The following is a 113,574-nucleotide window of genomic DNA, read 5'->3' as shown; positions in this document are numbered from 1 at the left end:
TTGGCGCTTCTTCGACCGCCGGCTCGGCCGGGGCGTCGGAGACGGTTTCGGCGTCCGGGGCGGTGCTGTCCGCAGCGGGTTCAGGTTTGGCCTTGGGTTTGCGCGTGCGGGGTTTGCGGGCCTTGGGCTTGACCTCTTCGGTGTCGCCGTCCTGCTTGGGCGCACTGGCCGTTTCGGTTGCGCCAGCGGTGTTTTCGGCTTCGGCGGTGTCGGCTTTCTTGCGCCTGGTCCGCTTGGGTTTGGATTTTTCGGCGGGTGCCGGCTCGGTCGTGGTGCTGTCCGAGGGGGCGCTTTCCGTGGCCGATTCGCCAGATGCGTCTTCCGTGGTGACGGCAGGGGGCTCAGGTGCGTTCTCAGCTGGCGCGGTTTCAGCCGTGTTTTCGGGGGTCGCGTTGTCCTCGGTCGTTTTGGCGCGCCGACGGCTGCGCGAACGGCGCGCCGGCTTCTCCGCTGGTGCCGGTTCGGAGGTTTCCACCGAAGTGCTATCGGAATTGTCGGTGTCATTCTGCTCGGTGATCTCTGCCGATGCAGAGGGGCGCAGTTCGACCAGCATGAATTGCGGAACATGATCGCCCATGCCCATGACGGCAGGTCCACGGCTGTCATCATGGCGACCACGCCCGCGACGGCGGTCATCGCGATTCTGGTCGCGACGGTCCGAACGGTTCTGATCATCGCGGCGATCGTCACGGCGATTGCCGCGTCCGCCGGTATCCTTTTTCACCGAATCATCGCTGCGGCTGTCAGTGGCCTCTGCCGTGCGGGTTTCCTGGGGCTTGTCATCGTCGTTGCGATTGCGCCGACGCTTGTCGCGCCCACTGCCGCGACGGTCGTCGCGTTCAGGGCGATTGCTTGCAGACACGGTAAAGCCCTCGGGCACATCACTGCGCGGCAGGGTCTGCTTGACCAGGTTTTCGATCGCCGACAGGTATTTTTCGTCGGCGGGCGAGGCGATGCTGATGGCAGTGCCCTTGCGGCCCGCACGTCCGGTGCGGCCGATCCGGTGCACATAGTCCTCGGCGTGGCTGGGCAGGTCAAAATTGAAGACATGGCTGACGGCAGGAATATCCAGACCGCGTGCCGCAACATCCGATGCGATCAAGAGTTTCAGATTTCCGTCACGAAAGCCTTCAAGGGTTTTCGTACGGTGGTTCTGGTCGAGATCGCCATGAATCGGAGCGGCGTCATAGCCATGCTTTTTCAGCGATTTGGCGACGATATCGACATCGGTCTTGCGGTTGCAGAACACGATGGCATTGGTCAGGGTTTCGCCTTCGGCATCGATCAGGGCGCGCAGCAGGTCGCGTTTGTGCTTGGCTGTCTGGTCGCGGCGGGCAGGCGCGATTTCGATCAGTTTCTGGGTGATCGTTTCGCTGGTCGTGGCTTGGCGCGCAACTTCGATACGTTCGGGGGCGTGCAAGAAAGTATTGGTGATCCGCTCGATCTCGGGGGCCATGGTGGCGCTGAAAAACAGCGTCTGGCGCGTAAATGGTGTCAGCTGGAAGATGCGTTCGATATCGGGAATGAAGCCCATGTCCAGCATCCGGTCGGCTTCGTCCACGACCATGATCTGAACACCGGTCAGCAACAGCTTGCCGCGCTCGAAATGATCCAGCAGGCGGCCAGGGGTGGCGATCAGAACGTCAACACCGCGATCGATCAGCTTGTCTTGTTCGCCAAAGCTGACCCCACCAATCAACAGCGCCTTGGTCAGCCGCGTGTTTTTTGCGTAGATGTCAAAATTCTCGGCGACTTGCGCGGCCAGTTCGCGCGTCGGGCACAGCACCAGCGAACGTGGCATCCGCGCGCGCGCGCGCCCACGCCCAAGCAGGGTGATCATCGGCAGGGTAAAGCTGGCCGTCTTGCCGGTGCCGGTCTGAGCGATGCCCAGAACATCGCGCCCTGCCAGAGCGGGCGGAATGGCGCCGGCCTGAATCGGGGTCGGATGTTCATATCCCGCATCGGCCACAGCCTGCAGGACCTTGGGGTCAAGTTTCAGATCGGTAAATTTCGTCATTCGGAGCTTTCCGTGCTGCCGCGCCCGATGCGCGATGCGTTCCATGCCGCCCGGCAATTCCGGCTGGGTGGCTTCGGTGGGACGCAATTCCGCACGCCCCTTCGGTCGACACGCCGGATGCGTGCCATGTTTCGCCTAGACCAAAGCGTGAATAAGGTCAATGATTGCGCAAGAAACCTCGCCCAAAGGGCAGGTTCGGCGGAACCATTCGGTATGATGCGGGTTCGCTTTCATCATCAGGGCAGGGGTATCCATGGCGACAGAGCTGACTGGCGGACTGAACCCGATGCAGGCATTTGCGGTGATCGGAATCGCGGGTGTCGGCGCACAATGGCTGGCCTGGCGATTCCGACTTCCGGCGATCGTGCTGATGCTGGCGGCGGGGTTGTTCCTTGGGCCGGTGACAGGGATTTTCGTCCCGTCGCGCGACATCGGCGATCTGGTCGCGCCGATGATTTCGCTGGCCGTGGCGGTCATTTTGTTCGAGGGCGGCTTGACGCTGAGCGTCAAGAAGCTTGCCGATGCGCGCCCCGGTGTCCGCAGGCTGGTTTACATCGGCGCGCCGCTTGGCTGGCTGATTTCCGCGCTGACGCTGGTTTTCGTGGCGGGGCTGGGCTGGGAATCGGCCATCGTGTTCGGTGGCATCATGATCGTGACCGGGCCGACGGTCATCGCCCCGCTGTTGCGGCAGGCCAAGCTGCGGTCGCGACCCGCCCAGATCCTGCAATGGGAAGGCATCGTCAATGACCCGATCGGCGCGCTGGTTGCTGTGGTGGCGTTGGAAATCGTGCTGGTGCGCAACACGGGCGTCACCTGGGGCGAGGCTTTGGCCCAGCTGGTATTGGGCATTGGCTTTGCGGCGGTGATCGGTGTGTTGGCGGGCTATCTGGTGGTCCAGTCATTCCGTCGCGGCTGGGTGCCTGAATACATGAAGGTGCCGCTGCTGTTCGTGGCGGTTCTTGGGGTTTTTGCCGGCTCTGACAGCCTGTTGCATGAAAGCGGGTTGCTTGCGGTCACAGTGATGGGGCTGGTGGTCGCGAATGCCGATTTGCCCAGCTATCACGAGTTGCACCGGTTCAAGGAACACGCGACGATCCTGTTGGTTTCCGGGGTGTTCATCCTGCTTGCGGCGGGGATCCAGTTCGAAACGCTGGCACAGCTGGATTGGTGGCGCGCGGGTCTGTTCGTGGCGGCGGTGGTGCTGATTGCACGACCGATCACCGTGATGCTGTCGCTGGTCGGAACGAACCTGCCGCTAAAGGAACGGCTGTTGATCGCCTTTACCGGGCCGCGGGGGGTGGTTCTGGTCGCGGTTTCGGGGATTTTTGCAGAACGTCTTGTCGGAGAGGGGATCGAGGACGGCGCGCTGATTGCGCCCTTGGCCTTTGTGCTGGTGCTTGTGACCGTGGTGCTTCACGGCTTTACGCTGGCACCGCTGGCGCGGCGGATGGGGCTGACCTCGGGCGATCGGCCGGGCCTTCTGGTCGTTGGCGGGTCGTTATTCGCGACGGGCTTGGCGAAGGCGCTGGAAAAGGCCGATGTGAATGTGCTGATCACCGATACCAACCGCGACCACCTGCGCACGGCAAGGGCCGTCGGCGTCCAGACCTTCTATGGGGACATCCTGGGGGATGCGGCCGAGCATAATGTCGAATTCATCGCATATGGGGCGATCCTGGCCGCTTCGGACAATGACGCCTATAACACCCTGGTCGCCACTGACCTTGCGCCGGAATTCGGGCGCGACGCGATCTGGCAGCTGGCGCGTCACAAGGAAGACCGGGCGCGTCACGCATTGCCCTCGCAACTGGGCGGCCAGACGATCGATGGCAACCGGACGCTGGCGCAATACCTTGACATGCTGGGCGAGGGCTGGGTTTTCCGTACCACGCGACTGACCGAGGAATACCGGTTGGACGCATGGCGCGACGCCCGGCCCGGTGCGGTTCCATTGGCCGTGGTGCAGAACGAACAGCTTTGGTTCGTGACCGCAGAGGAAGATCTGGTCGACAAGCCGGACATCAGGATCGTGTCCATGTTGCCCCCCGATGTGGCCGAACAGATCGAGAAGGAAAATGAAGCCCAGGCCAAACCCCATGACACGGCCAAAGAGGTCGCGCGCGCCGAGGCCGAGGCCGTCAAACGCGGCGAAGGCAATGGTAGCGTGCCGGGCGGAGAAAGCCCGGATGCGGCAAAGAAGCTGCGCGATGCCAACCGCGACGATCCCGATCTGATCCAGACGCAAGGGGATGCCACCGGGGCGAAAGGCGCAAAGCGCGAGCCACCCCAGTCGGACCCGGACGCCGACCTTGACGATGATTGAACCGGCACCCGAGCGGGCGAAGGCGATTGCGCCCTGTTGACCTTTGCCGCTTGCAGGCGTTAACCCCCGAGGGTCAGTCAGGAAGCCGATCATGAACCTTTTCACCGATCTTCGCGGCGTCGTCGTCGAGGCGCTGGATCAGATGTCTCTTGCCGGAGAGCTGCCCTCGGGGCTTGATTACCGCAATGTCGCCGTTGAGCCTCCGCGCGATCCGGCGCATGGCGACATGGCCACCAATGCCGCGATGGTTCTGGCAAAACCCGCCAGGATGAAGCCGCGCGATATTGCCGACAAGCTGGCGGCGCGCCTGACCGATCCACGAATCGCCAGCGCCGAGGTGGCCGGGCCGGGCTTTTTGAACCTGCGCCTTGCGCCCGCCGTCTGGCACGGCGTTCTGACCAACGCCATCCGTCAGGGTGCGGATTTCGGGCGCTCGGACATTGGCGGCAACCAGAAGGTCAATGTCGAATTCGTCAGCGCGAACCCCACCGGGCCCATGCATGTCGGTCATGTGCGTGGCGCGGTATTCGGTGATGCGCTGGCCAATCTGCTGGCTTTCTCGGGGCATGATGTCACGCGCGAATATTACATCAATGATGGTGGGGCGCAGGTCGATGTTCTGGCGCGCTCGGCCTTCGAGAGGTATCGCGAAGCCAACGGGCTGGAACCCGAGATTCGCGAAGGTCTCTATCCCGGTGACTACCTGATTCCCGTCGGCGAGGCGCTCAAGGCCAAATACGGCGATTCACTGCTGGATAAGCCCGAAGATGACTGGCTGATTGAGGTTCGCGAATTCGCGACCGAAGCCATGATGCAGATGATCCGTCAGGATCTGGAGGCTCTGGGCGTTCGCATGGATGTCTATTCCAGCGAAAAGGCGCTTTATGGCACCGGCAAGATCGAGGCGGCGATCGAGCGGTTGAACAGCCTTGGGTTGATCTATCGCGGTGTGCTGGAACCTCCAAAGGGCAAGCTGCCCGAAGACTGGGAAGCCCGTGAACAATTGCTGTTCAAATCCAGCGCGCATGGCGATGATGTGGACCGCCCGATCCAGAAATCGGATGGCGCATGGACCTATTTTGCGCCCGACATCGCCTATCACTGGGACAAGATCGACCGCGGCTTTGATCAGCTGATCGACGTGTTCGGCGCCGATCACGGCGGCTATGTCAAACGTATGAACGCGGCGGTGAAGGCGCTGTCGAACGGGCGTGTCCCCTTGGATGTCAAGCTGATCCAGCTGGTCAAGCTGTTCAAGAATGGCGAGCCGTTCAAGATGTCGAAACGTGCCGGCACTTTCGTGACATTGCGCGATGTCGTCGAAGAGGCGGGGGCCGATGTGACCCGCTTTATCATGCTGAACCGCAAGAATGACGCATCGCTTGACTTTGACTTTGCCACGGTTCTGGAACAGTCCAAGGATAACCCCGTCTGGTATGTGCAATATGCCAGTGCGCGGGTTCATTCGGTGCTGCGTCGCGCCGCCGAAGCGGGAATCGATGTGTCCGACACGGCGCTGACCGGTGCCGATCTGACCGCAATTTCGCATCCCGCCGAGCTTGACTTGGCCAGAAAAGTTGCCGAATGGCCACGCTTGGTCGAACACGCTGCCCGCGCGCATGAGCCGCATCGGATCGCATTTTTCCTTTTCGAAATCGCATCCGACCTGCATTCCTTGTGGAACCGGGGCAATGATGACGTCAGTCTGCGCTTTGTGCAGGATGGTGATTCGGCAACGACACAGGCAAAAATCGCGCTTGTTCGGGCAGTTGGCGTTGTCATTTCAAGTGGTCTCGCTATCCTTGGCGTCACTCCGGCGAAAGAAATGCGCTGAACAAACGGCGCCGCCCCGGGGTGTAAGAGCAGTCAACGGTAAAGTCGGATTAACCGGCAGACAGGCAGGCTATGGCAGTGATGGATTTCCGCGAAGGCGGGTATGTGTTTTCGCGTCACAAGGTGCGGCGCGAGTTCTCGTATGATCAACATGGTGCGGATGGCGGTCAGGCCGATGACGATCACAGCCGCTTTGTCGCCGACCCCGACGGCGCAGACAGCTTTTCGGCGCGTATCGGCCGTCTGACCCATTATCTGGGCGCGCTGGCCTCGGTGGCGCTGATGGTCGGCTTGCTGGCATGGGGCTGGCAGCTGGTGTCGCGCGACGTTTCCGGCGTGCCGGTCATCCGTGCCGTTGCCGGCGATGCACGCACCACCCCCGATGACCCGGGCGGAGAGCTGGCCAGCTATACCGGATATGCCGTGAACGGTGTTGCCGAAGGCGCGCTGGAACAGCCGACTTCGCAGGTTGCCATCGCCCCGGCGGCGGGTGCGCTGACCGAAGAAGACGTCGCCATGGGCGAATTCGGCGCGGCAGCCCACGAGCCCGCCAACCCGTCCGATGCACCGTTGAATTTCGATGGCGAGCCGATCGTCCCGCTTTCCGACAGCGAGGCGCAGGCATTGGCCGAGGCGCAGGTCGCTGCCGAAGCGGCGCGTCTGGCGCTGATTGCCGAAACCGAAGCCGCCATCATTGACGCGCCTGCCACCGAAGGACCGGTGAACGAGGTCGTTACCGACGAAAACGGCGATCCGGCCCAGACCGACGCCATCACGGCGGCACTGGCCGAGGCCCAGGCAGCCGCGAATCCGGGGCTGTTGCAGGCTTCGACGCGTCCCGCCCCGCGTCCGCGCACCATGCGCGTGGCGTCCGCCGGAACCACCGCGACCGATGCGCGCCCTGTTGCGCCCGAACCGGCCCCGGCTGCCCCTGTCGCTGCGGCTTCGGCAAATGGTCCGCTGGTTCAGATCGGCGCGTTTGACAGCAATGCCATCGCCGGAAACGAATGGAACCGTTTGACGGGCAAGTTCGGTTCGCTGTTCTCGGGCAAGGGGCAGGTGATCCAACAACATCAATCAAACGGGCGCACCTTCTGGCGCCTGCGCGTGGCCGGCTTTGATTCGATCGGCGAAGCACGCCAGTTCTGTTCGGCGCTGAAATCTGGCGGCACGGATTGTCTGGCCTTGGCACGCTGAGGGACGGGAAGATGACGCATAGCGCCACGATCCTGGGCGGTATCGCCGGAACCGAGCTGACCCCGTCCGAGCGCGACTTTTTTCGCGCGGCCGATCCCTGGGGGTTTATCTTGTTCGCGCGCAATGTTGCTTCGCCCGAACAGATGCGCCGCCTGACCGGGGATCTGCGCGATGCCGTGGGCCGCGATGCCGTGATCACCGTTGACCAAGAGGGCGGGCGCGTTCAGCGCCTGCGTGCGCCGCATTGGCAGGAATGGCCGGCACCATTGGATCAGGCCGCTGCGGGCGCCCGCGCGATGTGGCTGCGTTATTACCTGATCGGTCGCGAATTGCGCGATGTCGGCATCGATTCGGACTGCGCCCCGACGCTGGATGTCGCGCAACCGGATACGCATCCCTTCCTGCGCAACCGCTGTTTGGGAAGCGACCCGGAAACAGTCGCATGGCTGGGTCGCGAGGTCGCCGATGGTCTGTTGGCTGCCGGTGTCTTGCCGGTCATGAAACATATGCCTGGCCATGGACGGGCGATTGCCGACAGCCACCATTCCCTGCCGCACAGTGCCGCCGAGCTGGCGGATCTTGATGCGCTTGACTTTGCGCCGTTTCGTGCGCTGGCGGATTTGCCGATGGGCATGACCGCGCATATCCGGCTGGATGTCGTTGACAGCAGGCCCGCCACGGCCTCGGCACCGGTTGTGAAGCTGATCCGCGAGAAGATCGGATTTGACGGTTTGCTGATGACCGATGACATCACCATGCAGGCCCTGTCAGGAACCGAGGCCGAACGCGCGCAGGTGGCGATCGAGGCCGGGTGTGATCTGGTTCTGCACTGCAATGGCGACATCGCCAGCATGGAACCCGTTGTGGCCAGTGCCGGACCTATGGCGGCGGCCACGCAACGGCGCGCCGATGCGGCGCTGGCGATGCGGCGGGAACCGCAGGACTTGGACCGGCAAGCGCTGATGGCGGAATGGCGGTCGCTGACGGGTGATCTGGCCGCGACTTGACTCGCGCGGTGCTTGGGCTGAACCTGACTGCCTGATCTGAAGGAGGTCACGTGAACCGCACTGGCAGAGATGTGCCCTATCTGAAACCTGTCCCCGATTCGCCCGCACAGGCCGGTGGGGAACAGGACTCCGTTGCGCAGCGGCGCGCGGAAGAGGCGTTCATCATCGATGTCGATGGTTACGAAGGCCCGCTCGACCTGTTGTTGACGCTGGCGCGCACCCAGAAGGTCGACCTGATGAAGATCTCGGTGCTGAATCTGGCAGAGCAATATCTGAAATTCGTCGATCAGGCGCGCAAGCTGCGCATCGAACTGGCGGCGGATTATCTGGTCATGGCGGCATGGCTGGCATTTCTCAAGTCGCGGTTGCTTTTGCCGCCCGACCCCGAGGCCGATGGGCCATCGGCCGAGGATATGGCCGCCCATCTTGCCTTTCAGCTGGAACGGCTGGATGCCATGCGGCAGGCCGCGGCGCGCCTGATGGCCCGCGACAGGTTGGGCATCGACCGGTTCAGGCGTGGGGCCCCGGAAACCGTGGCCCGCAAGCGGCGCACGGAATGGCGGGCAGGCCTGATCGATTTGATGCGGGCTTATGCACGGCTTCGCACCAAGGATGAATTTCGTCCCTATGCCTTTGATCGCAAGGACATCTACACGATGGAACAGGCACTGGACCGGCTGCGCAACATGATTGGCTATGCGGGGGACTGGACCGGGATTTCCGATTTTCTTCCCGAGGGTTGGGGCGGTCAGGATGCGCGGGGTCGCTCGGCCACCGCCGCCACCTTTGCGGCATCGCTGGAACTTGCGCGGCAGGGACAGTTAGAGATACGCCAAACCGAAACCTTCGCGCCGATCAGCTTTCGGCGCAGACCCTCATCCGACCAGAGTTGACGTGACCGACGATACGCATACCACGGATTCCGATGCCGCCGATCTGGCGCGCAATGCCGATTTCCCGCCCCCGTCCATGCCCGATCAGGTGCGGATGGTCGAAGCCGTGCTTTTCGCAGCGGCACAGCCGATATCCGTGGCCGAGTTGAAGGACCGCCTGCCCGTTGGCAGTGATCCCGCCGAGGCCCTGTCCGAATTGCGGCGTCAATATGAGGGCCGGGGCGTCGTGGTCGAGCGGATCGGCGATGGCTATGCGTTTCGCACCGCCGTTGATTTGCGGTTCCTGATGCAAACCGAAACGATCGAACAGCGTCGCCTGTCGCGAGCTGCTGTCGAAACACTTGCGATCATTGCCTATCATCAGCCCGTTACCCGCGCCGAGATCGAGGAAATTCGCGGTGTCAGCGTCAACCGCGGCACGTTGGATCAACTGATCGAGATGGAATGGGTGCGCATGGGACGTCGCCGGATGACCCCGGGCCGGCCGGCAACCTTTGTCGTGACAGAGGCGTTTCTTGATCATTTCGGATTGGAATCGGCACGCGACCTGCCGGGTCTTGCCGAACTACGCGCTGCGGGTCTGCTCGAGTCGCGGCCGGCCGAGGATGGGTTGCCCAAACCCGAGTCCGACAGCGACGATCCACCCGATGCCGAGGTTGACGAAGATCCCGCGGAAGATTTCTTCGAAGATTGAATCGGAAAGAGGCGCAATGGGACAGATCATCAATATCATTCTTCGCCTGCTGGTTCGGCGGGGAATGCAATGGGGCGTCCGCAAAGGGGTCGGCAAACTTGCCAGAAAACCAGGCGCGACAGGGGCCAAGCCATCGCCCGAATTGGCCAAGGCGGAACGGCAGAATGCGAAACGTGCACGGCAAGCCATTCGCTTGATCCGAAGAATCGGGCGCTAAGCCTCGCCAATGGCGCGTTCAGCGGCTAAAGCCGAGCAATGAGCGAAAAGAATTTCGAGATCTTTCTGGTGGCGACGCCTGGGCTGGAACAGCCTTTGGCCGCCGAAGCACGTGCATTGGGCTGGGCCGACCCAGAGGTGCAGCCTGGCGGGGTGACCATTCACGGCGGTTGGCCGGACGTCTGGCGTGCCAATCTGATGCTGCGCGGCGCGACGCGGGTCTTGGCCCGAATCGGCAGTTTTCGCGCGCTGCATCTTGCGCAGCTGGACAAGCGTTCGCGCAAGTTTCCCTGGGCGGAAGTTCTGCGCAAAGATGTGCCTGTGCGCGTCGAGGCCACGTGCAGGGCCAGCCGGATCTATCACGCCAAAGCCGCTATCCAGCGCGTCGAACGCGCGATCTCGGAAGAGTTGGGGGCACCGATCACCCCGGACGCGACATTGGTCGTCAAGGTGCGCATCGAAGACGATCTGGTGACCTTCAGCCTGGATAGCACGGGCGAATCGCTGCACAAGCGGGGCCACAAGGAGGCCGTGGCCAAGGCCCCGATGCGCGAAACCATGGCCGCGATGTTCCTGCGTGAAATGGGCTATGATGGCACTCAGCCAGTGCTCGATCCTATGTGTGGTTCGGGCACGTTTCCCATCGAAGCCGCCGAGATCGCTGCCGGGTTGGCTGCGGGTCGGTCGCGTGGGTTTGCATTCGAAAACCTTGCCAGTTTTCAACCGGCTGTCTGGCAGGAACTGCGGGCGCGCCAGCAGCCCGCGTCAGCCGTTGCCCCGCGCTTTTTCGGCAGCGACAGGGATGCAGGCGCCATCCGCATGAGCGCAGCCAATGCCACGCGTGCGGGGGTTGGGGACATTATTCGCTTTACCTGCAACCAGATCGCCGATTTGCAGCGCCCCGATGGCGACGCGGGTCTGGTCATCGTGAACCCGCCCTATGGTGCGCGGATTGGCAACAAAGGGCCGCTATATGGGCTGCATGCGGCGATGGGCGAGGTGTTTCGCGAACGTTTCCGCGGCTGGAAGATCGGCTTCATCACAAGCGAAGGGGGGCTGGCCAAGGCCACCGGATTGCCATTCCTGCCTGCCGGCCCGATCGTGGCGCATGGCGGCCTGAAGATTCGCCTGTGGCAGACAGGTCCGCTGGATTGATCGGTCAGACGAACTGCTTGGCCAGCTTCAGGCCCTGACCCTGATAGTTCGACTTGATCCCGGCCCCGTACAGCCGGTCGGGGCGGGCGGCCATCCGTTCGTAAACAAGACGACCGACCACCTGCCCATGTTCCAGAACAAAGGGGGCTTCGTGGCAGCGAACCTCCAGCACACCGCGGGATCCGGCACCGGAACTTCCAATGCCAAAGCCCGGATCGAAGAACCCGGCGTAATGCACACGAAATTCACCGACCATCGCCAGATAGGGGGCCATTTCTGCGGCGCAATCGGCCGGTATGGCAACCGCCTCGCGGCTGACCAGAATATAGAAGGCCCCCGGATCCAGGATCAGCCGGCCGTCGGATGTGCGAAGTTCATCCCAGAAATCCTGCGCGGGATACTGGGCAATGCGGTCAAGGTCGATGACACCGCTATGGGGGCGTGCGCGATAGCCAACCAGATCATCCCGAAGCGGGCGCAGGTCGACCGAGAAACCCAACCCGTTGTCGATCAGCGCCTGGCCTTCGACCAGCGGTTCACGGGCATTTAATGCGCGCAGTTCGCCATCATCCAGAACGGCCTGACCACGGCGCAGGCGCAGTTGGTTCAGCCGCATTCCGGGCCGGACGAGAACCGAAAAACTGCGCGGGCATATTTCGGCATATAGGGGGCCGCTATAGCCATCGGGCAAACGGTCGAACTCGGTCCCGTCATCGGTGACAAGCCGCGTTAAAAGGTCAAGACGCCCGGTCGAGGATTTGGCGTTGGCGACCGCAGTCAATCCCGCTGGCAGGCTGAGATGCTCGATCAACGGCACCAGATATACACAGCCCCGCTCAAGGACGGCACCACCGCTCAGATCCATTTCGTGCATCTGAAAATCGTTTAGGCGGTCCTCGATCCGTTGTCCCCGGCCGGCCAGGAAACTTGCGCGCAGCCGATAGGCCTTGTGCCCCAGCCGCAAGTCCAGGCTTGCGGGCTGGATTTGTTCGGGGATGATATCCACCTGCGCGGCAATCGCCCCTTGTTCGATCAGGCTGCGGATTTCGCTGTCAGGCAGAACGCCATTCATGACTTTTCTCCGGGTGAACGGGCTGGCGGATATGGAAACGCCCACCCCGAAAAGGAGTGGGCGTTTTCAGATTGGTCGGGCCGGCGAGATTCGAACTCACGACCTTCCGTCCCCCAGACGGACGCGCTAACCAGGCTGCGCCACGGCCCGACGCTGGCCATATAGATCGAAGCGGCAGGGATGCACAAGGGCTGCAAAGCGGAAATCTGTAATCCCGTGCCATCAAAATTTAATAAAGCGTGCCAATGCTGCGGCTAAGCGCGGAAACGAGGTCACGGGCGGCAGGCATCCTTGTGTCGTTCCGTTGCAATTGACGCAGAATCACAGCGGTGGACACCAGCTGCGCCAGCCAATCGGCCTGGCTGCCGGCTTCTTTCAGATCGGGAAAGAGCGGCAGGGCATCGCTCTGGGCCGGCGCTGGACGACGGACCCGGCGGCGCGGTTTCGCGTTTGGCGAGGGCATGTCGTCATCGGGGCTGGTGCCTGGCTGCGCCGGGGGCTGCATCGGGGCAGGGACGCCATTGCCTGCGGGATCAAAGGTTCGGCTGTCGGGCGTTGGCGTTTCTGGCTGTTGTTGCAGACGTTCGTTACCCCTGCGGCGCACGGCCTCTCCACGGTCCTGGGCCAGCAGCTTCTTTGCGCCCCGAATTGTCAGGCCGTCTTCGCGCAGAACCTCGCATAATCCCGCGGCCAGACGAACATCGTCGGGGCGGTAGTAGCGGCGTCCGTCAGGCCGTTTCATCGGCCGCAATAGCGAAAACTGTGTTTCCCAATAACGCAGGACATGAGGAGCGACACCGATCAGTTTGGCCACCTCGCCGATCGAGCGGAATGCATCTGCGCCTTTATTCATGCCTTTGAACGCGTCCTATCGCTTGTTGCCGGCGGCAACCCGATCCTTCATCAGGTGTGAGGGGCGAAAGGAAAGCACCCGGCGGGGGGTGATCGGAACCTCTTCCCCGGTTTTCGGGTTGCGGCCGATTCGCTCATTCTTGTCGCGAACGCTGAACGTGCCAAAGGACGAGATCTTGACCTGTTCGCCTTTGACCAAGGCGTCTGACACATGTTCAAGAACGCTTTCGACAAGCTGCGCAGATTCATGACGCGACAATCCCACATCGCGGAATACGGCTTCGGCCAAATCCATCCGGGTCAGCGTTTTTTCGCCCATGATCTATCCTCTTTTAAGCTCACAGGATGGGGCCCAAACGGGCTTCTGTCAACGAGAAGGGCGGGGAAATCGTTCCCCGCCCGACACTTGCATGAAAAAATGCGCGGATTACTGCGCACAAGCCTCGATCTTGGCCAGATCCGGACCGTTCGGCGTGCGACCAAGGTTGAAGGGGGCCGATGCGTCGCGCCAGTTCGCGTAATCCTGAAGATAGCTGATCTGGCTGGCATAGACCTTGGCCGACATCGGGTTTTCGCAGGCGACCTCTTCGATGGTTTCATTCGCCAGGGTCTGGATGTGTTCCAGCGTCGCATCGTCGAGCCGGTTGATTTCGGTGCCGGCTTCCTTGAACTGGGCAACGGCTTCGGTTGCGCGTTTCTCGGTGAAGGCAAGGCTCCACAGAAGCGTCGCATCGGCGGCGATTTCAAGGCGTTCACGGGTGTCGTCGTCAAGTGCGTCCCATGAAGCCTTGTTGATCATGACGCCGAAAATCGAGGATGACTGATGCCAGCCGGGGGTCGACCAATATTTGGTGACCTGTTGGAACCCGCCGGAAAAATCGACATTCGGGGTGGAAAATTCGGCACCGTCAATCACACCGCGTTCAAGCGACTGATAGATTTCACCGCCTGCCATGCTGACCTGATTTCCGCCCAGTTTTTCCAGCAGTTTTCCTTGTTCCAGACCGGACAGGCGCAATTGCAGGCCCTGCAGGTCGTCGGTGGTGCGGATGGGCTTGTCCACGGTCCGAAAGCCGGATTCGTTGTTGGTCACGCCATAGGGCAGATAGACCATGCCGAATTTGCCATAGACCTCGTTATACAGATCGGCACCGCCCCATTCCTGGATCCAGTTTACATAGTCGACGGCGTTGAACAGGCTGGCTGTCGTTGCCAGCGGAGAAAAGGCGCTGTCGCGGCCCGCCCAGTATCCGGGCCAGTCGCCGCCCGCCTGGATGGTGCCCGATTCCACCGCGCCGAACACTTCTCCTGCCGGGACAAGGCTGCCGCCTTCATAGAATTCGATCGTCAGCTTGTCGTCATCGACCAGCTTGTTGGCCAGGTCGACCCAGTGCTTGTCGAATTCGATCAACTCGAGGCTGGATGGCCAGGTGGTGGTCATGGTCCAGTTTTCCGCCATAGCGGGGGCCGCAGCCACAAGCGCCAATGCGGCAGTCGCCATCAATTGCTTCATTTCGGGAACCTCCTCAGTTTTTCATGTAATCGGGTCGGCATCAGCCGCCGTAAAGCGTTGTCGGCAGCCATGTAACAAGGCCGGGGAACAGGATGATCAGCGCACACATCAGGACAATCAGCCCGATAAAGGGCAGCACACCCCGGATGATATCGGTTGTCTGAACCTCGGGCGGGGCGATAGCGCGCATGTAAAACAGCGCATATCCGAAAGGCGGCGACAGAAAGCTGGTTTGCAGCACGACTGCCATCAACACCACGAACCACAGGGGCTGAATCCCCATTTCGCTCACAAGTGGAAGGAATATCGGGAAGGACAGCAGGACGATGCCCGTCCAATCCAGAAACATGCCGAGGATAAAGACAACCAGCAGCATCACGGCAATCAGCGTATAGGGATCATCCGCAAGCCCGCGGATCAGATCCTGGCTGGCACGCAGCCCGCCCGTGATGTTGAACACGCCCGTAAAGGCCGTTGCACCGACCACGATAAACAGGATCATCGCCGAGGTCCGACCGGTTTCCAGCAGCGCAGAGTAAAATGTCTGCCATTCAAAGCGCCCGCGCAGAATGACGATCAGCAGGGCCAGAACCGCGCCGATCGCGCTGGCCTCGGTTGCGGTCGCGACGCCCGCCAGCAATGAGCCCAGAATGCCAAGGATCAGCACCAGTGGCGGGACCGCCTCGACGATCAGCATGCGCCACATCGCGCCCCGGCTGATCTGTTCCTCGTCGCGGACCGGGGGGGCCCAATCGGGCCGCATCCATGCGATCACGGCCACATAGGCCGCATACATCAGGCCAAGAACCATGCCGGGGATCATTGCGCCTGCAAAAAGCTGACCGACCGACAGCCCCGGTGCATAGGACGCCATGAGGATCAGCATGATCGACGGCGGGATCAGGATGCCAAGGCAACCGGACGAGGCGATCAGCCCGGTCGCCAGCCTCTTGTCATAGCCATATTGCAGCATCGGCCTGAGCGCCATCATTCCCATGACGGTGATCGAGGCGCCGATGATGCCGGTCGTCGCGGCCAGCAGGATCGAGATGAATACGACCGCCAGGCCCAGCCCGCCGGTGACCCGCGCCATCAGGTGTCGCAGGGCCTCGAACATCTTGTCGGTGACGCCGCTGTCGGACAGGAACCGGGCCATCAGCACAAAGAGCGGAATGGCGATCAGAACGTAATTGTCCAGCACATCCCCGAAGATCCGGTTGATGATAATGCCCAGGACCATGGGTTTGCCGGCAATAAGCGCGCCCAGAACAGCGGTGCCGCCAAGGACGAAAGCCAGCGGGTGTCCCATGAACAGGCCCAGAAGCAGCAGGCCCGACATGATCAGTGCAATCGTTTCACCGGACATCCATGGGCTCCTTGCTGTCAAGATGCGTCGTCGTGTTCAGGACCAGCTTCAGAACCTCGCTTGCGCCCTGGATCAGCAACAGCACCGCAGCAACGAACATTGCGATTTTCAGCGGATAAACAGGCAGTTGGACCGCGCCGTAAGTCACCTCGCCCTGATTGTAAGAGGTGATCGCGAAATCCAGGCTGCGCCGCGCAAAGACCCAGGCGAAGGGGAAGAAAAAGATGAGATATCCGGCAACTTCGACCCAGCGGCGCAGCTGCGGCGCCATGCGCTCGGTCACCAGGTCAACTTTGACATGCGACTGGTGCCGCAATGCGTAGCCACCAAGCATGATGAAATAGAATCCGTATAGCTGCTTGGTCAGGTCAAAGGCCCAACGCGTAGGCTCGCCCAGGAAATAACGCATGGATACGTCATAGATAATGATACCGGCAAACACGATCGCAACGATCGACACGATCCGGCCGACGACTTCATTGATGCCGTCGATCATGCGGATGATCGGCAAGTTGTGGCCCCTCCCAAGGTCTTTGACGCAGCTTGGCAGCGCCGCCTTCAGGGGCAGTGTTCCGATTGGCGGCAAGGCTGTCAACCGATTGATTGCAGACCGTGAAAATTTGAAGGCAGCGGCACGGATGCCTATCTACCTCGTGAAAGGAGACATGAATATGGCAGGTGGATGGGCCCGCGATGACGCGGTGAATGACCAGATAGAAATCAGCACGGCCGAAGCGATTGCCCGGGCACGTCAGCGCAACAATCCGGGTGTGCGCCCCTCGGCCGAGTTTTGCGCCGAATGCGACGATCCTATCCCCGAGGCGCGCCGCCTCGCGGTGCCCGGTGTGCAATTATGCGTGAACTGTCAGGCGGGGCGTGACCGCAACCGCCATATGACCAGCGCGATCAATCGCCGCGCCAGCAAGGATTCACAACTGAAATAGATAGGGTGGTCCGGCTGACCGAACCTTACCAGCGCAGGACGACCGAACCCCAGCTGAGGCCGCCGCCGATCGCCTCGGTCACCAGAATGTCGCCGGACTTGAAGCGATTTTCGGAATCGGCGATCGAAAGCGCGAGCGGAATCGACGCCGCCGACGTGTTGCCGTGATCGGCCACGGTCAGCACCACCTTATCCATCGGCAGGCCCATTTTCTGCGCGGTGCCGCTGATAATACGCTTGTTGGCCTGATGGGGCACAAGCCAGGTCACATCTTCGGTGCCCAGCCCTGCTTTTTCCAGCGCCGCATGGGCGGTTCTCGTCAGCTTGTCGACGGCGTGGCGGAAAACCAGATTTCCCTGCATTCGCAACTGCCCAGCCGTGCCTGTGGTGGAAACCCCCCCATCGACATAAAGCAGGTCGCGATAGGTTCCATCGCTGTGCAGGTCGCTGGACAAGATGCCCCGATCCTGTGAATCGCCGGTGCCTTCGCGTGCTTCCAGCACCACTGCGCCGGCGCCATCGCCAAACAGCACACAGGTGCTGCGATCGGTCCAGTCCATGATTCGTGAAAATGTTTCGGCGCCAATCACCAGCAATCGCTCGGCCAGGCCGGCGCGCAGCATGGCGTCGGCATTTGCCAGTGCAAAGACAAAGCCCGCGCAAACCGCCTGAACGTCATAGGCATATCCGCGCGTCATGCCCAGACCGGACTGAACCATCGTGGCCACGGCGGGAAACGTGAAGTCAGGTGTCGAGGTCGCCAGAACGATACCATCGATGTCATCGGCGGTCAGACCGGCCTTGTCCAGTGCGGCCTTGGCTGCGCGAATGGCCAGATCGCTGGTGGTCTGGCCCTCGGCCGCGAAATGGCGCCGTTCGATTCCGGACCGGGTTCTGATCCATTCATCGCTGGTGTCCAGCCGTTCTTCGAACCAGCTGTTCTCGACAACACGTTCGGGCAGGTAATGGCCCGTGCCAACGATGACGGATCTGCGAATCATGATGGTACCTCGGTCTGGTCAGCGTCGCCCGAACCAGCCACCGCACTTTGGGCAACGCGCGCCGCCAGCCGGTCCTGAAAACCGGATTGCGTCAGTTTGAAGGCCAGCTTGATCGCAGCTGACACGCCCGTGGCGTCGGCAGAGCCATGCGATTTGACCACCGTTCCGTTCAGGCCCAGAAAGATGCCGCCGTTCACGCGACGCGGATCGATCCGTTTTTGCAGGCGCCGCAGCGACGTCATGGCAAGAAGGGCGGCGAATTTGGACATGAATGAATTGGCGAAAGCGGCCTTGAGAAAATCTCCGACCAGCTTGGCCGTCCCTTCGCCGGTCTTCAAGGCGACATTGCCGGTAAAGCCGTCGGTCACGATCACATCTACGCGTCCGGACGGCAGATCACCGCCTTCGACAAAACCGATATAGTCGAATTGCCCGGCATCCGCGGCCTCGGCAATCAGGTCATTGGCCTGTTTAAGTTCGGCGCGACCCTTATGTTCCTCGGTGCCGACATTCAGTAGCCCGATTCGCGGGCGCTCGACCCCAAGACCGTTGCGGGCATAGGATGTGCCCATCAAAGCATATTGCAGCAGATCATGCGCATCCGCCCGGATGTCGGCGCCGACATCCAGCATGATGTTGAAGCCCTGCGGGCTTTTCGATGGCCACAGGCAGGCGATGGCGGGGCGGTTCACGCCCGGCAGCTTGCGCAGCCGCAGCATCGACATCGCCATCAGCGCGCCGGTGTTGCCGCAGGATACGGCGGCCCCGGCCTCGCCCTGCTTGACCGAATCGATCGCCGACCACATGGACGTCCCCGAGCCCTTGCGCACAATCTGGCTGGGCTTGTCTTCCATTGTCACGACGTCGGCGGCGTGACGGATATCGCAGCGGCCCGCAAGATCCTTGCGACGACCGATAAGGCGGCGAAGCTCTGCTTCGTCGCCATGGACGATGAACCGGATCTCGGGGTTCTTGCGTGCACTTTCGGCCATGCCGGCGACGACGACCGAAGGCCCTCTGTCGCCACCCATCGCATCAACCGAAATTACCACGCTGCCCCCTGATTCGGGGGCGCGCGGGTCCGGGTTGGTCGCGGAATCGACGGTCATTTATTGGCGCGAACGGCGCGGATCAGGCCGCGTCGTCGTCCAGGTCGATCTCGTTTGCCTGCGCGATCACTTCACGATCGGCATAGTGGCCGCAGGACGGGCAGACGTGATGCGGACGCTTCAATTCGCCGCAGTTCGAGCATTCGTTCGGGTTTCCCGCAACCAGCGAATCATGCGCGCGGCGCATGTTGCGTTTCGAGCGGGTTACGCGGTTCTGAGGGACAGCCATGTCACAACCTCGGTTCTGGGTGCGGCGATCAAACGCCTTGGCACCGTGTGTTTGGAATTCGAAAATGAACCGCGCAGATACGCGATGAAGCGCGGGCCCGCAAGCCCTTGCAGCAGGCGGTTCGGCCTAAATGCACCGAGACGGGGGCGAATTGCCAGTGAATTGACCTGATCGGGGTGGGGAAAGGCCCGATTGTGGTCTTGTTGCAACGCCATGCCCCCGCGGGATTGCGGAATCACTCTTGCGGATCGTCATTGCCAAGCAACTTGTCCAGCCCGGCAAAGGGACGTCGTGTGTCGGGGGTTGCGTCCTCGATTGCAGTATCGCCCAGCATGGCATCCTTGGCGCGGGGGTATTCCGGCAAGGCAAGCGCGAGGGCCTCGATCATCACGGCGGACAGGTCGATGAACTGGCCCAGTGGTTCCAGTTTTTCATCGGGCATTTCGATTTCTTCTTCTTCGGGGGGGCGAAGATGGGGCGAAAAGATTCGTTCCACGGGATCGTCTATCGTCGTGCTGACAGGTTTCAGCGTGATGACGCAGGGCTGAACGACCTTTGCGCGAAGCCGGCCATCAAGCGCCCAGGCATCGCCACCTTCGGCGCGGATTTCACCCTGAAAGGTCAGTTTCGGCAATTCCTTCAGGTCCAGCTCGGCGGCGATCGCTTCGCGGGTGGCCTGATCCGGGGTCAAGGCGAAGGGCGTTGCAGAGCGCGGGTTCAGATGCGCGACCCGCAGGCGCTGCGGGTTCTGGGTCGGGGCGGGCATTTATATGTCTCCGGGGTTCTTGTGACGGTTGGCGGTCCGGCTTATTGCCGACAAGCCCCCGCCGCGTTTGGATATTCTTGAGCGCGGTGTCCGAGTTTGCTAAGGCAGGCGGGCCGCGTCAACCGCACGAGCAAAGGAAACACGTTATATGGCTACCATCAGGAACCTGCTGATCCTGGCTTTCGTAGCCGCATTTGGCCTTGCGGCCTGCACGGCGGTTTATCGAAATCACGGATTTGTTCCCCCCGAGGAAAGTTTGCAACAGGTCGTTGTGGGCCAAACCTCGATGGCCGAGCTGGAAGGGCTGGTCGGGCGCCCGTCGGCGCAGGGGCTGCTGACCGGTTCGGGCTGGTACTATGTTGGTTCACGCTGGCGCCATTATGGACCCTATGAACCAGAAGAGGTCAGCCGCGAGGTCGTGGCAGTATCCTTTGATGCATCGGGAACCGTCAGCAATATCGAAAGGTTCGGGCTGGAGCGCGGCCGGGTTGTCGTTCTGTCGCGCCGTGTGACCGAGGGCAGCATCACCGAGATTTCGCTGATCGGGCAGCTTCTGGGCAATCTGGGTAACTTCCAAGCCGGCGATATCGTCGAGTGAGCGCGCTGGACGATCTGGCGCTTACGCCTTTTCACGACGCGGGCGAAGCGCAACGGGCGCGGATGCTTTCGCGGTTGGCCGATACGCAACTGTCGGTCGCGCTGGTTGCCGAACCCGCCGATGATCAGGTCGAGTTGCGGATTTTCCCGCTGGATCACGGGCCGGTCGCGCTGGCCTGTGATTCCGAAGACCGGTTGGCGGATTTCTTTGGCGAAGCGGTGGCCTATGTCGCAATGCCTGGTCGGGTGCTGGCCGGGCTGTTGCGCGATGAGGGGGCCGGATTGCTGGTCAATCCGGGGCATCCGTCGGAAATGATGCTGGATACCGCCATGCTGGACTGGCTGGCCGGTGCGCTTGCTGCATCGCCCGAGGCGGGTGAGGCCCGTTTGCACCTGATGGCGCCCCTGCCTGATGTCGTCTCCGATCTGGCACAGCCCCTGGCCGAACGCCTTGAAGACATGCGCGGCCTGATCAGCGGCGCAGCCCTGGCTGGTGTCGGGAATGAGGCAGCGCCCGCCGGGCATGTCATCGTTGTGGCCGGGGCAGAGCCACAGCATCAGGATGCGATCGCCAAGGCACTGGCCGAGGCGCTGGCCTTCTTGCCGCCCCAGGATGGTGGGGTCGACATTACCTTTCGCGATGGCCCGCTGCCCAAGGTCGCGCTTCGCTTTGAGTTGAGCATACCGGAACCCGTCGCCCCAAAGCGCCGTGACGGCCCGCCGATCCTGCGCTGAGCCGGCGATCGGTTGCGTCGGGGGGCGCAAACTGACAGAAGATGCCGATGGACATTCGTTACAAGGCCCTTTCCGTTCACCTGCTGACCGCCACCGGCGCCGTTCTGGCCATGCTGGCCATGCTGGCCGCAGTGAAGGAACAATGGTCGTTGATGTTCCTGTGGCTGGTGGTGGCATTTGTCGTTGACGGGATCGATGGCCCGCTGGCGCGGCGGTATGACGTAAAGAAGAACTGGGCGAATTATGACGGGGTCCTGATGGACCTGATCATCGACTATCTGACCTATGTCTTCATTCCTGCCTTCGCCTTGTTCGAATCGGGCCTTTTGTCGGGTTGGACAGGATGGTTCGCGATTATCCTGATCGTGTATGGCAGCGTTGTCTATTTTGCCGATTCACGCATGAAGACCACCGATAACTCCTTTGCCGGCTTTCCTGGCTGCTGGAACATGGTCGTGATCGTGTTGTTCGCGACCAAGCCGCATTGGATAGTCATTCTGGTTATCGTGATCGCCCTGACGGCGGCGATGTTTTCGAACATCAAGTTCATTCACCCGGTGCGTACAGAGCGCTGGCGAGCGATTTCCTTGCCGGTGGCAATTGCCTGGGTCGTATTCGCGGCTTGGGCGGCATGGGTGGATTTCCACCCGGCAAGCTGGGCGATCTGGGGGTTGGTCGTGACCTCTGTCTGGCTGTTGCTGGCCGGTGCCGCCCAACAGATCTGGCCCGCGCGGCGCTGACGCTGCAGGGTTGCCACTTGCGTCCGAACAGCAGATGATCCCGCCCGACTGGCAGTAGGGGGGCAGCAAATGCGGGGTATTTTCAGATCGACGGTCGCGGCGACCGCGCTGATGGCGGGTGCGGTATGTGCGCAGGACGGGATCACGATCGGAATGGTGCTTGAACCGCCCAATCTCGATCCGACAGGTGTTGCCGCCGCGGCGACAGATGAGGTCGTCTATGCCAACCTGTTCGAGGGCCTGACCCGTTTTGCCTATGATGGCACGATCCGGCCCGCGCTGGCCCGCGATTGGCGCATCGAGGATGAGGGCCGAAGCTATGTCTTTGATCTGCAGGATGGTGTGACCTTCCATGACGGCAGTGTCTTTGACGCCGAGGACGTGCGTTTCAGCCTTGATCGGGCGCGGGCCGAGGATTCGACCAATGCGCAAAAGCAGCTTTTTGCGGGAATCGAATCCGTCGAGATCATCGATCCGCTGACGGTGCGGATTCGGTTGACGCAGCCGGATGGCAATTTTCCCTTCAAGATGGCGTGGGGTGATGCGGTGATGGTCGCCGAAGAGAGTATCGGGGATATTGCGACCGCGCCGATCGGCACGGGGCCGTTTCGCTTTGACCGCTGGGTGCAGGGCGATCGGGTCGAGCTATCGGCATATGACGGGTATTGGGGCGAAAAGCCCGCGCTGGAACGCGCAACCTTCCGTTTCATCAGTGATCCGACAGCGGCATTCGCTGCGGTCATGGCCGAAGATGTCGATGCATTTCCGAATTTCCCGGCACCTGAAACCCTGATCCAGCTAGAGGCGGATCCGCGCTTTGCGGTGATTGTCGGCACCACCGAAGGCGAGACGATTCTGGCCATGAACAATGCCCAGGCACCGCTGGATGACATCCGGGTTCGTCAGGCGATTGCCCATGCGATAAACCGTGCGGATATCATTGACGGTGCGATGTTTGGTTACGGCACCCCGATTGGCAGTCATTTTGCGCCACATCATCCCGATTACCTCGATCTGACGGATATGTCGGCGCATGATCCGCAGCGATCCCGGGACCTGCTTGCCGAGGTCGGATCCGCGCCGATCTCGTTACGGCTGGCCCTGCCTCCGCCTGCTTATGCGCGGCGAGGGGGGGAAATCGTGGCCGCCCAGCTGCGCGCGGTCGGGATTGAGACCCGGATCGTCAATATGGAATGGGCCCAATGGCTTGAAACGGTGTTCAAGGGGGGCGATTACGATCTGACCATCGTCAGCCATACCGAACCGCTGGATATCGATATCTATGCCCGCCCCGATTATTACTTCCATTATGACGGCGACAGGTTCCATCAACTGATGGATCAGCTTGAAAGCGCCGCTCAGCCCCATCAGCGCAGCGAACTTTACCAACAGGCCCAAAGGCAGATCGCCCAAGATTATGTAAACGGCTTCCTGTTCCAGTTGGCCAAGACCGGCGTGGCCAACAAGCGGATCGAAGGGCTTTGGGTGAACGCGCCGACGCAGGCCAATGACCTGACGGATGTGCGCTGGGGCGATTGAGCCGATAGGTCGCAACAAGAAACGGGCGCATCTCTGCGCCCGTTTCTGTGTTCATGGTCGTGCCGGGTTTCAGACGAATTTCTTGATCTCGCCTGAACGCAGCCGCGACATGTAGCTGTTCATTTCTTTTTTCACGACAGGCATCAGGAAATACAGCGCAAAGATATTGACCACGGCCATGGCAAAGATTGCCGCGTCCGAGAAGTCGATGACCGGACCCAGGTTGGCCGCAGCGCCGATAACCACGAAGATGCAGAAGATGACCTTGTAGGTGACTTCCTTGGCGTGCCCTTCACCGAACAGGAAGGTCCAGGCCTTCAGGCCGTAATAGCTCCAGGAGATCATGGTCGAGAAGGCGAACAGGATCACCGCAATCGCCAGGATGTAACGGAACCAGCCAAAGACACTGCTGAAGGCCGCCGATGTCAGCGCCACACCGCTGTTTCCATCAATGGTCTGAATTGCGGTGCCGGCCTCGTTCAGGACCAGAAGGCCGGTTTCGGGGTCGGTCACAAGCTGTCCGGTGATGATGATCACCAACGCGGTCATGGTGCAGATGACAACCGTATCGATGAACGGTTCCAGCAGCGAGACATAACCTTCGGTGATCGGTTCTTTCGTGCGCACGGCCGAATGTGCAATCGCGGCCGAACCAACGCCTGCCTCGTTCGAAAAGGCCGCGCGACGGAAGCCCTGGATCAATGCGCCGACCATGCCGCCCGCAATGCCCAGCCCGGTAAAGGCGCCTTCGAAGATCTGGCCGAATGCGGTGCCGATATACTGGAAGTTCATCAACAGGATGATCAAGGCGGCACCGACATAGATGATACCCATGAACGGCACGACCTTTTCAGTCACGCTCGCAATGGATTTCAGGCCGCCGATGATCACCGCGAAGACGATTCCGGCAAACACGACCCCGGTAATCCAGCCGGGATAGTCGCCGACCACATTTGCGATCTGGGCATGTGCCTGGTTGGCCTGGAACATGTTTCCGCCACCCAGGGATCCCAGGATGCAGAAAATCGCAAACAGAACGGCCAGAACCTTGCCGCCGGGCAAGTTTCGTTCTGCAAAGCCCTTGGTCATGTAATACATCGGGCCACCGGACACGGTGCCGTCGGGATATTCGTTGCGGTATTTGACCCCCAGCGTACATTCGGTGAATTTCGAAGCCATGCCCATCAGGCCGGCCAGGATCATCCAGAATGTCGCGCCGGGTCCGCCGATGCCGACAGCAACGGCCACACCGGCGATATTGCCCAGACCGACAGTCCCTGAAAGTGCGGTGGCAAGCGCCTGGAAATGGCTGACCTCGCCCGCGTCATTGGGGTCGGAATAGTCGCCCTTTACCAACGCGATGGAATGGGGAAAGGCGCGGAACTGAACAAAGCCGAAATAGAAGGTAAAGACGGTCGCGGCGATCACCAGCCATGCGACGATCCACGGGAAGGACGTGCCGGGAAAGTTCGAGAAGATAAAGCTGACGAACCAGCCGGTCGAACTGGCGAAGATCTCATTCACCTTGTCGTCCAGGGTCTGCGCGGCGACCGGTGCGGCGGCCAGCAGGCCGGAAAGCATGACGGCCGGGAAAAGACGAGTTGCGCGTGTGCTCATGTCGGGTCTCCTATTGCCGTTGCTCAGGGAACGATGGTCACGGGAACGGGTGCGATCTGTGCCAGCGTGCCGGCGACCGATCCGAAGATGCGCGAGGACAACCCCGAGGTCCCCATTCGGCCGATGATGATCAGCTCGGCCTTTTCGGATTCAGAGATTTTGCAGATGGTCTCGGCGATATGGCCGTATTTCATCATCGCGGTGACCGGCACGCCTTCGGCTTCGATAGCCTTGATGACCGGTGTGATGATGGCGCTTTCCGCGCGTTCCAGTTCTTCCTTGCGGCGGCGATGCCTTTCCTCGATCTCGCTGGGTGTCAGGAAGCTGTAGGGCGACCATTCAAGAATATGGGCAATCAGGATGTTGTCCCCCTGCAGCTTGGCGCGTTTGACCGCGAAATCCAGTGCACGGCGCGATGCCTCACTGCCGTCGAAACCGACGACGATTTTACGCGACATGTTACCCCCTGTGGTTGGTTTATTCTTTATGTCCGTGATCAAATGATAGGCACGGCAAAGGCGCTCCGGCTAGAAAAAAATGTGACGGGAATGTGAATTGCGGCAGCTGATGGCGCAATTTGACACCGTTGCGGCCACAAATGGCAGGGTTTGCGCCGATATTGATTTTTCTCTTTTCAAAGGCCGTCATCGCGGCCATATTCGCCCCATGACTCGGATGCGCCATATCGCCGCTGCCTCGACCGCACCTTCTGGTGCGCTTTTGGCCGTGAACCTCCGTGGTCTGCTGCTTCTTACGCTGCGCTGAGCGGGTCTTTCCGGGCCGCCGCTCAGTCAGGACAGGGCCCGGATTTCCGGAATATGTCAGCGTAAGAAAGACCGAATCATGACCGACAAGAACCGCGTATTCATTTTCGATACGACCCTGCGTGATGGCGAACAATCGCCCGGCGCCACGATGTCCCATGCTGAAAAGCTGGAAATCGCGGCGATGCTGGACGAAATGAATGTCGATATCATCGAGGCCGGTTTCCCGATTGCCTCGGAAGGCGATTTCGCCGCCGTCACCGAGATCGCCAAGCAAAGCCGCAATAGCGTTATTTGCGGCCTTGCCCGTGCCCAGCTGCCCGATATCGACCGCTGCTGGGAGGCGGTGAAACATGCCAAGCGCCCGCGCATCCACACCTTTATCGGCACTTCGCCGCTGCATCGCGCGATTCCCAATCTGGACAAGGACCAGATGGCGGAACGGATCGAGCAGACCGTGACCCATGCCCGCAACCTGTGCGACAACGTGCAGTGGTCGCCGATGGATGCCACGCGCACCGAACATGATTATCTGTGCCGCGTGGTCGAGATCGCGATCAAGGCCGGGGCGACCACGATCAATATCCCCGATACGGTCGGCTATACCGCGCCGCGTGAAAGCGCCGATCTGATCCGGATGCTGCTGGAACGTGTGCCGGGCGCGGACGAGATCATCTTTGCCACCCATTGCCACAACGATCTGGGCATGGCGACGGCAAACAGCCTTGCCGCCGTCGAGGCGGGTGCCCGCCAGATCGAATGCACGATCAATGGTCTGGGCGAACGCGCCGGCAACACCGCGCTGGAAGAGGTGGTGATGGCCCTGCGCGTGCGCCACGACATCATGCCTTTCGACACCGGCATCGACACCACCAAGATCATGAACCTGTCGCGCCGCGTGGCGCAGGTGTCGGGCTTTCCGGTGCAGTTCAACAAGGCGGTCGTCGGCAAGAACGCGTTCCTGCACGAATCGGGCATCCATCAGGACGGCGTGCTGAAGAATGTCGAGACCTTCGAGATCATGCGCCCCGCCGATATCGGTCTGAACGAAACCAATATCGCCATGGGCAAGCATTCTGGCCGCGCCGCGCTGCGCGCCAAGCTGAAGGATCTGGGCTATGAAGTCGGTGACAACCAGCTGAAGGACATCTTCGTGCGGTTCAAGGCCTTGGCCGACCGTAAGAAAGAGGTCTATGACGAGGATATCGTTGCACTGGTTCAGGACGCCGCCGCCAATACCGGCGACGACTATCTGCAGGTCAAGCATCTCAAGGTCGTCTGCGGCAGTGACGGCCAGTACGCCGATCTGACCATGATCGTCGATGGCGAGGAAAAGACCGTTCATGCCACCGGCGACGGGCCGGTCGATGCCTGCTTCAACGCAGTGAAGCAGATCTTCCCGCATGATGCGCGGCTGCAGCTGTATCAGGTCCATGCCGTGACTGAAGGCACCGACGCGCAGGCCACCGTCAGCGTGCGGATGGAAGAGGACGGGCGCATCGTCAACGGTCAGTCCGCCGATACCGACACGATCCTGGCCAGCGTCAAGGCCTATGTCGGGGCGCTGAACCACCTGATCGTGCGTCGTGCACAACTGGGTCGTGACGACAAGCAGATCAGCATGTATTCCCATTAGGTCGTTTGGCCGGCGCGGCAGATCACGCCGCGCCGGCCAAACAACGGCATGACATTGCGCATCTTGGTGTGACAGGGCTTTCGCGGTTGCATTTACCCATTTATATGGGGCAACGCCTTCAGGCGTCGCGATTCCGCATTTGCGGGCATTTGAATCGCAAAGAAACGGGCAGGCCGGAGAAACCGGCGCGAAAGGGATACAGGCATGGCATTCGGCGGTTTGTTTTCGACCGACATCGCAATCGACCTCGGAACGGCGAACACGCTGATCTATGTCAAGGGCAAGGGGATCATCCTGAACGAGCCCTCGGTGGTCGCTTATCACGTCAAGGATGGCAAACGGCAGGTTCTGGCCGTGGGCGAGGACGCAAAGCTGATGCTGGGCCGGACCCCGGGCAGCATCGAGGCGATCCGCCCGATGCGCGAAGGTGTCATCGCCGATTTCGACAGCGCCGAGGAAATGATCAAGCACTTTATCAAGAAAGTGTTCCGGCGCACGACTTTTTCCAAACCCAAGATCATCGTCTGTGTGCCCCATGGCGCCACGCCGGTCGAGAAACGCGCGATTCGTCAATCGGTCCTGTCGGCCGGCGCGCGCAAGGCGGGGCTGATCGCCGAACCCATCGCGGCGGCGATCGGTGCGGGCATGCCCATCACCGAACCGACCGGCAGCATGGTTGTTGACATCGGTGGCGGCACCACCGAGGTCGCGGTTCTGTCACTGGGAGATGTGGTTTATGCGCGTTCGGTCAGGATCGGCGGCGATCGCATGGACGAGGCGATCATCAACTATCTGCGGCGCAACCAGAACCTGTTGATCGGCGAGTCCACGGCCGAGCGGATCAAGACAAGCATCGGCACCGCGCGCATGCCCGATGACGGACGCGGCGCAACGATCATGGTGCGCGGTCGCGACCTGCTGAACGGCATCCCCAAGGAAATCGAAATCAGCCAGGCAATGGTCGCCGAGGCGCTGGCCGAACCCGTGCAGGCGATCTGCGAGGCCGTGATGGTCGCATTGGAAGCGACGCCACCCGATCTGGCGGCCGATATCGTCGACCGCGGCGTGATGCTGACCGGTGGCGGCGCGATGCTGGGCGAACTGGATCTGGCGCTGCGCGAACAGACGGGCTTGTCCATCAGTCTGGCCGACCAACCCATGAGCTGTGTTGCCCTGGGCACCGGCAAGGCGCTGGAATACGAAAAGCAGCTTCGTCACGTCATTGACTACGACAGCTGATCCTGACCGCGCGGAGGCCGTGAATGGCGCGCAAGGGACCTGATTTCGCAAGTCCGATCCGGCGTGTGCTGATCACGCTGCTGACGATTGTGCTGATTGCGCTGTTCCTGTTCTGGCGCATTGACAGCCCGCGCGCCGAACGGATGCGCACGGCGCTGATCGACCGTTTCGTGCCCAGTTTCGAATGGGCGCTGGCGCCGGTGACCAAGGCCAGCCAGATGATCGCCGGCTTTCAATCCTATGCGCGTATCTATGAACAAAATCAGGAACTTCGCCGCGAGCTGCAAAAGATGCAGGCTTGGAAAGAGGCGGCTGTTCAGCTTGAGCAGGAAAATTCGAAACTGCTGGCGCAGAACAATGTGCGTATCGACCCCGCCCTGACCAGCGTGACTGGCGTGGTCATGGTGGATAGCGGATCGGCCTTTCGCCAATCGGTATTGGTCAATGTTGGTGCCCAGGATGGCATCGTGGATGGCTGGGCGACGATGGACGGTCTGGGGCTGGTCGGTCGGATCTCGGGGGTTGGGCAGCGCACAAGCCGCGTGGTGTTGCTGAATGACCCGTCGTCACGCATCCCGGTCACGATCCAGCCCTCGGGCGATCGGGCCCTGTTGACGGGCGACAACACTGCCTTGCCGTTTCTGGATTTTATCGAAAGCATGGACAATGTGCGACCGGGCGACCGCGTTGTGACATCGGGCGATGGCGGGGTGTTTCCGCCTGGTCTGCTGGTGGGGCAGGTCGTGCAAGGCAGCGACGGGCGCATGCGGCTGCGGATGGCGGCGGATTACGGGCGGTTGGAGTTTCTGCGCGTTCTTCGGGCACATCCGGCCGAGCAGGTTCGCGATTCCGGTGCGATCATTACCCCGGCAGATCAAGGGCTGATCGGACCGCAATTGCCGGCGGCAATCGGGCTGGATCCCGCAAATGATTGAGGGGCCGGGCAAAGAGGCTTTGATCGGGTCGGCGGTTTTCGCGCTGTGTATCGGGCTTTTGCTGTTTCTTCGCCTTTTGCCGCTGTCATCCGGTCTTGTGGGCTGGCCGGGGCCGGATATCGCGGTGTGTCTGGTCTTTGCATGGGTGCTGCGGCGCCCGGATCAGATCGCCGCGCCCATGATTGTGGTGATGTTTCTGGTCGAGGACATCTTGCTGCTGCGGCCCTTGGGGCTGTGGACCGTTCTGGTTCTGGTCGGAACCGAGGCCGCACGCTTGCGTGAGCCCCGTTGGCGCGAGCAGGCGTTCATGATTGAATGGATGCGGGTCGGGATCCTGATCGGGGCGATGATGCTGGCCAATCGTCTGGTCCTGTTGCTGTTCCTGATGCCGGTTCCGGCCCTTGGGCAGGTCATCCTGCAATTTCTTGCCACGCTGGCCGCCTATCCGGTGGTCGTGTTCGTTGCCCGCTGGACAATAGGATTGCGCAGGATCAGCGCGTCGGATGCCGAAATGATGAGAAACAGGTGATGAAGAAATCACAACGCGAGGCACAGGACGGATCGCGGCGTGTCGGACGCCGGGGGCTTTTGCTGGGCGGCATCCAGTTGGGCGTCGTGACAACGCTGGCCTTGCGGTTGCGATCCATGCAGTTGGAACATGCCGAGGAATATCGGCTTCTGGCGGATGGAAACTCGATCAAGATTCGCCTCTTGCCCCCGGCGCGCGGGTTGATCCACGACCGCAACGGGTTGGTGATTGCCGGAAACGAACAAAACTATCGCGTTTCCCTGACCCGCGAAGAGGCCGGTGGGGATGTCGCGCCCGTCCTGCGGCATTTGTCCACGCTGGTTCCGATCAGCGATGAACGTATGGCAGAGCTATTGGAAGAGTTTTCCAAACGCAGCGCGATCACGCCGATCATTCTGGCCGACCGGCTGACATGGGAACAATTCGGCTCGATCGCGGTGAATGCGCCCGCGTTGCGTGGGGTGACACCGGAATCCGGCCTGTCGCGGGTTTACCCCCGTGCGGGCGATCTCGCCCATGTCATGGGCTATGTCGGGCCGGTCTCTGATTATGACCTGTCAAAGATCGAAGACCCCGATCCGGTCCTGATGCTGCCGGAATTTCAGTTGGGCAAGGTTGGTGTCGAGGCCAAGCTCGAACCCGTGTTGCGCGGCAAGGCTGGCGCCCGCCGGGTCGAGGTGAACAGCGCGGGCCGCGAAATGCGCGAGTTGAGCCGGCAAGAGGGCGAGCAGGGCGCAACCGTGCAACTGACCATAGACGCGCAATTGCAGAACTATGCGGCGCAGCGGCTGGGCGAGGAAAGCGCCGCCGCCGTCGTCATGGATACCCAGACCGGCGATCTGCTGAGCATCTGTTCGTCACCTAGTTTCGATCCGAACAAGTTCGTTCGCGGAATTTCGACAACCGATTATCGCGCATTGACCGAACATGACCATCGACCCTTGGCCGACAAGACGGTTCAAGGGGTTTATCCGCCCGGTTCGACCTTCAAGATGGTGACGCTGCTGGCGGGGCTTGAATCTGGCGTCATCAACGGCGGCTCTCGCTTTTACTGTCCGGGTCATACCGAGGTTGGTGGGCGTCGCTTCCATTGTTGGCGGCGCGGGGGGCACGGATCGATGGATGCCTTGCAAAGTTTGCAACAAAGCTGCGACGTTTATTATTACGAACTGGCGCAGCGGGTTGGCATCGACCGTATCGCCGATATGGCGCGCCGGCTGGGTCTGGGCGTGCGCCATGATCTGCCGATGTCCGCTGTGGCCGAAGGCATTGCGCCCGACCGCGCCTGGAAACGGGCGCGATACGATCAGGACTGGTTGATCGGGGACAGTCTGAATGCCTCGATCGGGCAGGGCTTTGTGCTGGCTTCGCCATTGCAGTTGGCGGTGATGACCGCGCGCATCGCTTCAGGGCTGGACATCAAACCGCGTCTGGTCAGGTCCGTCGATGGTGTGCCCGAGCCAATACCGGCGGCGCAATCCCTTGGTCTGGATGACGCGATTCTCAATCAGGCGCGCGCCGGGATGGATGCGGTCATGAACAGCACCCGTGGCACCGCCCGTCGCGCCCGTATCCTGCCGGACGAATGGCGCATGGCCGGCAAGACCGGCACGAGCCAGGTTCGCAACATCACGGCGGCGGAACGCGCACGCGGCGTGATTTCCAATGATCAGTTGCCCTGGAACCGGCGCGATCACGGGCTTTTTGTCTGTTATGCGCCGTATCAGGCGCCACGCTATGCGGTTTCGGTGGTGGTTGAACACGGGGGCGGAGGCTCGACTGCGGCAGCCCCGATTGCGCGTGACATCATGCTGTTTGCGCTTGCCGGAGGGTTGCCGCCACTGGATGCGGTGCCATCGGATCAGCGCGGCGCGATGGAGGCCCGCCACAGCGCCATGCAGCTTTATACGCCAGACCCACCCAAGCCGGGCAGGACAAGGGCATGATGACGGCCGGGGGGATGGATGTCCTATCTTGATTACAATGTCACGGCGGCGCCGACCGGATTTCGCAAGGCGCTATACCTGAACTGGCCGCTGGTGCTGTTGCTGAGCGCGGTGGCCTGTATCGGGTTTTTGATGCTGTATTCGGTCGCCGGTGGCGATGCCGACATCTGGGCCAAGCCGCAGATCTATCGCTTTGCGGTCGGTATGGCCGCAATGTTCGCGCTGGCTTTCGTGCCGATGTGGTTCTGGCGCGGCGTGTCGACGATTTCCTATGTGATCTGCCTGTTATTGCTGATCGCCGTGGAGCTGATCGGTGATATCGGTATGGGCGCGCAACGCTGGATCGAGTTCGGGCCATTCCGGTTGCAGCCGTCCGAGTTGATGAAGATCGCGCTGGTTCTGGTTTTGGCGGCCTATTACGACTGGTTGCCGATCAAACGGGTGTCGCGCCCGCTTTGGGTGCTGACTCCGGTAGCGATGATCCTGCTGCCGACGGCGCTTGTGCTGAAACAGCCCGATCTCGGCACGTCGATCATGTTGATGGCTGGCGGCGGGATCGTCATGTTCGCGGCCGGGGTGTCGTTGTGGTATTTCGGTGCGGTCATTGCTGCCGTGGTGGCGCTGGTGGTCGCCGTCTTGGAAAGCCGCGGGACCGAGTGGCAGTTGCTGAAGGATTACCAGTTCCGCCGTATTGATACGTTCATCGACCCTTCGGTGGACCCCCTTGGCGCCGGCTACAATATCACGCAGGCCCAGATTGCCCTGGGGTCCGGGGGATGGTCGGGGCGCGGGTTCATGCAGGGTACGCAATCGCGGCTGAACTTCCTGCCGGAAAAACACACCGATTTCATTTTCACCGTTCTCGCCGAAGAGTTCGGCTTTGTCGGCGCGATTTCCCTGCTGGTTCTTTATGCGCTGATCATCGGGTTCTGCCTGTATTCGGCGCTGACCAATCGGGATCGTTTCGGTGCCCTGTTGACCATCGGCATCAGTGGAACGTTTTTCGTCTATTTTGCGATCAATATGGGGATGGTGATGGGGCTGTTGCCCGTGGTTGGCTCGCCGCTGCCGTTGGTCAGCTATGGCGGCACGGCCATGATGATTTTGCTGATGGGCTTTGGCATGGTCCAATCGGCTCATGTCCATCGACTGAGGTAAGTTTATGAAAGTTCTGTTCGCCGCCCCTGATGATGTCAAATCGCTTTGGACCGACACGCTGATTGCAGCCTGTCCCGAAATGGATCTGCAGGAAGCGGGTGATCCGGCGCAATTCGATGCGATCATCTACTGCCCCGGTGGCGAGATCGAGGACCTGTCGCCCTATCGCAACGCGCGCCTTGTCCAAAGTCTCTGGGCCGGAGTCGAAAGCATAATCGACAATCCGACCCTGACACAGCCCCTGGCGCGGATGGTGGATCCGGGGCTTGCAAAAGGCATGGCCGAATTCTGCACCGGGTGGGCAATGCGGGCCCATCTGCAGATGGATCGCTATCGGCAGGATGGGATCTGGCGCGGATCCGATGCGCCGCCATTGGCCGATGCGCGCGCGGTGACGATCATGGGCATGGGTGCGTTGGGGCAGGCGGTGGCCGCCATGTTGCGGCCCATCGGCTTTGACCTGGCGGGCTATAGTGCGTCGGGTCGGGCAGTAGAAGGCGTCCGGGTCTATGACCGTCATGGGTTGGGGCAAGCACTGTCACGAGCCGAGATTTTGATCTGCCTGTTGCCCGATACCGCTGAAACACGGAACCTGCTGAACGAGGAAACGCTGGCGATGCTGCCTGAAGGGGCTTGGATCATCAATGCAGGGCGCGGCACCTTGATCGACGAGGCCGCCTTGCTGGCCGCGCTTGAGAGGGGGCATCTGGGCCATGCGGTGCTGGATGTGTTTCGCAAAGAGCCTGTTGCCCGGAACAACCCGTTCTGGGATGCCCCCGGCGTCACGATCACCCCGCATATCGCAGCCGCCACGCGCCCGGAAACCGCCGCGCTTGTCGTCGCAGAGAACCTGCGCCGCGCGATGGCGGGGCAACCCGTCCTGCATCTTGTCGATCGCTCGCGGGGTTACTGAGGCTGGTCGGGCGGGGCCGGTGGTCGCGGCGTGGTCGCGGCGGCATCCTGCACGCGGGCGATGCGTTCGGCCATTTTCTTGGTGCGACGACGGTGATAGGCCCGGATCACGGGCACGGTCAGGTAATGTGCCGCGATACTGGCCACCAACCCGATGATCACCCCACCAACCACATAGGGCCAGTAAATCTGGGTGAAAAACTCGGCCAGATGCCCCCAATGCGCCTTTTCAGGACCAAAGATTGACCGGATATTATGCCAGATTTCGGCGCTGGCGCGGGCAAATTCGCCAAAGATCTGCTGTGGACCAAGATCGCCGTCCAGTCTCAGGATCTTGCGGCCGAGGCTGACCGCCAGCACGGCGATGAAGGGAAAGGTGATCGGGTTGCCGATGAAGGTCGCAAGCAATGCAGCCAGAAGGTTGCCGCCGATGATCCAGGCGCAACCGGCGGCGGACAGGAAATGCAGACCGAACAGCGGCGTGAATGAAACGAACACCCCGGCCGCCACCCCGCGCCCGATGCGATGGGGCTGATCGGGCAGGCGGCGGACGCGATGCAGGACATATGTGCCCGCGCGGCGCCAACCGCCCCGCGGATAGATCATGTCGCTGGCCATCTGGCTGTAACTGCGAGGTTTACGGCGCTTGAACAAGACTTCACCCGATTTTGCGCAACCCGTCTATGGGTCGCCGCGACCTATGGCTTTAGCGCCGGGTCCCGGATCCTTGCGATCTGCGCAACATCGCTATCCGCCTCCAGCGCGGTTAGCAGGTTGTGCAGATGTTCGTGGTCCCGCAACTCGACCTCGACCTCGATCCGGTAAAAATCCGGCTTGCGGTCGATAAACTCAAGGTTCGAGATATTCGCCCCTTGCGTCCCGATCAACCCGCAGATGCGCCCCAATACACCGGCATCATGCCGGATCGTCATGCTGAGCAGCGTCGAATAGGCGGCGGGGTGGCGCCCTTCGCGCCATTGCAGATCAACCCAGCGATCAAGGCTGTCTTCAAATTCGGCCAGAACCGGGCAATCGATTGCGTGAATGACGACGCCTCGTCCGCGATAGGTGATGCCGACGATCCGTTCGCCCGGTAACGGATTGCAACACGGCGCACGCTGGAATTCGGCATCGGCCTCCAGACCGGCAAATGGACGTTCGCTGTCAACTTCGTCTTGCTGATCGGCCAGTTCGGGATACAGCACCGCCAGAACCTCTTTGGCCGAATTTTCGGCGCTGCCGATTCGGGCCAGCAATTCATCGGCGTTGGGAATGCCCATCTGTTTGGCGGCGGTGCGCAATGCCTTGTCCGTCGACTTGCGACCGACATGTTCGAAGCTGACGCGCACCAGTTCCCGGCCGAGGCGGATGAAGCGGTCACGATCCTCTTCGCGCAGCGAACGGCGGATTGCGGCTTTCGCCCGCCCGGTGACGACGATGTCCAGCCAGGTGGTCTGCGGGCGCTGTCCGGATGCGGCGATCACCTCGACCGACTGGCCGTTCTTCAGCCTTGTCCACAGGGGAACACGGATGCCATCAACCTTGGCCCCGACACAGCTATTGCCCAGCCTTGTGTGAATTGCATAGGCAAAATCGATGGGCGTGGCCCCCTTGGGCAATTGCATCACATCGCCCTTGGGCGTGAAGCAGAACACCTGATCCTGATACATCTCAAGTTTGACATGTTCCAGGAATTCGTTGTGATCCTCGCCTTCAAAGCGATCGGCAAGGCTGTCGATCCAGTTCGCGGGATCGACAGCAAAAGGGTTCACCGTTCGAACGCCGTCACGATAGGCCCAATGCGCGGCGACGCCTGCCTCGGCAACCTCATGCATCTGGCGGGTGCGGATCTGTACCTCGACCCGCTTGCCGTCGCGCCCCGATACCGTGGTATGAATCGAGCGATAGCCGTTGGATTTCGGCTGGCTGATGTAATCCTTGAACCGGCCGGGAACGGCGCGCCAACGATGGTGAATGACGCCAAGCCCCCGATAACAATCCATTTCGCTGCGGGTGATGATGCGAAAACCGTAGATGTCGGACAGGCGCGAAAAGGCCAGCTGCTTTTCCTGCATTTTCCGCCAGACAGAAAACGGTTTCTTCGCGCGCCCGAAAACATCGGCGTCTATGCCTTCCTTTTCAAGTTCGATCCGGATGTCGGCAGTGATCTGCCCGATGATGTCGCCTGAATCCTTTTGCAAGCTGACAAAGCGGCGAATGATCGAGTTGCGGGCCTCGGGGTTGATCACCTTGAAGGCCAGGTCCTCCAGTTCTTCGCGCATCCATTGCATGCCCATGCGCCCGGCAAGGGGGGCATAGATGTCCATGGTCTCGCGGGCTTTCTTGACCTGCTTGTCGGGGCGCATCGACCGGATGGTGCGCATGTTGTGCAGGCGGTCTGCCAGTTTGACCAGAATGACCCGCAGGTCGCGTGACATGGCCATGAAAAGTTTGCGGAAATTCTCGGCCTGCTTGGATTGGGTGGACGAGAGTTCAAGATTGGTCAGCTTGGTCACGCCATCCACCAGCTCGGCAATTTCATTGCCGAAGCGGGTGCTGACATCTGCCTTTGTCGATCGCGTGTCCTCGACCGTGTCGTGGAGCAGGGCGGTGATGATGGTGGCATCATCCAGCCGCATTTCCGTCAGGATGGCGGCCACGGCGATGGGATGGGTGAAATAGGGTTCGCCCGAGTGGCGAAACTGACCCTCATGCATCTGCATGCCATAGGCATATGCATCACGGATCAGATCGGCGTTGCAGCGCGGATTGTAGTTGCGCACAAGCGCGATGAGGTCTTCGACGTCGATCATATTCTGTCGAAAACCTCTTTTCTGTTTTGGCTCAGCGCTGGTTGGCTTCCAGCATCATGCGCAGCATCCGTTCTTCGGATTCTTCGTCCGCGGGCTTGGGCCGGTCGGTTTCCGCACCCAACAACAGCGCCATCGCATCCTCTTCGGGTTCATCGACCTCGATCTGGGTCTGGCTGGATTCGATCATCCGCTCGCGCAGATCATCGACGGGCTGGGTTTCATCGGCAATTTCGCGCAGGGCAACGACAGGATTCTTGTCGTTGTCGCGGTCCACCGTGGGGGCGTTGCCCGATGCAATTTCTCTGGCGCGATGCGAGGCCAACATCACCAGATCAAAGCGGTTGGGAACCTTGTCGACGCAGTCTTCAACCGTTACGCGGGCCATATCTCACCTGTGCAGTTGCGAATCGGAAATCCGGGGCGAAACCGGATTACTGATGGTATGAGTGAAGATTGTCAAGGAAAAGCCGGTAAAATCTGGCCCGCGACAGGGTGCAGGCCGATCATTGCATCCGTTCCCAGGGCGTCCAGCATCTGAACGATTGTCCGGCCAAGAATCGGATGGCGCCAATCCGGCGCAATTTCAGCCCATGGCGCAAGCACGAAGGTGCGGTCCTGCAGGCGCGGGTGGGGCAGGATCAACTGTTCCGGTGTCTTGCTGCGCTGAAGCCCGGGGGCAAGGTCGCGCCAGTGGTTTTGAGTGGCCGGGTCGGGCAGGACAAGGTGATCCATGGCCAGCAGATCCAGATCAATGACACGCGCCGACCAGCGGCCGGTGCTGCGATCCCTGCCAAGATCTGCCTCAATTCTGTGCAATCGCGACAAGAGCGCCTCGGGAGACAGCTCTGTTTGTAATTTCGCCACGGCATTTGAGAAATCTGGGCCTGACGTAACGGGAAAAGCCGGTGTATGCCAAACTCTGCTGAATGCGGATATTGAAATATTCGGTTCAGCGTGCAGAATACCGGCTGCCGTGATCAGCGCCTTGGTTGCGCTGCCTTCGGCCGATGGCAGGTTTGCCCCCAGACCAATGAATGCGAAAGAAGAACTGCTCATATGTACCTGCCCATCATCGAATTCGCGCATCGTGGCGAAACCCCAAGGCCGTCTCCTTGGCTGACCACCCGGCACGACAATAATAAGGCTGAATGAAGGCAACTTTAATGTTTTACAAGGACGACCGACTGGCGATGTTCATCGACGGCGCCAATCTTTACGCCGCCGCGAAATCGCTGGGGTTCGACATAGACTATAAGCTGCTGCGCAAAGAATTCGACCGGAGGGGGAAGCTGCTGCGCGCGTATTACTATACCGCGCTTATGGATAGCGAGGAATATTCCCCGATCAGGCCGCTGGTCGACTGGCTGCACTACAACGGCTACTGCGTGGTGACGAAACAGGCCAAGGAATATACCGATGCCATGGGCCGCCGGAAGGTCAAGGGCAACATGGATATCGAACTGACCGTCAGCGCGATGGAACTGGCTCCAAGGCTGGATCATGCGGTGCTGTTCTCGGGCGATGGCGATTTCCGGCCGCTGGTCGAATCGCTGCAACGTTCGGGCGTGCGCGTGTCTGTCGTCTCGACCATCCGCAGCCAGCCGCCGATGATCGCCGATGACCTGCGTCGGCAGGCCGACAATTTCATCGAGCTGGACGCCCTGCGCGACATTATCGGCCGTCCGCCGCGTGAAACCACAGCCGAGGACTAGGATGTCCCCCCGGCAACCTGCATGACATTGGCGGCGCGTGGCCAATGGGCGTCTTTGGCGCTGATCTGTGCCGGGGTCGTCGGGGCGATGACCTGCTGGTTCTCGGCAACGGCGATCCTGCCCGAGCTGATCCGGGATTGGTCCTTGTCGGCAGGGCAGGCGGGCTGGTTGACGAATGCCGTGCAAATCGGCTTCGTGTTGGGGGCGATGGCCGCGTCCCTGGTGAACCTGCCCGATATCATGCGCCTGACGCGACTGATCGCCATTTCCGCGCTGTTGGCGGCGGTTTCAAATGCCGCGCTGTTGCTTGAGCCGGGTTTCACGGGGGCGGTGACGGCACGTTTCGTTACCGGTGTCGCGCTGGCAGGGCTGTATCCGCCGGCGATGAAGCTGATGGCGACCTGGTTCGTGCGTGGTCGGGGACTGGCGATGGGCTTGTTGATCGGTGGTTTGACCCTGGGTTCTTCAATGCCACATCTGTTTCGCGCCTTGGGCGGCGGATTGGATTGGCGCATCGTCGTGATTGCCTCGACGCTGGCCACAGTCAGTTCTGCCTTCATCTTCGGATGTCTGGTGCAAGAGGGGCCGAACGCCTTTGGCCGGGCCACCTTCAACCCGCGCGAAGCCCTGGCCGTGTTGCGCAATCGTCCGGTGTTTCTGGCGAATTTGGGCTATTTCGGACATATGTGGGAACTCTATGCGATGTGGGCCTGGTTTCTGGCCTTCGCCACGGCGGCCAGCCAATCCGGCGTCACGCCGTTCGGGTCGCCCTCGTTGTTCGTCTTTGTTGTCGTTGCGTCCGGCGTGGCGGGCAGCGTTCTTGGTGGGGTGCTGAGCGACAGGATCGGCCGTTGCCTGACGACTGCGGGCATGATGGTCGTATCCGGTGCCTGCGCCTTGCTGATCGGCTTTGCCTTTGACGGACCTGTCTGGTTGCTGGCCTTGATCGCAATTGTCTGGGGCGTTTCGATCATCGGCGACAGCGCGCAGTTTTCGGCCGCCGTGACCGAGCTTGCGGATTCGCGTTTCGTCGGCACGGCCCTGACCCTGCAGGTCAGCATCGGCTTTGCGCTGACGGTTCTGGCCATCTGGCTGATGCCGCAGGTGGCGGCCCTTTTGGGGGGCTGGCGATGGGCATTCGTGATCCTGCTTCCGGGGCCGGTGATCGGCGCATGGGCCATGATGGCCTTGCGCCGCGCCCCCGAAGCCTCGCTTCTGGCAAGCGGGCGGCGCTGATCGAAATTCGTGACTGCGTTTCCGGCCTTTGTGATACGCTCTCTCCCATGACGCATACGGAGGAGGGACGATATGCAGATTGCGCGTAGAAACCTGATGTTGGGTGTTTCGGGAACGGCGCTGGCGGTTGCCGCATCTGGCGGCGCGGCGGACGCTCAGCTTTCCGAAATACGCCAGAGATTCGCCGGGCTCTTTTATGATCTTCTGAATCAGCTGGAAGATGCGATCGACCGGTTGACCAGTTTGCTGAATCCGGACGGCGTGCCCGATGAGGATGGGGCGGCCAATGAGATTCGGGATGTCATCAAGGGGCTGAGCGAGGTTCAGAACGCCGACGACATGCAGGAACTGACCCGAACCGAATACACGGATCTGGCAGAGCAAATCGTTGCGCGAGATGCCTTCACGCCGCCGGACCCCGAGGCGCTTGACACCGCGCTTGCCGCTGGTGAGGCTGACAGGTCCGCAGATGATAGCTGGCAGGAGGCGATTGCGGATATTCTGCTCGAATCGATGGGTTTCGAAGCAGACGAGATCGACCAGTTGCGGAATATCTTGCCCTTTGCGGATCTGGGATCAGAATTCCGACAATTGCACAGAGCCTTGGCCGAAGGCGACTGGGCCAGGGCCAAGCGCATTCTTGAACGAATTGTCCGAAAGGTCTTTTCACGTTCGGTCATCGCCAGCGTCGTCGAAACGGTCGATGGGCCATTGGCGCAAAAGCTGATGCGTGCGCTTGCGGCGCGGGCTGTGCCGTTGTTGGGCTGGGCGTGGTTCGTGGCTGCGGTCTGTCTGGCGATTTTCCGCAACCGCGAACGACTGTTGGAGTTGTCGGTCGGAAACGACATCTGACCGACAGGGGCGAAGGGCGTCAGACCAGACGCCCTTCCTCCATCGCCGCGCGCACAAAGCCCGCAAATAGCGGTGCCGGAGCAAAGGGCTTGGATTTCAGTTCGGGATGCGATTGGACGCCGATGAACCAGGGGTGGTCGGCATATTCGATCACCTCGGGCAGCTTGCCATCCGGCGACATCCCCGAAAAGCTGAGCCCGGCCTTTTCAAGCTGTTCGCGATAGGCGGCGTCGACTTCGTAGCGGTGACGGTGGCGGTCTTCCATTTCCAGCGCGCCGCCATAGATCCCGCTGATCTTGGAATCGGGGGCCAGAACGGCAGTATAGGCGCCCAGACGCATCGTGCCGCCCTTGTCGTCGCCGACCTTGCGCTGCACCGTGTAATTGCCCTGCACCCATTCCTTGAGGTGATAGACGACGGGGGTGAAGCGGGTCTTGCCGGCCTCGTGGTCGAATTCCTCGGACCCCGCATCCGGCATCTCGGCAAGGTTGCGCGCCGCTTCGATCACCGCCATCTGCATGCCAAGGCAGATGCCAAGATAGGGGACCTTTTTCTCGCGCGCATAACGTGCGGCGGCGACCATGCCTTCGGTCCCGCGTTCGCCAAAGCCTCCGGGCACGATAATGCCGTGATAGCCGTCCAGCAGATGCGCGCCTTCGCCTTCCAGCTTTTCGCTGTCGACCCAATTCGCGCGGACGCGCACGCGATTGGCCATGCCGCCATGGGTCAGGGCCTCGGCGATGGATTTATAGGCGTCTTCAAGCTGGGTGTATTTGCCGACGACGGCGATGCGCACTTCGCCTTCGGCATGTTCCAGGCGATCCATCACATCTTCCCAGCGCGACAGGTCGGGGCGCGGGGCAGGGCTGATCTGGAAGGCATCGAGGACCGCCCGGTCCAGGCCCGCGCGATGATAGGCCAGCGGGGCCTCGTAGATGGATTTCAGATCATAGGCGGGGATCACCGCATCAGGGCGCACATTGCAGAACAGCGCGATCTTGGCGCGTTCCTTTTCCGGAATCGGATGTTCCGAGCGGCAGACCAGCACATCGGGAGCCAGACCGATGGATTGCAGTTCCTTGACGCTGTGCTGGGTGGGCTTGGTCTTCAGTTCGCCGCTGGCCGCCAGATAGGGCAGCAGCGTCAGATGCATCAGGATGCATTCGCCGCGCGGGCGCTCGTGGATGAACTGGCGGATTGCCTCAAAGAAGGGCAGGCCCTCGATATCGCCGACCGTGCCGCCGATCTCGCACAGCATGAAATCGACCTCGTCATCGCCGACGGAAAGGAAGTCCTTGATTTCATTGGTGACATGCGGAATGACCTGAATGGTCTTTCCCAGATATTCGCCGCGACGTTCCTTTTCCAGGACATTCGAATAGATCCGTCCCGAGGACACGCTGTCGGTGCGTCTTGCGCTGACGCCGGTGAAGCGTTCGTAATGGCCCAGATCCAGATCGGTTTCGGCGCCATCATCGGTCACGAAGACCTCGCCATGTTCAAAGGGCGACATCGTGCCGGGGTCGACATTCAGATAGGGGTCAAGTTTGCGCAATCGCACGGTGAAGCCCCGCGCCTGCAACAGCGCCCCCAGCGCCGCGGATGACAGTCCCTTGCCAAGGGACGAAACCACCCCGCCGGTGATGAAGATATAACGCGCCATTTGGACCCCGTGATGAGCAAAAATTCAAAATCTGCGGGCCGCCGAACGACCAGCATCACGGGACTAAAGCTATAGGCGATTCGCCCCGTGGCCGCAACGGACCGCAAGTTGATACGGGGCAGAAAAGTTCTGCCCCTCTGGATATTCGTGTGGCTTAGTTCGACGTCTCGTTCGCGGGTGCGGTTTCCGCAGCCGGAGGCGTGATCGCAGCGCCGGCCGGCGCTTCGGCCTCGGGGGCCTGTGCTGCGGGTTCCTGTGCTGCCGGTGCGGCGCTGCCGGCCGCAGGCGCATCGGGCGCGGGCGGGGTCAGCGGGTCGCCGCCGGTGGAAGGCGGAGGCGTGTAGGTCGGCAATGACGGCAGGCCGCTATCCGTGTTTCCTTGCTGTTCGGGAACGCCAAGCTGATCCATGATCGAGCTGTTCGCGGATTGCCGCGCTGCAATGATGGTCAATGCGATAGACGTGCAGAAAATCGCGATGCCGAACACCCAGGTCAGGCGTGTCAGCGCGTTCGCGGCCTGACGGCCGGACATGACGCCGCCGCCGCTGCCGCCACCCACGCCAAGGCCACCGCCTTCCGAGCGTTGCAGCAAAACGACCCCGGTCAACAGCACCGCCAGGATCAGATGTATGGTCAGCACGACGTTTTCCACGGAATTCGGCCTTTCATTTGCGGACGGGCCTATCTAGTCACCGATACAGGTGATGGCAAGCAGAGTGTCCCCAGATGCCGGCATTAATGATACAGGGAACCGGTTCCAATGTCGGTAAGTCGCTGCTGGTGGCAGGATTGTGCCGGGTTGCGCGGCGTCGCGGTATGTCGGTTGCGCCCTTCAAGCCGCAGAATATGTCAAACAATGCCGCCGTGACCTGCAACGGAGGAGAGATTGGCCGCGCGCAGGCGTTACAGGCACGCGCCTGTGGCCTTGAACCCCATACGGACATGAATCCGGTCCTGTTGAAGCCCGAAACCGATACGGGCGCGCAGGTCGTCGTGCAGGGCAGGGTAATTGGCCGGGCGCAGGCGCGCGATTACGGCGGTTTGAAGCCTCGCTTGCTTGACGCGGTTCTGGAAAGCTATGGCCGGTTGCGGCGCGATCATGATCTGGTCCTGGTCGAGGGCGCGGGCAGCCCGGCAGAGGTCAATCTGCGTCCGCGGGACATTGCCAATATGGGATTTGCGCGGGCCGCGAATGTGCCGGTCGTGCTGGCCGGGGATATCGATCGCGGCGGGGTGATCGCCCAGATCATCGGCACCCAGAACGTTATCGACCCGCTGGACGCCGAAATGATTCGCGGATTTCTGATCAACAAGTTCCGTGGTGATCCGCGTCTGTTCGATGACGGCTACCGGTTTATTCAGGAACGCACGGGCTGGGCGGGGTTCGGCGTCGTGCCCTGGTTTGCCGAGGCCCATCGTCTGCCCGCCGAGGATGCTGTCGACTTACGCGCCTCGACCGGCAAGGGCCTGAATGTCGTATGCCTGACATTGTCACGCATTGCCAATTTCGACGATCTCGATCCCTTGGCGGCCGAACCGGGCGTGGCGCTGACCATGCTTGGGCCGGGGCAGCCGATCCCGGCGAATGCCGATCTGGTCATCGTTCCGGGCACGAAATCCACCACGGGCGATCTGGCGTTCTTGCGCGCACAGGGTTGGGACATCGATCTGATCGCCCATAGGCGGCGGGGCGGGCATGTGCTGGGCATCTGTGGCGGCTATCAGATGTTGGGTCAGGTCATTGACGATCCGCAGGGCGTTGACGGAGCCAAGGGGCGGGTCGAGGGCCTGGGTCTGTTGCAGATCCGGACAGTCATGGCCGGTGACAAGCGCCTGACGCGTATCAGTGGAACGGCCATGGATTGCCCGGTGACAGGGTATGAAATTCACATGGGGCGCAGCGAGGGTGCCGATTCCGTGCGTCCATTTGCCCATATCCCCCAACCTGATGGCGCGGTCAGCCCGGATGGTCGGGTCGCCGGCACATATCTGCACGGGCTTTTTGCGGATGACAGGTTTCGCGCGGCATATCTTGGGCGGTTGGGCGTTGCGTCCCGTCCGGGATATGAAGCCGGTGTTGATCAGGCGCTGGATCAGCTGGCCGATCACCTCGAACGGTATCTGGATGTCGGTGCATTGCTGGCCTGTGCGTCCTGACACGGATCGCCACTCCGCCATGCGCAATCGTGACGTTGCTTTCACTGGACGAAGGAAGGTTGTCGCGTTAACTCGACGATATGGAACACGCGAAATCGCCTCTTACCCTGTATCTTGCTGCGCCGCGCGGATTCTGCGCCGGTGTCGACCGCGCCATCAAGATCGTCGAAATGGCGCTGCAGAAATGGGGCGCGCCGGTCTATGTCCGCCACGAGATCGTCCACAACAAATTCGTCGTCGATTCCCTGCGCGAAAAGGGTGCGGTCTTCGTCGAGGAGCTGGACGAATGCCCCGATGACCGCCCGGTGATCTTTTCGGCGCATGGTGTGCCCAAGGCGGTGCCCGCCGAGGCCCGCCGCCGCGAGATGGTCTTTGTCGACGCGACCTGTCCGCTGGTCAGCAAGGTCCATGTCGAGGCTGAACGTCACCACGCCAATGGCCTGCAGATGGTCATGATCGGACATGAAGGCCACCCCGAGGTGCTGGGCACCATGGGGCAGCTGCCTGAAGGCGAGGTGATCCTGGTGGAAACCGCCGCCGATGTGGCGACGATCACGCCGCGCGATCCCGAACGGCTGGCCTTCATCACCCAGACCACCCTGTCGGTTGATGATACCGCGGCGATCGTCGCGGCGCTGCAGGCGCGGTTTCCGGCGATCATCGGCCCGGCCAAGGAAGATATCTGCTATGCCACCACCAATCGCCAGGCGGCGGTAAAGGCTGTTGCGCCCAAGATTGATGCGCTTCTGGTGATTGGCGCGCCGAATTCCAGCAACTCGAAACGTCTGGTCGAGGTCGGGCGGGCCGAGGGCTGCGCCTATTCGCAACTGGTGATGCGGGCGGATCAGATCGACTGGCGGGCGATTCAGGGCGTGCGGGCGGTGGGCGTGACCGCCGGTGCCAGCGCCCCGGAAATTCTTGTGGACGAGGTGATTGCGGCGTTCCGTGATCGCTATGACGTGACCGTCGAGATCGTCGAGACGGCGCAGGAGAATGTCGAATTCAAGGTGCCGCGCGTGTTGCGCGAACCGGCCTGACCCGACAGCGCAAGGAACGCCCGATGCGTCTTTATTCGATGCCTTCTTCCGGCAACAGCTATAAGGTCAGGTTGCTTCTGGCCCTGACCGGGCGTGCCTGCGATTTGGTCGATGTCGAAGATGCCTCGGACGCCATGGCGCGGGCAAAATCCGCGCAGGCCCTGCCGTTCGGCAAGGCCCCTGTTCTGCATCTGGATGACGGGCGGATGCTGCCGGAATCGAATGCGATCCTGAACTGGCTGGGTGAGGGCACCGATTTCGTGCCTGACGATCCGTTCCAGCGCGCGCAGATGTTGTCATGGATGTTCTGGGAGCAGAACCAGCATGAAGGCGTGATCGCCGTGCGCGCCTCGCTTCGGACCTATCCGTCGCGCGCGCATCTGGCCACGCCCGAGCGTATGGCCGAATTGCTTGCGCGGGGGCATGATCTGCTGGGCGTCATGCAGACCAGATTGGCCGAACATGACTGGCTGGCCACCGATGAGGTCAGCCTCGCCGATATTTGCCTTTATGCCTATACCCATACGGCGGGCAGCCGGGGTGGGTTCGATATGAAACGGTTTCCGGCGGTAAATGCCTGGATCGACCGCATTGCTGCCTTGCCGGGATATGTGGGGTTGGATGGCTGAGTTGTTTGCATGGACCGACGGGGCCTGCAGTGGCAATCCCGGGCCGGGTGGCTGGGGCGTTCTGCTGCGCGCGATGGATGGCGACAAGATCGTCAAGGAACGCGAGTTGCAGGGCGGTGAAGCCGCGACCACGAACAACCGGATGGAGCTGATGGCCGCGATCAGCGCGCTGGAAACCCTGTCCCGCGCCAGCAAGATCGTGATCACCACCGACAGCGCCTATGTCAAGAATGGCGTGACCCAGTGGATCCATGGCTGGAAGCGCAATGGCTGGCGCACCGCATCTAAGAAACCGGTCAAGAATGTCGAGCTGTGGCAGCGTCTGGACGAGGTGCAGCGCATCCATGATGTCGAGTGGCGCTGGATCAAGGGCCATGCCGGGCATGTCGAAAATGAGCGCGCCGATGAACTGGCGCGGGCCGGAATGGCACCGTTCAAATGACACCGGAAACCCTGGTTGCGGGTCTGGATTACGGATCGGTGCTGATTTTCGCACTGACCGGGGCGCTGGTCGCCAGCCGGTCGCAGCTGGATCCGGTCGGGTTCATCTTCATGGCCACCCTGACGGCCGTGGGCGGGGGCACGCTGCGTGACCTGCTGCTGGGGCGCGAGACGGTTTTCTGGGTGGCGCAGCCGGCCTATGTCCTGCTTGCGGCAGGGGCAGCATTGCTGGTGTTCTGGACCGCGCATCTGTTCGAAAGCCGCTATCGGGTGCTGATCTGGTTGGACAGCATCGCCCTGGCGGTGGCCGTGGCAGCAGGGGTGGGGGTGGCCACGGAAGGCGGTTTCGGGCCGGTCGTGATCGTGATCATGGGTTTTGTTACCGGCACTTTTGGCGGCTTGATGCGCGATGTCGTCGGCAACGAGGTGCCTTTGGTGCTGAAACAGGGCGAACTGTATCTGACGGCGGCGTTTGGCGGTGCGCTGGCAGCCGTGTTGCTGGGATGGTTGGGGTTTGAACGCAATCAAAGTCTGATTGCTTGTGCGCTGGTGGTTTGGGTGCTGCGTGCGGGCAGCCTGATCTGGGGCTGGCGGTTGCCGACCTACAAGCCGCGCCCGCCACGCATGCGGGGCTAACTCAGGCGGGGTGGGGCGCTTGTCGATCGGGACAGATCCTCGACGCCCATGCGCAACCCGCGGCCGATCCGATGCGCCAGCGCCGACCAGCCGCGGGCGGTATCGCCCGGCAATGCACGGTCCAGCGTCTGGTCGAACAGCGCCAGCCAGATCGCGAAATGATCCCCCCGGACATCACCTGTCGCCATATGGACCTGCATCGGGTTCCCGTCATAACCCGCTTCGTGAAGGATTGCCTTTTTCCAGAATCCCGCAATCTTGGCTTCGTGGGCGGGCCAGTCTGTGACATGGGCGGCAAAGATCGGACCCAGAACCTCGTGTCGGCGCACCGAGGCATAGAAAAGCGCGACGACATGATCGATCTGCGCTGCGTTGATCGGGAAGCGGGGCGGCAACATCGCGGTAATCTGTTGCCCTTTGCCCGTGTTGGCAAGGCGCAATATGGAAATCGAGCAATCTTTGGTGGGCTGTGCTTGCAGCCATGCCGTCGCCTTTCTATAGAGGCTGCATGGAATTTCCGGCGTTTGAACATCGAATTAGCAGCCCGGTGGCGTAAGGTTTTACGCCGCCGGGTTACGCCTGTTCAAATGCATGACGAAGGATCACCCCGATGAGCGCCGAAACCCCCTCCGACGCCCCAGATTACCGCGATACCGTTTTTCTGCCCAAGACCGATTTCCCGATGCGTGCCGGATTGCCTCAGCGCGAGCCCGAATGGCTGGATCGCTGGGAGCGGATCGGCATCTATGATCGGTTGCGCGAACGTGCCGAAGGGCGCAGCCCGTTCATCCTGCATGACGGCCCGCCCTATGCGAATGGCCATCTGCATATCGGGCACGCGCTGAACAAGACCATCAAGGACATCATCGTGCGCAGTCACCAGATGATGGGGCGCGATGCGCGCTATGTGCCGGGCTGGGATTGCCACGGCCTGCCGATCGAATGGAAGATCGAGGAAAAATACCGCAATGAGGGCAAGGACAAGGATGCCGTCGATGTGGTCGAGTTCCGTCAGGAATGCCGCCGCTTTGCCGATCATTGGGTGAATGTCCAACGTGACGAGTTCAAGCGGTTGGGTATCACCGGCAAATGGGAAGATCCCTATCTGACGATGGATTACCATGCCGAGGCGGTGATCGCGGCCGAGTTCATGAAGCTTTTGATGAATGGCAGCCTGTATCAAGGCAGCAAGCCCGTGATGTGGTCGCCGGTCGAAAAGACCGCGCTGGCCGAGGCCGAGGTCGAGTATCACGATCACACCAGCCACACCATCTGGGTGCGGTTCGAGGTGGTGAGCGAGCAGGGTATTTTCGCGAAGAAGAAACCTGTCAATGTCGTGATCTGGACCACCACGCCCTGGACAATTCCGCAGAACCGTGCGGTCGCGTTCAATCCTGACATCGCCTATGGCTTGTATGAGGTTGGCCAGGTGGCCGAAAATGCCACCGCAAGAACCGGTGAACTTCTGGTTCTGGCCGATGCGTTGGCCGACAGCGTCAAGACTTCGGGCAAAATCGAGGATTGGACCCGCGTGGCTGATGTTGCGGCCGCCGATCTTGATGGATTGGTGCTGGCCCACCCGTTGCGCGGGGTCGAGGGGGCTGAAGGCGAGTGGGACTATGACGTTCCCATGCTGCCGGGCGATCATGTGACTGACGATGCGGGCACGGGTTTTGTGCATACCGCGCCCAGCCACGGTGATGACGATTATCAGCTGGGTCTGAAATACAAGCTGCCAATGACCTATAATGTCGAACCGGATGGCAGCTATCGTGCCGATCTGCCGCTGTTCGGCGGCGAGGCCATCGTTGCTTCGGATGGCAAGGACGGCCCGGCCAATGTAAGTGTCATCAAACAGTTGGCATGGGCGGGCAGGCTTCTGGCCAAGGGCAAGATCAAGCACAGCTATCCCCATAGCTGGCGCTCGAAGGCTCCGCTGATCTATCGCAATACGGCGCAATGGTTTGCCGCAATCGACAAGCCGCTGGAAGACGGAATGGGCGATCACGGCGACACGATCCGTGCGCGCGCATTGAGCAGCATCGACAAGCTGGTGAAGTGGTGGCCGCAGACCGGGCGCAACCGCATTCATTCCATGGTCGAAGGTCGTCCTGACTGGGTGTTGTCACGCCAGAGAGCCTGGGGTGTGCCGCTGACCTGTTTCGTCAGGAAAGGGGGCAAGCCGACCGATCCCGATTTTCTGCTGCGCGATCAGCGCGTGAATGATCGGATCATCGAAGCCTTTGAGGCCGATGGTGCGGATGTCTGGTATCGCGACGATTTCAAGACGCGGGTGCTTGACGGGTTGGTCGATCCGGATGCCTATGATCAGGTCATGGATGTGCTGGATGTGTGGTTTGACAGTGGTTCGACCCATGCCTTCGTGCTGCGCGACCGTCAGGACGGGGTCGCCGACGGCATCGCCGATGTCTATATGGAGGGCACGGATCAGCATCGCGGCTGGTTCCAGTCGTCATTGTTGCAGGCCAGCGCGACCAAGGGGCGCGCGCCCTATCGCAACGTGGTGACGCATGGGTTCACCCTGGACGAAAAGGGCATGAAGATGTCCAAGTCGCTGGGCAATACCGTCGTTCCGGCCGAGGTCATCAAGCAATATGGCGCCGATATCCTGCGTCTGTGGGTGGCGCAGGCCGATTACACGGCGGATCAGCGCATCGGGAAAGAGATCCTGAAAGGCACCGCCGACAGTTATCGCCGGTTGCGCAATACGCTTCGCTTCATGTTGGGGGCGCTGGCCGATTTCGACGAGGGCGAGAAGCTGGCCCCAGGCGAAATGCCCGAGCTTGAGCAATGGGTGCTGCACCGTCTGGCGCAGTTGGATCATGGGGTTCGCACCGGCTATGACCGCTTTGATTTCCAGGGCGTGTTCCAGATGCTGTTCCAGTTCTGCACCGTCGATCTGTCGGCCTTTTATTTCGATATCCGCAAGGATGCGCTGTATTGCGATGCGCCGGACAGCACCCGCCGCCGCGCGGTGCGGACGGTTCTGGACATCCTGTATCACCGTCTGGTGACATGGCTGGCGCCGATCCTGCCCTTCACGATGGAGGATGTCTGGCTGTCGCGCTTCCCGTCCGAGGATGACAGCGTACATCTACGCGATTTTCCGACAACGCTGGCGGACTGGCTGAACGAGCCTCTGGCCGCGAAATGGGATCACGTCCGCCGCGCCCGGCGCGTTGTGACTGCCGCGCTGGAGGTCAAACGTTCGGACAAGACCATCGGTGCCAGCCTCGAGGCCGCACCGGTCGTCCATGTCGAGGATGGCGACATGCTGGCCGCGCTGAAATCGGTGAACTTCGCCGATATGTGCATCGTGTCGGACCTGTCGCTGACCGGGGATCCGGTTCCGAATGACGCGTTCCGCATGGCCGAGGCGCCGGGGATCGGTGTGGTCTTCGAACTGGCCGACGGGCAGAAATGCCAACGCTGCTGGAAGATCCTGCCAGATGTCGGCACCCATGAACATCCGGGTGTCTGTGCCCGCTGCAACGAGGTTCTGAGCCATGGTTGAGGAATTGCGCTATCAGCCCGCGGGCGACCGCTATGACCGGATGCAGTATCGCCGCACGGGGCGTTCGGGGCTGAAACTGCCCGCGATCAGTCTTGGGCTGTGGCACAATTTCGGCCAAGACACGCCGCATCAGACCAAGCGCGACATCTGCCGCAGGGCTTTTGATCTGGGGATCACCCATTTCGATCTGGCCAATAACTATGGCCCGCCGCCCGGCAGCGCCGACGAGGCGTTCGGGGATATCCTGCGCAACGATTTCGCGGGATATCGCGATCAGCTGATCATCAGCAGCAAGGCCGGCTATGACATGTGGGTCGGCCCCTATGGCGAATGGGGCAGCCGCAAATACCTGATCGCCAGCTGCGACCAGTCGCTGAAGCGGATGGGGGTCGATTATGTCGATATCTTCTATTCGCATCGCTTCGATCCCGAAACGCCGCTGGAAGAGACCATGGGCGCGCTGGATCACATCGTGCGGTCGGGTCGCGCGCTGTATGCCGGGATCAGCAGCTATAACAGCGAGCGCACCGCCGAAGCCGTGGCGATCCTGAAGGATCTGGGCACGCCCTGCCTGATCCATCAGCCCAGCTATAACATGCTGAACCGCTGGGTCGAAAATGACGGGCTGCTGGATACGCTGGACGATTTGGGCGTCGGCAGCATCGTGTTCACCCCGCTGGCGCAGGGGATGCTGACCAACAAGTACCTGAAGGGCATCCCGCAGGACAGCCGGGCGGCGCAGGGCAAGTCCCTGTCGCAGGACTGGCTGAGCGATGACATGATCGCGCGGCTGAACGGGCTGAACGATCTGGCGGCGTCGCGCGGTCAGACGCTGGCGCAGATGGCCGTGGCCTGGACGCTGCGTGGTGGTCGGGTGACCAGTGCGCTGATCGGGGCCTCGCGCCCCTCGCAGGTTCAGGATTGCGTCGGTGCGCTGGACAATCTGGACTTTTCCGATGCCGAACTGGCGCAGATCGACGACCTGACCGCCAAGGGCGACGTCAATCTGTGGGCGCGGTCCTCGGAAGGGGCTGGCGAGGCGTGATCGCCTAGACCAGCCACCAGCCCTTCTTGCGCAGCTGCCCGCGGATCGGCTGTTCGCGGGCGGGCAGGTTTTCGCGATCGAACAGGGGGCGTATCTTGCTGCGCCCCTTGCCCTGATAGATCAGCTTCCGTGCAGGTTCCCATTCGCGCAGGCATTTCTTGATCCTGTTTGGCGCGACAGCCTGTTCCAGAACGTCCAGCACGTGATCGGCTTCACGCGCATATAGCAAGGGCAGCTTGCGATAATGGCAGGTCACCTGACCATCCATCCCGTCCAGTGTGGAATCGGGGCGTCCGCCGCCAAGTGAATGGATGACCAAGGGCAGGATGATCTGATCCAGCCACGGGTTCAGGCTTTGGCAGGCCAGTGCGTCACCGGGGTGCTCGCGTACAGCCAGCGCCCATTCCAGGAATCTTTGTCCGAACTGGACAGCATCAGCACCGAAGAACCAGCCCGCATTGAAATAGAGATAGCGTTCCCAGTGTTCATCGGGCTGCGACAGATCGAGCGAGCTTTCGAAATCCAGATCGAACCGATCATAGAGCGATTTCCAGATCGCGCCATATCCCGGCCCATATAGCGGTGGCTCGGGCCATGTGCCCTCGCGGCGCATCGATGCGGCGGGCCGGTTGAAATCAAAGCTGATCCTGTCCAGTGCTCCGGTGATCAAGGTGTCACTGTCAAGAAACAGGAACGGTTGATTTTCTGGCAGGACGGACAATGCCTCGATCTTGTTGCCCTGGGGGTAGGCCGCGCCGAAATGGCGTGCGGTGAAGGGACGGATGTCTGCCCCCAGAAATTCCAATGCCTCGCGGGCCGGGGTGGAAATCATCGTGTCATGGCCTGCCCAGGCGGCTTCGGGCCGTGGCACCGCGACGATCAGCCGTCCATTGAAATCGGCTGCGCTGTAGCGCAGGCTAGCCGCCAGAATCAGGGCCTCGTATTCCAGCCGGCCGGCCTGTGCCACGATCAGCAGGTTGGGTCGGGTAGTTCCTGACGGAGTCGGGCGGATCTTTAGGGGTTTCGCGGGCATCAGGTCCGTTCCGTTGCTTTGCCGGGACAGTAGTTTGTAATCGCGGCAGGGAAAAGGCGGCGGTCGCTCGGTTTTTGCGAAACTGCATTGCTTGCAAATGCCCATGGCTTGGCAGCACAATATCGCAACGCCGTTTAGGAGGAAATCGATGTCCACGAAATCGCACAAGGGCGCTGCCTTCACCTGGGACGATCCGTTCCTGCTGAACGATCAGCTGAACGAAGAAGAACGCATGATCCGCGACAGCGCGGCCGCCTTTGCGGCCGAAAGCCTGGCCCCGCGGGTGCAGGACGCCTATCTGAACGAACATACCGACCCCGATATCTTTCGCGAGTTGGGGGCCGCCGGGATGCTGGGCGTCACCGTCGCCGAGGAATATGGTGGCGTCGGCGCGTCCTATGTGTCCTACGGGCTGGTGGCGCGCGAAATCGAACGCATCGACAGCGGCTATCGCAGCATGGCCTCGGTCCAGTCGTCGCTGGTGATGTTCCCGATCGAGGCCTATGGCAGCGAGGACCAGAAGCACAAGTTCCTGCCGAAACTGGCATCGGGCGAATTCATCGGCTGTTTCGGCCTGACCGAACCTGACGCGGGATCTGACCCCGCCGGCATGAAGACCCGCGCGAAAAAGACCGAGGGCGGCTATGTCCTGAACGGGTCCAAGATGTGGATCAGCAATGCCCCCATCGCCGATGTCTTCGTGGTCTGGGCCAAATCCGAGGCGCATGGCGGCAAAGTGCGCGGCTTTGTTCTGGAAAAGGGGATGAAGGGCCTGTCCGCCCCCAAGATCGGCGGCAAGCTAAGCCTCCGCGCCTCGATCACCGGCGAAATCGTCATGGACAATGTCGAGGTCGGCGAAGACGCGCTGTTGCCCAATATCGAAGGCATGGGCGGCCCGTTTGGCTGTCTGAACCGTGCGCGTTACGGCATCAGCTGGGGCGCGATGGGCGCGGCCGAGGATTGCTGGTTCCGCGCCCGCCAATACGGTCTGGACCGCCATCAGTTCAACAAACCGCTGGCCGCAACGCAGCTGTATCAGAAAAAGCTGGCCGATATGCAGACCGAAATCGCGCTTGGCCTGCAGGCCAGCCTGCGCGTCGGGCGCCTGTTCGACGAAGGCAGGTTCGCGCCCGAGATGATCTCGATCGTCAAGCGCAACAATTGCGGCAAGGCGTTGGACATCGCCCGCATCGCCCGCGACATGCATGGCGGCAACGGCATTCAGGTGGAATATCATGTGATGCGCCACGCCCAGAACCTGGAAACCGTGAACACCTATGAGGGCACGCATGACGTGCATGCCCTGATCCTTGGCCGCGCACAGACGGGTTTGCAGGCCTTTGGTTAGAACGGCGGGCATTGTCCGGCTGCCTGAATTTCGGGCGTTCCGGCGTGGGTGTCCCAGCATGCCTGGGCTTTCTTCTGCCTGAAGTTGCGGCGGTCAGGATATGCACTGTCCTGCCCGCACCCGCGCTGGCGGGAAGACAGGCCGATTGGGGCGACCCGCGCACGCGGCTCTTGCCAGCGCGTCTGGCATGGGCCAACCTGCCCGTCATAAATCCCCGAATAGTGGGGAATAAACAAGATCACAGGGAACCCACATGAAACATCTTATGACATCGCGTGCGTTGTTGCTGGCATCGGCCATCGCACTTGCCCCTGCGGCCTATGCCGAGACCCCCGCCGATACGCTGGTCGTGGCGGCGGCGATTGATGACATCATCAGCCTCGATCCGGCGCAGAGCTTTGAGTTCTCGGGCAATGACGTCAACAACAATACCTATGACCGGCTGGTCGATTTCGACCCGCTGGATCTGGACAAGGGCTTCCAGCCCTCGCTGGCCGAAAGCTGGGAGGTGGCCGAGGATGGCCTGTCCATCACCTTCACGATGCGCGAAGGTGTGACCTTCCATTCCGGAAATCCGGTGCGCGCCGAGGATGCGGCATGGTCGCTGCAACGCGCCGTCAAGCTGGACAAGACCCCGGCCTTCATTCTGACCCAGTTCGGATTCACGGCTGATAATGTCGAGGAGAAGATCAGCTTTGACGGCGACAAGCTGACGCTGACGCTGGACAAACCCTATGCGCCGTCCTTTGTCCTGAACTGTCTGACCGCCAATATCGCCAGCGTCGTCGACAAGGAAACCGTCATGAGCCATGCCGAGGGCGATGACATGGGCAACACCTGGCTGAACACGAACGAGGCCGGTTCAGGCGCCTTTGAACTGGCGGCATGGCAGCCCAATCAGGCCGTGCAATTCACCGCCTATGAAGGGTATTGGCAGGGCGCGCCGGAAATGAAGCGCGTCGTGGTGCGCAATGTCGCCGAATCAAGCGCGCAGCGCCTGTTGCTGGAAAAGGGCGATATCGATGCCGCCCGCAACCTGACGCCGACCGATGTCGATTCGCTTGGCGATGTCGATGGCCTCAAGATCAAGGATGAGCCGCGCGGCCGTATCCTGTATATGGGCCTGAGCCAGAAGGACGAGCTGCTGTCCAATCCCGCCGTTGTCGAGGCGATGAAATACCTGGTTGATTATCAGGGCATCACCGACAGCTTCCTGAAGGGCATGTTCATGACCCATCAGGCCTTCCTGCCCAAGGGGTATCTTGGCGCGCTCGAAGATCAGCCCTGGACCTATGATGTCGCAAAAGCCAAGCAGATCCTGACCGATGCCGGTATCGAGGGTGGCACCATCACGACCAAGGTTCGCGATCTGCGTGAATATGTCGATGTGGCACAGGCGCTGCAGGCTTCTATGGCCGAAGCCGGCCTGACGCTGAACATCGAGATGATGACCGGTGCGCAGGTTCTGGATGCCTATCGCGCCCGCGAGGTGCCGATTTTCCTTGGGGAATGGGGGCCTGACTATTCCGACCCGAATACCAATGCGGCGACCTTTGCCTATAATCCCGACAACAGCGACGAAGCCATGGCGACCGGCCTTCTGGCATGGCGCAATTCCTATGCCGTGCCCGAAGCCATGAACGAGGCAACTGTGGCCGCGACCCTCGAACAGGATGGCGACAAGCGGGCCCAGATGTATCAGGACATCCAGCGCCAGTATCAGGCCGAAGCCCCCATCGTTCCGCTGTTCCAGCGCATCGAGAATACCGGTCTGCAAGAAAATGTGCAGAACTGGAATTCCGGCGGCTCGGTGACCTCGGTCATCTATCGTCAGGTCACCAAGGGCGAATAGGCTTTGGCACATAGCGACTCTGGCGGGCGGAGCCAGTCTCCGCCCCTTTCCAATGCAGACAGGCGCGCGGCACGACATCGGCGCCTGCGCAACCTGTCCGGCACGGTGCTGTCACTGGCCCTGACCCTTCTGGGGCTGCTGCTGGTGACATTCATCATCGGGCGGGTCATGCCCATCGACCCGGTGCTGAAAGTGGTCGGAGACCGCGCGACCCAGGCCCAGTATGATGCCGCCTATCGCGCAATGGGTCTGGATCAGCCGCTCTACATCCAGTTCGCAGGCTATATCCGCGATGTTCTCAGCGGCGATTTCGGGCGCTCGATTTCGACCGGGCAGATGGTGATCGATGACATCAAGCGGGTCTTTCCGGCCACGCTGGAGCTGGCCACCCTTGGCACGTTCATCGGGGTTTTCGTGGGTGTGCCGCTTGGGGTCATCGCCGCCGCGCGCCGTGGCGGCCTGATTGATCAGATAGCCCGCGTCGTGGCCCTGGTTGGCTATTCAATGCCGATCTTCTGGCTGGGTCTGATGGGGCTGTTGGTATTCTATGGCATCCTTGGCTGGGTCGGCGGGCCGGGTCGTCAGAGCATTATCTATGACGGCATGGTCCCCTCGGTCACGGGGCTGATCCTGGTCGATTCCCTGCTGGCCGGCGACTGGCCCGCCTTCAAGGACGCCTTCAGCCATATCATTCTGCCCGCCAGCCTTCTGGGCTATTTCAGCCTTGCCTATATCAGCCGCATGACCCGCAGCTTCATGCTGGAACAACTGAGTGCGGAATACATCACCACGGCACGGGTCAAGGGCCTGTCCGAACGCGCGGTGATCTGGCGACATGCATTTCGAAATATCGCCATCCCGCTGGTCACCGTGATCGCCTTGTCCTTCGGATCGCTGCTGGAAGGTTCGGTCCTGACCGAGATCATCTTCAGCTGGCCGGGCCTTGGGCAATATATCACCAAATCGCTTCTGGCCGGGGATATGAACGCGGTCCTTGGTGGCACGATCGTCGTCGGGACCAGCTTCATCGCGCTGAACCTGCTCAGCGATCTGCTCTATCGCGTTCTGGACCCGAGGTCGAAATGAGCCAATCCCGCGACATGACCCGACGTGAATGGCTGCTGTCCGATGCGCCCCAGACCCGCCGTCAGGCAAGGCTTGGGGCAATCTATCAGGGATGGCTGACCTTTCGCGCCAACAAACTGGCGATGCTGGGGCTGATCATCCTTGTCATCCTGATCGGCATGGCGATCTTTGCGCCCTGGTTGGCGCCTCAAAGCCCGTTCACGCAAAACCTAGCCGGGCGCTTGCAGCCGCCTTCGGGCGAACATCTGCTCGGCACGGATGCGCTGGGGCGCGATATCCTGTCGCGCCTGATCTATGGCTCTCGGATCACCTTGTTCATCGTCGGAACCGTGGCGCTGATCGCGCCGATCATCGGGCTGTTCATCGGCACCGTGGCAGGGTTCACCGGCGGCTGGACCGATCAGGTCCTGATGCGCATCACCGATATCTTTCTTGCCTTCCCCAAGCTGATCCTGGCGCTGGCCTTCGTTGCGGCATTGGGGGCCAGTATCGGCAACGCGGTGCTGGCGCTGGCACTGACCGCCTGGCCGCCCTATGCACGCCTGGCCCGCGCCGAAACACTGACCATTCGCAATGCCGATTACATCGCCGCCGCGCGTCTGCAGGGGGCAGGGCCGATGCGCCTTCTGATCCGTCATGTCTGGCCGCTTTGCATCAGCTCGCTGATCGTGCGGGTCGCGCTGGATATGGCGGGCATCATCCTGTCTGCTGCGGGACTGGGCTTTCTGGGGCTTGGCGCGCAGCCGCCAATGCCCGAATGGGGCGCGATGATTTCTGACGGGCGCACCTATATCCTCGATTTCTGGTGGGTCGCGGCGATGCCGGGGCTGGCGATTTTCATCGTCAGCCTTGCCTTCAACCTGCTGGGCGACGGCTTGCGCGACGTGCTTGACCCGAAAGGAACCAAGGAATGACCTCGCCGCTTCTGTCCGTGCGAAACCTGCGGGTTACCTTCCCGACCCGGCAAGGCGCGTTTCAGGCCGTGCGCGGCGTGAATTTCGATCTGGGGCGCGAAAGGCTGGGCGTGGTGGGGGAATCAGGCTCGGGAAAATCGATGACCGGCAGGTCGTTGCTGGGGCTGATCCGTCCCCCGGGCAAGGTCGAGGCCGATCGCATGGAGTTTCACGATCAACCACTTCTGGATCTGAGCGAAAGGCAGATGCGCAAGATCCGCGGCAGCCGTATCAGCATGGTCATGCAGGATCCGAAATTCAGCCTGAATCCGGTCATGAAGATCGGCGACCAGATCATCGAGGCCTACCGCCTGCATGCTGGTGGGGGCAAGGCAGCAGCACGCCAGAAGGCGCTGGAAATGCTGGATGCCGTGCAGATCCGTGATCCCGCCCGCGTGATGGAAACATATCCGCACGAAGTATCGGGGGGCATGGGGCAACGGATCATGATCGCGATGATGCTTGCGCCAGATCCTGAAATCCTGATCGCCGATGAACCGACATCCGCCCTCGACGTCTCGGTCCGCACCGAGGTGCTGAATATCATGGACAGGCTCGTCCGTGATCGGGGGATGGGTCTGATCTTTATCAGCCATGACCTGAATCTGGTTGCCCAGTTCTGTGATCGCGTGCTGATCATGTATGCCGGGCGGATCGTGGAAACCCTCGCCGCGCAAGATCTCCATCACGCGCGTCATCCCTATACGCAAGGGCTGCTGAACAGCCTTCCTCGACTGGATGCGCCGATTGATCGCCTGCCGGTCCTGCAACGTCAGGACAGTTGGCGCGATGCCGAGCCGATGCCCGACATCCAGAAAACCGAGTTCCCCGGAGGTCTGTGACCGATGCCGCTTCTTCTTCGTCTAAATACCCTGACACCCGGTCCCCGATCATGTTGACGGTGGACCAACTTGACGTCTGGTTCGGTTTTCCCCCAGACCGGGTCGACGCCGTGCAACAGGCGACGTTTGCGGTCGCACCGGGCGAAAGCTTCGGACTCGTGGGCGAATCGGGTTCGGGGAAATCCACGATCCTGCGCGCGGTCGCCGGGTTGATCGACACCTGGTCCGGACGGATCGGCGTCGACGATCAACCTGTTTCAGGCACCAGGCGGGACAGGAATTTCTACAAGACCGTGCAAATGGTCTTTCAGGACCCCTATGCCAGCCTGCATCCCCGTCACTCGGTCGATGCTGTCCTCAGCGAGGCCCTGCGCCTTCAGGGCATGCAGGACATCGATCGGCGCATTGCCCGCCTGCTCGACGATGTGGGTCTTGGCCGCGGATTCCGCTTTCGCTACCCTCATCAACTGTCGGGCGGGCAGCGTCAGCGTGTCGCGATCGCGCGGGCTCTTGCTGCCGAGCCGCGCTTGTTGTTGCTGGATGAACCGACCAGCGCGCTGGATGTCAGTGTTCAGGCCGAGATCCTCAATCTGTTGGCGGATCTTCGTGCCGAACATGACCTGACTTATGTCATGGTCAGCCATGACTTGGCCGTTGTCGCCCATATGTGTGACCGCTTGGCCGTCATGCAGCACGGCCGCATCGTCGAGATCATGTCTGGCGCTGCGTTGAGGGCCGGTGCCGGGCAGCAGGACTATACCAGGCATCTGATTCAGGCGTCTGCCGGCTATTCCCGCGCGTAGCGGACCTGTGGCGGACGGGCCCTTCAGGGGCGGGGGTTGCGTCCTGCAGTGTTATCGCTAGCTTGCGGGCCGAAACGCAAGGAATGGTAAAGATGACAATGAACCGCGTTAGGCTTGGCGGCAGCGATGTCGAGGTCAGCGAAATCTGCCTTGGCACGATGACCTATGGAAACCAGACGCCACAGCCCCAGGCCCATGCGCAGATGGATCGGGCTGTCGAAATCGGCATGACTTTCTTTGACTGCGCGGAAATGTATCCCGTGAACCCGGTCAAGACCGAAACTTTCGGCATATCGGAACAGGTGATCGGCGAATGGCTTGCCAAGAACAGCCGGCGCGATCAGGTGGAAATTGCCACCAAGATCACCGGCCCGACGCAATTGATTCGTGACGGTGCGCCCTTCGATGGCAAGACCGTTCTGGAATGTATCGACAAATCACTGACGCGACTGCAATCCGACTATATCGACCTGTATCAGTTGCACTGGCCGGTTCGCGGATCTTATGCGTTCCGCCAGAACTGGACCTATAATCCGTCGCAGCAATCGCGCCAGGCGACGCTTGATCATATGGCCGATGTGCTGGAGGCACTTGCTCAGGCACGCAAGGCAGGCAAGATCCGCGCGGCGGGCTTGTCCAACGAAAGTGCCTGGGGATTGACCCGTTGGTGCGATGTTGCCGATCGTTTGGGGGCGCCACGTATTGCGGCGATTCAGAATGAATATTCCCTGTTGTATCGCCAATACGACACCGACCTCGCCGAAACCGCAGTCAACGAAGATGTCACCCTGCTGGCCTATTCGCCCTTGGCGGCGGGATTGCTGACGGGGAAATATGCCGATGGGAACATCCCGGCGCAAAGCCGCGTCGCGGTGGACAAGGCCGCCGGGGGCATGGGCAATCTGGGGGGACGCAAGACCAACCGGGCCGAGGCCGCCGTTGCTGCCTATGTCGACCTGGCCCGCAAGCATGGTTGGGATCCGGTGCATATGTCGATCGCCTGGCAATTGACGCGTCCCTTCAAGGTCGTGCCGATCATCGGCGCCACGGATTTCGATCAGCTTCAGCACATGGTTGCGGGGTTCGGGAAACCGCTGCCCGAAGATCTGGCCAAGGCCATCGCGCGACTGCACCGGGAACATCCGCTGCCCTATTGATGAAATATCCCCGCGACCTATGTTGCTGATATGCAGGACAGGAAGCGGGGGTATCTGACATGGCGGCTGATCCATATGCTGCGCTGGGGCTGACGAAATCGGCCACCGATGCCGAAATCAAGAAAGCCTATCGAACGATCGCCAAAGAGGCACATCCGGATCTGAACCCCGATCCGGTTGCGGCCGAACGTTTCAAGACGGCCTCCGCCGCCTATGATCTGCTGAAAGATCCTGACCAGCGCCGCCGCTTTGATGCGGGTGAGATCGATGGCCAGGGTCAGGAAAACCCGCAACGCCGATATTACCGCGAACATGCAGAAGCATCGGGGCATCCCTATTCGCAGGGCTATGGGTTCGAGGGCGATCCCGATCTGTCAGATGTTTTTGCGGATCTGTTCGGTCGCCGTGGCAGAGGTTTCGGTGCGCATCCGGGGGCGCAGGACATGCGCGGTCAGGACTATCGCTTCAATCTGGAGATCGATTTCATCACGGCCGCGAAAGGTGGCAAAGCCCGTGTCAGCCTGCCCGAAGGGGGTGATCTGGAGGTGGCCATCCCCGAAGGCGTGCGCGACGGTCAGACCATCCGCCTGCGCGGCAAGGGTGGCAGGGGAATGGGGCGGGGCGGCGCCGGTGATGCCTATCTGACCATTGCCATCGCGCCTCATGCCCAGTTCAACCGCGATGGCAATGATGTGTCTGTGACCCTTGCAATCGCGATGGATGAGGCGGTGCTGGGCGCCAAGGTTCCGGTGCCGACCATCGATGGTCCCGTGAACCTGACCATTCCCAGGGGGGCGACGACGGGCCAACGGTTGCGATTGCGCGGGCGCGGCATCAAGGGCGGCGACCAGCATGTCGAATTGAAGATCGTCATGCCGCCCGCGATCGATGAGGATCTGGCCCGGTTCATGGAGGAATGGCGCAAGGATCATGCATATGATCCGCGCAAGGGGGGCGCGTCATGACCCGGCATTACACAGCCGCCGAGGTTGTCACTCTGGTGGATGACCTGACCGAGCGGCGCTTGCAGGTCTTTGTTCGCGAACAGATCGTGCAGCCCTTGCAGACCGACAGCGGACCCGCCTATCGAGATGCCGATATCGCCCGGCTGCGACTGCTGTGCGATCTGCTGGAAGGGTATGAGCTGAAGGGCGATGCCATGCATCTTGTCATGTCGCTGGTGGATCAGCTGAACACAGCGCGCGGGGATATGCGCGCCCTGATGCATGCCGTCGCCGAAGAGCCGGACGAAGTGCGTCTGCGCATCCATCGGATCGTTCACCGCCTGCGCGATTAACACTGCCGAGACATGAGACATGGGGCAGGGCGCGCCGGCCATTCGCCGCCGCGCCCCGGTATCATGGGTTAAAGCAGATCAAAGCGATCCGCGTTCATAACCTTGGCCCAGGCACGGGCAAAGTCCTTCATGAAACGGGCCTGATTGCCATCGCAGGCATAGACTTCGGCCAGGGCTCGAAGCTGTGAATTCGACCCAAAGACCAAGTCGACCCGCGTGCCTGTCCATTTGGCATCGCCCGTGCTGCGATCACGCCCTTCGAAGATGTCCCTGGACCCTTCGACGGGTTTCCATTCGGTGTCCATATCCAGCAGGTTGACGAAGAAATCATTCGTCAACTGACCGGGGCGATCGGTAAAGACGCCATGGCCGGAATTGCCGTGATTGTTGCCCAGCACACGCAATCCGCCGATCAACACGGTCATTTCCGGCGCCGTCAAGGTCAGCAATTGCGCACGATCGACCAGCAGCTTTTCGGTCGGGACGTTGTAATCGGCCTTGAGATAGTTGCGGAACCCGTCGGCCTCGGGTTCGAGGAACTGCATGCCCTCGATGTCGGTCTGATCGTCGCCCGCATCGACGCGTCCGGGTGTGAAGGGCACCTCGATTGCCCCGCCGGCGGCCTGTTCGATCGCGGTACCGCCCGCAAGCACGATCAGATCGGCAAGGGAAACCTGCTTGCCGCCCGTCGCCGAGGCATTGAAATCGGATTGCAGCTTTTCAAGCTGTGCGATTACCCGAGACAATTGCTCGGGCTGGTTTACATCCCAATCCTTTTGGGGCGTCAGGCGGATGCGCGCACCATTCGCGCCGCCACGCTTGTCCGAGCCACGGAACGTGGCCGCGCTGGCCCAGGCGGTCTGCACCAGTTCGGCGGTGGTCAGTCCGCTGCCCAAGATCCGCGATTTGAGATCCGCGATGTCCTGCGCGTCGATTGCGGGGTAGTCTGGCCGGGGCAGGGGGTCTTGCCAAATCAAGTCCTCGGCCGGGACATCAGTGCCCAGATACCGCGCTTTCGGACCCATGTCGCGATGGGTCAGCTTGTACCACGCGCGGGCAAATGCTTCTTTCAGCTCCTCTGGATGTTCGTGGAAACGACGCGAGATCGGTTCATAGATCGGATCCATCCGCATCGCCATATCGGCGGTGGTCATGATGGTCTTGACCTTTGCAGAGGCGTCATCGGCGGCCGGAGCCATGTGATCCTCGCCCACGTCGACGGGCGTCCATTGATGTGCGCCGGCCGGGCTTTTGGTCAATTCCCAGTCATAGCCGAACAGCATGTCGAAATAGCCGTTGTCCCATTGCGTCGGATTCGGCGTCCAGGCACCTTCGATGCCTGAGGTAATGGTATGGCCGCCCTTGCCGCTTTTGAAACTGCTGAGCCAGCCAAGCCCCTGTGCGGCAATATCCGCAGCTTCGGGTTCGGGGCCGACCAGCGCCGCGTCGCCTGCGCCGTGGCATTTGCCGAAGGTGTGGCCCCCTGCTGTCAGCGCGACCGTTTCTTCGTCATTCATCCCCATGCGGCCGAATGTCTCGCGGATGTCGCGGCCCGACGCGACCGGGTCGGGGTTGCCGTCCGGACCTTCGGGATTCACATAGATCAGCCCCATCTGCACCGCGGCCAGGGGGTTTTCCAGATCGCGATCGCCCGAATAGCGGCTGCCGGTCTTGTCGCTGGTGGCCAGCCATTCTTCCTCGGCGCCCCAATAGATGTCTTCTTCGGGTTCCCAGATGTCTTCGCGCCCGCCGCCAAACCCAAAGACCTTGCCGCCCATCGATTCAATGGCGCAATTGCCGGCCATGATCAGCAGATCGGCCCATGACAGGGCGTCGCCGTATTTCTGTTTGATCGGCCACAACAACCGCCGTGCCTTGTCCAGATTGCCATTGTCGGGCCAGCTGTTCAGGGGCGCGAAACGCTGCGACCCGGACGAGGATCCGCCGCGACCGTCCCCGGTGCGATAGGTTCCCGCGCTGTGCCAGGCCATGCGGATAAAGAACGGGCCGTAATGCCCGTAATCTGCGGGCCACCAGTCCTTGCTGTCGGTCATCAGCGCGAACAGGTCTTTCTTGACGGCATCGAGGTCCAGCTTCTGAAACGCGGCCCGATAATCGAAATCATCCCCCATGGGGTTCGACAATGGCGTGTTCTGATGCAGGATTTTCAGGTTCAGCTGGTTTGGCCACCAATCGCGATTGCTGCGACCGTCCAAGCTGACATGGCGTGCACCGCCATGCATGACCGGGCATTTTCCGGCAGGTGTATCATTTCCGTCCATCGTGGCCTCCCATCGGGCTGTTGCTGCGGAACGAGTCTGTCCCAAGGTGATGACCTGAATGTATCAGGGCATTGCCATAGGGGAAAATTGTAGTTTCTGATATTTTCAATAAACAACACTGATATTGCGGTCCTGAAACCTGCTGCACGCCATCGCTCGGGGCGTTGGTGCTGCTGGTATTCATGGTTTTTTGCGGCAATAACCGCGCCGACCTAGAAGGAGATTTTCATGACCCTCAAGACCATGCTGACCGGCGCGCTTTTCGGGTTTGTCGCCGCTGGGGCGGCGCTTCCGGTTCTGGCTGACCAGTTGGCCGACATCCAGGCGGCGGGCAAGATCGTGACAGCCACCGACATGCATTATGCACCTTTCGATATGCTGACCAACGGCACCTATGAGGGCATGACCAAGGATCTGTTTGATGAGGTCAGCAAGGAATTGGGCGTCGAACCGGTCTATCAGGATATTCCCTGGCCCGCCGAGTTGCCCGGGCTTGAGGTCGGCAAGTTCGACATTATCATCGCGCCGGTAACCATCACCGCCGAACGGCAGGAACGCTATACCTTTACGCCGCCGATCGCAGATGCGACGGTGTCGCTGGTCAGATCCGCGCGCAGCGAGGATCTGCAAAAGCCCGAGGATATTGCCGGCAAGACAATCGGCGTCCAGCAAGGCACGGCGCAGTTTCGTCAGCTGGAGGCATTCGGCGAAACCTTGGGCGGGATCAGCATCAAGGAATACGGCACCACCGATGAAGCCTATGCCGATCTGGCCGTGGGGCGATTGGACGCGGTTGCCGGCTCTTTGCCGAATCTGACCTATCTTGTGAAAAACCGCCCCGAGACCTTTGCCCTGTTCGAACCCGCACAATTCGGCGAGCCCACCTATTTCGCCTGGGCGTTGCGCAAAGAGCCCGACAGCGAGGCATTTGCCAAGGCGATCGAGAACGCGATTGCAAAGATGACCGAAGACGGCCGGGTGCAGGCCATTCAGGAAAAATGGCTGGGCACATATACCGAACTGCCATTGACGGCCCCGGCGAGCTGATTTTTGCCGCAGGCGGGGCTTGACCCTGCCTGCGGCTTCGCGCAATCGACGCCCTGATGTTCAGTATCCAGACCTTCATCGACAGTTTCGGCCCGCTGCTGTGGGCCGCGCGATACACGTTGCTGGTATCGGGCCTCGGCATTGCGCTGGGTCTGGTTCTGGGGGCTGCGATATGCGCAGCGGCCTTGTCCCGGAACGCGTGGTTGCGCAAATTCGCGGCGATCTGGGTCAGTTTTCTGCGTGGTGTGCCGCTTTTGGTGCAATTGCTGCTTCTGTATTACCTGTTGCCGGTGGTGGGCATCAATGTGCCGGCGATTGCCGCAGCGGTGATCAGCGTCGGTATCTGTGCCAGCGCCTATATCAGTGAAATCTGGCGGGGCGCGATTGCCGCGCTTCCGCCTGGCCAGACCGAGGCGGCCGAGGCAATCGGCATGTCATCCGGGGATATCTGGACGCGGATCATCCTGCCGCAGGCCGTGGTGATGTCGCTGCCTGCGCTGATCAACGAGCTGATCCTGCTGGTCAAGGCGTCGTCACTTGTTTCGGTGGTCGGCATTCTGGAAATCACGCGCGCCAGCCAGGCACAGGCGGCAACGACATTCCGTCCGCTTGAGGTTTATCTGGCTGCGGCCTGTATCTATCTGGTGATCAACCTGTGCCTTGCGGCTATCGGGCGCTGGCTGGAACACAGGGCGGCGGTGTGATGGATTTCGGGGTGTTGCAGCAATACGGACCGCTTTTGTTGCGCGGTTTCGCAACCACTGTCTTCTGCTGGCTGGTTGGCACCCTTCTGGGGATGGCGTTGGGTCTGCTGATCGCGCTGGCGCAACGCTATGGGGGCAGGCCGCTGCGCTGGATCTTGCAGGCCTATATCGAGGTCATCCGGGGCACGCCCTTTCTGGTTCAGCTTTTCGTTCTGTATTATGGTGGACCGTTGATTGGCCTGCGTCTGGACGCTGTGCCTGCCGGTTTGCTGGGGCTGACGATCTATGGCAGCCCCTATTTTGCCGAGATTTTCCGATCGGGCTTTACTGCGGTTCCGGTCGGGCAGATCGAGGCCGCGCGGGCCATCGGCATGGCCGAGCCGGTCGTTATCCGTCGGATTCTATTGCCGCTGGGATTGGTTTCGGCATTGCCGGCCCTGGTCAATTTTTCGATCATTCTGACCAAGGAAACTGTGATCCTGTCGATCATCACCGTGCCCGAACTGATGTATCAGGTCAGCCGGATGTCGACCGAAACATTCCGCTATCTCGAAGCGAATCTGGTTCTGGCGCTGTTTTTCTGGGGGCTGGTCGAGGCGATCTCACGCTTGGGGCGCCGATTGGAGCGTCGTATTACCAAACATCTGGTTGAAAGGGTCTGAGATGGTTCAGGCATCCGCAGTCGAGATCCGCAAGGTCAACAAGTTCTATGGTCCGTTTCAGGCGCTGAAGGATATTGACCTGTCGATACCTCCGGGCAAGGTGACTTGCCTGATCGGCCCGTCGGGTTCGGGCAAGTCGACGCTGCTGCGATGCATCAATTTTCTCGAACCTTACGAGTCGGGTAAAATCCTGATTGATGGGCAGATGATCGGCTATGATGCGCCGGGCAAGCCGATGTCGGGACGCAGGTTGCGTGATATGCGCCGGTCGATCGGCATGGTGTTCCAACAATTCAATCTGTGGCCGCATATGACGGCCCAGCAGAACGTGGCCGAAGGGCTGATCCGCGTGCGCGGGCTGCGCAAACCCGATGCCGAGGAACGTGCCGCCGAAGCCCTTCGCAAGGTTGGCATGGCCGACAAGATGGGCAATCACCCCGCGCGCCTGTCCGGTGGTCAGCAACAGCGGGTCGCAATCGCCCGCGCCATTGCGATGGAACCCCGGTTGATGTTGTTTGATGAACCGACCAGCGCGCTTGACCCGGAGCTGGTCGGCGAAGTTCTGGGCGTCATGAAGACATTGGCCAGCGAAGGAATGACGATGGTGGTCGTCACCCACGAGATGGGCTTTGCGGCGCATGTCGCCGATCAGGTGGCCTTTCTCGAAGGTGGTGAATTGGTGGCGGTCGATACGCCTTCGACGATCTTGCATCATCCCCGTGACGCGCGGATCAGGGCATTCCTGCGCACCTATCACGAACGCAACGCGTTCTAGTTTCGCGGCCACCGGATTGGCGGATCTAAATCCCGGTATCCTGCGATCCGATGCTGGCACAAGGCGTCCGCAGCCACTATCTGTTGATCAGGATGGGGCGGTCCGGCATGGGTGATATGGACGACAGGCAGCTTGCACGACGAAGGGCAGTCGATGCGTTCGTGGCCCGGCAGTTTGGCATCAGGGGCACGGTCAGATTGCATCGTGCCGCGATCGGTCTGGATTTGCTGCGTGCGCCCGCAAATGTGGCGTTGTCCCCGGTCTTTCTGTTGACCCGCCTGGGCGCGGTGATGCTGGGCGTGCTGCGATTGTGCCGGGCAGCGCGATGGCTGGGCGCGCGGCGGATCTTCCTGCCCTCGGATGTCGGGCGCAGGCTTGACCTGGAGCTGACGGCCTTTCTGGACGGGCTTGTCGAACAAGGCTTGCTGGACAAGCCTGCCCCTAAGGCCATGCGCCGGGCCGTGAGTGGTTATACGGAAACCCGGAACGCGATTGCTGAAATCACCACGTCGGCCATCGTTCTTATCCTGGGCGCGTTCATGTTTCGCGCGACCACGCCGGGGGTCATTTCCCTCGCCGGCCCCATAGCAGAGCTGCGCGCCCGAACCCGCGCGATCGAGGAATTCGCGCTTGGGTCAGGGCTGGGGCGTGTGTGGAACGGGCTTTTCCCGGCCGAACCCTCGACCGCGCAGATCGTGATGACAGGCGTGGGGTTGGCGGTAGCGGCGTCTTTGATCACCACCTTTGCCGGTTTGCTGGCCGATCCGTTGCAACGCTGGAGCGGAACACATCGCCGCCGGATGATGCGGTTGCTGGATCGTCTGGACCGTCAGGCCGCTACCCCGACGCTGGAACGGGAACATGTCCTTGCCCGTGCCGGTGATATTGTCGATGCGTTGATGGTGACATGGCGCGGCCTGCGCTGATCGCGGCCTGATCGTTCAGGTCGGGCGGCGCGCCGATTTTCCGCCACGCCGCTTTTTCAGCAGGGATTTGCGCGCGGGCAGTTGCGCCATGATGTCCCGCCTGGTTTCGGCGGGCATGCTGCCCCAACCGGCGATTTCGTCCAGCGTGCGCAGGCAGCCGACGCAGATCCCTTCATGCGGGTGCATGACGCAGATATTCACGCAAGGGCTTTGAGGTTCATCCCTCGTCCAGATCGGGGTGCTGTCTGCCATGCGAGTGTTTCCTGAAAAGGCATGGATGCCGTGTGCTCAGCCCAGATGCCGCAGCCGGTCCAATGCACCCTGAAGAATATACCCGGCCGCAACCTGATCGATGACTTCGGCGCGTTTGCGGCGTGACGTGTCCGCCTCCAACAGGGCGCGTTCGGCGGCAACGGTGGAAAGCCGTTCGTCCCAGTAGGAAATCGGCAACTGCGTAAGCCCTGACAGGTTTCTGGCAAAGGCACGCGTGGATTGCGCACGCGGACCTTCGCTGCCATCCATGTTGCGCGGCAGGCCCAGGACAATTCCCGCAATGTCACGCTCGGCCACGATCTTCAGCAGTTCGGCCGCGTCCAGCGTGAATTTCTTGCGCCGGATCACCGTCAGCGGTGAAGCCACCTGGCGCATGTTGTCGCTGATGGCGACGCCGATGGTCTTGGTGCCAAGATCGAGGCCGGCCAGCGCCCCAAAGGCGGGCAGTTCGGCGTGGAACGGGGCAAGGTCTTCGTGGATCATTCAAGCAGTCCTGCGTCTTGTGCCGCGGCGCGGATCGGGGCCAGAGCCTCGGCCGAGGCCGCAAAGCGTAGCTGGGCTTCGCCCCAGATGTCGCGTGCATGGTCGGTTTGCCCCAGAATGACCAGCGAGGAAATCAGGCGCGCCCATTCTTGCGGCGTGCCGCCTTCTTCGGCAAGTCTGGTTTCCAGCTGGCTGACCATGTTTTGTATCATATCCTGCCGTTCTTCCGGGCTGAGATCACGGGCGGCAGCGATGCTGTCCTGATCGGGGCCGGGCAGGGTGGGCATGCTGCCGGCCGCAGGCGCGGGGGGTTGGTAATTCGGCTCTCCGGCAAGCCAGGCAAGATCGGGAATGCTGTTGCGGATCGGTCCGATCCATGGCGCATCCTCGGGGCCGGCCTCAAGCAGATCGCGCCAGATCGGGAACGCGCGGTCCGGGCGCCCATTTTGCAGTTGCAACATGCCCAGAAGATAGCGTGCCTGCGGTTGCGACGGGTCTTTTTGCAGCGAACGGGCCAGCACTTCCTCGGCCTGTGGGGTGATCAGCCCACCAGCGGCTTCCATCATCAATGCGGCAAGCTGCATCAGTTCCTGGGCGCTGGCTTCGTCTTGGCGCAGATCGACCAGTTTTTGCTGCGCATCACGCGCGGCGGGAATGTTTCCCAGTCTCATTTCGCTATTGGCCAGCAGGGTCAGGCCCTGAGGGTCGTCGGGCTTTTCCGCAACTGCGCGGCGCAGCTGTTCGACCAGATCAAGATATTCCGGGTCGGCCTCGGCCTCGGTCACGGGCGCGCGGGCGGGCGCCTGCGATTCCGCGGTGGCCTGATCGGGGCGTTCATCATAGGCGCGTTGTGCCTGGGCAATGCGCTCGGCGATCGGCAGGTCCGGCATGCCGGGCGCACCTTCGCGCAGGTACAGCGCGACCGCTCCGCCCGATATGATGGCCATCACCGTGATCGCGGCAATGACGGCGCCTCCCTTTCTTTGGGTCGGTGCATCGGCCATTCTGCGATCGGCATCCAGAATCTTGCGCCCGATCTCGGTGCGCAGACGCTCGGCCTCGTCCGGGGCGATCACTCCCCGTTCCAGATCGCGTTCGACCTCTTGCATCTGATCGCGATAGACCTTCATGTCGAACGAGGCCGCCGGCGCGGTCTCGCCATTGTCGCCACGCTGACGCCAGACAGGGGCAAGAATCGCCACCGCAACAATCAGCAACAGTGCGGCGCAGATAATCCAGAACATCGCATCCCTCCAGTTGCCACACCTGTAATAGGCTTCGCGCCTGTCTGAAAGCGTCGGCTTGCCGCATGGGGCGGAATTTGGGGGCGGTGTCGCGGGTTTCACGCCTTTGTCATGGGATCCGACGATTCCCGGGGCGTCAGAACCGGCAGGATGATTTGCGCCGATGTCGCATTTTGATTTGATCTGCCGCATCATGCCTTGAGCGACATCGGGCCTGCGGCCATTGTGTCGTTAATTTAGCCAGGGGGGATGCCCATGCCGACCGCGCCACGCTCAGGCCGCTATTCCGTTTTCGCCATTGCGCGCGAGGCGTTGCGTCAACATCAGGGCTGGAATCGGGCCTGGGCCAATCCTCAGCCGCGCGATCGCTATCAGGTCGTGATTGTCGGCGCGGGGGGGCATGGCCTGGCCACCGCCTATTACCTTGGCAAGAATTTCGGCATTACCGATGTGGCGGTTATCGAAAAAGGCTGGCTGGGCGGCGGCAATACCGGTCGCAACACCACGATCATCCGGTCGAACTATCTTCAGGATCCATCGGCGGCCATCTATGACAAGGCGCTGAAACTGTATGAAAATCTGTCTCAAGAACTGAACTACAACGTCATGTTCAGCCCGCGCGGGGTGATCATGCTGGCCCAGACCGAACATGAGGTGCGTGGCTACAAGCGCACGGTATATGCCAACAATCTGCAAGGTGTCAGCACCGAATGGATCGACCCCCAGCGCGTCAAGGAACTGGTGCCGATCATCAACCTGGACGGGCCGCGCTATCCGGTTCTGGGGGGATTGCTGCAAGCACGTGGCGGCACGGCGCGCCATGATGCCGTGGCCTGGGGCTATGCCCGCGCCTGTTCGGATATGGGGATGCATATCATCCAGAACTGCGAGGTGACCGGCGTCGAGACCGAAGGCGGTCAGGTGCGCGCCGTCAATACCTCGAAAGGACGAATCGGCTGCGAAAAGCTGGCCATGGTGGTTGCCGGGCATTCCAGCCAGTTGGCCGAGATGGCCGGGTTCCGCCTGCCGATCGAAAGCGTCGCGTTGCAGGCGCTGGTCAGTGAACCGATCAAGCCCTGCATGGATGTGGTGGTGATGGCCAACACCGTCCATGGCTATCTGTCGCAATCGGACAAGGGCGAAATGGTGATTGGTGGCGGCACCGACGGGTTCAACAACTATACCCAGCGCGGCAGCTGGCACCATGTCGAGGAAACCGTCCGCGCGCTGGTCGAGACCTTTCCGATGATCAGCCGCCTGAAGATGCTGCGCCAGTGGGGCGGGATCGTGGATATGACGGGCGACCGCTCGCCCATCCTGTCAACGACGCCGGTCGGGAATGTCTTTGTCAATTGCGGCTGGGGCACCGGTGGGTTCAAGGCGATACCCGGGTCGGGCTGGGCGATGGCGGAACTGGTCGCCAATGGGCAGCCGGGTGCACTTGCTGCAGATTTCGGTCTGAACCGGTTTCGCGAAGGGCGCTTCATTGATGAATCGGTGGCCGCCGGTGTGGCGCATTAGGCGGAGAGTTGCGCATGCAAAACATCGCGGGAACCTTGGCGCGGGCGGTCGGATTGGGTGTTTACCAACCCTATGACCGAAAGGAATTCCGATGGCCGAAGGAAAAAACAACGGATTGTATTTCATCGTCGGTGCGGTCGTTGTCGTGGTCGCATTGCTGTTCTTCTTCATGGCAGGCGGTGACGGCGATGTTGCGACCGATGCCGAGGCGCCTGTCGCCGAGGGGGCAGCACCCGTCGAAGGCATGCCCGCAGATACCGCTCCGGCACAGCCCGAGTCTGCGACACAAGACAACTGATCGCTTCGCAAGCTCATGCGATCTTCCGCGCATGGGCCTGCAACGACACTGGCCGGGGGCAGCCCGTCCCCGGCCTTGTCATGTCTGCATATCATCTGCCCCCATTCTCCAACCGCACAAGGATTCCTGAATGCTGGCCCTGACATGTCCCTGTTGCGGCATCACTGCCGAAGAAACCGAATTTCATCCCGGCGGCGAGGCGCATCTGAAACGCGTCGGACCCGAGGGTGCGGATGATGAATTCGAGGCCTATCTGTTCGCCCGAAAGAACCCGAAGGGCGCCCATATCGAACGTTGGCGCCATTCATATGGCTGTGGAAAATGGTTCCATGTTGCACGTGACACCGCCACCCTGAGGGTTTTCGGCGCATATACGACCCAATCATATGGGCCACCCGAAGACATCGTGAATGCCATCCGCCAATCCTATCCCGACTGGACCTTTGACCGGAACGCTGCCGAATGACACACACGCCTCCTTTCCGCCTGCCTTCGGGTGGCCGCCTTATCGATCGCGCGTTTCAGATCCCGTTCCGCTTTGACGGTCGGACGCTGCGTGGACTGCAGGGTGATTCCCTGGCTTCGGCGCTGTTGTCGAATGGCCAGATGATGATGGGGCGGTCGTTCAAGTATCATCGGCCACGCGGTCCCGTTGCCAGCGGCGCAGAGGAGCCCAATGCCCTGTTCGGTCTGGGGCAGGGGGGACGCTTCGAACCCAACCAACGTGCGACCACAACGTCGCTGGTGCCGGGTATGGCCCTGAAAAGCCAGAACTGCTGGCCGTCGCTGGATGCCGATATCGGTGCGGTCAATAACTGGTTGTCGCCGATGCTGCCGGCGGGGTTCTATTACAAAACCTTTATCCATCCGCGGCCCTTCTGGAAACATGTGTTCGAGCCGATCATCCGGCGCAGTGCCGGTCTTGGCGCCGCGCCGACCGAGGCCGATCCTGATCGATATGAACAGGCTTATGCCCATGCCGATCTGGTCGTTGTCGGGGGTGGAATTGCAGGGTTGGGTGCCGCCGTCGAGGCCGCAAGGAACGGCCAGACGGTCGTTGTGCTGGAACAGGACCCGGTGTGGGGCGGACGCAGCCCGGTCGATCATCCCGAAGGTCAGGCCCGGATCGATGCGTTGTTGGCGGATTTGCGGGCCATGCCGAATGTGACCATGCGTCGCAATACGATGGCGACCGGTCTGTATGATCATGGCTATCTTCTGGCCCGCGAGGCGCTTGCCGACCATGATCCCCAACAAGGTATTCCGCGTCAGCGCCTGTGGAGGATCAGGGCGGGGCATGTCATCGTGGCGACCGGTGCTTTGGAACGTCCGCTCAGCTTCGCCTGCAATGATGTTCCGGGCGTGATGCTGGCATCGGCTGCGCGTGACTTTATCGCAAACTATGGTGTGGCGCCGGGGCAAAGGATCGTGGTGGTCACGAATAATGACGACGCATATCGCACCGCGCTGGTGGCGCATGATGCCGGACTGGATGTGGCGGCGGTCATTGATGCGCGCAATGTCGCGGATGGCGATCTGCCTCAGGCCGTGCGTGCCCGCAACATCGCGGTTCTGACCGGCAGCGCAATCGCCAAGGTAAAAGGCGGGCGGCATGTCGAAGCGGTCGTGCTGTGCGATCAGGCCGGCGATGGCAAGCCGACCGGCGCAATCGATTGTGATGTCGTGGCCATGTCGGGCGGCTGGTCGCCGGTCGTGCATCTATGGAGCCATTGCGGCGGCAAATTGCTGTGGGATAAGGATCAGGCGATGTTCCGCCCGAATTCCGAACGCCCGCCGCTGGGGGGCGATGGTCGCGGCAATGTGACGGCGGTTGGCGCCGCGAATGGCGAGCTGCGCTGCGCGGGCAACCTTGAACGGCGCGAAGCTGCGACCAGGCCCGTCTGGTGCATGCCGCAAGGTGCGCCCTACAAGCTGCGCTCGAAGATGTGGCTTGATTATCAAAACGACGTCAAGGTCAGCGATGTCGAACTGGCCGCCCGCGAAGGCTATGTCAGTGTGGAACATACCAAGCGCTACACGACGCTTGGCATGGCAACCGACCAGGGGAAGGTCAGCAATATCAACGGGCTTGCGGTGCTGTCCAAGGCGCTTGACCAACCCATTCCGGCAACCGGGACGACAACTTTCCGGCCGCCATATACACCGCTGACACTGGCCACGATCGCCGCTGATGCACGCGCCGATACGTTTCAACCACTGCGCAAGACCCCGATGCATTCCTGGCATGAACACCATGGAGCGTCCTGGGAGCCGGTGGGTCAATGGCGGCGCGCCTATTGCTATTGCGCCGCGGGCGAAGATCGGCATGCGGCGGTCAATCGCGAAATCAAGGCTGTGCGACAAGGGGTCGGCACATTGGATGCCTCGACCCTTGGCAAGATTGTCGTCAAGGGGCCTGATGCCGGGCGCTTCCTTGACATGATGTATACCAACATGATGTCCACCCTGCCGGTCGGGCGCTGCCGGTACGGGTTGATGTGCAATGAAAACGGCTTTCTGATGGATGATGGCGTGGTGGTGCGCCTGACCGAAGATACCTGGCTGTGCCACACCACGACCGGCGGCGCGGATCACATCCATGGCCATATGGAAGACTGGCTGCAATGCGAATGGTGGGACTGGCAGGTTTACACCGCCAACGTGACCGAGCAATGGGCGCAGATTGCCGTCGCCGGACCTCAGGCGCGCCAGCTCTTGCAGCGGCTATCGGGCAGCTTTGATCTGTCGCAGGATGCGTTGCCCTTCATGTCTTGGGGCGAAGGCGAAATCGCTGATATTCCGGCGCGGGTCTATCGGATCAGCTTTTCGGGCGAACTTAGCTATGAAATCGCGGTGCCCGCCAATCGCGGATTGGAGCTGTGGGAAAAACTGCACGAGGTCGGGCGCGATCTGGGCATCACGCCTTACGGAACCGAAGCCATGCATGTCATGCGGGCCGAGAAGGGCTTTATCATGATCGGGGATGAAACGGACGGCACGATCATTCCGCAGGATCTGGGCCTTGGCTGGGCGATCTCGAAGAAGAAGACCGATTATATCGGCAAGCGGGCGCAGTCGCGCAGCCATATGACAGATCGGTCGCGCTGGCAGCTGGTCGGGTTGGAAAGTCTGGACGGCCGGGTCATTCCTGACGGTGCCTGTGCGGTGGACGAAGGGGTGAACGCGAATGGTCAGCGCAAGACACAGGGGCGCGTGACCTCTAGCTATCATTCGCCGACGCTTGGGCATCCGATTGCCATGGCCCTGGTGCGCCACGGTCCCGAACGCATGGGGCAGGTGCTGGAGTTTCCCCTGCCATCAGGAGAGGTGTTGAAGGGGCGGATCGTGGATCCGGTCTTTTATGACAAGGAAGGGAGCCGTCTGAATGGCTGAGGCATTGGCAACCATTCGCCGTGTGGAAGGCATGGGCATGATCACGCTGCGCGGTGCGCTGGAACAGATCGGCCCCGTTGTCAGCGACGTAACAGGCATTGCCCTGCCGGAATGCCGCAAGATCACCGGGGCGGGGGATCGGCAGCTGGGCTGGATGTCGCCTGATGAATTGCTGTGCGTCATGCCGGTTGCGGATCTGCCCGCGATACTTGCGGCATTGCAAGACGGGCTGACCGATCGGCATGCGTTGGTTCTGGACATGTCGGATGCGCGGGTGATCTATGACATCATCGGGGCGCATGCCGAGGATGTATTGGCCAAGCTGAGCCCCGCGGATCTCGGGGCGGTTGGGTCAGACGATCTGCGCCGCAGCCGTGCCGCGCAGACGGCGGCCGCGTTCTGGCGCATCGAGTCCGGGTTTCGGGTCATCGGGTTTCGCTCGACCGCTGATTATCTGGGGGCGTTGTTGCACAACGCCGCGATGCCGGGCAGCCAGTTGGCCCCGCGCTGAGGCGAGGTCGTTTCGAAAGATGGGGCGCGGCGGGTCGGAACCGGTCTGCCCCCCTTGCGTTGACCCGGCGAATGCGGGACTGTGCGCCCGGATATACGGAGCGAACCTTTCAGAAAGGAGAGGACAATGGCTTTTACCCTTCCCGATCTTCCTTACGCACATGATGCGCTGGCTGCAGGCGGCATGTCCAAGGAGACGCTGGAATTCCACCATGACATCCACCACAAAGCCTATGTCGACAACGGCAACAAGCTGATCGCCGGCACCGAATGGGAAGGCAAGTCGCTGGAAGACATCGTCAAGGGGACCTATCAGGCGGGTGCCGTGGCGCAGAATGGTATTTTCAACAATGCCAGCCAGCATTGGAACCACACCCAATTCTGGGAAATGATGGGTCCGAACCCGGGCGCAATGCCGGGCGAGCTGGAAAAGGCGCTGACCGAATCCTTTGGCTCGGTTGACAAGTTCAAGGAAGAATTTGCTGCAGCAGGTGCCGGACAGTTCGGTTCGGGCTGGTGCTGGCTGGTCAAGGACAGCGATGGCAGCCTCAAGGTCACCAAGACCGAGAATGGCGTGAATCCGCTGTGCTTTGGCCAAACCGCGTTGCTGGGCTGCGATGTCTGGGAGCATTCCTACTATATCGATTTCCGCAACAAGCGTCCGGCCTATCTGACCAACTTCCTCGAGAAACTGGTCAACTGGGAAAACGTCGCTTCGCGCATGTAAGGCGCAAGACAGTTTGCATGCAATTTACGTCCGCCAGTGTCAGACTGGCGGACGTATTTTTTTGCTGATCCATAAGGTTATGGCAGCACTTCATCCGTGATTCGAATGTCAACGCCCTGTGAAGACGGGGCGCTGCGGCTAAAGCGAATGAACGCAAGACAACCGCACCAAGCGCCCGAACAGGATCGCAGGTTTTACTTGATCTTGGGGGAAATGGTGGGCGACCCTGGAATCGAACCAGGCATGGGTCTCCCCGGCGGAGTTACAGTCCGCTGCCGCACCTTGCAGCACGTCGCCCGCCGATCGCCGTCGGCGTGGGGCGTGATTAACTGCACCGAAAGGGGGCGTCAAGCGGATTTCTGGGACTTGCGTCAAAGCTTTTGCACGCGCACAGAGAGGGGGCGAGATAAGGATGGCAAAATGGCTGAGAATTCGGGCAAGAACAGGAAACCCGCTTGGGTGATCGACAAGGAACGGGCACGCAGGGCGGGGGCGGCTGAAACCGTGTGGCTGTTCGGTTTGCATGCGGTTCGCGATGCCCTGACCAATCCCCGGCGCGAGAAATTGCGACTGGTCGTCACGCGCAATGCGGTGGATCGGCTGGGTGATCTGTATGGGATGACGCCCGAGATTACGGACCCCCGGGTGTTTGGCAAGACCGTCCCGCTATCTCCTGACAGCGTTCATCAGGGCGCGGCGCTGGAAGTGCGCCCGCTGAAATGGGGAAGCCTCAGCGAAGTCGCTTTGCGCGAGGCGCCGGGCGAAACCCGGCCGCTTCTGGTCGCGCTGGATCGCGTCACCGATCCGCACAATATCGGCGCGATATTGCGCTCGGCCGAGGTCTTTGGCGCCCGTGCGGTGATCGCCCCGTCGCGTCATTCGGCCCCCGAAACCGGTGCTTTGGCCAAGACGGCTTCGGGCGCATTGGAGCGGCAGCCATATCTGCGTGTCCCCAATCTGGCCGAAGCCCTGACGCAACTGAAGAACATGGGCTTCATTCTGGTCGGGCTGGATGGGCAGGCGGAGCGAACCTTGCCGCAGGTCATGGATGACCTGTCAGGGCGCGCGATTTGTCTGGTCATGGGGGCCGAGGGGCCCGGGATGCGCGATCTGACCACGAAGAGTTGCGATCATCTGGCGCGGATTCCGTTTGCGGCGGATTTCGGCTCGTTGAACGTGTCGAACGCGGCGGCGGTGGCGTTGTTTGCTGCGGCGAACGGATAAGTTCACATCCCCGCGAAGCCATGCATCGATTCGTTGAGAATCGCGGCAAAGGCTGCCATGCATGAAGATCAGTTCCCCGTCGGTCCGCCATGAAACATCTTGCCTTTCCATTTCTGCTTTCACTGTCCACCACCCTTCCGGCTGCGGCCGAGGACTGGGCGGTCGGCGGTTATGATGTGGTGGCCTATTCGGATCGCGGCCATCCAATCGCAGGGCGGCGCGATATTGCAACCATGTGGCACGGCAAGCTGTGGTATTTCGCGAATGAGGAAAATCGCGCCCGGTTCGAATCGGACCCACGTGGTTACGCGCCCGCTTTTGGTGGCCTGTGCCCGGTCAGCCTTGCCGAAGGCCGGCGCGAGGCCGGAGATCCCGATCATTTCATGGTTATCGGGAGCCGTTTGTATCTGATGCGATCAGGTGTCGCTGAAAGGCGAATCAAGACCGAACCGCGGTCAATCCTTTCAAAAGCGCAGAAAAGCTGGTCGGGGATGCGTTGATTCCATTGCGCGAATGTTCGCGTTTTGTTATCACAAAATTGCGATCACTCTGGAACTTTTGACGGGTGATGCACATTTGTCTCTCAGGACATGACCCCGGAACGGTCATGTTCGGATCACTGTCCCTCGTTCCGCGACTTGCGCCCGGCCAGGAATCTGGACCGGGCGCCTTTTCTATGCAAGGGTGCGCGCAACCTATGGCTGAGGAGGGGAGGCCCGCCATGCAGATCGACCTTGATGACGATACCGGAATCGCAAATATCGCCCGGATGGTGAAGGTAATCGCGATGGTTGGGTCGTCACCGAAGGAAGCGCGACCCAGCTGGGGCGTGACCCGATTTCTTCAGGCGCAGGGGTATCGTGTGATTCCCGTCAATCCCGGTCATGATGGCGCGATGATTCTGGGTGAGCGGGTCTATGCCAGCCTGTCCGACATTCCCCGCGAGGCTGGCGTTCAGATGGTGGATATCTTTCGTCGGTCCGAAGCCGTGGGCGATATCGTGGATGAGGCCTTGTCCACCCTGCCGGACCTGCAGGTGATCTGGACACAGCTGGGGGTCAGAGATGACGCCGCCGCTGCACGCGCACGCGCACGTGGCATTACCGTCGTGCAGGATCGCTGCCCCAAGATCGAGTTCCCGCGCTACTTGTAGCTTTGCCGGTAATCGCTCACGGATTCGACCCTTTCCGGCAAAAGCCCGCATGAATGCAGAGCACCCGCCATTCTTGCGGGGTAAGTCCACAACGCAGCCCAATCCATGGGATCAAACAATCAGCGCCCCCGTATGCGCGGGTCCATCGCATCGCGCAGCCCGTCCCCGATGTAATTGACGCATAGCACCGTCAACGAGATGAACAGCCCCGGCAATATCACCCGGCTGGGATAAAGAACCATCTGATCGACCGCATCGAACAGCAACCGCCCCCAGGTCGGAAAATCGGGCGGAAATCCAAGCCCGAGAAAGCTCAGTGCGCTTTCGGTGATGATGGCGGTCGCGATCCCCAGCGTTGCCGCAACCATGATAGGGGACAGCACATTGGGCAACACATGCCGCAGGATCATGCGGCGCGACGATGTGCCGATCGATCGGGCGGCAAGAATGAACTCGCGCTCTTTGAGGCCCAGAACATCGCCCCGCACGATCCGCGCCGACTGCATCCAGCTGGTCGCGCCGATGGCGGATACGATCAGGATGAATATGCCCATCGCCGGGCCAAATGTCTTGGACAGCGGTTCGCGGAACAACGTGACCATCAACAGCAGCAAAGGCAACAGCGGCAGCGCCAGGAACAGCTCGGTCAGGCGCATCAGCGGTGCGTCAAGGCGTCTGAAATAGCCCGACATCAACCCGACAAAACTGCCAAGCGTGATTGCGATGGTCATGGCCGTCAGCCCCACCGCGATCGAAACCCGGCCCCCGGCCATGAGCCGCGCCAGAATATCGCGGCCCAGCTGATCCGTTCCCAGCGGATGCGCGGCGACGAAACCTGAATTTCGCGCCCGGATATCCACATAGGTCGGATCAATCGTCCACAGATAGGGGCCCACCGAAACGAACAACAGGATGCCCACGAAAAGGATCAACGCGATCACGGCGCCGCGATGACTGCGAAACTGTCGCCAGACATCGCGCCACTGGCTGCGGGTTTCACCGATCATTTCGGGCTCGATGGGCATGGTGGCGGGGATGTCGCTTATCCTGTCTGCATCCGAACGGCGCGGCATGTCTGAATCAGTCATAGCGGATCCTCGGGTCCAGAATGCCATACAGGATGTCTGCAATCAGGGTGAAGGCGACGATGAGGATCGCAAAGATGAAGGTCAGCGTCAGAACCATCGGGATGTCATTGGCGTGAATTGCACTGATCAGCAATTGGCCCAGGCCGTTCACCTTGAAGACCTGTTCAGTGATGATCGCGCCGCCAAATACCGTGGGCAGCCCAAGCGCGATCACGGTGATCACCGGGATCAGGCTGTTGCGCAACACATGTTTCAAAACGACCTTGCGTTCGCCCAGCCCCTTGGCCCGTGCCGTGCGGACATAGTCCTGTCCAAGATTGTCTAGCATGGATGCCCGCATGAAACGGCTGATCTGGGCGGCATTGTACAAGGCCAGAACGGTGACCGGCATGACCATCTGACGGATCTGCGCGACAAGGCTGTCCCAGTCGCGCACCTGCAACGTGGTGTCATAGACCGATGGGAACCATTGCAGCTTGACCCCGAAAATGATGATCAGCACGACCCCTGTGAAGAAGGTCGGCATTGAAAACCCGATCATCGACACAAAGGTGCCCAGCTGATCGAACCAGCTATATTGTTTATAGGCGGACAGGATGCCGATCGGGATCGCGATCAGGATGCCGACCAGATAGGACATGCCGACAACGGTCAGTGTCTGAGGCAGACGTTGCGCAATGACGTCAAACACCGGGCTACGCGACTGAAAGCTGATGATGCGCTGCGCATCCTGGCTGAAATCCGTGCCAAACACCTGATCCCACCAGTAGACTGGCTCGACCCAGAAAAACTGTTTCAGCCAAAGGGCATAGCGAATGTACCACGCCTGCCCAAGGCCCAATGCCTCGCGCATCTTTTCCTTGACCTCGGGGGGGATGGTCAGGGGCACATTCCCCAAGGGATCGCCCGGCGATGCCTCGAGCAACAGGAAAATGACCAATGAGATGAACAACAGCGTCGGAATGGCCAACAGCAACCGGCGGATCGCGAAATTCAGCATATGGACCTCGGGCGTTGGCGTGTGGTCATTGGACGCGGTGCCAGTCGGCAATGTTCCAAAGTTGCCCTTCCCAGCCATTCGGGCTGATGCCGCCAAGCGTGTCGACATGGGCGGACACCATGCCGCGATGGATCAGGGGCAGCATGAAATGGCCGTCCCGGGTCAGGGTCGCTTCAAGGTCACGGGCCAGATCCTGACGTTCGGTCGGGTCGGCGGTCTGGTGCAACACCTGTATCTGTTCATCGAAGGCAGGGTCGCAAAAGCGTACGGGGTTCTTGCCCTGCCACTGGTTGTCCGGCGATGGAATGCTGGCGCAGACGAATTTGTTCAGGAATGATGCCGGGTCGGGCAGGTAGAATGCGTCCGTATACATCTGTGCATCGGCATGGAATTTTTGCAGCGAGTCCGGGTTTTCCTGATCGCCGCCGAAAAAGACCGAACCTTCAACGGTCTTGAGCTGGGTCTCGACACCGATTTCCGACCACCATTGCTTGATCAGCGCCTGCACGTCCTGACGCACAGAGTTCACCGAGGTCTGGAAATCCAGCGACAGCGCAACGCCGTCTTTCTCACGCGTGCCGTTTGCGCCGGGCAGCCAGCCGGCCTGATCCAGCACCTCGTTCGCGCCGGCGATGTCCTGTGCGAAGCAGCTTTCGGGATCGGCGGGCGCAAAGCCGGGGGGAACGGGAACGATGCTGCAGGTGGCCTTGCCGGCGGGTCCATAGGTCAGCTCGGCCAGCAGCGGGCGGTCGATGGCCATTGACAGGGCCTTGCGCACCGCAGGATCGGTCAGGAACGGATGGGGATGCGCGATTGTCGAACGTTCGTCGGCGGGCAGGTCATATCCGGGGTCGGTCTGGTTCAGCTCGATCCGTTCCACCATCGATCCGAACGAGGCGACAATGCTGCCTTTGCCCTGGTCAACCATCGGGGCGATAATGTCCGGCGCCAGTTGCAGGTTCCAGGCGAAATCGAACTCGGCGGTTTCCAGAACTGCGCGGGCCGCTGCCATGGCGTTGCCGCCGCCCTTGATCGTGACGGTGGAAAAGGCTGGTTTCCCGGCCTCTCGGTAATGGGGGTTGATTTCGAATTGCACGACATCGCCGGGCCGGAAATTGGTCACCTTATAGGGACCGGTGCCGATCGGCCCGAAATTCTGATCTGTGCAGCTGGCGCCTGCGGGGCCAAGACAGGCTGCGAACTGGGCCTTTTGCAGAATCGGTGTGCGCTGACCGACAAATGCCTGCAGGGGCTTGTATTTCGGTTGGTCGAAATGGATGCGCACGGTCGTCGGGTCGATCACCTCGACCGAGCTGATATTTTCGAACTCGGACAGGACAGCACACCCAAACCCGGGTGTCATACAGTAGTCCGCGGTGAATTTCACGTCATCGGCGGTGACGGCGGTGCCGTCGGACCATAACAGGCCGGGCTTCAGTTTCCACGTGATCGATCGATAATCATCGGCGATGCCGCCATTCTCGACGCTGGGAATTTCCAGCGCCAAACGCGGGGTCAATGTGCCGTCATCCTCGACGATGGCCAGGGGTTCGACCGCAAGGCCGGCGGGTTCGACATCCTTTGCACTGGTCGAAAGATAGGGGTTCAGAACCATCGCGGCCTGCCAGTACAAGGCGCGCAGCTGGCCATCGCTGCCGCGTTCGGCAAGGGCAGGGCCGGCCACCAAAAAGGCCAGGGCGGATGCGGCAAGACGGTTCATTCCAGATCCTTTCGGTTTGATTGGATCGGCATGGCCCGGTTTGCACAGGCCATGCCGGTCGGGATTATTGACTGATGCGATACCAGTCTGCCGCGTTCCAGATTTCGCTGTCCCAGGTGTTCAGCAATACGCCGCCCAGATCGTTGGCATGCGCAGAGACGCGCCCACGATCGACCAGAGGCACGATCACCATGCTGTCCTTGGTCAGCATGTCGTTCATGGCCCGCGCCAGCGCGGCGCGCTGTTCGATATCGCCGGTCTTGCCCAGCTCGACCAGCTTCGCGTCATAGGATTCGTCACAGAAGCGGTTGATATTCTCGCCCTGCCACTGATCATCCGGGCCGGGAATCTTGTCACATGTGTATTGCGCCAGATATGGTTCGGGGTCGGTGCCGTCGAAGTTGTTGGCATACATCTCGACATCGGCATAGAACCGCTGGAATGTGTCGGGCGATCCGGCGTCACCGCCAAAGAAGACCGATGGATCGACCGTCTTCAATTCGGTTTCGACACCGATCTCGGACCACCATTGCTTGATCAGGGCCTGAAAATCCTGTCGCACGGCATTCACGCTGGTTTGAAACAGCAACGACAGCTTCATGCCGTCCTTTTCGCGGATGCCGTCACCGCCCATGGTCCAGCCCGCTTCGTCCAGCAGCGCCTTGGCACCTTCGACATCCTGCGTCAGACAACTGGTGTTGTCGGACGCGAACAGTTCCGGTGCCGGCACGAGGTTGCAGGTCGCGCGGCCGGCCTGCCCGTAACCGATTTCGGTCAGCAATTCGCGGTCGATGGCCATGGACAGCGCCCGCCGCACGCGTTCATCCGACAGGATGGGATGTGGGTGGCTGGGCGTGGACCTTTCGTCATCGGGCAGGTCCGAAGATGGGTTTGTCAGGTTCATTTCGATCCGCTCGACCAGGGTGCCGAAACCGGTGACAAGCTGTCCGCGTCCGGCCGTTTCCATGCTGGCCAGCACGTCGGGCGCAAGTTGCAGGTTCCAGGCATAGTCGAATTCGCCGGTTTCCAGCACCGCACGGGCCGCCGCCGTGGCGTCTCCGCCGCCTTTCAGGGTCACGGTCGCAAAGGCGGGTTTCACTGGGTCGCGATATTCCGGGTTTGCCTCGAGGGTAACGACGTCATTGGTCTTGAACTCGACCACCTTGAAAGCCCCGGTGCCGATCGGGTTGAAGTTTTCTTCGGTGCAGGTCGAGGCGGCGGTGCCAACACAGTTTTCAAACTGGGCCTTTTGAAGAATCGGCGAGGTTGCGCCGGTAAAGGCCGTGAACGGGTTGGGCCGCGGTTCGGTATAGTTGACGATGACGGTTCTGTCGTCCGGGGTGTCGACCGAAGCGATGCCCTGATAACGGGCGGCCTGGGCGCAGCCGCCTTCGGGATGCAGGCAATAATCCGCAGTGAATTTCGCGTCGGCCGAGGTGACGGGTGTGCCGTCCGACCAGCGGGCATCTTCGCGGATCTTCCACGTTACGGTTTTCAGATCCTCGCTGATGCCACCATTGTCGATGCTGGGAATTTCAACCGCAAGGCGGGGAATGACCTCGCCCTTTTCGTTGAAGCCGGCCAGACCTTCCAGCACCAGGCTGGATGCCTCGGCATCCTTGGTTCCCGACGACAGATATGGGTTCATCGTCGACGGAGCCTGCCAGTAGATGATCTTCAGGTCTCCGTCGCTGCCACGTTCTGCCATCGCGGCCGGAGCCAGCGCAATCGAGGCCGCGGCCCCCAAAAGCAATGTCTTCGGTGTCATGATACTCTCCTGTTGGCGTTGAAAGGTCGCCGGGTGCGCCCCTGGCGATGGCAAGCCCTTGTCAGGCCTGTGCTTTTCATCCCGTGTTCCCCGTTTCCCGGGCAATCGTTCCTGCGGCAAGATGCCCTGCGTCATGAAAACAATTCAAACGAAGGTCATTTCAAAAGCAAGACCTATCGCGATCCGGGAAAGACGGGGTAATGTCTTTGACTTTCGTCCTGCCGCCGCTAGCCTCGGGCGGGGAACAGATCGCGAGGGTGCCGGATGCTGGATGACAAGCCGCTTGTTTCGATCGAACAGCTTCGGGTTGAATTCCGGACCAATGATGGGGTCGTGGTTGGCGTCAGGGATGTCAGCTTCGACATCAGGCCCGGCGAATGCGTCTGCGTCGTGGGTGAATCTGGCTCGGGTAAATCGGTAAGCTCGTTGTCCCTGATGCGCCTGGTCGAGTTCGGTGGCGGCGAGATCACCAAGGGCAAGCTGATGTTTGACCGCGGTGACGGTCAGGCAATCGATCTGGCGCAACAGTCGACGCCGGCCATGCGCGATATCCGGGGCAATCAGATCGGCATGATCTTTCAGGAACCCATGACCGCGCTGAATCCGGTCTTTACGGTGGGGGATCAGCTGGCCGAGGGGCTGATCGCCCATCGTGGTCTGGGTCGCAGGGCCGCACGCGCGCAGGCGTTGGACATGCTGAAACAGGTGCGGATCCCCGAACCAGAACGCCGGCTGGATCAATATCCGCATGAATTGTCGGGCGGTATGCGCCAGCGGGTCGTGATCGCGATGGCGATGTGCTGTGAACCTCGTTTGCTGATCTGCGATGAACCGACAACGGCGCTGGACGTGACCATCCAGGCCGAAATCCTTGCGCTGATCGATCGGCTCAAGCGTGAAAAGCAGATCGCCGTCCTGTTCATAACGCATGACATGGCGGTCGTGGCGCAGATGGCAGATCGTGTGGTCGTGATGTATCGCGGAAACAAGGTCGAGGAAGGGCCGGTCGCGCAGATCTTCGAGGCGCCCGCACAGGATTACACCAGAATGCTTCTGGCCGCGGTGCCCAGGCTGGGCGAGATGACCGGCAAACCTGCCCCCGAACCCATGCGTGTGATGCGCAACGGGGCGAAGATCCGCGCGGAACATGTCGCTGCCCGGAACCCCCAGCCGCTGTTGACGGTCAAGAACCTGACGACGCGTTTTCCCGTCAAGGGCGGAATACTGCGCCGCACCATGGCGCATGTGCATGCCGTCGAAGATGTCAGTTTGACGATCAATGCGGGGGAAACCTTGTCGCTGGTCGGGGAATCGGGCTGCGGCAAGTCGACTTGCGGGCGTTCGATCCTGCGACTGGTCGAACCATGCTCGGGGCATGTGCAGTTGGGCGATGTGGATGTTCTGGCGCTGTCACAAGCCGGTTTGCGCCAGGCCCGACGTGATATGCAGATGATTTTTCAGGATCCGTTCGCCAGCCTCGATCCGCATATGAAGCTGTTTGATCAGGTCGCCGAGCCGATGCAAAACTATGGTATTGGCAATCGCGCCGAGCGCGAGGGTCGGGTGGCCGAGCTGTTTGACCGGGTCGAATTGCCGCGCAGCTTCATGCGGCGCTATCCACACGAAATGTCGGGCGGACAGCGCCAGCGGATTGCGATCGCGCGCGCGCTGGCGCTGAACCCCAGATTGCTTGTCGCGGATGAGGCCGTTTCGGCGCTGGATGTTTCCGTGCAGGCCCAGGTTCTGAACCTGTTGCTGGAACTGCAACATGATCTGGGGATTTCGATGCTGTTCATCAGCCATGACATGGCGGTGGTCGAACGGGTCAGCCACCGCGTGGGGGTCATGTATCTTGGCCGTATCGTCGAGATGGGCAGCCGCGGCCAGGTATTCGAAAACCCCCAGCACAGCTATACCAAGCAATTGATGGCGGCCGTTCCGGTGGCCGACCCCCGCAGGAAAAAGATCAACGAGGATCTGCGGTTCCGCCCAATTCCTTCGCCAATTCATCCGGTTGGCTATCAGCCCCCCCGCTCGGTCTATCACGAGGTCGCTGCGGGGCATCATGTTCTGGTCGAGCCGAGCACACATGACTGAAATCATGCGGGTCTGCCGGTTGCCCTCTTGCACGGTCTGCACAAAGGAATAGGCTGTCGCGCGAAGGAGACCGATCATGCCCGTCAAGAACCGTTTCGCCGAACTTCTGCCCGAAATCACCGCTTGGCGCCGTGATTTCCACGAAAATCCGGAGCTGCTCTACGAAGTGCATCGAACCGCCGGAAAAGTGGCCGGGCTGCTGCGGGCCTTCGGGTGCGACGAGGTGACCGAAGGTGTCGGCAGAACGGGTGTGGTCGGGGTGATCAGGGGCAGGTCCGACAACAGCAAGCGCGTGATCGGCCTGCGTGCAGATATGGATGCCTTGCCGATCCATGAACGGACCGGCGCCGATTACGCGTCGAAAACGCCGGGCATGATGCATGCCTGCGGCCATGACGGGCATACCGCCATGCTGCTTGGCGCGGCGAAATACCTTGCGGAAACCCGGAATTTCGATGGCACCGCAATCGTGATCTTTCAACCCGCAGAAGAAGGGGGCGGTGGCGGTGATGCCATGATCAAGGACGGGTTGGTGGATCGCTGGGGTATCCAGGAGTTTTACGGCATGCACAACATGCCCGGTATTCCTGTGGGCCAGTTCGCGATCAAGCCGGGTGCGATCATGGCTGCTGCGGATCAGTTCGACATCACCGTGACCGGCAAGGGGGGGCATGCGGCGAAACCGCATGACTGCATCGACACGACCCTGACCGCGGCCCAGATCATCGTTGCGCTGCAATCCGTGGTTTCGCGCAATGTGGATCCGTTGAAGAATGCCGTCGTTTCGGTTTGCGTCGTGTCAACCGACTCGACCGCGCATAATGTCATCCCCCAGGAGGTCAGGCTGAAGGGCACTGCGCGCAGCCTTGATCCGGCCGTGCGTGCCCAGCTGGAAGAGGGGATCAACCGCGTCGCGACCAATGTTGCCGCCGCCATGGGTGCGACGGCGAAGGTGGATTACCAGCGCGGCTATCCCGTGACCGAAAACAACGATCAGGCAACCGAATGGGCGGCAGATGTCGCACGCGGGATCGCGGGGGACGTTGATGTCAATGTCCAACCGATGATGGGCGGCGAAGATTTCAGCTATATGCTGAACGAGCGCCCCGGCGCCTACATCTTTCTGGGCAACGGTGATTCCGCGATGGTGCATCATCCGGAATACAATTTTAACGATGACGCGATACCGGCCGGCTCCAGCTGGTTCGCGGATATGATCGAAACCCGCATGCCCGCAGCGTGATCGCGGCGGCGCAATTGTCGCAGCAATCGCCGGTGATGTCGGAAATGCGATGCAAGGGCTGCGGAAAACTGACGAAATGCGTGTGTGGCATCGGCAGATGCCGCGCTCAGCATGAAAAGGACGATGTCATCAAATGAACAGCTTTACCTTGCGTGTGACCTGCGCGACCGCGCGCGGCATCGTGGCGGCAATTTCCGGATTTCTGGCGGCACAGGACTGCAATATCACCGATAGTGCGCAGTTCGACGATGCCGAAACGGGGCGCTTTTTCATGCGGATGAGCTTTCGTTCCGAGGGCGGTGCAACGCTTGAACAGCTGCGCAAGGATTTCGCTGCGGTTGCCACTGAATTCGGGATGCAGTTCGAGATCAGCGACGATTCCGTCAAGAAAAAGGTGCTGATCATGGTGTCGCGTTTCGGGCATTGCCTGAACGATCTGCTGTATCGTTGGCGGATCGGGGCGCTGCCCATCGATATCGTCGGGGTCGTGTCGAACCATCACGAATACCAGAAGGTCGTGGTCAATCACGACATTCCCTTTCACATGATGCGCGTCACCCCCGAAACCAAGGCCGATGTCGAGGCGCGCCAGATGGCACTGATCGAGGAAAGCGGCGCGGAGCTGGTCGTTCTGGCCCGCTATATGCAGGTTCTTTCGGACCAGATGTGTCAGAAGATGTCGGGCCGGATCATCAATATCCACCACTCGTTCCTGCCCAGCTTCAAGGGCGCCAACCCCTATAAGCAGGCCTATGAACGCGGGGTAAAGCTGATCGGGGCGACCAGCCACTATGTCACCGCCGATCTGGATGAAGGGCCGATCATCGAACAGGACACGGTGCGCGTGACCCATGCGCAATCACCGGGCGATTACGTGTCGCTGGGGCGTGATGTGGAATCGCAGGTTCTGTCCCGCGCGGTGCATGCCCATATTCACGGCCGCGTTTTCCTGAATGGCAGCAAGACCGTGGTGTTCCCGGCTTCGCCCGGCAGCTATGTGTCCGAGCGTATGGGGTGATTGGACAATTGCGCAGGTGATGCGGGCTGGGATATTGTCGCGCAATGGCGACCAAACCTCTCCGATTCATCCATCTGCGCACCCATTCCGAACATTCGCTTCTGGAAGGTGCGATCCCTGTCGGCAAATTGCCGGCTCTTGCCGCCGATGCGGGCATGCCCGCGGTCGCGCTGACCGATACCAACGCCATGTTCGCGGCGCTGGAATTCAGCGTGAAGGCGATGGACAAGGGGGTTCAGCCGATCATCGGCTGTCAGGTCACCCTGCAGGCCGACGTGACCGGCCCCATCGTCCTGCTGGCGCAGGATCAGCAGGGCTGGCTGAACCTGATGTCGCTGTCGACCTGCCTTTACATGCGCGACGGGCCCGATCTGCCGCATGTCACCCTGGATGAGCTGTGCGACCGGTCCGAGGGGCTGATCTGTCTGACGGGCGGTGCGCAGGGGCCGTTGGGCCAGTTGATCGCGCAGGGGCAAAAGGACAAGGCCGCGGTGCTGGCCGAACGGCTTGCCAAGGCGTTCTCGACGCGGCTTTACGTCGAGTTGCAGCGCCATCCGGGCGAAAACGGCAAGCTGCCCGAACCCGAGGCCCTGTCCGAGGCCGGGTTGATCGAACTGGCCTATGCGCAAGAATTTCCGCTGGTTGCGACCAATGATGTCTATTTCCCCAAGCCGGATCTTTACGAGGCGCATGACGCGCTGATCTGTATCGCCGAAAAGGCCTATGTCGATCAGTCGCAGCCCCGCCGCCGTCTGACCCCGCAGCATTACTTCAAATCGCCCGAAGAAATGGCCGTGCTGTTCGCGGACCTGCCCGAGGCGCTGGACAACACCGTCGAGATCGCCCGGCGCTGTGCCTTTGCGGTTGCCAAGCACGCGCCGATCCTGCCCAAATTCGCCGATGACGAGGTGGCCGAGCTGCGCCGTCAGGCCAATGAGGGGTTGCAGGCCCGTCTCAAGGTGATCCCCCACGCGGTCAGCGTCGAGGATTATCAGAAGCGGCTGGATTTCGAACTGGGCATCATCGAACAGATGGGCTTTCCCGGCTATTTCCTGATCGTGGCCGATTTCATCGGCTGGGCCAAGGAACATGACATTCCGGTCGGGCCGGGGCGGGGGTCGGGCGCGGGCAGCCTTGTGGCCTATGCGCTGACCATCACCGATCTGGATCCGCTGCGCTACAGCCTGCTGTTCGAACGCTTTCTGAACCCCGAACGCGTCAGCATGCCGGATTTCGACATCGACTTCTGCATGGACCGCCGCGAAGAGGTGATCCGCTACGTTCAGGAAAAATACGGCAAGGACAAGGTCGGCCAGATCATCACCTTCGGCGCGCTGCTGTCCAAGGCCGCCGTGCGCGATGTGGGACGGGTGCTGCAATTGCCGTTCGGGCAGGTTGACCGGCTGTCCAAGATGATCCCGGTCGAGGGCGTTAAACCCGTCAGCATCACCAAGGCCCGTGCCGACGAACCCCGCCTGCGCGAGGCCGCCAAGGAAGAGGTCGTCGGCCGCCTGCTGGATTACGCCGAAAAGATCGAGGGGTTGTATCGCAACGCCTCGACCCATGCGGCCGGGGTGGTGATCGGTGACCGCCCGCTGGACCGGCTGGTGCCGCTGTATCGCGATCCGGCATCCGACATGCCCGCGACCCAGTTCAACATGAAATGGGTCGAACAGGCTGGTCTGGTCAAATTCGACTTTCTGGGCCTCAAGACGCTGACTGTCATCCAGAACGCCGTCGATCTGATCAATGGCGGCGGGCGGCCCCTGCATGTCGCCGCCGACGAGCGCGAACTGTACCAGCCGCCCGAGGGCGCGGTGAACCAGATCAACGCGATCCCGCTGGACGACAAGGCCAGCTATGACCTGTTCGCCAGCGCCCGGACGGTCGCGGTGTTCCAGGTGGAATCCAGCGGCATGATGGACGCGCTGCGGCGCATGCGCCCGACCTGCATCGAGGATATCGTGGCACTGGTCGCGCTGTACCGTCCCGGCCCGATGGAGAATATCCCGACCTATTGCGACGTGAAGAACGGCGCGCGCGAACTGGAATCGATCCACCCCAGCATCGACCATATCCTTGCCGAAACGCAGGGCATCATCGTCTATCAGGAACAGGTGATGCAGATCGCGCAGGTCATGGCGGGCTACAGCCTTGGCGGCGCCGACCTGCTGCGCCGCGCGATGGGCAAGAAGATCGCCGCCGAGATGGCCAAGGAACGCCCAAAATTCATCAAGGGCAGCGTCGAGAACGGCGTGTCGGAAAAGAAGGCCGGCGAGGTCTTTGACCTGCTGGAGAAATTCGCAAATTACGGCTTCAACAAATCCCACGCCGCCGCCTATGCCGTGGTCAGCTATCAGACGGCATGGCTGAAGGCGAACCACCCGGTCGAATTCATGGCCGCGGTGATGAATTGCGATATCCATCTGACCGACAAGCTTGCCGTCTATAAACGCGAATGCGACCGCATGGGGATCGAGATCGTGCCCCCCTGCGTCAACCGCTCGGCCCCCAGTTTCACGGTGAAGGATGGCCGCATCCATTACGCGCTTGGGGCGCTGAAGGGCGTCGGGCTAGAGGCGATGCGCCTGATCCACGAGGCGCGGGGCGATCAGCCCTTCCGCGATATCAATGATTTCGCCCGCCGCGTCGACATGAAGCGCGTCGGCAAGCGGCCCCTGGAAATGCTGGCGCGTGCCGGGGCGTTCGACCTGCTGGACGACAACCGCGCAAGGGTGCTGAAATCGCTGGATGGGCTGGTGGCGTGGTCGGCTGCGGTGCAGGAACAGGCGGCCTCGGCCCAGACATCGCTGTTTGGCGGGGGCGAGGATCTGCCACCGCCGCGCCCCGCGCTGGCGCAGGTCTGGCTGCCCGCCGAAAAGCTGGGCGAGGAACACAAGGCCGTCGGCTTCTACCTGTCGGGGCATCCGCTGGACGATTACCTGCCCGCGCTGAAGCGCAAGAAGGTCCAGACGCTGGCTGAAATCAGCGCCGATGCGGCGGGTGGGCCGCTGGTCACCTCGATCGCGGGGACGGTGGCGGCGCGCATGGAACGGAAATCGGCCAAGGGCACGCAATACGCCTTTGTCAGCCTGTCCGATCCGACCGGCCTTTACGAGGTGACCGTGTTCAGCGATCTGCTGAACGCGGCCCGCGACCGGCTGGAACCGGGCGAGAATGTCGTGTTGCAGGTCAAGGTCGAACCCTCGGGCGATCAGGTCAAGATGCTGGCCAATTCCGTGGCGCGGCTGGATGATGCCGTGGCCGATGCGGGCGCGGGCTGTCTGGCGGTGGAAATGCAGGGCGCCGACACGATCCCGCGTCTGGCCGAGGTTCTGGGCCGCATCCAGACCGAGATCACCGTATCATCGCGGTCGCGCGGGCCGGTCCTGCTGCGCATTCGCGAGGGCGACGAGCTGATCGAGATCGAGGTCGCCAATGACGCGCCCCTGACCACGCCCGCCCGTCAGGCGCTGCGCGCGGTGCCCGGCGTTCTGGACGTGATCGAGGAATAATCGCTCAGACATGCCCTGTGCCGGTTGATACCGGCATGGGGCGATTATTCGTGATGGTCGCGTTCGTCCTTGCCGTCCTCGGCCGTGGAATCCATGAGGCTGCGTTCCGCCGAATTTCCAAAGGTCGCCCAATGCTTGTCTTCGCCACAATGTGGCAGTTCATCCGGGCTCCAAGTGAGATGCATGTTGACCTTGGCGATCATCAATCCAGTGATTGGCGCAGTCAAGAACAGGAACAACGCAATCAGCAATTCGTGCCAGCTGTAGTGATCGCCGAAAAAGGCGAACCATAGCAGGGACGCGATCAGCACACCGCCAACCCCCAGCGTTGCGGCCTTGGTCGGACCGTGCAGGCGGGTCATCTGGTCCGGCAGCTTGACCAGCCCGAAAGAGCCGACAAAACCGAAGAAACCCGCAAGGACCAGCATGGCTGAAATCAGAAGTTCTGCATAGAATTCCATTGTCCGGTCCTTTCTATTCGATCACATCGCCGCGCAGCAGGAACTTGGCATAGGCGACGGTCGACACGAAGCCGACCAGCGCGAACAGCATCATGATCTCGAAATACATGGTGGTGTCGTGTAAAATACCAAACAATGCGATCAGCGCGATCATGTTGATCGACATGGTGTCCAGCGCCAGCACGCGGTCCCCGACGCCGGGGGCAAACACAACGCGATACAGGCAGAACAGCTGGCCGATACCAAAACAGGCGAAGGCGAAATACAGCGCATATTCGATCATTCGAAAATCTCCTTCAGCCGGTCTTCATAGCGTGACTTGATGTCCAGAATGACCGATTCCGGGTCGGGTGCATGCAGGCAATGAACCAGCAGGGCATGGCCGTCCTGTGACAGATCCGCGCTGACGGTCCCCGGCGTCAACGTGACCGTGCTTGCCAATACCGTGATCGCCTCGGGCGAGCGCAGCTCAAGCGGGATCGTGATCCATGCCGGGTGCAGGTTCCGGTTGGGTTTGAACAGCACGATCATGGCGACCTGAATATTGGCCTTGATGATGTCATAGATCACCATCAGGCAATATCGGACGATCTTGAGCGGGTGGCGCAGGCGCGCGCGATCGGGCCAATAGGGTTCGGTCAGCGCCGGCACCGCGATCGCAAGGATCACGGCAAAGACCAGCGATCCCCAGGCAAAGCGGTTGACCAGCAACATCCAGATGACGACCAGCAATGCCGAAAGATAGGGGTGGGGGAAAAGGCGACGGATCATCTTGAACCCTCCTGCTGGCGCAAGACCGAGTCATAGTAAATCTGGGGTGTGGTCAGCTGATCCGCGGTATTCTTGAGATAATCGGTCATCGGGCCTGCAAACAGCGTCAGCGCCGCCAGCCCGGCCAGCAAGATGCCCACGGAAACGAAGGACAACCAGGGGGCAGCCGAATCCCCGACATCCTGAATAGGCTCATCCGTTTCCAGTTTGGTCGGAATCGGGCCGCGTTCGGGGGTATCACCTTCATCGGTGTCATTGCCCGGTTCGGGGTCCATCTCGTGTGATTTCCAGAACAGGATCGAACCGGCACGCGAAAAGCCCACGATTGCAATCAAGGAGGTCACAATGATCGTGGACCAGATCCCGATCATCCAGGGATCATCGGCGGTTGCCTCGAGGATAAGCAGCTTGCCCAGGAAACCGGACAGCGGCGGCAGGCCCGCAACGGCAATCGCGGTCAGGAAGAACATCGCCGACACAAGTCCGGTATTCAGGATCGCGGGACGCAGGCGCAACCAGATATCGCCACCGCGCCGCGCGGCGATCATGTCAACAACCAGGAACAGCGCCGCCGTCGCCAGGGTCGAATGAATCAGGTAGTACAGACCCGCCGTCAGCCCCTGGGCATCAAACCGGGCCAGCGAGATCATCAGTGTTCCGATTGATGCAATGGCGGCATAGGCCGCCAGCCGGGTCAGGCTGCGCGTTCCCAGCACGCCGATCTGGCCAAGCGCCAATGTGATCAGCGCGGCAGGCAGGATAAGGTCGGTGGCAAGGGTCTCGGCAACCGAGTCCTGCGGAAAGACCAGCGTGAAAAAGCGGATGATCGCATAGACCCCGACCTTGGACATGATCGCAAACAATGCCGCGACCGGTCCGGGCGCGTTCGCATATGTGGCTGGCAGCCAGAAATGCAGCGGCACAAGCGCGGCCTTGATCGCAAACACGATCAACAGCAGCACCGCGCCCGCCCGCAGCAATGCGGTATCCTCGACGGGCATGGCGGCAACGCGCTCGGCCATATCGGCCATGTTCAGCGTGCCCGTCACCGCATAAAGCGTACCAAGCGCGGCAAGGAACAATGTCGATCCGGCCAGGTTATAGGCGATATACTGCACGCCCGCGCGCAGCCGCATCGGGCCGCCGCCATGGATCATCAGGCCATAGCTGGCGATCAGCAGAACTTCGAAGAACACGAACAGGTTGAATGCGTCACCGGTCAGAAACGCCCCGTTCAGCCCCATCAACTGGAACAGCCAAAGCGAATGAAAATGCCAGCCTTTGCGATCCCAGCCCGAGCCAATGGCATAAAGCTGTACCACGACGGCCAGCACCGATGTCAGCAGAAGCATCATCGCCGACAACCGGTCCAGCATCAGCACGATGCCGAAAGGTGCCGACCAGTTGCCCAGCCGATAGACGAAGATCTCGCCGCCTGCGGACAGGTGGCTGAGCTTCAGCGCAACGGCCAGCGTCAGAACGCTGCCGATGATGCCGAAAACGCGTTGCTGCAACAGGTCATGCCGCATCCACAGGATCATCAGGGATCCAAGCAGGGCCGGGACAAGGACCGGGGCGATCAGCAGGTGGTTCATGCGGTCTCGTCCTCGGGCTTCTGGTCGTCAACGGTTTTCAGCGGCGGCATGATATAGTCGTCGTCAGGCATGTTGATGCGATCATCGCCCCCTTCGATAAAGGAACCCAGTGCCATCATCACGACCACGGCGGTCATCCCGAACGAGATCACGATCGCCGTCAGCACAAGGGCCTGGGGCAGCGGGTCGGTATATGTTGCATGCCCGCCCGCTGCATGGTCCTGCAAAATGGGTGGCAGGTTCACCACCAGGCGGCCGGTCGTGAACAGAAAGGCATTGATCGCATAGGTCAGCATCGTCATGCCAAGAACGACGGCAAAGGTTCTCAGCCGCAAGATCAGATAGATTCCGGCAGCGGTCGTCGCGCCGATCGCAGAGGCCACAAGCATTTCCATCACTGGGCTCCTTCTTTGGGTTCGTCGCGAAGATTGATGTCCATCGGGTTCTTGTTCACGGTTTCTCCGGCGCGCCGTGCGATCCGGCTGAGAGAGTTCAGCGCCAGCATCACCGCCCCGACCACACAGAGGAACACGCCCAGGTCAAAGCCCATCGCGGTCGCAAGTTCGAATTTTTCGAGGAAGGGCAGTTTGAAATAGCCGAAATCCGAGGTCAGGAAGGGCAGCCCGTTGAACCAGGCGCCGATGCCGGTGACGCCTGCGGCGACCACGCCTGCACCGATCAGTGCGTGATAGGGAATGGTCTGGCGTTCTTGCGCCCACGCATAGCCCGAGGCCATGTATTGCATCAGCAACCCGATCGCGACGGCCAGGCCGGCGATGAACCCGCCGCCCGGCTGGTTATGGCCGCGCAGGAACATATAGACACCGACCACCAGCGAAATCGGCAGGATCACCCGTGTCGCGATGACCAGCATGACGGGGTGACGGTCGCCGGCGCGGCGCTGATCATGCACCCAGTTGGTCAGGCGTTTGGCGGAATTGCCCTGCAGCAGGGTCTGGGTCAGCGCAAAGATCGCCAGAGCCGCAATCCCCAGGACGGTAATTTCGCCAAAGGTGTCATAACCACGGAAATCCACAAGGATCACGTTCACGACGTTGTCGCCTCCGCCTAGGGCGTAGCTGTTTTCAAGCATGTAGCCCGATATCGGATCAAAGGCGAAATCGCGCCGCAGCATCGCATAACACAACGAGCCCATGCCGATCCCGGCCAGTGTGGCGATGAACGCGTCCCATCCCCGGTGGATGGTCGATGTCTCGGTTGCGGTGCGCTTGGGCAGGAAGTGCAAAGCCAACAGCAGCAGGATGACCGTGACCACCTCGACCGAAATCTGTGTCAATGCAAGATCGGGGGCCGAGAAATAGGCAAAGAATACCGAGGTGACCAACCCGACAACCCCGACCAGAACCAGCGCCAGCACACGGATGCGATGAAAGAAGACCATGCACCCTGTCGCCACCATGACCATCAGCCAACCGATCAGCGGCACAGGCTCGATCGGCAGCATCGGCCGCGTGGCAGGCCCGACGCGGCCGGTATACCAGGCGACAGAGCCGGCAAACAGCGTCGCCAGCGTAAAGGCCGCAAGCGCCCGCGGCATCGAGCCGTTGGTCAGGTTGTCGCTGATACCGCGGGCGGCAAAGACGATGCGCAGGACCAGCCAATCAAAAATCGCCTTGGCTTCGGGGCGGGGGGCGCTGTCCCAGGCGGCCTGAAATGACTTGTGCAAGGACAGAAGCGCCGCACCCCCGGCAATCGCGATCAGCGACATGATCAATGCCGCATTAACCCCATGCCACAGCGAAATATGCGCATGCGGATGCCCGCCGGTCACGGCCGCCGCCGAGGCGTCGACCAGCCACCCTGCCAGCGTGTTCGGGAACAACCCGATCAGAATCACCAGCGTCACAAGAAGCGCGGGACCGGCCCACATGCCAAAGCCTGGATCGTGGGGCTGGTGGGGATAGTCATCCCGTTGAGGGCCGAGAAACACGTGAAAGATGAAGCGCAGCGAATAGGCCACGGAAAACAGCGCCGCCAGGGTTGCAAAAATCATGAAACCTTGCCGCGCCACGGCCAGATGGCTGGCTTCGTAGAGCATCATTTCCTTGGACAGAAAGCCGTTCAAGGGCGGTATGCCGGCCATGGACAATGCCGCAACCGTGCCGATGACAAAGGTCACCGGCATGAGTTTGCGCAAACCACCCAGTCGCGCGATCGACCTCGTATGGGTTTCATGGTCGATGATGCCGGCTGTCATGAACAGGGCGGCTTTGAATGTCGCGTGGTTGATGATGTGGAACACGGCGGCGATCGCGGCCTCTTCGGTGCCAAAGCCCAGCAGCATCGTGATCAGGCCCAGATGGCTGACGGTCGAAAAGGCCAGCAGCGCCTTGAGGTCATCCTTGAACAGCGCGATCGACGCACCCAACAACATTGTGATCAGGCCCGTGGTCGACACGATCCAGAACCATTGCTCGGTTCCCGCCAGAACGGGCCAAAGGCGTGCCATCAGGAACAGGCCGGCCTTAACCATGGTTGCGCTGTGAAGATATGCACTGACCGGGGTTGGTGCGGCCATGGCGTGCGGCAGCCAGAAGTGGAACGGAAATTGTGCCGATTTGGTAAAGGCCCCGATCAGGATCAGGATCAGCGCCGGCGTGTAATAAGGGCTGGCCTGAATGGCGTCTTTCGCATTCAGGATGTCACTGATGTCATAACTGCCCGCGATCTGCCCCAGCAAAAGCATACCGGCAATCATCGCGAGGCCACCCATGCCGGTCACGGTCAGCGCCATCCGGGCACCCTGCCGCCCGGCCGGAAGATGGCGCCAATAGCCGATCAGCAAAAAGGAGGAAAGTGACGTAAGTTCCCAAAAAACAAGCAAAAGCAATATGTTGTCTGAAAGAACGATGCCCATCATCGCGCCTTGGAACAGCATCAGATAGGTATAGAACTTGCCGATCGAATCCTGGCGAGACAGGTAGAAGCGCGCATAGGTTATGATCAACAAGCCTATGCCCAGAATCAGAATGCCGAACAAAAGCGAAAGCCCGTCGATCCGGAAATTCGCGTTCAGCTGGATCAGTGGAAGCCATTCGAAACGTGCGATCAGTACCTCGCCCCGCAGAATGGCGGGAATGTGCAACAGCAATCCCAGCAAGGCGACAAATGTGGTCGTTCCACAGGCGGTCGCGGCAACAGTTCGTCCCGAACGGATCAAGAGGCCGGGCAACAAGGCCCCGATGAAAGGCAGCAGAGCGATAAGTGCTGGCGACATGAAACCTCGTTCCTGTGGGCGTTAACGACTTGTTGTTTAACTTTGTGTTTCTAATGACAGGCCCCGTGTCAAGCAAATGACCTGTGCGCGGGCATCCACTCTGGCCGATGTTCGCCTTTCGTGCTAGTGCAGGAAAAAACAAGGGGGCAGCCATGCGGGTCATGGGCATCGATCCGGGATTGCGGAATATGGGCTGGGGTATCATCGACATGGATGGGCCAAGGCTGCGGCATGTCGCGAATGGTGTCGTGCACAGCGTCGCCGATGGTAGCAAGGCGGATCTGGCGGCGCGGTTGTCGCTTCTGTTTCAGGGGCTGAACCGCGTCATTGCGCAATACCGTCCCGAAGCTGCGGCGGTTGAGCAAACTTTCGTCAACAAGGATGCGACGGGCACGCTGAAGCTGGGTCAGGCACGCGGTATCGCATTGCTCGCGCCCGCCGAAGCGGGTTTGCAAGTCGGTGAATATGCCCCGAACGCGGTCAAGAAAACGGTTGTTGGCGTGGGACATGCCGGCAAGGAACAGGTTCAGCACATGGTGCGCGTGCAACTGCCGGGCGTCAAATTCGAGACAGCAGATGCCGCTGATGCGCTGGCTATCGCGATATGTCACGCGCACCATCTGCAGGGACGCGTGATGCGTGTGGCTGCAAGCAACAGGGGAACGATATGATCGGTCGTATTGCAGGTGTGATACTACACCGAGGACAGGATCAGGTGCTGATCGATGTGCGTGGTATCGGCTATATCGTGCATGTCAGCGAAAGAACCGCCGCCAGCCTGCCACCGGCGGGTGAGGCGGTCGCGCTATATACGGAACTTTTGGTGCGCGAAGATCTGCTGCAGCTTTTCGGATTCGCGACCATGCTGGAAAAAGAATGGCACCGGTTGCTGACCAGCGTGCAGGGTGTGGGTGCCAAGGTGTCGCTGGCGGTGTTGGGAACCCTGGGGGCCGAAGGATTGTCGCGGGCTATTACATTGGGGGACTGGTCGGCGGTTCGAAAGGCACCGGGAGTGGGGCCAAAGCTTGCGCAACGCGTGGTTCTGGAACTGAAGGACAAGGCGCCGGGCATCATGGCTTTGGGAGGAAACCTGACAGTTGATGCAGGACATCCGCAGATAGGGGGAGCGGTTTCTACGGGCATCGAGCCCGCAGAAACCGCCGCCGCGGCATCGGCCTCGATGGCCGATGCCGCGGCGCGCCCCGCCTCTGATACGGCGCAATCGGCAACTGCGGCAGCAGAAGCACTGTCTGCCCTGATCAATCTTGGATATGGTCACGGTGAAGCCGCCGCTGCGGTTGCCGAGGCCCAGACGGATCAAGCTTCGGCGCAAACCCCGGCATTGATCCGTGCGGCGCTTCGGTTATTGGCGCCGAAAGGCTAAGGGTGGAATGAAGTGTTCGATGTCTTGCAATTTGAACGGGTGCCACTTGCCTGGTCACATTCGCTTTCTGGGCCGGATCGAAAATGACGCAATCTGATCCCACTCTGCGACCCGAGCCTATCGAGGGCGAGACGGAAGACCGCGCGTTGCGTCCTCAGGCCCTGACGGATTTCGTTGGTCAGGCAGAAGCACGCGCCAATCTGCGTGTTTTTATCGACAGTGCCCGCATGCGTGGCAAAGCGATGGATCATACATTGTTTTTCGGCCCGCCGGGATTGGGCAAGACGACGCTCGCCCAGATCATGGCACGTGAATTGGGGGTCAGTTTTCGCATGACCTCGGGGCCGGTTCTGGCGCGCGCGGGGGATCTTGCGGCGATCCTGACCAATCTTGAGGCGCGTGATGTGCTGTTCATCGATGAGATCCATCGCATGAACCCGGCCGTAGAAGAGGTTCTTTATCCGGCGATGGAGGATTTCGAGCTGGATCTGGTTATTGGTGAAGGTCCTGCCGCGCGCACTGTGCGGATCGAATTGCAGCCTTTCACACTGGTCGGGGCGACGACGCGCTTAGGATTGCTGACGACCCCTTTGCGCGACCGGTTCGGGATTCCGACGCGCCTGCAATTCTATACGATTGCCGAGTTGAACCAGATTGTGCAAAGGGGCGCGCGCATGCTGGGTATCGATGCCGATCCGGACGGCACGCATGAAATTGCGCGGCGGGCCCGTGGCACACCGCGGATCGCCGGGCGGCTGTTGCGCCGGGTCGTCGATTTTGCTTTGGTCGAAGGGGATGGTCGCCTGACCCGGGAGATTGCCGACAGTGCCCTGACCCGCCTGGGCGTTGACGACCTGGGGCTGGACGGTGCTGACCGGCGCTATCTTCTGCTGATGGCGGAACATTATGGCGGCGGTCCCGTGGGTGTCGAGACATTGTCCGCTGCGCTCTCGGAAAGCCGAGATGCGATCGAAGAGGTGATCGAGCCCTATCTTCTGCAGCAAGGTCTGATTGCAAGAACGCCGCGCGGACGGATGCTTGCACCTCGGGCATGGGCGCATCTGGGTCTGGCTGCGCCCGCGCCGACTGGTCAGCAAAGCCTGTTTGGTAACTGATCGGGGCGATGCCCCGATCAGTTACCATCACGTTTCCGGCGCCGTCTTCAGGATCAGGGCGTCAGGCCCTCGGGGTCCGGCAAGCCGTTCGCGCGTGCCGTGGCGGTCAGGGTATTGGCCAGCAGACAGGCAATGGTCATCGGGCCAACGCCTCCGGGAACCGGCGTGATCGCGCCTGCGACCTGCGCCGCGGCTGCGAAATCCACGTCTCCGACCAGCCCGTCATCCGTGCGGTTGATTCCCACATCAATCACAGTTGCGCCGGGTTTCACCCAATCGGCCTTCACGAAATTCGCCCGGCCAACTGCCGCCACAAGGATGTCGGCCTGTTGGCACAGCTGCGGCAGATCGACGGTGCGGGAATGGGCGATCGTCACCGTGGCGCTGTCGCGAAGCAGAAGCTGGGCCATCGGTTTTCCGACGATATTGCTGCGCCCCAGCACCACCGCACTTTTGCCCGAAAGATCGCCAAGCTGGTCACGCAGCAGCATCAGGCATCCCAAGGGGGTGCAGGGCACCATCGCGTTTTGCCCCGTTGCAAGGCGCCCGACATTCTGGATGTGGAAGCCATCGACATCCTTGTCGGGGTCGATCGCGTTGATGACTGCCGCTTCATCCATATGGGAGGGCAGGGGAAGCTGCACCAGAATACCGTTCACCGCCGGATCGGCATTCAGCCGCTCGATCAGGGTCAGCAATTCATCCTGCGAGATGTCCGCCGACAGCTTGTGTTCGTAAGAGTTCATGCCGACCTGAACGGTCTGCTTGCCCTTGGAGCGGACATAGACCTGACTTGCAGGGTCCTCGCCGACCAGAACGACCGCCAGACCCGGTGTGATGCCACGGTCCTTCAGTGCCTTGACCTCATCGGCGATCCGTTCGCGCAGCCCGGCCGCAAAGGCCTTGCCATCAATCAGCGTCGCGGTCATCAACATTTCCTTTCAAATGGCTGTCTTCCTGGGCAATGGCGGCCTCGACAAGAGCGCGCCAGATCGGGCCGATCAGATCGGGGTCCAGCCCCGCCGCGCGCGCATTGCGCCGGGCATTCTCGACCACCTCTTCGACGCGCCAGTCGATGCGTGCAGGCAGGCCTTCACGCGCCTTGATCTGTGCCGCCCTGTCGATCAGCTCGCGCCGCTGCGCGAGCAGCGAGATAAGCTGACCATCGACCTCGTCGATTTTCAGGCGCAATGCGGTCATGTCGGCGATGTCGTCAAACTGGTTCATGAGGGCGTAACTTGCACCTGATCGTTTCTGATGGGTCTGTCGCACCGTGATACGCATTTGCCGGCGATGCGGGCAAGTGGATTTCACGGCCTTGCGACGACATGAAAAAAGCCCCGTCCGGATGGGCGGGGCTTTGTGCGGGTCAGGCCGGAGCCGGATCACCGCCCGGAGTGGGCTTGCCGGTCTTTGGAACAGCGGTCACCGAGGGGATTGCGCTGCCCGGCGTATCGTCATCGCCGCCCAGCTGTTCGCCACGGATGATCTTGCCGATCTCTTCGCCAGTCAGGGTTTCATATTCCAGCAGGCCCTGAGCAAGGCGTTCGAATTCTTCGTTCTTTTCGATCAGGATGCGGCGGGCTTCGGCATAGCCTTCTTCGATCAGGTCATGCACTTCCTGCTCGATAAGTTCCTTGGTTGCCGCAGAGACCGAAAAACCGCCCGTGCTGCCCGAATATCCCTCATGGGCTTCGGCATAATCGATATTGCCGACCTTGTCCGACATGCCCCAGCGCATGACCATGGCGCGAGCAAGGCCGGAGGCTTGCTGAATGTCACCGGCGGGGCCATTGGACACGCCTTCCTCACCGTATTTGATGATTTCGGCGGCCTTGCCGGCCATGGTCATCGCCAGTTTCTGCTTGGCTTCATCCTTGTGGAAGTTCAGCCGATCCATTTCGGGCAGGCTGACCACCATACCAAGGGCGCCGCCACGCGGAATGATCGTCGCCTTGTAGACCGGATCGCATTTGGGCAGCGACAGTCCGACGATGGCGTGACCGGCCTCGTGATAGGCGGTTTTTTCCTTTTGCTCGGGCGACAGAACCATGCTGCGTCGTTCGACGCCCAGCATCACCTTGTCCTTGGCGTTTTCGAAATCTTCCATGCTGACAAAACGCCGTCCGATGCGGGCAGCCATCAGCGCGGCTTCGTTCACGAGGTTCATCAGATCGGCGCCGGAAAACCCGGGCGTGCCGCGCGCGATGATGCGCAGATCGACATCGGGGCCGACCGGGACCTTGCGGGCATGGACCGACAGGATCTTCTCACGGCCCTTGATATCGGGGTTCGGCACGTGGATCTGACGGTCGAAGCGGCCCGGACGCAACAGGGCAGGGTCCAGAACGTCCTTGCGGTTCGTCGCGGCGATGATGATGATGCCTTCATTCGCCTCGAAACCGTCCATTTCGACCAGCAACTGGTTCAGTGTCTGTTCGCGTTCGTCGTTGCCGCCGCCGATGCCGACGCCGCGCGAGCGTCCGACCGCGTCGATCTCGTCGATGAACAGGATACAGGGGGCGCTTTTCTTCGCCTGTTCGAACATGTCGCGCACACGGCTGGCGCCGACGCCGACGAACATTTCCACGAAATCAGAGCCCGAGATGGTGAAGAACGGCACACCGGCTTCGCCTGCGATGGCGCGGGCCAGCAGCGTCTTACCGGTGCCCGGAGGGCCGACCAGCAGCGCGCCTTTCGGGATCTTGCCGCCCAGACGGCTGAATTTCTGCGGATTGCGCAGGAATTCGACGATCTCTTCCAGTTCTTCCTTGGCTTCGTCGATGCCGGCCACGTCGTCAAAGGTCACGCGGCCATGCTTTTCGGTCAGCAGCTTGGCGCGCGATTTGCCAAAGCCCATCGCCCCGCCTTTGCCACCACCCTGCATGCGGTTCATGAAGAAGATCCACACACCGATCAGCAGGATGAAAGGCAGCCAGACCCCCAGCATCGACATAAAGCCCGATTGCTGTTGCTTGACCACCTTGACGTCGACATTCTTGTCGATCAGCCGGTCGGTGATTTCCTCGCCCAAGGGGCGTACGGTGGAATATTGCTGCCCATCCGCGCCGGTGATCATCAGGTCTTCGCCATCTATGGTCACGGCAGAAATCTGATCGTTGTCGACGCGTTCGACAAAATCGGAATAGCTGATCTGCCGGCTGTTCATCGTCGCTGTTCCGTCGCTGAACAGGTTGAACAGCGCCAGGATCATCAGGAACAGAACGACCCAGAAGGCCAAGTTACGTGCGTTGCCCAAAACGGGTCCTCCGGCGGAATTCGGTTTGCAATGAAAATAGGGATTATTGCCGCAGGTTCAATGCGCCATGACAAGACTGCGAAAATCCGTCGCGCTTCGCAGCGGAGTCACGCGAAATGCGCCCTGTGGTTGCAGCAATGGCGCCTCGATCAGCTGATTCCGGTCATAGATTGCCGGGCTTGCGATGGCTTCGTCATGCGACAGCCCATGGTCGCGCCAGTTCAGGCCGGACAGGTTGCGCAGCCCAAGGGCCGAAATCCGGAGATGCGCGGGAAGATCGGTGATTCGCCAGCGCCCGTCCCAGGTCGTGCGACCCGCTGCGGCCCGCAGTGCCGCAGCGGGTTCGCGGATGATGTGCAACCGGTCACCCCGTGGATGGATCAGCACGCCGTCAAGCGTGACCCGTTTGCCTGCGTTCACTGCGTCCATTGCGTGGGAAACCGTGGCGCGACGCGCCGGATAGGGCGCCCCCGTCACCCAGCGGGTCGCGGCAATCAGGATGCGCCTGCGAATTTCGGCGGGTGCGTCATGAAAGGCAACCACGTCCAGATCGACTGCGGCGTTGGCAAAATTCGCGTCGGCACAGGTTTGCAAAGCATAATATGACAGCGCGGAGCGAACCTCGCGCAGATTGGCGGCTGATTCGGCGATCCGGGCGATCTGCCATCCCGATGAACGCAGCACCTTGCGCACCCGGACCCGTTCATAGTCGTCGTTCTCATTGCTGGGATCATCTATCCAATCGAGATGCTCGGCCTGCAACCAGTCGCGCAGGTCATCGCGGGTCACGTCCAGCATCGGGCGCAGCCAGATCGTGCCGTGCGCCTGACGAGCGGGGGCCATGGCCGCCAAACCATCAACCCCAGCGCCGCGATCAAGCCGCATCACCAACGTTTCGGCCTGATCATCCGCGGTGTGACCCAATGCAATCATGGCCAGATCATTGGCTTTGGCCCAATGTGACAACAGGTGCAGTCTTGCTTTACGCGCCTCGGCCATCAGGTTGCCGGATCCCGTGACCGGTCTTTGCCAGGTCAGGATGTCGTGGCGCAGGCCCAGATCTGCCGCTTGCCGGGCCACGGTGTCGGCCTCGGCGCGGCTTTCGGGACGTAATCCATGATCAACTGTCGCCACCTGAACGCGCCGGTTGATGCGCCATCGCGCGATCATATGCATCAGCGCGACGGAATCGCCCCCGCCCGATACGGCCACGCCCAATGCGGGGCTGGACCCGGCCAGACGGTCCAGGTTGGCGCGAACCCTGACGAAAGGATCGACAGCCACGGTGTTTATGTCGTCGAAATCATTGATAATCGGCCAGATCGGCAGCCGCTTCGGGGTCCAGGTTGCCGAACTCGGAAGGGGTTGCAAAGCCCTGATCCAGATCCACATGGCCAAGATCGATTCCACCACAGTTCAGAACAGTCATGCGACGCTCGGCCTCTTGGGCGGCGTCGCTGCCGGGAAACCGGGCGGGGATCTCTGCCAGATACAGGCACGAGGCCGTCGCATCACCATCAGATGCGATAACCCGGGCAAGACCAAGCAGGCTTTCTGCTGCCCGGGGGCCGTCGGGCGATGCGGCGAAACCTTCCAGCCACGCAGCCGCCGCCCCTGAGGAATCGCCAAGACTGTCCAGCGCCGCACCGCGCAGGAACAGGGCTTCGGCGGTCAGCGGCCCGCCCGCATGGTTTTCCGCGACTTCGCCGAACAACTGCGCGGCCCGTTGAAAATCCCCATCGTTCAGTGCTGCGCGTGCCAGATCGAAATCGGCCTGTTCGGCATTGGTGGTTGCCTTGCCGGGCGGGGCAGTTTCAACCCCGGATTGGGCCGGCCCAACCTGAGGCGAGGCCGCGCCGCCTGCCGCCAGCCCCCCAAGATCCGGCGTCGTCAACGCCCCCAGATCACAGGTTTCGTCCATCTCGCACAGGCGGAACTCGATATCGTCAATGCGGCGTGTGCCGTCCGCCACGATACGCCTGACGCGGTTTTGCAGTTGTTCCACCCGATCCGTCAGGTAGGTCAGGTGGCGTTCCATCGCATTCATGCGGTCAATGGCCGCATCGCCACCCGCGGCCTGAAAGCCCGCCGCCCCGGAGGCCACCAGCTCCGAGCGCAGCGATTGCAATTCGTTGCGCAGCTGGTTCAGATCGCCGCGCAAATCGGCCAGGTTCGGTTCTTGCGCGGCGGCAGGCGTCAGGCATGCCATGATCAGCGTCAGCAGCAGGGCGGCAAGATGTTTCATCAGGATGCGGGTCCGGTGTCAGTGACGACGGTCACGGCGCGACGGTTCTTGGCATAACATGCCTCGTCCGAGCAGGTCTCGACCGGGCGTTCCTTGCCGAAGCTGAGGGTCCGGATGCGTCCTGCGGCGACACCCTGGGCAATCAGATATTCCTGAACCGCGCTGGCGCGGCGTGCGCCAAGGGCCAGGTTGTATTCACGGGTGCCGGTTTCCTCGGCATGGCCCTGAACGACCGCATTGAAGTTGGTGTATTTGTTCAGCCATTCGGCCTGACGTGTCAGCACGCTGCGTGCCTCACCCGTCAGGGTCGTCTGACCCGAAGGAAACAGGACCGTGTCCCCGATCGAGCTTGCGAAATACTGCGCCGTGGCCTCGGCGCCCAACGCGCCGCCGGCCAGTTCGCCCTGATACAGCGCGCCGGAGGTGGTGTTTGCATAGGGATCATAGATTTGCTGGGGTGCTTGGGGTTGCTGGGCGCAGGCGGCCAGCCCCAACAGGCAGACGAGGGTAACGGGCTTGATCCAGGCTTTCATCTCGGATTCCTTCGGGCATATTCCTTACGGCATCAACGGACCCCAAGACGGGTCCGAGGCGGCAAAGTCAAGGTCCAGCGGTCGCATATTGCGCCCGGTGATGTCGACGGAATGCAATCGCGGCTGACCGTTTCCGCCGGGCGTGACACGGGTGAACATCACGACGCGGCCATTGGGCGCCCAGGTCGGGCCTTCGTCAAGGAAAGATTCGGTCAGATTTTTCTCGGCCGAGCCATCCGTGCGCATGACGCCAATATGAAAACGTTCGCCCAATTGCTTGGTAAAGGCGATCATGTCACCTTTGGGCGACCATGCCGGGGTGCCATATCTGCCCTCGCCAAAGCTGATGCGCTCGGGCTCGCCGCCTTCCAGCCCCACGATATACAGCTGGGGCGTGCCCGAGCGATCGGATTCAAATACGATCCGCTTGCCATCGGGGCTGAAGCTTGGCGAGGTTTCGATCGACGGCGAAGATGTCAGCGGTCGTTGCGCGCCGGTGGCCGAGTCCATCAGCCAGATATCGGTATTGCCGCCTTTTTCCAGCGAATAGACGATCCAGCGACCATCCGGGCTGTAGCGCGGGGCGAACGCCATGCTGTCGCCCCCTTGCGTTAGCGGCCGCGATGTGACGTTGGCCACATCCATGACCCGGATCTGAGGAAAACCGCTGTCAAAGCTGGTGAACAGAATGGTCTTGCCGTCGGGCGAAAAATTGGGGGCCAGCACCAGGGATGAACTGTCAGTCATCCACAGGATGTTCGCGCCATCGTAATCCATGACCCCGATGCGCTTGATGCGTGCATCCTTGGGGCCGGTTTCCTGCACAAAGGCGACGCGGCTGTCGAAATAGGGCGCCTCACCGGTCAGGCGGGTATAGATCTGGTCGGCGATCTTGTGCGCCGCCCGCCGCCAGTCACCGGCGCGAGCATCGAACTGCATCCCGTCACCCTGCGGCTGTCCGGCAAAGACATCGAACAGGCGGAATTTGACGCTGATCTCATTGCCCGATCCGATGACTTCGGCCGTGACCAGTGCCTGTGCATTGACCGCGCGCCAATCTTCATAGGCAATCGCCTCGGCAAAGCTTCCGGGGCGCGCTATATGGGCATCGGACGGAATTTCGCGGAACAATCCGGTGCCGGTCAGATCATCTGCGACGACCTTGCGGATTTTGGCGGCAACTTCGCTATCGCCAAAGAAATCCGGAATCGCGATCGGCATGGGTTCGACCACACCGTCGGTGATTTCAATGCGCAAGGGGCCATCCTGCGCCGCTGCGGGCAGCGGGGCAATGGGTGCGGTGGCCAGACCAAGGGCAAGCAGCAATGTCAGTTCGCGGAACATGTTGTCCTCTCTAACCTTTTTTGCGGGGGCGCAAAAGTACGGTGAAATACCTATGCACCATTAGTTGAATCCAATGCCTTCGGGGCGGAAATCGACGATGACTTCTTGCCAGCGGCCATATTTTTCGGCGGGCAGCGGATAGCCGTTGCGCCCGCACATCAGGATCGCGCGGCGGGCCACTTCGAAGGCATTCTGGGCGGCGAATTGCGATCCGCCGCGCTGATCGACCAGACGCAGGCTGTTGGCATCGGGGCGACCGTCCGGGCCCATCCGGAATTCGACCGAAACCGACATGCGGGCAGCCTCGAGGGACAAGGCCCCGACATTCCAGCATTGCTGGATCGCCGTGCGAAAACCATCACGTTCCGAAAGTGAAAGGGGCTGGCCAAGCGGCGCAGCCCCAGGGTCGTTCTGTCCGGCATCCGAACGTTCGTCAGGTGCGGGAAGTGGTGTCGGTGTAATCGGCACCGGGGCCAGCTGCATCGGGTCCGGTGCCGGTTCCGAAGGGGTGGATTGGGCGCCGGACAAGGCACCGGACAGTGCCGCCCCCAGTGCATCCTGCGTTGCCGAGGCTCCGCTGCCGCCTTCGATACGCTGGCGATCACCGGCGAAGGCATCGCCAGTTGTATCGGAATCGGCGGTGCCATCGCCCTGTTGCTGGGCTTCGCGCAATGCATCCTCCAGCGCCTGGCGATCCGCGGCTTCCTGCTCGGCGGCGCGACGTTCTTCTTCCTGCCGGGCCTCTTCGGCCAGCCGTTCTTGTTCGGCGCGTTGGGCAGCCTGCCGTTCGGCCTCTGCCTGCCGTTCAGCCTCTGCCTGCCGTTCGGCCTCCGCCTGCCGTTCGGCTTCCAGTCGTTCCGCGTCGCGTTCGGCCTGTTCGGCAGCTTGCCGTTCTGCTTCTTGACGGGCCGCTTCCTGCCGTTCAGCCTCTGCCTGCCGCTCGGCCTCTGCTTGCCGCTCGGCTTCGGCCTGACGTTCGGTTTCCAGTCGGTCCGCCTCGGCTTGTCTGGCTGCTTCCGCGGCGCGCTCGGCTTCGCGGGCGGCTTCTGCGGCGGCAGCTTGCGCAGCCAGTCGCGCGTTGCGGTTGGCAACAAGGTCTTCGGGCCGCGGCTGAGGCAAGGCGGACCTGTTCAGGGCAAGGGCCGAGCTTGGCGGGACGGGTGGCGCGACCTCATCAGGTTGGGTGATGCTGGGTGGGGTTGGGCTGGATGGGGTCGACTGTGGTGCTGAAACCGGTGCGGTGGCCGCGTCTGGGATAGGAGGCGTGGTTTCCTCGATCTCAGGCGTTTCGGGCGCCGCCGGCAGCGAACTGGCCGCCTCGACACGGGGCTGGGCGTCAAAATCGCTCAGATCAGGGCTGGAATCCGAAATGTCAGGCTGCGCCAGCTCTTCTGCGTTCGATTCGGCTGCGGGCGAGGGCAAGGATTCGGGAACCTGCCCGGCATTGTCCCCGGTTTCGGGTGGGGGGATGGTGGCGACGGTCGTGGCGTCCTGCGACACCGGTCCCGCCCCCCGCGAGGCTGCTGCATAGGCTTCGAATTCTGCGCCGCTCATGGTGGCGACCTCGGTGCTGCGCACCGGAACCGAGGGTTGAGGACGAAACAGAACCCCGCCCAGCAACGCCCACAGGATCAGCCCGGCATGCGCCATGCCCGATACCCAATATCCAATTCGGCGCTCGCGGTCCTCCATCGATCAGCGATCCAGTCGCGGGCCGCCGGTATCGGTGACCAGAACGATATTGGTATAGCCTGCCGCGTTCAGTGCACCCATGACCTGAACGACACGCGAATAGGGAATGCCGCCGTCAGCCCGCAAAAAGATCTTGTCTGTCTGGCGTTCGGCCAGAACGGCGCGCAGGCGTGCGACGACCTCGTCATCTGCGACGGGTGCGTTCATCAATGTGATGGCGCCATCGGCGGGAATGGAAATGACCAGCGGCTCTTCGGGTTCCGAAGGCACGGCCGTCGCGGCCGTCTTGGGCAGGTTGATCGGAACCCCTGCGGTCATCAACGGCGCGGCCACCATGAAGATGACTAGCAAAACCAGCATCACGTCCACGAAAGGCGTCACGTTGATTTCTGACATGGGCGCGTTGCGACGCCGACCGCGCCCCTTGCGTCCAACCCTTTTGACGACATCGGCCATGTCCGCGCCCTCAGCTTTCGCCGTCGAGCTGACGTGACAGCAGCGTCGAGAATTCGTCGGCAAATGCTTCCCAGTTGCCGACGACCCGTTCGGCATCACCTGAAAGCTTGTTGTAGAAGATCACCGCCGGAATGGCCGCCAACAACCCCAGGGCGGTGGCCAGAAGCGCCTCGGCGATGCCTGGCGCAACCACGGCAAGGCTGGTGTTCTGAGACATCGCGATGCCTTCGAAGGCGGTCTTGATCCCCCAGACGGTGCCGAACAGACCGATGAAAGGCGCGGTTGATCCGACCGTTGCCAGAAAGGACAGCCCTTTGAACAGGCGCGATTCCTCGCGCTGGATGGCGACATTCATGGCGCGGTCGATACGTTGCACGCCGCCGGGAATGAGGGCGCCGTCGTCGCGATGGCTGCGGCGCCATTCGATCATGCCCGCCGCGAAGATGCGCTCTGACGCGCCCGAAGGGGTTTCGCCCAGCCGGTCGAACAGGTCGTCCAGCGGTTCACCTGACCAGAAGGCCCGATCAAAGCGGTTTGCTTCGCGCCGTGCGGCCGCAAAGCTGATGAATTTCTGGATGATGATGGCCCACCCCCAGAAAGACGCGACAATCAGCAAGATCATGACGATCTTGACCGTCAGCGATGCGCGCGCAAACAGCGCCACCAGCGAAAAATCGAGGGCCTGTGCGGCCTGAATGGGTTCCATAGTCACTGCCTCATCGTCAACGGGCCGGGTTGCCGGGCCTTTTAGCGCCTCTGTAGCAGGGCTTTTAGTCCCCTGCCTAACACAATGGCGTCACCAGAACTGCCATTATGTTTCAGGAAAATGTCAACCGATGGCACCGGGATTCACAAGTTTGCTGTTGTCGCGCATCGCCCGGGCGCAGGATATTCACCCTTGCACGGAGGCGTTCAGCCGTGTCGCCAGCAAGGCTGGCAGGCGTGTGGGACGTCCATGGCCGTCAAGGCAGGCGATCGTGACCTTGGCGTCGAACAACCTGTCTTCATCGCGCCACACTGTCTGGTCCATGATGATTCGTGCGGGGCTTAGTCTGGTCAGGCCGGTCTGCACCACCAGGCGATCGTCAAAGCGCGCGGGCCTGAGATAATCGGCCTCGATCCGGCGCACGGCGAAGACCTTGCCTTCGTCCTGCTTCATGGCGACCTGATCAACGCCAAGATCGCGCAGCCATTCCGACCGGCCGCGTTCGATGAATTTCAGGTAATTCGCGTAATAGACGATCCCGGCAAGGTCGGTGTCTTCGTAATAGACGCGGATATTCATTCGGTGCTTCATGGATCTATCCTAGGCAGAGGAATGATCCGCGGCAATTGCGCAAACGGTTCATCTTTCCAGCCTTGCGAACAGGCGCAGGGCATGGCTCGCGTCGGTCGCGGCGACTGGCATCGTCGGATCATAGGCCGCGCGGATCAAGGTCGCCAACCCGGCCGAAGGTGTAATGTCGGTTGCAAAGCTGAGGGTCGAACGCATCGTCAATGCCTCGGCCAGTTCGGCTGGATGCGCTTTTGACAATGCGCCCGACATGCGGATGAAATGCAGGCAGGCGCGGATCGCGCCGTCCGGATCAAATCGGAACAGGCGATACTGGTCGGCATTTTGTGATTGAAGGCGGGTCGGCAGATCGTCGCTGCCGGTCAACCGGTCCAGATCGGGCACGTGGTCAAGTTCGGACCAGTCGCGCACGAAAAACATCATCAAATTGCTGCCCAATTCAGGGTCGGTATCCGTCACCGGATGCCCGGCATGGGCAAAACCGGTGCGAATGACCTCGCGAAAGATGTTCAGGCTCTCATCCGCCAATCCGAAAATAACCGGCGCGACAGGGCGGCCCCAACGAGCGCAGAGATAGGTCCCGTCCTTGCGAGTGAACAGCGCGGTGATCTCTTCTGGCGTCATCAGCTTTCTTCCTGCGCTCGGTTGCTGCGTGCGATCGGTCGGTTCGACGTAAAACGGGGGGACTCGCCCCCCGTTTTCGTGTTGTCAGTGGTGGTCGTGATCAGTTGACGATGGTGGCTTCGGTTGCGGCGCGCAGTTCTTCTTCGGTCACGCCATCGGCGAGTTCGACGATCTTCAGGCCGCCCTCGACCACGTCCAGAACGCCCAGATTGGTGATGATGCGATTGACCAC

At 61.2% G+C, this 113,574-nt stretch carries 106 protein-coding genes, 2 tRNA genes and 2 pseudogenes; 60 read left to right on the top strand and 50 right to left on the bottom strand.

All coding sequences use genetic code 11. The features are described from left to right. Positions 1-505: 505 nt before the first annotated feature. Positions 506-2,017 (bottom strand): annotated as a pseudogene (locus tag PAF17_RS03280) (DEAD/DEAH box helicase); the annotation flags it as partial. A gap of 253 nt (positions 2,018-2,270) precedes the next feature. On the opposite strand from PAF17_RS03280, the gene PAF17_RS03275 reads away from it, so the two are divergent. The 7 genes from PAF17_RS03275 (at position 2,271) to PAF17_RS03245 (ending at position 11,335) form a co-directional block, all read left to right on the top strand. Next, positions 2,271-4,340: a cation:proton antiporter gene (locus tag PAF17_RS03275; protein WP_271887651.1), complete on the top strand. Its 2,070-nt coding sequence runs from the start codon at positions 2,271-2,273 to the stop codon at positions 4,338-4,340. Between the two features lie 91 nt (positions 4,341-4,431). Continuing rightward, a complete protein-coding gene (gene argS, locus PAF17_RS03270) occupies positions 4,432-6,174 on the top strand; it encodes an arginine--tRNA ligase (RefSeq protein ID WP_271887650.1) in 1,743 nt (580 codons plus the stop codon). 71 nt (positions 6,175-6,245) lie between these two features. After that, positions 6,246-7,370: an SPOR domain-containing protein gene (locus PAF17_RS03265; RefSeq protein WP_271887649.1), complete on the top strand. Its 1,125-nt coding sequence runs from the start codon at positions 6,246-6,248 to the stop codon at positions 7,368-7,370. Between the two features lie 11 nt (positions 7,371-7,381). Next, entirely contained in the window at positions 7,382-8,377 is a 996-nt protein-coding gene (gene nagZ / locus PAF17_RS03260; protein WP_271887648.1) for a beta-N-acetylhexosaminidase, read from the top strand. Between the two features lie 71 nt (positions 8,378-8,448). Next, complete coding sequence (locus PAF17_RS03255; RefSeq protein WP_271887772.1) at positions 8,449-9,270, top strand: segregation and condensation protein A; 822 nt, start codon at positions 8,449-8,451, stop codon at positions 9,268-9,270. A 76-nt stretch (positions 9,271-9,346) separates the two neighbouring features. Then, positions 9,347-9,964 carry an SMC-Scp complex subunit ScpB gene (gene scpB / locus PAF17_RS03250; protein ID WP_271887771.1) on the top strand — a complete coding sequence of 206 codons (618 nt, stop codon included), beginning with the start codon at positions 9,347-9,349 and terminating at the stop codon, positions 9,962-9,964. 255 nt (positions 9,965-10,219) lie between these two features. Continuing rightward, a complete protein-coding gene (locus tag PAF17_RS03245) occupies positions 10,220-11,335 on the top strand; it encodes a THUMP domain-containing class I SAM-dependent RNA methyltransferase (RefSeq protein ID WP_271887647.1) in 1,116 nt (371 codons plus the stop codon). A 4-nt stretch (positions 11,336-11,339) separates the two neighbouring features. Here PAF17_RS03245 and PAF17_RS03240 read toward each other — a convergent pair whose 3' ends face one another. The 7 genes from PAF17_RS03240 to PAF17_RS03210 all read right to left on the bottom strand — a co-directional run bounded on the left by PAF17_RS03240 (position 11,340) and on the right by PAF17_RS03210 (position 16,649). After that, positions 11,340-12,407, bottom strand: coding sequence for a 2'-deoxycytidine 5'-triphosphate deaminase (locus tag PAF17_RS03240; RefSeq protein WP_271887646.1), 1,068 nt, complete (start codon positions 12,405-12,407; stop codon positions 11,340-11,342). A 72-nt stretch (positions 12,408-12,479) separates the two neighbouring features. Then, positions 12,480-12,557, bottom strand: a tRNA-Pro gene (locus tag PAF17_RS03235). Between the two features lie 79 nt (positions 12,558-12,636). After that, positions 12,637-13,260, bottom strand: a complete 624-nt coding sequence (locus PAF17_RS03230; RefSeq protein WP_271887645.1) for a MerR family transcriptional regulator — start codon at positions 13,258-13,260, stop codon at positions 12,637-12,639. Between the two features lie 15 nt (positions 13,261-13,275). Further along, entirely contained in the window at positions 13,276-13,578 is a 303-nt protein-coding gene (ihfA, locus tag PAF17_RS03225) for an integration host factor subunit alpha (protein WP_271887644.1), read from the bottom strand. A gap of 108 nt (positions 13,579-13,686) precedes the next feature. Beyond that, on the bottom strand, positions 13,687-14,772 hold the full coding sequence (gene dctP, locus PAF17_RS03220; RefSeq protein WP_271887643.1) for a TRAP transporter substrate-binding protein DctP: 1,086 nt from the start codon (positions 14,770-14,772) through the stop codon (positions 13,687-13,689). A 40-nt stretch (positions 14,773-14,812) separates the two neighbouring features. After that, positions 14,813-16,138, bottom strand: coding sequence for a TRAP transporter large permease (locus tag PAF17_RS03215; RefSeq protein WP_271887642.1), 1,326 nt, complete (start codon positions 16,136-16,138; stop codon positions 14,813-14,815). Then, on the bottom strand, positions 16,128-16,649 hold the full coding sequence (locus PAF17_RS03210) for a TRAP transporter small permease subunit (RefSeq protein ID WP_271887641.1): 522 nt from the start codon (positions 16,647-16,649) through the stop codon (positions 16,128-16,130). The genes PAF17_RS03215 and PAF17_RS03210 overlap by 11 nt, the downstream gene beginning before the upstream one ends. 160 nt (positions 16,650-16,809) lie before the next feature. On the opposite strand from PAF17_RS03210, the gene PAF17_RS03205 reads away from it, so the two are divergent. After that, the gene (locus PAF17_RS03205) at positions 16,810-17,082 is read left to right on the top strand and encodes a DksA/TraR family C4-type zinc finger protein (RefSeq protein WP_271887640.1); all 273 of its coding nucleotides are present in this window, start codon (positions 16,810-16,812) and stop codon (positions 17,080-17,082) included. A 25-nt stretch (positions 17,083-17,107) separates the two neighbouring features. On the opposite strand, the gene PAF17_RS03200 is transcribed toward PAF17_RS03205, so the two are convergent. From PAF17_RS03200 to PAF17_RS03185, 4 genes are all read right to left on the bottom strand, one after another. Then, positions 17,108-18,082 (bottom strand): beta-ketoacyl-ACP synthase III, encoded by a 975-nt coding sequence (locus PAF17_RS03200; RefSeq protein ID WP_271887639.1) that lies wholly within the window; start codon positions 18,080-18,082, stop codon positions 17,108-17,110. Beyond that, positions 18,079-19,191, bottom strand: a complete 1,113-nt coding sequence (gene plsX, locus PAF17_RS03195; protein ID WP_271887638.1) for a phosphate acyltransferase PlsX — start codon at positions 19,189-19,191, stop codon at positions 18,079-18,081. The genes PAF17_RS03200 and plsX overlap by 4 nt, the downstream gene beginning before the upstream one ends. Before the next feature lie 22 nt (positions 19,192-19,213). After that, positions 19,214-19,420 carry a 50S ribosomal protein L32 gene (rpmF, locus tag PAF17_RS03190; RefSeq protein ID WP_265505389.1) on the bottom strand — a complete coding sequence of 69 codons (207 nt, stop codon included), beginning with the start codon at positions 19,418-19,420 and terminating at the stop codon, positions 19,214-19,216. 235 nt (positions 19,421-19,655) lie between these two features. Beyond that, positions 19,656-20,186 (bottom strand): YceD family protein, encoded by a 531-nt coding sequence (locus PAF17_RS03185; protein WP_271887637.1) that lies wholly within the window; start codon positions 20,184-20,186, stop codon positions 19,656-19,658. A 148-nt stretch (positions 20,187-20,334) separates the two neighbouring features. On the opposite strand from PAF17_RS03185, the gene PAF17_RS03180 reads away from it, so the two are divergent. The 4 genes from PAF17_RS03180 to PAF17_RS03165 all read left to right on the top strand — a co-directional run bounded on the left by PAF17_RS03180 (position 20,335) and on the right by PAF17_RS03165 (position 23,797). Beyond that, the gene (locus PAF17_RS03180; RefSeq protein WP_271887636.1) at positions 20,335-20,784 is read left to right on the top strand and encodes an outer membrane protein assembly factor BamE; all 450 of its coding nucleotides are present in this window, start codon (positions 20,335-20,337) and stop codon (positions 20,782-20,784) included. Beyond that, positions 20,781-21,518, top strand: coding sequence for an SseB family protein (locus PAF17_RS03175; protein WP_271887635.1), 738 nt, complete (start codon positions 20,781-20,783; stop codon positions 21,516-21,518). The genes PAF17_RS03180 and PAF17_RS03175 overlap by 4 nt, the downstream gene beginning before the upstream one ends. Positions 21,519-21,565: 47 nt before the next feature. Next, positions 21,566-22,258, top strand: a complete 693-nt coding sequence (locus tag PAF17_RS03170) for a CDP-alcohol phosphatidyltransferase family protein (RefSeq protein WP_271887634.1) — start codon at positions 21,566-21,568, stop codon at positions 22,256-22,258. A gap of 69 nt (positions 22,259-22,327) precedes the next feature. Further along, entirely contained in the window at positions 22,328-23,797 is a 1,470-nt protein-coding gene (locus PAF17_RS03165) for an ABC transporter substrate-binding protein (protein WP_271887633.1), read from the top strand. Between the two features lie 69 nt (positions 23,798-23,866). On the opposite strand, the gene PAF17_RS03160 is transcribed toward PAF17_RS03165, so the two are convergent. Together PAF17_RS03160 and PAF17_RS03155 are read right to left on the bottom strand one after the other, a co-directional pair. Next, the gene (locus tag PAF17_RS03160) at positions 23,867-25,378 is read right to left on the bottom strand and encodes an alanine/glycine:cation symporter family protein (protein ID WP_408636364.1); all 1,512 of its coding nucleotides are present in this window, start codon (positions 25,376-25,378) and stop codon (positions 23,867-23,869) included. Between the two features lie 59 nt (positions 25,379-25,437). Next, positions 25,438-25,872, bottom strand: a complete 435-nt coding sequence (locus PAF17_RS03155) for a universal stress protein (RefSeq protein ID WP_271887631.1) — start codon at positions 25,870-25,872, stop codon at positions 25,438-25,440. Positions 25,873-25,969: 97 nt separating this feature from the next. On the opposite strand from PAF17_RS03155, the gene PAF17_RS03150 reads away from it, so the two are divergent. The 8 genes from PAF17_RS03150 (at position 25,970) to PAF17_RS03115 (ending at position 34,534) form a co-directional block, all read left to right on the top strand. Further along, the gene (locus tag PAF17_RS03150; protein WP_271887630.1) at positions 25,970-26,179 is read left to right on the top strand and encodes a hypothetical protein; all 210 of its coding nucleotides are present in this window, start codon (positions 25,970-25,972) and stop codon (positions 26,177-26,179) included. Between the two features lie 78 nt (positions 26,180-26,257). Further along, positions 26,258-27,814: a 2-isopropylmalate synthase gene (locus tag PAF17_RS03145; protein ID WP_271887629.1), complete on the top strand. Its 1,557-nt coding sequence runs from the start codon at positions 26,258-26,260 to the stop codon at positions 27,812-27,814. A gap of 204 nt (positions 27,815-28,018) precedes the next feature. Continuing rightward, positions 28,019-29,053: a rod shape-determining protein gene (locus PAF17_RS03140; RefSeq protein ID WP_271887628.1), complete on the top strand. Its 1,035-nt coding sequence runs from the start codon at positions 28,019-28,021 to the stop codon at positions 29,051-29,053. Between the two features lie 23 nt (positions 29,054-29,076). Continuing rightward, positions 29,077-29,988 carry a rod shape-determining protein MreC gene (gene mreC, locus PAF17_RS03135; RefSeq protein ID WP_271887627.1) on the top strand — a complete coding sequence of 304 codons (912 nt, stop codon included), beginning with the start codon at positions 29,077-29,079 and terminating at the stop codon, positions 29,986-29,988. After that, entirely contained in the window at positions 29,981-30,517 is a 537-nt protein-coding gene (locus PAF17_RS03130) for a rod shape-determining protein MreD (RefSeq protein WP_271887626.1), read from the top strand. Before mreC ends, PAF17_RS03130 begins: the two co-directional genes overlap by 8 nt. Next, on the top strand, positions 30,517-32,463 hold the full coding sequence (mrdA, locus tag PAF17_RS03125) for a penicillin-binding protein 2 (protein WP_271887625.1): 1,947 nt from the start codon (positions 30,517-30,519) through the stop codon (positions 32,461-32,463). The genes PAF17_RS03130 and mrdA overlap by 1 nt, the downstream gene beginning before the upstream one ends. 18 nt (positions 32,464-32,481) lie before the next feature. Beyond that, positions 32,482-33,621 (top strand): rod shape-determining protein RodA, encoded by a 1,140-nt coding sequence (gene rodA / locus PAF17_RS03120; protein WP_271887624.1) that lies wholly within the window; start codon positions 32,482-32,484, stop codon positions 33,619-33,621. Between the two features lie 4 nt (positions 33,622-33,625). Further along, positions 33,626-34,534, top strand: a complete 909-nt coding sequence (locus PAF17_RS03115; RefSeq protein WP_271887623.1) for a 2-hydroxyacid dehydrogenase — start codon at positions 33,626-33,628, stop codon at positions 34,532-34,534. Here the strand turns inward: PAF17_RS03115 and PAF17_RS03110 are convergent. From PAF17_RS03110 to folK, 4 genes are all read right to left on the bottom strand, one after another. Beyond that, positions 34,528-35,187 carry a DUF2062 domain-containing protein gene (locus PAF17_RS03110; protein ID WP_271887622.1) on the bottom strand — a complete coding sequence of 220 codons (660 nt, stop codon included), beginning with the start codon at positions 35,185-35,187 and terminating at the stop codon, positions 34,528-34,530. The two genes, PAF17_RS03115 and PAF17_RS03110, sit on opposite strands and share 7 nt — an antisense overlap. A gap of 44 nt (positions 35,188-35,231) precedes the next feature. Continuing rightward, the gene (locus PAF17_RS03105; RefSeq protein WP_271887621.1) at positions 35,232-37,346 is read right to left on the bottom strand and encodes a RelA/SpoT family protein; all 2,115 of its coding nucleotides are present in this window, start codon (positions 37,344-37,346) and stop codon (positions 35,232-35,234) included. A 31-nt stretch (positions 37,347-37,377) separates the two neighbouring features. Then, complete coding sequence (gene rpoZ, locus PAF17_RS03100) at positions 37,378-37,731, bottom strand: DNA-directed RNA polymerase subunit omega (protein ID WP_271887620.1); 354 nt, start codon at positions 37,729-37,731, stop codon at positions 37,378-37,380. 71 nt (positions 37,732-37,802) lie between these two features. Next, positions 37,803-38,402, bottom strand: a complete 600-nt coding sequence (gene folK / locus PAF17_RS03095; protein ID WP_271887619.1) for a 2-amino-4-hydroxy-6-hydroxymethyldihydropteridine diphosphokinase — start codon at positions 38,400-38,402, stop codon at positions 37,803-37,805. Positions 38,403-38,509: 107 nt separating this feature from the next. On the opposite strand from folK, the gene PAF17_RS03090 reads away from it, so the two are divergent. The 3 genes from PAF17_RS03090 to PAF17_RS03080 all read left to right on the top strand — a co-directional run bounded on the left by PAF17_RS03090 (position 38,510) and on the right by PAF17_RS03080 (position 41,146). Further along, a complete protein-coding gene (locus PAF17_RS03090) occupies positions 38,510-39,058 on the top strand; it encodes a LabA-like NYN domain-containing protein (RefSeq protein WP_271887618.1) in 549 nt (182 codons plus the stop codon). Between the two features lie 21 nt (positions 39,059-39,079). After that, a complete protein-coding gene (locus tag PAF17_RS03085; protein ID WP_271887617.1) occupies positions 39,080-40,294 on the top strand; it encodes an MFS transporter in 1,215 nt (404 codons plus the stop codon). Positions 40,295-40,366: 72 nt separating this feature from the next. Then, positions 40,367-41,146 carry a hypothetical protein gene (locus PAF17_RS03080; protein ID WP_271887616.1) on the top strand — a complete coding sequence of 260 codons (780 nt, stop codon included), beginning with the start codon at positions 40,367-40,369 and terminating at the stop codon, positions 41,144-41,146. Between the two features lie 19 nt (positions 41,147-41,165). On the opposite strand, the gene PAF17_RS03075 is transcribed toward PAF17_RS03080, so the two are convergent. Then, positions 41,166-42,809 carry a CTP synthase gene (locus PAF17_RS03075; RefSeq protein ID WP_271887615.1) on the bottom strand — a complete coding sequence of 548 codons (1,644 nt, stop codon included), beginning with the start codon at positions 42,807-42,809 and terminating at the stop codon, positions 41,166-41,168. A gap of 154 nt (positions 42,810-42,963) precedes the next feature. Further along, positions 42,964-43,461, bottom strand: a complete 498-nt coding sequence (secG, locus tag PAF17_RS03070) for a preprotein translocase subunit SecG (RefSeq protein ID WP_271887614.1) — start codon at positions 43,459-43,461, stop codon at positions 42,964-42,966. Positions 43,462-43,535: 74 nt separating this feature from the next. On the opposite strand from secG, the gene PAF17_RS03065 reads away from it, so the two are divergent. From PAF17_RS03065 to PAF17_RS03045, 5 genes are all read left to right on the top strand, one after another. Continuing rightward, a complete protein-coding gene (locus tag PAF17_RS03065; protein ID WP_271887613.1) occupies positions 43,536-44,966 on the top strand; it encodes a cobyric acid synthase in 1,431 nt (476 codons plus the stop codon). Positions 44,967-45,046: 80 nt separating this feature from the next. Further along, positions 45,047-46,003, top strand: a complete 957-nt coding sequence (gene ispH, locus PAF17_RS03060) for a 4-hydroxy-3-methylbut-2-enyl diphosphate reductase (RefSeq protein ID WP_271887612.1) — start codon at positions 45,047-45,049, stop codon at positions 46,001-46,003. 23 nt (positions 46,004-46,026) lie between these two features. Next, positions 46,027-46,632 (top strand): glutathione S-transferase family protein, encoded by a 606-nt coding sequence (locus tag PAF17_RS03055; protein WP_271887611.1) that lies wholly within the window; start codon positions 46,027-46,029, stop codon positions 46,630-46,632. Further along, a complete protein-coding gene (rnhA, locus tag PAF17_RS03050) occupies positions 46,625-47,074 on the top strand; it encodes a ribonuclease HI (RefSeq protein ID WP_271887610.1) in 450 nt (149 codons plus the stop codon). Before PAF17_RS03055 ends, rnhA begins: the two co-directional genes overlap by 8 nt. Beyond that, positions 47,071-47,709, top strand: a complete 639-nt coding sequence (locus PAF17_RS03045; protein ID WP_271887609.1) for a trimeric intracellular cation channel family protein — start codon at positions 47,071-47,073, stop codon at positions 47,707-47,709. Before rnhA ends, PAF17_RS03045 begins: the two co-directional genes overlap by 4 nt. Here the strand turns inward: PAF17_RS03045 and PAF17_RS03040 are convergent. Next, positions 47,706-48,107, bottom strand: a complete 402-nt coding sequence (locus PAF17_RS03040; protein WP_271887608.1) for a group III truncated hemoglobin — start codon at positions 48,105-48,107, stop codon at positions 47,706-47,708. The two genes, PAF17_RS03045 and PAF17_RS03040, sit on opposite strands and share 4 nt — an antisense overlap. Before the next feature lie 212 nt (positions 48,108-48,319). Between PAF17_RS03040 and ileS the strand changes: the two genes are divergently transcribed. Together ileS and mgrA are read left to right on the top strand one after the other, a co-directional pair. Continuing rightward, positions 48,320-51,244 carry an isoleucine--tRNA ligase gene (gene ileS / locus PAF17_RS03035; protein ID WP_271887607.1) on the top strand — a complete coding sequence of 975 codons (2,925 nt, stop codon included), beginning with the start codon at positions 48,320-48,322 and terminating at the stop codon, positions 51,242-51,244. A gap of 4 nt (positions 51,245-51,248) precedes the next feature. Beyond that, on the top strand, positions 51,249-52,289 hold the full coding sequence (gene mgrA, locus PAF17_RS03030) for an L-glyceraldehyde 3-phosphate reductase (RefSeq protein ID WP_271887770.1): 1,041 nt from the start codon (positions 51,249-51,251) through the stop codon (positions 52,287-52,289). 4 nt (positions 52,290-52,293) lie between these two features. Here the strand turns inward: mgrA and PAF17_RS03025 are convergent, their stop codons facing one another. Then, a complete protein-coding gene (locus PAF17_RS03025) occupies positions 52,294-53,322 on the bottom strand; it encodes a hypothetical protein (RefSeq protein ID WP_271887606.1) in 1,029 nt (342 codons plus the stop codon). A 148-nt stretch (positions 53,323-53,470) separates the two neighbouring features. On the opposite strand from PAF17_RS03025, the gene PAF17_RS03020 reads away from it, so the two are divergent. The 9 genes from PAF17_RS03020 (at position 53,471) to PAF17_RS02980 (ending at position 62,660) form a co-directional block, all read left to right on the top strand. Continuing rightward, positions 53,471-54,670 carry an acyl-CoA dehydrogenase gene (locus PAF17_RS03020; protein ID WP_271887605.1) on the top strand — a complete coding sequence of 400 codons (1,200 nt, stop codon included), beginning with the start codon at positions 53,471-53,473 and terminating at the stop codon, positions 54,668-54,670. 253 nt (positions 54,671-54,923) lie between these two features. After that, positions 54,924-56,522 (top strand): ABC transporter substrate-binding protein, encoded by a 1,599-nt coding sequence (locus PAF17_RS03015; protein WP_271887604.1) that lies wholly within the window; start codon positions 54,924-54,926, stop codon positions 56,520-56,522. A 93-nt stretch (positions 56,523-56,615) separates the two neighbouring features. Continuing rightward, positions 56,616-57,608, top strand: a complete 993-nt coding sequence (locus PAF17_RS03010; RefSeq protein WP_271887769.1) for an ABC transporter permease — start codon at positions 56,616-56,618, stop codon at positions 57,606-57,608. Then, positions 57,605-58,522 carry a nickel transporter permease gene (gene nikC / locus PAF17_RS03005; RefSeq protein WP_271887603.1) on the top strand — a complete coding sequence of 306 codons (918 nt, stop codon included), beginning with the start codon at positions 57,605-57,607 and terminating at the stop codon, positions 58,520-58,522. Before PAF17_RS03010 ends, nikC begins: the two co-directional genes overlap by 4 nt. Then, entirely contained in the window at positions 58,519-59,403 is an 885-nt protein-coding gene (locus PAF17_RS03000; protein WP_271887602.1) for an ABC transporter ATP-binding protein, read from the top strand. Before nikC ends, PAF17_RS03000 begins: the two co-directional genes overlap by 4 nt. Positions 59,404-59,453: 50 nt before the next feature. Then, positions 59,454-60,206, top strand: a complete 753-nt coding sequence (locus tag PAF17_RS02995) for an ABC transporter ATP-binding protein (RefSeq protein ID WP_271887601.1) — start codon at positions 59,454-59,456, stop codon at positions 60,204-60,206. 92 nt (positions 60,207-60,298) lie between these two features. Then, positions 60,299-61,363 carry an aldo/keto reductase gene (locus tag PAF17_RS02990; RefSeq protein ID WP_334223652.1) on the top strand — a complete coding sequence of 355 codons (1,065 nt, stop codon included), beginning with the start codon at positions 60,299-60,301 and terminating at the stop codon, positions 61,361-61,363. Between the two features lie 59 nt (positions 61,364-61,422). After that, positions 61,423-62,328: a DnaJ C-terminal domain-containing protein gene (locus PAF17_RS02985; protein ID WP_271887600.1), complete on the top strand. Its 906-nt coding sequence runs from the start codon at positions 61,423-61,425 to the stop codon at positions 62,326-62,328. Next, on the top strand, positions 62,325-62,660 hold the full coding sequence (locus tag PAF17_RS02980) for a MerR family transcriptional regulator (RefSeq protein ID WP_271887599.1): 336 nt from the start codon (positions 62,325-62,327) through the stop codon (positions 62,658-62,660). Before PAF17_RS02985 ends, PAF17_RS02980 begins: the two co-directional genes overlap by 4 nt. Positions 62,661-62,728: 68 nt before the next feature. On the opposite strand, the gene katG is transcribed toward PAF17_RS02980, so the two are convergent. Next, entirely contained in the window at positions 62,729-64,942 is a 2,214-nt protein-coding gene (gene katG, locus PAF17_RS02975) for a catalase/peroxidase HPI (protein ID WP_271887598.1), read from the bottom strand. Positions 64,943-65,170: 228 nt separating this feature from the next. Between katG and PAF17_RS02970 the strand changes: the two genes are divergently transcribed. Genes PAF17_RS02970 through PAF17_RS02950 form a run of 5 tightly spaced genes read left to right on the top strand, consistent with a single transcriptional unit; the run spans position 65,171 to position 69,056 of the window. Continuing rightward, positions 65,171-65,989, top strand: a complete 819-nt coding sequence (locus PAF17_RS02970; RefSeq protein ID WP_271887597.1) for a transporter substrate-binding domain-containing protein — start codon at positions 65,171-65,173, stop codon at positions 65,987-65,989. A gap of 56 nt (positions 65,990-66,045) precedes the next feature. Next, entirely contained in the window at positions 66,046-66,693 is a 648-nt protein-coding gene (locus PAF17_RS02965; protein ID WP_271887596.1) for an amino acid ABC transporter permease, read from the top strand. Beyond that, on the top strand, positions 66,693-67,355 hold the full coding sequence (locus PAF17_RS02960) for an amino acid ABC transporter permease (RefSeq protein WP_271887595.1): 663 nt from the start codon (positions 66,693-66,695) through the stop codon (positions 67,353-67,355). The genes PAF17_RS02965 and PAF17_RS02960 overlap by 1 nt, the downstream gene beginning before the upstream one ends. Before the next feature lies 1 nt (position 67,356). Then, positions 67,357-68,130, top strand: a complete 774-nt coding sequence (locus PAF17_RS02955) for an amino acid ABC transporter ATP-binding protein (protein WP_271887594.1) — start codon at positions 67,357-67,359, stop codon at positions 68,128-68,130. Positions 68,131-68,180: 50 nt separating this feature from the next. Continuing rightward, complete coding sequence (locus PAF17_RS02950; protein ID WP_271887593.1) at positions 68,181-69,056, top strand: DUF6635 family protein; 876 nt, start codon at positions 68,181-68,183, stop codon at positions 69,054-69,056. A gap of 15 nt (positions 69,057-69,071) precedes the next feature. Here the strand turns inward: PAF17_RS02950 and PAF17_RS02945 are convergent, their stop codons facing one another. Genes PAF17_RS02945 through ccmI form a run of 3 tightly spaced genes read right to left on the bottom strand, consistent with a single transcriptional unit; the run spans position 69,072 to position 71,056 of the window. Then, a complete protein-coding gene (locus tag PAF17_RS02945; protein WP_271887592.1) occupies positions 69,072-69,308 on the bottom strand; it encodes a DUF1289 domain-containing protein in 237 nt (78 codons plus the stop codon). Positions 69,309-69,344: 36 nt separating this feature from the next. Then, positions 69,345-69,812, bottom strand: coding sequence for a Holliday junction resolvase RuvX (ruvX, locus tag PAF17_RS02940; RefSeq protein ID WP_271887591.1), 468 nt, complete (start codon positions 69,810-69,812; stop codon positions 69,345-69,347). After that, positions 69,809-71,056: a c-type cytochrome biogenesis protein CcmI gene (ccmI, locus tag PAF17_RS02935; RefSeq protein WP_271887590.1), complete on the bottom strand. Its 1,248-nt coding sequence runs from the start codon at positions 71,054-71,056 to the stop codon at positions 69,809-69,811. The genes ruvX and ccmI overlap by 4 nt, the downstream gene beginning before the upstream one ends. Positions 71,057-71,311: 255 nt before the next feature. Here ccmI and PAF17_RS02930 point away from each other — a divergent pair, with 255 nt between their 5' ends. From PAF17_RS02930 to PAF17_RS02905, 6 genes are all read left to right on the top strand, one after another. Beyond that, on the top strand, positions 71,312-72,577 hold the full coding sequence (locus PAF17_RS02930) for a sarcosine oxidase subunit beta family protein (protein WP_271887589.1): 1,266 nt from the start codon (positions 71,312-71,314) through the stop codon (positions 72,575-72,577). A gap of 91 nt (positions 72,578-72,668) precedes the next feature. Next, a complete protein-coding gene (locus tag PAF17_RS02925; protein ID WP_271887588.1) occupies positions 72,669-72,875 on the top strand; it encodes a hypothetical protein in 207 nt (68 codons plus the stop codon). Between the two features lie 130 nt (positions 72,876-73,005). Next, a complete protein-coding gene (locus PAF17_RS02920; RefSeq protein WP_271887587.1) occupies positions 73,006-73,341 on the top strand; it encodes a sarcosine oxidase subunit delta in 336 nt (111 codons plus the stop codon). Then, positions 73,338-76,268, top strand: coding sequence for a sarcosine oxidase subunit alpha family protein (locus tag PAF17_RS02915; RefSeq protein WP_271887586.1), 2,931 nt, complete (start codon positions 73,338-73,340; stop codon positions 76,266-76,268). Before PAF17_RS02920 ends, PAF17_RS02915 begins: the two co-directional genes overlap by 4 nt. Then, a complete protein-coding gene (locus PAF17_RS02910; protein ID WP_271887585.1) occupies positions 76,261-76,779 on the top strand; it encodes a sarcosine oxidase subunit gamma in 519 nt (172 codons plus the stop codon). The genes PAF17_RS02915 and PAF17_RS02910 overlap by 8 nt, the downstream gene beginning before the upstream one ends. A gap of 126 nt (positions 76,780-76,905) precedes the next feature. After that, positions 76,906-77,505 (top strand): superoxide dismutase, encoded by a 600-nt coding sequence (locus PAF17_RS02905; protein ID WP_271887584.1) that lies wholly within the window; start codon positions 76,906-76,908, stop codon positions 77,503-77,505. A gap of 214 nt (positions 77,506-77,719) precedes the next feature. Here PAF17_RS02905 and PAF17_RS02900 read toward each other — a convergent pair. Then, positions 77,720-77,803, bottom strand: a tRNA-Tyr gene (locus PAF17_RS02900). 122 nt (positions 77,804-77,925) lie between these two features. On the opposite strand from PAF17_RS02900, the gene rlmB reads away from it, so the two are divergent. From rlmB to PAF17_RS02885, 3 genes are all read left to right on the top strand, one after another. Next, positions 77,926-78,729: a 23S rRNA (guanosine(2251)-2'-O)-methyltransferase RlmB gene (gene rlmB / locus PAF17_RS02895; RefSeq protein WP_271887583.1), complete on the top strand. Its 804-nt coding sequence runs from the start codon at positions 77,926-77,928 to the stop codon at positions 78,727-78,729. Positions 78,730-78,818: 89 nt separating this feature from the next. Further along, positions 78,819-79,229, top strand: a complete 411-nt coding sequence (locus PAF17_RS02890) for a YHS domain-containing (seleno)protein (protein WP_271887582.1) — start codon at positions 78,819-78,821, stop codon at positions 79,227-79,229. 221 nt (positions 79,230-79,450) lie between these two features. Continuing rightward, positions 79,451-79,882, top strand: coding sequence for a CoA-binding protein (locus PAF17_RS02885; RefSeq protein WP_271887581.1), 432 nt, complete (start codon positions 79,451-79,453; stop codon positions 79,880-79,882). A 119-nt stretch (positions 79,883-80,001) separates the two neighbouring features. Here the strand turns inward: PAF17_RS02885 and PAF17_RS02880 are convergent, their stop codons facing one another. From PAF17_RS02880 to PAF17_RS02865, 4 genes are all read right to left on the bottom strand, one after another. After that, a complete protein-coding gene (locus PAF17_RS02880; RefSeq protein ID WP_408636360.1) occupies positions 80,002-80,970 on the bottom strand; it encodes an ABC transporter permease in 969 nt (322 codons plus the stop codon). Beyond that, a complete protein-coding gene (locus PAF17_RS02875; RefSeq protein WP_271887766.1) occupies positions 80,963-81,970 on the bottom strand; it encodes an ABC transporter permease in 1,008 nt (335 codons plus the stop codon). The genes PAF17_RS02880 and PAF17_RS02875 overlap by 8 nt, the downstream gene beginning before the upstream one ends. 25 nt (positions 81,971-81,995) lie before the next feature. Further along, entirely contained in the window at positions 81,996-83,690 is a 1,695-nt protein-coding gene (locus tag PAF17_RS02870) for a peptide ABC transporter substrate-binding protein (RefSeq protein ID WP_271887580.1), read from the bottom strand. A gap of 64 nt (positions 83,691-83,754) precedes the next feature. Beyond that, positions 83,755-85,458, bottom strand: coding sequence for a peptide ABC transporter substrate-binding protein (locus PAF17_RS02865; RefSeq protein WP_271887579.1), 1,704 nt, complete (start codon positions 85,456-85,458; stop codon positions 83,755-83,757). Positions 85,459-85,722: 264 nt separating this feature from the next. Between PAF17_RS02865 and PAF17_RS02860 the strand changes: the two genes are divergently transcribed. The 4 genes from PAF17_RS02860 (at position 85,723) to dnaE (ending at position 93,331) form a co-directional block, all read left to right on the top strand. Beyond that, positions 85,723-87,555, top strand: coding sequence for an ABC transporter ATP-binding protein (locus PAF17_RS02860; RefSeq protein ID WP_271887578.1), 1,833 nt, complete (start codon positions 85,723-85,725; stop codon positions 87,553-87,555). A 76-nt stretch (positions 87,556-87,631) separates the two neighbouring features. Beyond that, positions 87,632-88,798: a M20 aminoacylase family protein gene (locus tag PAF17_RS02855; protein WP_271887577.1), complete on the top strand. Its 1,167-nt coding sequence runs from the start codon at positions 87,632-87,634 to the stop codon at positions 88,796-88,798. A 133-nt stretch (positions 88,799-88,931) separates the two neighbouring features. Next, positions 88,932-89,816, top strand: a complete 885-nt coding sequence (gene purU / locus PAF17_RS02850) for a formyltetrahydrofolate deformylase (RefSeq protein ID WP_271887576.1) — start codon at positions 88,932-88,934, stop codon at positions 89,814-89,816. A gap of 44 nt (positions 89,817-89,860) precedes the next feature. Next, positions 89,861-93,331: a DNA polymerase III subunit alpha gene (gene dnaE, locus PAF17_RS02845; protein WP_271887575.1), complete on the top strand. Its 3,471-nt coding sequence runs from the start codon at positions 89,861-89,863 to the stop codon at positions 93,329-93,331. Between the two features lie 44 nt (positions 93,332-93,375). On the opposite strand, the gene PAF17_RS02840 is transcribed toward dnaE, so the two are convergent. The 6 genes from PAF17_RS02840 to PAF17_RS02815 are packed head-to-tail and all read right to left on the bottom strand — an operon-like array spanning position 93,376 to position 99,396. Further along, positions 93,376-93,792 (bottom strand): Na+/H+ antiporter subunit G, encoded by a 417-nt coding sequence (locus tag PAF17_RS02840; protein ID WP_271887574.1) that lies wholly within the window; start codon positions 93,790-93,792, stop codon positions 93,376-93,378. Positions 93,793-93,805: 13 nt separating this feature from the next. After that, complete coding sequence (locus PAF17_RS02835) at positions 93,806-94,075, bottom strand: K+/H+ antiporter subunit F (protein WP_271887573.1); 270 nt, start codon at positions 94,073-94,075, stop codon at positions 93,806-93,808. Next, positions 94,072-94,563 (bottom strand): Na+/H+ antiporter subunit E, encoded by a 492-nt coding sequence (locus tag PAF17_RS02830; RefSeq protein ID WP_271887572.1) that lies wholly within the window; start codon positions 94,561-94,563, stop codon positions 94,072-94,074. The genes PAF17_RS02835 and PAF17_RS02830 overlap by 4 nt, the downstream gene beginning before the upstream one ends. Then, positions 94,560-96,158, bottom strand: a complete 1,599-nt coding sequence (locus tag PAF17_RS02825) for a monovalent cation/H+ antiporter subunit D (RefSeq protein WP_271887571.1) — start codon at positions 96,156-96,158, stop codon at positions 94,560-94,562. The genes PAF17_RS02830 and PAF17_RS02825 overlap by 4 nt, the downstream gene beginning before the upstream one ends. Then, the gene (locus tag PAF17_RS02820; RefSeq protein WP_271887570.1) at positions 96,155-96,553 is read right to left on the bottom strand and encodes a Na+/H+ antiporter subunit C; all 399 of its coding nucleotides are present in this window, start codon (positions 96,551-96,553) and stop codon (positions 96,155-96,157) included. The genes PAF17_RS02825 and PAF17_RS02820 overlap by 4 nt, the downstream gene beginning before the upstream one ends. Then, positions 96,553-99,396, bottom strand: a complete 2,844-nt coding sequence (locus tag PAF17_RS02815) for a monovalent cation/H+ antiporter subunit A (RefSeq protein ID WP_271887569.1) — start codon at positions 99,394-99,396, stop codon at positions 96,553-96,555. The genes PAF17_RS02820 and PAF17_RS02815 overlap by 1 nt, the downstream gene beginning before the upstream one ends. 152 nt (positions 99,397-99,548) lie before the next feature. Between PAF17_RS02815 and ruvC the strand changes: the two genes are divergently transcribed. From ruvC to ruvB, 3 genes are all read left to right on the top strand, one after another. After that, positions 99,549-100,067 carry a crossover junction endodeoxyribonuclease RuvC gene (gene ruvC / locus PAF17_RS02810; RefSeq protein WP_271887568.1) on the top strand — a complete coding sequence of 173 codons (519 nt, stop codon included), beginning with the start codon at positions 99,549-99,551 and terminating at the stop codon, positions 100,065-100,067. After that, positions 100,064-100,780, top strand: a complete 717-nt coding sequence (gene ruvA, locus PAF17_RS02805; RefSeq protein WP_271887567.1) for a Holliday junction branch migration protein RuvA — start codon at positions 100,064-100,066, stop codon at positions 100,778-100,780. Before ruvC ends, ruvA begins: the two co-directional genes overlap by 4 nt. Before the next feature lie 83 nt (positions 100,781-100,863). Beyond that, the gene (ruvB, locus tag PAF17_RS02800; RefSeq protein WP_271887566.1) at positions 100,864-101,895 is read left to right on the top strand and encodes a Holliday junction branch migration DNA helicase RuvB; all 1,032 of its coding nucleotides are present in this window, start codon (positions 100,864-100,866) and stop codon (positions 101,893-101,895) included. A 53-nt stretch (positions 101,896-101,948) separates the two neighbouring features. Here the strand turns inward: ruvB and folD are convergent, their stop codons facing one another. The 13 genes and pseudogenes from folD to PAF17_RS02735 all read right to left on the bottom strand — a co-directional run. Continuing rightward, a complete protein-coding gene (gene folD / locus PAF17_RS02795) occupies positions 101,949-102,824 on the bottom strand; it encodes a bifunctional methylenetetrahydrofolate dehydrogenase/methenyltetrahydrofolate cyclohydrolase FolD (protein WP_271887565.1) in 876 nt (291 codons plus the stop codon). Continuing rightward, entirely contained in the window at positions 102,805-103,122 is a 318-nt protein-coding gene (locus PAF17_RS02790; protein WP_271887564.1) for a chorismate mutase, read from the bottom strand. Before PAF17_RS02790 ends, folD begins: the two co-directional genes overlap by 20 nt. Before the next feature lie 142 nt (positions 103,123-103,264). Further along, positions 103,265-105,154, bottom strand: coding sequence for an ATP-dependent zinc metalloprotease FtsH (gene ftsH, locus PAF17_RS02785; RefSeq protein WP_271887563.1), 1,890 nt, complete (start codon positions 105,152-105,154; stop codon positions 103,265-103,267). Positions 105,155-105,211: 57 nt separating this feature from the next. Continuing rightward, entirely contained in the window at positions 105,212-106,525 is a 1,314-nt protein-coding gene (gene tilS, locus PAF17_RS02780) for a tRNA lysidine(34) synthetase TilS (RefSeq protein ID WP_271887562.1), read from the bottom strand. Further along, positions 106,458-107,399: a tetratricopeptide repeat protein gene (locus PAF17_RS02775; protein WP_271887561.1), complete on the bottom strand. Its 942-nt coding sequence runs from the start codon at positions 107,397-107,399 to the stop codon at positions 106,458-106,460. Before PAF17_RS02775 ends, tilS begins: the two co-directional genes overlap by 68 nt. Next, complete coding sequence (gene pal, locus PAF17_RS02770; protein ID WP_271887560.1) at positions 107,399-107,932, bottom strand: peptidoglycan-associated lipoprotein Pal; 534 nt, start codon at positions 107,930-107,932, stop codon at positions 107,399-107,401. Before pal ends, PAF17_RS02775 begins: the two co-directional genes overlap by 1 nt. Positions 107,933-107,956: 24 nt before the next feature. Then, positions 107,957-109,276 (bottom strand): Tol-Pal system beta propeller repeat protein TolB, encoded by a 1,320-nt coding sequence (gene tolB, locus PAF17_RS02765; RefSeq protein ID WP_271887559.1) that lies wholly within the window; start codon positions 109,274-109,276, stop codon positions 107,957-107,959. Positions 109,277-109,336: 60 nt separating this feature from the next. Beyond that, on the bottom strand, positions 109,337-110,968 hold the full coding sequence (locus PAF17_RS02760; RefSeq protein WP_271887558.1) for a protein TolA: 1,632 nt from the start codon (positions 110,966-110,968) through the stop codon (positions 109,337-109,339). 3 nt (positions 110,969-110,971) lie between these two features. Then, a complete protein-coding gene (locus tag PAF17_RS02755; RefSeq protein WP_271887557.1) occupies positions 110,972-111,424 on the bottom strand; it encodes an ExbD/TolR family protein in 453 nt (150 codons plus the stop codon). 10 nt (positions 111,425-111,434) lie between these two features. Then, a complete protein-coding gene (gene tolQ / locus PAF17_RS02750) occupies positions 111,435-112,130 on the bottom strand; it encodes a protein TolQ (RefSeq protein ID WP_271887556.1) in 696 nt (231 codons plus the stop codon). 186 nt (positions 112,131-112,316) lie between these two features. Further along, on the bottom strand, positions 112,317-112,721 hold the full coding sequence (gene ybgC, locus PAF17_RS02745) for a tol-pal system-associated acyl-CoA thioesterase (protein WP_271887555.1): 405 nt from the start codon (positions 112,719-112,721) through the stop codon (positions 112,317-112,319). 48 nt (positions 112,722-112,769) lie between these two features. Then, positions 112,770-113,342 carry a hypothetical protein gene (locus PAF17_RS02740; RefSeq protein WP_271887554.1) on the bottom strand — a complete coding sequence of 191 codons (573 nt, stop codon included), beginning with the start codon at positions 113,340-113,342 and terminating at the stop codon, positions 112,770-112,772. 100 nt (positions 113,343-113,442) lie between these two features. Continuing rightward, positions 113,443-113,574, bottom strand: a pseudogene (locus PAF17_RS02735) (succinyl-CoA--3-ketoacid-CoA transferase); the annotation flags it as partial.

Source organism: Paracoccus onchidii (assembly GCF_028294535.1).
Taxonomy (GTDB): Bacteria; Pseudomonadota; Alphaproteobacteria; order Rhodobacterales; family Rhodobacteraceae; genus Paracoccus; species Paracoccus onchidii.
Note: the sequence above shows the minus strand (reverse complement) of the source record. Positions and strands in the feature narration are given on the sequence as shown.

Bases quoted from the DNA above. Each gene is read 5' to 3' on its own strand.
- PAF17_RS03105 (WP_271887621.1), bottom strand. From the start codon at position 37,346: ATGATCGACGTCGAAGACCTCATCGCGCTTGTGCGCAACTACAATCCG.
- dctP (WP_271887643.1), bottom strand. From the start codon at position 14,772: ATGAAGCAATTGATGGCGACTGCCGCATTGGCGCTTGTGGCTGCGGCC.
- PAF17_RS02930 (WP_271887589.1), top strand. From the start codon at position 71,312: ATGCCGACCGCGCCACGCTCAGGCCGCTATTCCGTTTTCGCCATTGCG.
- PAF17_RS02920 (WP_271887587.1), top strand. From the start codon at position 73,006: ATGCTGGCCCTGACATGTCCCTGTTGCGGCATCACTGCCGAAGAAACC.
- PAF17_RS03170 (WP_271887634.1), top strand. From the start codon at position 21,566: ATGGACATTCGTTACAAGGCCCTTTCCGTTCACCTGCTGACCGCCACC.
- rpmF (WP_265505389.1), bottom strand. From the start codon at position 19,420: ATGGCTGTCCCTCAGAACCGCGTAACCCGCTCGAAACGCAACATGCGC.
- PAF17_RS03240 (WP_271887646.1), bottom strand. From the start codon at position 12,407: ATGAATGGCGTTCTGCCTGACAGCGAAATCCGCAGCCTGATCGAACAA.
- PAF17_RS03075 (WP_271887615.1), bottom strand. From the start codon at position 42,809: ATGGCGCGTTATATCTTCATCACCGGCGGGGTGGTTTCGTCCCTTGGC.
- PAF17_RS02995 (WP_271887601.1), top strand. From the start codon at position 59,454: ATGTTGACGGTGGACCAACTTGACGTCTGGTTCGGTTTTCCCCCAGAC.
- PAF17_RS03205 (WP_271887640.1), top strand. From the start codon at position 16,810: ATGGCAGGTGGATGGGCCCGCGATGACGCGGTGAATGACCAGATAGAA.
- PAF17_RS03055 (WP_271887611.1), top strand. From the start codon at position 46,027: ATGCGTCTTTATTCGATGCCTTCTTCCGGCAACAGCTATAAGGTCAGG.
- tolB (WP_271887559.1), bottom strand. From the start codon at position 109,276: ATGTTCCGCGAACTGACATTGCTGCTTGCCCTTGGTCTGGCCACCGCA.
- PAF17_RS02885 (WP_271887581.1), top strand. From the start codon at position 79,451: ATGCAGATCGACCTTGATGACGATACCGGAATCGCAAATATCGCCCGG.
- PAF17_RS03115 (WP_271887623.1), top strand. From the start codon at position 33,626: ATGAAAGTTCTGTTCGCCGCCCCTGATGATGTCAAATCGCTTTGGACC.
- PAF17_RS03185 (WP_271887637.1), bottom strand. From the start codon at position 20,186: ATGCCCGCCCCGACCCAGAACCCGCAGCGCCTGCGGGTCGCGCATCTG.
- ihfA (WP_271887644.1), bottom strand. From the start codon at position 13,578: ATGGGCGAAAAAACGCTGACCCGGATGGATTTGGCCGAAGCCGTATTC.
- rnhA (WP_271887610.1), top strand. From the start codon at position 46,625: ATGGCTGAGTTGTTTGCATGGACCGACGGGGCCTGCAGTGGCAATCCC.
- PAF17_RS02865 (WP_271887579.1), bottom strand. From the start codon at position 85,458: ATGACACCGAAGACATTGCTTTTGGGGGCCGCGGCCTCGATTGCGCTG.
- katG (WP_271887598.1), bottom strand. From the start codon at position 64,942: ATGGACGGAAATGATACACCTGCCGGAAAATGCCCGGTCATGCATGGC.
- argS (WP_271887650.1), top strand. From the start codon at position 4,432: ATGAACCTTTTCACCGATCTTCGCGGCGTCGTCGTCGAGGCGCTGGAT.
- PAF17_RS02990 (WP_334223652.1), top strand. From the start codon at position 60,299: ATGACAATGAACCGCGTTAGGCTTGGCGGCAGCGATGTCGAGGTCAGC.
- PAF17_RS02855 (WP_271887577.1), top strand. From the start codon at position 87,632: ATGCCCGTCAAGAACCGTTTCGCCGAACTTCTGCCCGAAATCACCGCT.
- ileS (WP_271887607.1), top strand. From the start codon at position 48,320: ATGAGCGCCGAAACCCCCTCCGACGCCCCAGATTACCGCGATACCGTT.
- mreC (WP_271887627.1), top strand. From the start codon at position 29,077: ATGGCGCGCAAGGGACCTGATTTCGCAAGTCCGATCCGGCGTGTGCTG.
- PAF17_RS03040 (WP_271887608.1), bottom strand. From the start codon at position 48,107: ATGTTGCCGCCCCGCTTCCCGATCAACGCAGCGCAGATCGATCATGTC.
- PAF17_RS03200 (WP_271887639.1), bottom strand. From the start codon at position 18,082: ATGATTCGCAGATCCGTCATCGTTGGCACGGGCCATTACCTGCCCGAA.
- PAF17_RS03065 (WP_271887613.1), top strand. From the start codon at position 43,536: ATGCCGGCATTAATGATACAGGGAACCGGTTCCAATGTCGGTAAGTCG.
- nagZ (WP_271887648.1), top strand. From the start codon at position 7,382: ATGACGCATAGCGCCACGATCCTGGGCGGTATCGCCGGAACCGAGCTG.
- PAF17_RS03275 (WP_271887651.1), top strand. From the start codon at position 2,271: ATGGCGACAGAGCTGACTGGCGGACTGAACCCGATGCAGGCATTTGCG.
- mrdA (WP_271887625.1), top strand. From the start codon at position 30,517: ATGAAGAAATCACAACGCGAGGCACAGGACGGATCGCGGCGTGTCGGA.
- PAF17_RS03165 (WP_271887633.1), top strand. From the start codon at position 22,328: ATGCGGGGTATTTTCAGATCGACGGTCGCGGCGACCGCGCTGATGGCG.
- PAF17_RS03090 (WP_271887618.1), top strand. From the start codon at position 38,510: ATGTTTTACAAGGACGACCGACTGGCGATGTTCATCGACGGCGCCAAT.
- PAF17_RS02965 (WP_271887596.1), top strand. From the start codon at position 66,046: ATGTTCAGTATCCAGACCTTCATCGACAGTTTCGGCCCGCTGCTGTGG.
- PAF17_RS03020 (WP_271887605.1), top strand. From the start codon at position 53,471: ATGTCCACGAAATCGCACAAGGGCGCTGCCTTCACCTGGGACGATCCG.
- PAF17_RS03130 (WP_271887626.1), top strand. From the start codon at position 29,981: ATGATTGAGGGGCCGGGCAAAGAGGCTTTGATCGGGTCGGCGGTTTTC.
- plsX (WP_271887638.1), bottom strand. From the start codon at position 19,191: ATGACCGTCGATTCCGCGACCAACCCGGACCCGCGCGCCCCCGAATCA.
- ruvB (WP_271887566.1), top strand. From the start codon at position 100,864: ATGACGCAATCTGATCCCACTCTGCGACCCGAGCCTATCGAGGGCGAG.
- ruvX (WP_271887591.1), bottom strand. From the start codon at position 69,812: ATGATCCACGAAGACCTTGCCCCGTTCCACGCCGAACTGCCCGCCTTT.
- PAF17_RS03015 (WP_271887604.1), top strand. From the start codon at position 54,924: ATGAAACATCTTATGACATCGCGTGCGTTGTTGCTGGCATCGGCCATC.
- PAF17_RS02910 (WP_271887585.1), top strand. From the start codon at position 76,261: ATGGCTGAGGCATTGGCAACCATTCGCCGTGTGGAAGGCATGGGCATG.
- PAF17_RS03140 (WP_271887628.1), top strand. From the start codon at position 28,019: ATGGCATTCGGCGGTTTGTTTTCGACCGACATCGCAATCGACCTCGGA.
- nikC (WP_271887603.1), top strand. From the start codon at position 57,605: ATGAGCCAATCCCGCGACATGACCCGACGTGAATGGCTGCTGTCCGAT.
- PAF17_RS03245 (WP_271887647.1), top strand. From the start codon at position 10,220: ATGAGCGAAAAGAATTTCGAGATCTTTCTGGTGGCGACGCCTGGGCTG.
- PAF17_RS03155 (WP_271887631.1), bottom strand. From the start codon at position 25,872: ATGTCGCGTAAAATCGTCGTCGGTTTCGACGGCAGTGAGGCATCGCGC.
- PAF17_RS03145 (WP_271887629.1), top strand. From the start codon at position 26,258: ATGACCGACAAGAACCGCGTATTCATTTTCGATACGACCCTGCGTGAT.
- PAF17_RS03230 (WP_271887645.1), bottom strand. From the start codon at position 13,260: ATGAATAAAGGCGCAGATGCATTCCGCTCGATCGGCGAGGTGGCCAAA.
- ruvC (WP_271887568.1), top strand. From the start codon at position 99,549: ATGCGGGTCATGGGCATCGATCCGGGATTGCGGAATATGGGCTGGGGT.
- PAF17_RS02960 (WP_271887595.1), top strand. From the start codon at position 66,693: ATGGATTTCGGGGTGTTGCAGCAATACGGACCGCTTTTGTTGCGCGGT.
- folD (WP_271887565.1), bottom strand. From the start codon at position 102,824: ATGACCGCGACGCTGATTGATGGCAAGGCCTTTGCGGCCGGGCTGCGC.
- PAF17_RS02740 (WP_271887554.1), bottom strand. From the start codon at position 113,342: ATGACGCCAGAAGAGATCACCGCGCTGTTCACTCGCAAGGACGGGACC.
- PAF17_RS02840 (WP_271887574.1), bottom strand. From the start codon at position 93,792: ATGGAATTCTATGCAGAACTTCTGATTTCAGCCATGCTGGTCCTTGCG.
- PAF17_RS02915 (WP_271887586.1), top strand. From the start codon at position 73,338: ATGACACACACGCCTCCTTTCCGCCTGCCTTCGGGTGGCCGCCTTATC.
- PAF17_RS03000 (WP_271887602.1), top strand. From the start codon at position 58,519: ATGACCTCGCCGCTTCTGTCCGTGCGAAACCTGCGGGTTACCTTCCCG.
- PAF17_RS02970 (WP_271887597.1), top strand. From the start codon at position 65,171: ATGACCCTCAAGACCATGCTGACCGGCGCGCTTTTCGGGTTTGTCGCC.
- PAF17_RS02905 (WP_271887584.1), top strand. From the start codon at position 76,906: ATGGCTTTTACCCTTCCCGATCTTCCTTACGCACATGATGCGCTGGCT.
- PAF17_RS03045 (WP_271887609.1), top strand. From the start codon at position 47,071: ATGACACCGGAAACCCTGGTTGCGGGTCTGGATTACGGATCGGTGCTG.
- PAF17_RS02860 (WP_271887578.1), top strand. From the start codon at position 85,723: ATGCTGGATGACAAGCCGCTTGTTTCGATCGAACAGCTTCGGGTTGAA.
- PAF17_RS03215 (WP_271887642.1), bottom strand. From the start codon at position 16,138: ATGTCCGGTGAAACGATTGCACTGATCATGTCGGGCCTGCTGCTTCTG.
- PAF17_RS02955 (WP_271887594.1), top strand. From the start codon at position 67,357: ATGGTTCAGGCATCCGCAGTCGAGATCCGCAAGGTCAACAAGTTCTAT.
- PAF17_RS02825 (WP_271887571.1), bottom strand. From the start codon at position 96,158: ATGAACCACCTGCTGATCGCCCCGGTCCTTGTCCCGGCCCTGCTTGGA.
- PAF17_RS03080 (WP_271887616.1), top strand. From the start codon at position 40,367: ATGCAGATTGCGCGTAGAAACCTGATGTTGGGTGTTTCGGGAACGGCG.
- ybgC (WP_271887555.1), bottom strand. From the start codon at position 112,721: ATGAAGCACCGAATGAATATCCGCGTCTATTACGAAGACACCGACCTT.
- PAF17_RS03160 (WP_408636364.1), bottom strand. From the start codon at position 25,378: ATGCTTTCCGGCCTGCTGGCCGCCGCACCGGTCGCCGCGCAGACCCTG.
- rlmB (WP_271887583.1), top strand. From the start codon at position 77,926: ATGGCTGAGAATTCGGGCAAGAACAGGAAACCCGCTTGGGTGATCGAC.
- PAF17_RS02835 (WP_271887573.1), bottom strand. From the start codon at position 94,075: ATGATCGAATATGCGCTGTATTTCGCCTTCGCCTGTTTTGGTATCGGC.
- ruvA (WP_271887567.1), top strand. From the start codon at position 100,064: ATGATCGGTCGTATTGCAGGTGTGATACTACACCGAGGACAGGATCAG.
- purU (WP_271887576.1), top strand. From the start codon at position 88,932: ATGAACAGCTTTACCTTGCGTGTGACCTGCGCGACCGCGCGCGGCATC.
- PAF17_RS02950 (WP_271887593.1), top strand. From the start codon at position 68,181: ATGCTGGCACAAGGCGTCCGCAGCCACTATCTGTTGATCAGGATGGGG.
- PAF17_RS02925 (WP_271887588.1), top strand. From the start codon at position 72,669: ATGGCCGAAGGAAAAAACAACGGATTGTATTTCATCGTCGGTGCGGTC.
- PAF17_RS02985 (WP_271887600.1), top strand. From the start codon at position 61,423: ATGGCGGCTGATCCATATGCTGCGCTGGGGCTGACGAAATCGGCCACC.
- PAF17_RS02760 (WP_271887558.1), bottom strand. From the start codon at position 110,968: ATGGAGGACCGCGAGCGCCGAATTGGATATTGGGTATCGGGCATGGCG.
- PAF17_RS02870 (WP_271887580.1), bottom strand. From the start codon at position 83,690: ATGAACCGTCTTGCCGCATCCGCCCTGGCCTTTTTGGTGGCCGGCCCT.
- rpoZ (WP_271887620.1), bottom strand. From the start codon at position 37,731: ATGGCCCGCGTAACGGTTGAAGACTGCGTCGACAAGGTTCCCAACCGC.
- PAF17_RS02890 (WP_271887582.1), top strand. From the start codon at position 78,819: ATGAAACATCTTGCCTTTCCATTTCTGCTTTCACTGTCCACCACCCTT.
- PAF17_RS02775 (WP_271887561.1), bottom strand. From the start codon at position 107,399: ATGAAACATCTTGCCGCCCTGCTGCTGACGCTGATCATGGCATGCCTG.
- PAF17_RS02875 (WP_271887766.1), bottom strand. From the start codon at position 81,970: ATGCTGAATTTCGCGATCCGCCGGTTGCTGTTGGCCATTCCGACGCTG.
- pal (WP_271887560.1), bottom strand. From the start codon at position 107,932: ATGAAAGCCTGGATCAAGCCCGTTACCCTCGTCTGCCTGTTGGGGCTG.
- PAF17_RS02820 (WP_271887570.1), bottom strand. From the start codon at position 96,553: ATGGAAATGCTTGTGGCCTCTGCGATCGGCGCGACGACCGCTGCCGGA.
- PAF17_RS02815 (WP_271887569.1), bottom strand. From the start codon at position 99,396: ATGTCGCCAGCACTTATCGCTCTGCTGCCTTTCATCGGGGCCTTGTTG.
- rodA (WP_271887624.1), top strand. From the start codon at position 32,482: ATGTCCTATCTTGATTACAATGTCACGGCGGCGCCGACCGGATTTCGC.
- PAF17_RS03085 (WP_271887617.1), top strand. From the start codon at position 39,080: ATGACATTGGCGGCGCGTGGCCAATGGGCGTCTTTGGCGCTGATCTGT.
- PAF17_RS03265 (WP_271887649.1), top strand. From the start codon at position 6,246: ATGGCAGTGATGGATTTCCGCGAAGGCGGGTATGTGTTTTCGCGTCAC.
- ispH (WP_271887612.1), top strand. From the start codon at position 45,047: ATGGAACACGCGAAATCGCCTCTTACCCTGTATCTTGCTGCGCCGCGC.
- folK (WP_271887619.1), bottom strand. From the start codon at position 38,402: ATGAGCAGTTCTTCTTTCGCATTCATTGGTCTGGGGGCAAACCTGCCA.
- PAF17_RS03025 (WP_271887606.1), bottom strand. From the start codon at position 53,322: ATGCCCGCGAAACCCCTAAAGATCCGCCCGACTCCGTCAGGAACTACC.
- PAF17_RS02830 (WP_271887572.1), bottom strand. From the start codon at position 94,563: ATGATCCGTCGCCTTTTCCCCCACCCCTATCTTTCGGCATTGCTGGTC.
- scpB (WP_271887771.1), top strand. From the start codon at position 9,347: ATGCCCGATCAGGTGCGGATGGTCGAAGCCGTGCTTTTCGCAGCGGCA.
- PAF17_RS02880 (WP_408636360.1), bottom strand. From the start codon at position 80,970: ATGACTGATTCAGACATGCCGCGCCGTTCGGATGCAGACAGGATAAGC.
- PAF17_RS02980 (WP_271887599.1), top strand. From the start codon at position 62,325: ATGACCCGGCATTACACAGCCGCCGAGGTTGTCACTCTGGTGGATGAC.
- PAF17_RS03180 (WP_271887636.1), top strand. From the start codon at position 20,335: ATGGCTACCATCAGGAACCTGCTGATCCTGGCTTTCGTAGCCGCATTT.
- PAF17_RS02790 (WP_271887564.1), bottom strand. From the start codon at position 103,122: ATGAACCAGTTTGACGACATCGCCGACATGACCGCATTGCGCCTGAAA.
- PAF17_RS02945 (WP_271887592.1), bottom strand. From the start codon at position 69,308: ATGGCAGACAGCACCCCGATCTGGACGAGGGATGAACCTCAAAGCCCT.
- tolQ (WP_271887556.1), bottom strand. From the start codon at position 112,130: ATGGAACCCATTCAGGCCGCACAGGCCCTCGATTTTTCGCTGGTGGCG.
- ccmI (WP_271887590.1), bottom strand. From the start codon at position 71,056: ATGTTCTGGATTATCTGCGCCGCACTGTTGCTGATTGTTGCGGTGGCG.
- dnaE (WP_271887575.1), top strand. From the start codon at position 89,861: ATGGCGACCAAACCTCTCCGATTCATCCATCTGCGCACCCATTCCGAA.
- PAF17_RS02755 (WP_271887557.1), bottom strand. From the start codon at position 111,424: ATGGCCGATGTCGTCAAAAGGGTTGGACGCAAGGGGCGCGGTCGGCGT.